This window comes from Aeromonas sp. 75A, assembly GCF_051919425.1.
GTDB lineage: Bacteria > Pseudomonadota > Gammaproteobacteria > Enterobacterales > Aeromonadaceae > Aeromonas > Aeromonas veronii.
The window spans coordinates 460,227-575,569 of sequence record NZ_JBQBES010000002.1; the positions used below are offsets into that span (position 1 = coordinate 460,227).

The 115,343-nt window shown below is 60.0% G+C and carries 99 protein-coding genes and 2 tRNA genes (2 of these 101 cut by a window edge); 57 read left to right on the forward strand and 44 right to left on the reverse strand.

Going from position 1 to position 115,343, the window contains the following annotated elements; all coding sequences use genetic code 11:
* The 5 genes from ACTG2T_RS02035 to ACTG2T_RS02055 form a co-directional block, all read right to left on the reverse strand.
* Nucleotides 1–765, reverse strand: partial view of an amino acid adenylation domain-containing protein gene (locus tag ACTG2T_RS02035; protein WP_330125206.1) — the beginning only. 3,225 nt of this gene lie to the left of the window's left edge; 765 of the gene's 3,990 nt are visible here — the first part of the coding sequence; it begins with the start codon at nt 763–765; its stop codon lies beyond the left edge, outside the window.
* 125 nt (nt 766–890) lie between these two features.
* Nucleotides 891–1,658, reverse strand: a complete 768-nt coding sequence (gene dhbA / locus ACTG2T_RS02040) for a 2,3-dihydro-2,3-dihydroxybenzoate dehydrogenase (protein ID WP_330125207.1) — start codon at nt 1,656–1,658, stop codon at nt 891–893.
* Nucleotides 1,655–2,587, reverse strand: coding sequence for an isochorismatase family protein (locus ACTG2T_RS02045; RefSeq protein WP_330125208.1), 933 nt, complete (start codon nt 2,585–2,587; stop codon nt 1,655–1,657). The genes dhbA and ACTG2T_RS02045 overlap by 4 nt, the downstream gene beginning before the upstream one ends.
* On the reverse strand, nt 2,584–4,236 hold the full coding sequence (locus tag ACTG2T_RS02050; RefSeq protein WP_330125209.1) for a (2,3-dihydroxybenzoyl)adenylate synthase: 1,653 nt from the start codon (nt 4,234–4,236) through the stop codon (nt 2,584–2,586). Before ACTG2T_RS02050 ends, ACTG2T_RS02045 begins: the two co-directional genes overlap by 4 nt.
* The gene (locus tag ACTG2T_RS02055; RefSeq protein ID WP_330125210.1) at nt 4,233–5,381 is read right to left on the reverse strand and encodes an isochorismate synthase; all 1,149 of its coding nucleotides are present in this window, start codon (nt 5,379–5,381) and stop codon (nt 4,233–4,235) included. Before ACTG2T_RS02055 ends, ACTG2T_RS02050 begins: the two co-directional genes overlap by 4 nt.
* Before the next feature lie 266 nt (nt 5,382–5,647).
* Here ACTG2T_RS02055 and ACTG2T_RS02060 point away from each other — a divergent pair, with 266 nt between their 5' ends.
* Nucleotides 5,648–7,600, forward strand: coding sequence for a TonB-dependent receptor domain-containing protein (locus ACTG2T_RS02060; RefSeq protein ID WP_330125211.1), 1,953 nt, complete (start codon nt 5,648–5,650; stop codon nt 7,598–7,600).
* Nucleotides 7,601–7,725: 125 nt separating this feature from the next.
* On the forward strand, nt 7,726–8,790 hold the full coding sequence (locus ACTG2T_RS02065) for a 3-deoxy-7-phosphoheptulonate synthase (RefSeq protein ID WP_163128275.1): 1,065 nt from the start codon (nt 7,726–7,728) through the stop codon (nt 8,788–8,790).
* A gap of 77 nt (nt 8,791–8,867) precedes the next feature.
* Here ACTG2T_RS02065 and ACTG2T_RS02070 read toward each other — a convergent pair whose 3' ends face one another.
* From ACTG2T_RS02070 to ACTG2T_RS02080, 3 genes are all read right to left on the reverse strand, one after another.
* Nucleotides 8,868–9,866, reverse strand: coding sequence for a LacI family DNA-binding transcriptional regulator (locus ACTG2T_RS02070; protein WP_040066127.1), 999 nt, complete (start codon nt 9,864–9,866; stop codon nt 8,868–8,870).
* A 177-nt stretch (nt 9,867–10,043) separates the two neighbouring features.
* Entirely contained in the window at nt 10,044–11,945 is a 1,902-nt protein-coding gene (locus ACTG2T_RS02075; RefSeq protein WP_330125212.1) for a transglycosylase SLT domain-containing protein, read from the reverse strand.
* A 99-nt stretch (nt 11,946–12,044) separates the two neighbouring features.
* Complete coding sequence (locus ACTG2T_RS02080) at nt 12,045–14,549, reverse strand: putative bifunctional diguanylate cyclase/phosphodiesterase (RefSeq protein ID WP_021231088.1); 2,505 nt, start codon at nt 14,547–14,549, stop codon at nt 12,045–12,047.
* A gap of 368 nt (nt 14,550–14,917) precedes the next feature.
* Here ACTG2T_RS02080 and hpf point away from each other — a divergent pair, with 368 nt between their 5' ends.
* A complete protein-coding gene (gene hpf, locus ACTG2T_RS02085) occupies nt 14,918–15,256 on the forward strand; it encodes a ribosome hibernation-promoting factor, HPF/YfiA family (RefSeq protein ID WP_330125213.1) in 339 nt (112 codons plus the stop codon).
* Nucleotides 15,257–15,366: 110 nt separating this feature from the next.
* Here hpf and ACTG2T_RS02090 read toward each other — a convergent pair whose 3' ends face one another.
* The gene (locus ACTG2T_RS02090) at nt 15,367–15,876 is read right to left on the reverse strand and encodes a VC2046/SO_2500 family protein (RefSeq protein ID WP_330125214.1); all 510 of its coding nucleotides are present in this window, start codon (nt 15,874–15,876) and stop codon (nt 15,367–15,369) included.
* 124 nt (nt 15,877–16,000) lie between these two features.
* On the opposite strand from ACTG2T_RS02090, the gene ACTG2T_RS02095 reads away from it, so the two are divergent.
* Both ACTG2T_RS02095 and ACTG2T_RS02100 read left to right on the forward strand, forming a co-directional pair.
* Nucleotides 16,001–16,085 (forward strand) — tRNA-Tyr (locus ACTG2T_RS02095).
* A gap of 34 nt (nt 16,086–16,119) precedes the next feature.
* Nucleotides 16,120–16,204 (forward strand) — tRNA-Tyr (locus tag ACTG2T_RS02100).
* 175 nt (nt 16,205–16,379) lie between these two features.
* On the opposite strand, the gene tamB is transcribed toward ACTG2T_RS02100, so the two are convergent.
* Nucleotides 16,380–20,180: an autotransporter assembly complex protein TamB gene (gene tamB, locus ACTG2T_RS02105; protein ID WP_330124935.1), complete on the reverse strand. Its 3,801-nt coding sequence runs from the start codon at nt 20,178–20,180 to the stop codon at nt 16,380–16,382.
* Nucleotides 20,181–20,241: 61 nt separating this feature from the next.
* The gene (gene tamA / locus ACTG2T_RS02110; protein WP_100646312.1) at nt 20,242–22,017 is read right to left on the reverse strand and encodes an autotransporter assembly complex protein TamA; all 1,776 of its coding nucleotides are present in this window, start codon (nt 22,015–22,017) and stop codon (nt 20,242–20,244) included.
* Between the two features lie 514 nt (nt 22,018–22,531).
* Here tamA and ACTG2T_RS02115 point away from each other — a divergent pair.
* The 10 genes from ACTG2T_RS02115 to mltB all read left to right on the forward strand — a co-directional run bounded on the left by ACTG2T_RS02115 (nt 22,532) and on the right by mltB (nt 32,387).
* Nucleotides 22,532–22,906 carry a hypothetical protein gene (locus tag ACTG2T_RS02115; protein ID WP_069555247.1) on the forward strand — a complete coding sequence of 125 codons (375 nt, stop codon included), beginning with the start codon at nt 22,532–22,534 and terminating at the stop codon, nt 22,904–22,906.
* Nucleotides 22,907–23,039: 133 nt separating this feature from the next.
* Nucleotides 23,040–23,318, forward strand: coding sequence for a peptidylprolyl isomerase (locus tag ACTG2T_RS02120; protein ID WP_005334269.1), 279 nt, complete (start codon nt 23,040–23,042; stop codon nt 23,316–23,318).
* 179 nt (nt 23,319–23,497) lie between these two features.
* On the forward strand, nt 23,498–24,172 hold the full coding sequence (locus tag ACTG2T_RS02125) for a DUF1499 domain-containing protein (protein WP_139441554.1): 675 nt from the start codon (nt 23,498–23,500) through the stop codon (nt 24,170–24,172).
* 25 nt (nt 24,173–24,197) lie between these two features.
* Nucleotides 24,198–24,779 (forward strand): carboxymuconolactone decarboxylase family protein, encoded by a 582-nt coding sequence (locus ACTG2T_RS02130; RefSeq protein ID WP_021231092.1) that lies wholly within the window; start codon nt 24,198–24,200, stop codon nt 24,777–24,779.
* On the forward strand, nt 24,779–26,932 hold the full coding sequence (locus ACTG2T_RS02135; RefSeq protein WP_330124936.1) for an FAD-dependent oxidoreductase: 2,154 nt from the start codon (nt 24,779–24,781) through the stop codon (nt 26,930–26,932). The genes ACTG2T_RS02130 and ACTG2T_RS02135 overlap by 1 nt, the downstream gene beginning before the upstream one ends.
* 17 nt (nt 26,933–26,949) lie before the next feature.
* Nucleotides 26,950–28,146, forward strand: a complete 1,197-nt coding sequence (locus tag ACTG2T_RS02140; RefSeq protein WP_330124937.1) for an ABC transporter substrate-binding protein — start codon at nt 26,950–26,952, stop codon at nt 28,144–28,146.
* Nucleotides 28,147–28,223: 77 nt separating this feature from the next.
* The gene (locus ACTG2T_RS02145) at nt 28,224–29,858 is read left to right on the forward strand and encodes an ABC transporter permease (protein WP_330124938.1); all 1,635 of its coding nucleotides are present in this window, start codon (nt 28,224–28,226) and stop codon (nt 29,856–29,858) included.
* A gap of 23 nt (nt 29,859–29,881) precedes the next feature.
* Nucleotides 29,882–30,532 carry an ATP-binding cassette domain-containing protein gene (locus ACTG2T_RS02150; protein ID WP_330125023.1) on the forward strand — a complete coding sequence of 217 codons (651 nt, stop codon included), beginning with the start codon at nt 29,882–29,884 and terminating at the stop codon, nt 30,530–30,532.
* A gap of 16 nt (nt 30,533–30,548) precedes the next feature.
* Nucleotides 30,549–31,163: a CDP-alcohol phosphatidyltransferase family protein gene (locus tag ACTG2T_RS02155; RefSeq protein WP_330124939.1), complete on the forward strand. Its 615-nt coding sequence runs from the start codon at nt 30,549–30,551 to the stop codon at nt 31,161–31,163.
* Nucleotides 31,164–31,295: 132 nt separating this feature from the next.
* Entirely contained in the window at nt 31,296–32,387 is a 1,092-nt protein-coding gene (gene mltB, locus ACTG2T_RS02160) for a lytic murein transglycosylase B (RefSeq protein WP_330124940.1), read from the forward strand.
* A gap of 48 nt (nt 32,388–32,435) precedes the next feature.
* Here mltB and ACTG2T_RS02165 read toward each other — a convergent pair whose 3' ends face one another.
* Nucleotides 32,436–32,918, reverse strand: a complete 483-nt coding sequence (locus tag ACTG2T_RS02165) for a MarR family winged helix-turn-helix transcriptional regulator (protein WP_005334289.1) — start codon at nt 32,916–32,918, stop codon at nt 32,436–32,438.
* A 95-nt stretch (nt 32,919–33,013) separates the two neighbouring features.
* Between ACTG2T_RS02165 and ACTG2T_RS02170 the strand changes: the two genes are divergently transcribed.
* Nucleotides 33,014–33,895, forward strand: a complete 882-nt coding sequence (locus ACTG2T_RS02170) for a DMT family transporter (protein ID WP_127006826.1) — start codon at nt 33,014–33,016, stop codon at nt 33,893–33,895.
* 86 nt (nt 33,896–33,981) lie between these two features.
* On the opposite strand, the gene pgm is transcribed toward ACTG2T_RS02170, so the two are convergent.
* Both pgm and seqA read right to left on the reverse strand, forming a co-directional pair.
* Nucleotides 33,982–35,631 carry a phosphoglucomutase (alpha-D-glucose-1,6-bisphosphate-dependent) gene (gene pgm, locus ACTG2T_RS02175; RefSeq protein ID WP_330124941.1) on the reverse strand — a complete coding sequence of 550 codons (1,650 nt, stop codon included), beginning with the start codon at nt 35,629–35,631 and terminating at the stop codon, nt 33,982–33,984.
* Nucleotides 35,632–35,689: 58 nt separating this feature from the next.
* On the reverse strand, nt 35,690–36,199 hold the full coding sequence (gene seqA, locus ACTG2T_RS02180) for a replication initiation negative regulator SeqA (protein ID WP_213386935.1): 510 nt from the start codon (nt 36,197–36,199) through the stop codon (nt 35,690–35,692).
* Between the two features lie 274 nt (nt 36,200–36,473).
* Here seqA and ACTG2T_RS02185 point away from each other — a divergent pair, with 274 nt between their 5' ends.
* Genes ACTG2T_RS02185 through fldA form a run of 4 tightly spaced genes read left to right on the forward strand, consistent with a single transcriptional unit; the run spans nt 36,474 to nt 38,414 of the window.
* On the forward strand, nt 36,474–37,256 hold the full coding sequence (locus ACTG2T_RS02185) for an alpha/beta fold hydrolase (RefSeq protein WP_234916225.1): 783 nt from the start codon (nt 36,474–36,476) through the stop codon (nt 37,254–37,256).
* Nucleotides 37,257–37,311: 55 nt separating this feature from the next.
* Nucleotides 37,312–37,533 carry a DUF2788 domain-containing protein gene (locus tag ACTG2T_RS02190; RefSeq protein WP_005334296.1) on the forward strand — a complete coding sequence of 74 codons (222 nt, stop codon included), beginning with the start codon at nt 37,312–37,314 and terminating at the stop codon, nt 37,531–37,533.
* 20 nt (nt 37,534–37,553) lie between these two features.
* Nucleotides 37,554–37,850 (forward strand): LexA regulated protein, encoded by a 297-nt coding sequence (gene ybfE, locus ACTG2T_RS02195; protein WP_005334297.1) that lies wholly within the window; start codon nt 37,554–37,556, stop codon nt 37,848–37,850.
* 39 nt (nt 37,851–37,889) lie between these two features.
* The gene (gene fldA, locus ACTG2T_RS02200) at nt 37,890–38,414 is read left to right on the forward strand and encodes a flavodoxin FldA (RefSeq protein ID WP_005334298.1); all 525 of its coding nucleotides are present in this window, start codon (nt 37,890–37,892) and stop codon (nt 38,412–38,414) included.
* 90 nt (nt 38,415–38,504) lie between these two features.
* Here fldA and ACTG2T_RS02205 read toward each other — a convergent pair whose 3' ends face one another.
* A complete protein-coding gene (locus ACTG2T_RS02205) occupies nt 38,505–38,978 on the reverse strand; it encodes a DUF4442 domain-containing protein (protein WP_181224394.1) in 474 nt (157 codons plus the stop codon).
* Nucleotides 38,979–39,219: 241 nt separating this feature from the next.
* On the opposite strand from ACTG2T_RS02205, the gene fur reads away from it, so the two are divergent.
* Complete coding sequence (gene fur / locus ACTG2T_RS02210; protein WP_005334301.1) at nt 39,220–39,648, forward strand: ferric iron uptake transcriptional regulator; 429 nt, start codon at nt 39,220–39,222, stop codon at nt 39,646–39,648.
* Nucleotides 39,649–39,764: 116 nt separating this feature from the next.
* On the opposite strand, the gene glnS is transcribed toward fur, so the two are convergent.
* The 3 genes from glnS to nagE form a co-directional block, all read right to left on the reverse strand.
* Complete coding sequence (gene glnS, locus ACTG2T_RS02215; protein ID WP_005334302.1) at nt 39,765–41,426, reverse strand: glutamine--tRNA ligase; 1,662 nt, start codon at nt 41,424–41,426, stop codon at nt 39,765–39,767.
* 355 nt (nt 41,427–41,781) lie between these two features.
* Nucleotides 41,782–44,445 carry a beta-N-acetylhexosaminidase gene (locus ACTG2T_RS02220; RefSeq protein ID WP_330124942.1) on the reverse strand — a complete coding sequence of 888 codons (2,664 nt, stop codon included), beginning with the start codon at nt 44,443–44,445 and terminating at the stop codon, nt 41,782–41,784.
* Nucleotides 44,446–44,566: 121 nt separating this feature from the next.
* Nucleotides 44,567–46,045: an N-acetylglucosamine-specific PTS transporter subunit IIBC gene (gene nagE / locus ACTG2T_RS02225; protein ID WP_021231106.1), complete on the reverse strand. Its 1,479-nt coding sequence runs from the start codon at nt 46,043–46,045 to the stop codon at nt 44,567–44,569.
* A 273-nt stretch (nt 46,046–46,318) separates the two neighbouring features.
* Between nagE and nagB the strand changes: the two genes are divergently transcribed.
* The 3 genes from nagB to nagC are packed head-to-tail and all read left to right on the forward strand — an operon-like array spanning nt 46,319 to nt 49,493.
* Entirely contained in the window at nt 46,319–47,119 is an 801-nt protein-coding gene (gene nagB / locus ACTG2T_RS02230; RefSeq protein WP_005334308.1) for a glucosamine-6-phosphate deaminase, read from the forward strand.
* Between the two features lie 9 nt (nt 47,120–47,128).
* A complete protein-coding gene (gene nagA / locus ACTG2T_RS02235; RefSeq protein WP_040066105.1) occupies nt 47,129–48,274 on the forward strand; it encodes an N-acetylglucosamine-6-phosphate deacetylase in 1,146 nt (381 codons plus the stop codon).
* Nucleotides 48,275–48,278: 4 nt separating this feature from the next.
* The gene (gene nagC / locus ACTG2T_RS02240) at nt 48,279–49,493 is read left to right on the forward strand and encodes a DNA-binding transcriptional regulator NagC (protein ID WP_005334312.1); all 1,215 of its coding nucleotides are present in this window, start codon (nt 48,279–48,281) and stop codon (nt 49,491–49,493) included.
* 71 nt (nt 49,494–49,564) lie between these two features.
* On the opposite strand, the gene ACTG2T_RS02245 is transcribed toward nagC, so the two are convergent.
* Nucleotides 49,565–51,181 (reverse strand): phosphoethanolamine transferase, encoded by a 1,617-nt coding sequence (locus ACTG2T_RS02245; protein WP_330124943.1) that lies wholly within the window; start codon nt 51,179–51,181, stop codon nt 49,565–49,567.
* Nucleotides 51,182–51,411: 230 nt separating this feature from the next.
* Between ACTG2T_RS02245 and ACTG2T_RS02250 the strand changes: the two genes are divergently transcribed.
* The 9 genes from ACTG2T_RS02250 (at nt 51,412) to ACTG2T_RS02290 (ending at nt 62,333) form a co-directional block, all read left to right on the forward strand.
* Nucleotides 51,412–52,647, forward strand: coding sequence for an HD-GYP domain-containing protein (locus ACTG2T_RS02250; RefSeq protein ID WP_103250499.1), 1,236 nt, complete (start codon nt 51,412–51,414; stop codon nt 52,645–52,647).
* 353 nt (nt 52,648–53,000) lie between these two features.
* Nucleotides 53,001–54,671, forward strand: a complete 1,671-nt coding sequence (locus ACTG2T_RS02255) for a sensor histidine kinase (protein ID WP_330124944.1) — start codon at nt 53,001–53,003, stop codon at nt 54,669–54,671.
* The gene (btsR, locus tag ACTG2T_RS02260; protein ID WP_330124945.1) at nt 54,668–55,372 is read left to right on the forward strand and encodes a two-component system response regulator BtsR; all 705 of its coding nucleotides are present in this window, start codon (nt 54,668–54,670) and stop codon (nt 55,370–55,372) included. Before ACTG2T_RS02255 ends, btsR begins: the two co-directional genes overlap by 4 nt.
* Before the next feature lie 140 nt (nt 55,373–55,512).
* Nucleotides 55,513–56,934, forward strand: a complete 1,422-nt coding sequence (locus ACTG2T_RS02265) for a carbon starvation CstA family protein (RefSeq protein WP_019445441.1) — start codon at nt 55,513–55,515, stop codon at nt 56,932–56,934.
* A 211-nt stretch (nt 56,935–57,145) separates the two neighbouring features.
* The gene (locus ACTG2T_RS02270) at nt 57,146–57,484 is read left to right on the forward strand and encodes a DUF3302 domain-containing protein (RefSeq protein ID WP_005344404.1); all 339 of its coding nucleotides are present in this window, start codon (nt 57,146–57,148) and stop codon (nt 57,482–57,484) included.
* Between the two features lie 3 nt (nt 57,485–57,487).
* Nucleotides 57,488–58,525: an HlyD family secretion protein gene (locus ACTG2T_RS02275; protein ID WP_019445440.1), complete on the forward strand. Its 1,038-nt coding sequence runs from the start codon at nt 57,488–57,490 to the stop codon at nt 58,523–58,525.
* A 104-nt stretch (nt 58,526–58,629) separates the two neighbouring features.
* Nucleotides 58,630–60,390 carry a DEAD/DEAH box helicase gene (locus ACTG2T_RS02280; protein WP_330124946.1) on the forward strand — a complete coding sequence of 587 codons (1,761 nt, stop codon included), beginning with the start codon at nt 58,630–58,632 and terminating at the stop codon, nt 60,388–60,390.
* Nucleotides 60,391–60,502: 112 nt separating this feature from the next.
* On the forward strand, nt 60,503–61,942 hold the full coding sequence (gene dacB, locus ACTG2T_RS02285) for a D-alanyl-D-alanine carboxypeptidase/D-alanyl-D-alanine endopeptidase (protein WP_330124947.1): 1,440 nt from the start codon (nt 60,503–60,505) through the stop codon (nt 61,940–61,942).
* Between the two features lie 94 nt (nt 61,943–62,036).
* On the forward strand, nt 62,037–62,333 hold the full coding sequence (locus ACTG2T_RS02290; RefSeq protein WP_223849348.1) for a GrxA family glutaredoxin: 297 nt from the start codon (nt 62,037–62,039) through the stop codon (nt 62,331–62,333).
* 104 nt (nt 62,334–62,437) lie between these two features.
* Here ACTG2T_RS02290 and ACTG2T_RS02295 read toward each other — a convergent pair whose 3' ends face one another.
* Nucleotides 62,438–63,283, reverse strand: a complete 846-nt coding sequence (locus ACTG2T_RS02295; RefSeq protein ID WP_005337873.1) for an endonuclease/exonuclease/phosphatase family protein — start codon at nt 63,281–63,283, stop codon at nt 62,438–62,440.
* 107 nt (nt 63,284–63,390) lie between these two features.
* Here ACTG2T_RS02295 and ACTG2T_RS02300 point away from each other — a divergent pair, with 107 nt between their 5' ends.
* On the forward strand, nt 63,391–63,615 hold the full coding sequence (locus tag ACTG2T_RS02300) for a hypothetical protein (RefSeq protein ID WP_005337874.1): 225 nt from the start codon (nt 63,391–63,393) through the stop codon (nt 63,613–63,615).
* Here ACTG2T_RS02300 and yciA read toward each other — a convergent pair whose 3' ends face one another.
* The 6 genes from yciA to ACTG2T_RS02330 form a co-directional block, all read right to left on the reverse strand.
* Nucleotides 63,616–64,020, reverse strand: a complete 405-nt coding sequence (gene yciA, locus ACTG2T_RS02305; protein WP_033113469.1) for an acyl-CoA thioester hydrolase YciA — start codon at nt 64,018–64,020, stop codon at nt 63,616–63,618.
* A gap of 59 nt (nt 64,021–64,079) precedes the next feature.
* Nucleotides 64,080–64,928: an NAD-dependent epimerase/dehydratase family protein gene (locus ACTG2T_RS02310; protein ID WP_330124948.1), complete on the reverse strand. Its 849-nt coding sequence runs from the start codon at nt 64,926–64,928 to the stop codon at nt 64,080–64,082.
* A 181-nt stretch (nt 64,929–65,109) separates the two neighbouring features.
* Nucleotides 65,110–65,469 carry a hypothetical protein gene (locus ACTG2T_RS02315; RefSeq protein WP_156128786.1) on the reverse strand — a complete coding sequence of 120 codons (360 nt, stop codon included), beginning with the start codon at nt 65,467–65,469 and terminating at the stop codon, nt 65,110–65,112.
* 216 nt (nt 65,470–65,685) lie between these two features.
* Nucleotides 65,686–69,261 (reverse strand): pyruvate:ferredoxin (flavodoxin) oxidoreductase, encoded by a 3,576-nt coding sequence (gene nifJ, locus ACTG2T_RS02320; RefSeq protein ID WP_330124949.1) that lies wholly within the window; start codon nt 69,259–69,261, stop codon nt 65,686–65,688.
* Nucleotides 69,258–70,904, reverse strand: a complete 1,647-nt coding sequence (locus tag ACTG2T_RS02325) for an NAD(P)-binding protein (protein WP_330124950.1) — start codon at nt 70,902–70,904, stop codon at nt 69,258–69,260. Before ACTG2T_RS02325 ends, nifJ begins: the two co-directional genes overlap by 4 nt.
* 176 nt (nt 70,905–71,080) lie before the next feature.
* Complete coding sequence (locus ACTG2T_RS02330; RefSeq protein ID WP_005337880.1) at nt 71,081–71,833, reverse strand: substrate-binding periplasmic protein; 753 nt, start codon at nt 71,831–71,833, stop codon at nt 71,081–71,083.
* 77 nt (nt 71,834–71,910) lie between these two features.
* On the opposite strand from ACTG2T_RS02330, the gene ACTG2T_RS02335 reads away from it, so the two are divergent.
* Both ACTG2T_RS02335 and ACTG2T_RS02340 read left to right on the forward strand, forming a co-directional pair.
* Nucleotides 71,911–73,761 carry an MOSC N-terminal beta barrel domain-containing protein gene (locus ACTG2T_RS02335; protein WP_330124951.1) on the forward strand — a complete coding sequence of 617 codons (1,851 nt, stop codon included), beginning with the start codon at nt 71,911–71,913 and terminating at the stop codon, nt 73,759–73,761.
* 222 nt (nt 73,762–73,983) lie between these two features.
* Nucleotides 73,984–75,696 carry a methyl-accepting chemotaxis protein gene (locus ACTG2T_RS02340; protein ID WP_330124952.1) on the forward strand — a complete coding sequence of 571 codons (1,713 nt, stop codon included), beginning with the start codon at nt 73,984–73,986 and terminating at the stop codon, nt 75,694–75,696.
* A 76-nt stretch (nt 75,697–75,772) separates the two neighbouring features.
* Here the strand turns inward: ACTG2T_RS02340 and htpX are convergent, their stop codons facing one another.
* The 5 genes from htpX to bioB all read right to left on the reverse strand — a co-directional run bounded on the left by htpX (nt 75,773) and on the right by bioB (nt 80,585).
* Nucleotides 75,773–76,645: a protease HtpX gene (gene htpX, locus ACTG2T_RS02345; protein ID WP_005337890.1), complete on the reverse strand. Its 873-nt coding sequence runs from the start codon at nt 76,643–76,645 to the stop codon at nt 75,773–75,775.
* Nucleotides 76,646–76,758: 113 nt separating this feature from the next.
* On the reverse strand, nt 76,759–77,436 hold the full coding sequence (bioD, locus tag ACTG2T_RS02350) for a dethiobiotin synthase (RefSeq protein WP_005337893.1): 678 nt from the start codon (nt 77,434–77,436) through the stop codon (nt 76,759–76,761).
* 59 nt (nt 77,437–77,495) lie between these two features.
* On the reverse strand, nt 77,496–78,311 hold the full coding sequence (bioC, locus tag ACTG2T_RS02355; protein WP_236366756.1) for a malonyl-ACP O-methyltransferase BioC: 816 nt from the start codon (nt 78,309–78,311) through the stop codon (nt 77,496–77,498).
* On the reverse strand, nt 78,304–79,500 hold the full coding sequence (bioF, locus tag ACTG2T_RS02360; RefSeq protein WP_236366742.1) for an 8-amino-7-oxononanoate synthase: 1,197 nt from the start codon (nt 79,498–79,500) through the stop codon (nt 78,304–78,306). Before bioF ends, bioC begins: the two co-directional genes overlap by 8 nt.
* The gene (gene bioB / locus ACTG2T_RS02365) at nt 79,497–80,585 is read right to left on the reverse strand and encodes a biotin synthase BioB (RefSeq protein WP_124929797.1); all 1,089 of its coding nucleotides are present in this window, start codon (nt 80,583–80,585) and stop codon (nt 79,497–79,499) included. The genes bioF and bioB overlap by 4 nt, the downstream gene beginning before the upstream one ends.
* A gap of 193 nt (nt 80,586–80,778) precedes the next feature.
* Between bioB and bioA the strand changes: the two genes are divergently transcribed.
* Both bioA and ACTG2T_RS02375 read left to right on the forward strand, forming a co-directional pair.
* Nucleotides 80,779–82,053: an adenosylmethionine--8-amino-7-oxononanoate transaminase gene (gene bioA, locus ACTG2T_RS02370; protein WP_330124953.1), complete on the forward strand. Its 1,275-nt coding sequence runs from the start codon at nt 80,779–80,781 to the stop codon at nt 82,051–82,053.
* Between the two features lie 176 nt (nt 82,054–82,229).
* Nucleotides 82,230–83,042 (forward strand): HAMP domain-containing protein, encoded by an 813-nt coding sequence (locus ACTG2T_RS02375; RefSeq protein WP_005350472.1) that lies wholly within the window; start codon nt 82,230–82,232, stop codon nt 83,040–83,042.
* Between the two features lie 9 nt (nt 83,043–83,051).
* Here ACTG2T_RS02375 and ACTG2T_RS02380 read toward each other — a convergent pair whose 3' ends face one another.
* Nucleotides 83,052–83,396 (reverse strand): hypothetical protein, encoded by a 345-nt coding sequence (locus tag ACTG2T_RS02380; protein ID WP_005359354.1) that lies wholly within the window; start codon nt 83,394–83,396, stop codon nt 83,052–83,054.
* 200 nt (nt 83,397–83,596) lie between these two features.
* Here ACTG2T_RS02380 and asnS point away from each other — a divergent pair, with 200 nt between their 5' ends.
* The 4 genes from asnS to ACTG2T_RS02400 all read left to right on the forward strand — a co-directional run bounded on the left by asnS (nt 83,597) and on the right by ACTG2T_RS02400 (nt 88,410).
* Nucleotides 83,597–84,997, forward strand: a complete 1,401-nt coding sequence (gene asnS / locus ACTG2T_RS02385) for an asparagine--tRNA ligase (protein WP_330124954.1) — start codon at nt 83,597–83,599, stop codon at nt 84,995–84,997.
* 110 nt (nt 84,998–85,107) lie between these two features.
* Nucleotides 85,108–85,863 carry a substrate-binding periplasmic protein gene (locus tag ACTG2T_RS02390; protein WP_330124955.1) on the forward strand — a complete coding sequence of 252 codons (756 nt, stop codon included), beginning with the start codon at nt 85,108–85,110 and terminating at the stop codon, nt 85,861–85,863.
* 374 nt (nt 85,864–86,237) lie between these two features.
* Nucleotides 86,238–87,581 carry an anaerobic C4-dicarboxylate transporter gene (locus ACTG2T_RS02395; protein ID WP_005337916.1) on the forward strand — a complete coding sequence of 448 codons (1,344 nt, stop codon included), beginning with the start codon at nt 86,238–86,240 and terminating at the stop codon, nt 87,579–87,581.
* 172 nt (nt 87,582–87,753) lie between these two features.
* A complete protein-coding gene (locus tag ACTG2T_RS02400; RefSeq protein ID WP_330124956.1) occupies nt 87,754–88,410 on the forward strand; it encodes a hypothetical protein in 657 nt (218 codons plus the stop codon).
* 138 nt (nt 88,411–88,548) lie between these two features.
* On the opposite strand, the gene ACTG2T_RS02405 is transcribed toward ACTG2T_RS02400, so the two are convergent.
* Nucleotides 88,549–89,688, reverse strand: coding sequence for a M20 family metallopeptidase (locus ACTG2T_RS02405; RefSeq protein ID WP_330124957.1), 1,140 nt, complete (start codon nt 89,686–89,688; stop codon nt 88,549–88,551).
* Nucleotides 89,689–89,822: 134 nt separating this feature from the next.
* Nucleotides 89,823–91,199: a C4-dicarboxylate transporter DcuC gene (dcuC, locus tag ACTG2T_RS02410; RefSeq protein ID WP_005350454.1), complete on the reverse strand. Its 1,377-nt coding sequence runs from the start codon at nt 91,197–91,199 to the stop codon at nt 89,823–89,825.
* Nucleotides 91,200–91,484: 285 nt separating this feature from the next.
* On the opposite strand from dcuC, the gene ACTG2T_RS02415 reads away from it, so the two are divergent.
* Nucleotides 91,485–91,799, forward strand: coding sequence for a hypothetical protein (locus ACTG2T_RS02415; RefSeq protein ID WP_005337929.1), 315 nt, complete (start codon nt 91,485–91,487; stop codon nt 91,797–91,799).
* Nucleotides 91,800–92,225: 426 nt separating this feature from the next.
* Here the strand turns inward: ACTG2T_RS02415 and ACTG2T_RS02420 are convergent, their stop codons facing one another.
* From ACTG2T_RS02420 to ACTG2T_RS02440, 5 genes are all read right to left on the reverse strand, one after another.
* Nucleotides 92,226–93,254 carry a ParA family protein gene (locus ACTG2T_RS02420; RefSeq protein WP_227273341.1) on the reverse strand — a complete coding sequence of 343 codons (1,029 nt, stop codon included), beginning with the start codon at nt 93,252–93,254 and terminating at the stop codon, nt 92,226–92,228.
* A 61-nt stretch (nt 93,255–93,315) separates the two neighbouring features.
* On the reverse strand, nt 93,316–93,849 hold the full coding sequence (locus tag ACTG2T_RS02425) for a recombinase family protein (RefSeq protein WP_227273340.1): 534 nt from the start codon (nt 93,847–93,849) through the stop codon (nt 93,316–93,318).
* 112 nt (nt 93,850–93,961) lie between these two features.
* A complete protein-coding gene (locus tag ACTG2T_RS02430; protein WP_219263743.1) occupies nt 93,962–94,099 on the reverse strand; it encodes a hypothetical protein in 138 nt (45 codons plus the stop codon).
* A gap of 378 nt (nt 94,100–94,477) precedes the next feature.
* Nucleotides 94,478–95,437 carry a hypothetical protein gene (locus tag ACTG2T_RS02435; RefSeq protein ID WP_302097621.1) on the reverse strand — a complete coding sequence of 320 codons (960 nt, stop codon included), beginning with the start codon at nt 95,435–95,437 and terminating at the stop codon, nt 94,478–94,480.
* Complete coding sequence (locus tag ACTG2T_RS02440) at nt 95,434–97,137, reverse strand: recombinase family protein (RefSeq protein ID WP_330124958.1); 1,704 nt, start codon at nt 97,135–97,137, stop codon at nt 95,434–95,436. The genes ACTG2T_RS02435 and ACTG2T_RS02440 overlap by 4 nt, the downstream gene beginning before the upstream one ends.
* Before the next feature lie 240 nt (nt 97,138–97,377).
* Here ACTG2T_RS02440 and ACTG2T_RS02445 point away from each other — a divergent pair, with 240 nt between their 5' ends.
* From ACTG2T_RS02445 to ACTG2T_RS02475, 7 genes are all read left to right on the forward strand, one after another.
* Complete coding sequence (locus tag ACTG2T_RS02445; protein ID WP_252656443.1) at nt 97,378–97,752, forward strand: ArsC family reductase; 375 nt, start codon at nt 97,378–97,380, stop codon at nt 97,750–97,752.
* Nucleotides 97,753–97,771: 19 nt separating this feature from the next.
* The gene (gene dapE / locus ACTG2T_RS02450) at nt 97,772–98,899 is read left to right on the forward strand and encodes a succinyl-diaminopimelate desuccinylase (protein WP_330124959.1); all 1,128 of its coding nucleotides are present in this window, start codon (nt 97,772–97,774) and stop codon (nt 98,897–98,899) included.
* Nucleotides 98,896–99,585, forward strand: a complete 690-nt coding sequence (locus ACTG2T_RS02455; RefSeq protein WP_330124960.1) for a M15 family metallopeptidase — start codon at nt 98,896–98,898, stop codon at nt 99,583–99,585. Before dapE ends, ACTG2T_RS02455 begins: the two co-directional genes overlap by 4 nt.
* A complete protein-coding gene (locus ACTG2T_RS02460) occupies nt 99,582–99,728 on the forward strand; it encodes a hypothetical protein (protein ID WP_005337933.1) in 147 nt (48 codons plus the stop codon). The genes ACTG2T_RS02455 and ACTG2T_RS02460 overlap by 4 nt, the downstream gene beginning before the upstream one ends.
* A 279-nt stretch (nt 99,729–100,007) precedes the next feature.
* A complete protein-coding gene (locus ACTG2T_RS02465) occupies nt 100,008–101,735 on the forward strand; it encodes a potassium/proton antiporter (RefSeq protein WP_043818568.1) in 1,728 nt (575 codons plus the stop codon).
* A 43-nt stretch (nt 101,736–101,778) separates the two neighbouring features.
* Nucleotides 101,779–102,882, forward strand: coding sequence for a beta-N-acetylglucosaminidase domain-containing protein (locus tag ACTG2T_RS02470; protein ID WP_330124961.1), 1,104 nt, complete (start codon nt 101,779–101,781; stop codon nt 102,880–102,882).
* 32 nt (nt 102,883–102,914) lie between these two features.
* Nucleotides 102,915–104,123, forward strand: coding sequence for a cation:proton antiporter (locus tag ACTG2T_RS02475; protein ID WP_330124962.1), 1,209 nt, complete (start codon nt 102,915–102,917; stop codon nt 104,121–104,123).
* Nucleotides 104,124–104,196: 73 nt separating this feature from the next.
* Here ACTG2T_RS02475 and ACTG2T_RS02480 read toward each other — a convergent pair whose 3' ends face one another.
* Nucleotides 104,197–104,829: a LysE family translocator gene (locus tag ACTG2T_RS02480; protein WP_330124963.1), complete on the reverse strand. Its 633-nt coding sequence runs from the start codon at nt 104,827–104,829 to the stop codon at nt 104,197–104,199.
* Nucleotides 104,830–105,061: 232 nt separating this feature from the next.
* Here ACTG2T_RS02480 and ACTG2T_RS02485 point away from each other — a divergent pair, with 232 nt between their 5' ends.
* The 3 genes from ACTG2T_RS02485 to ACTG2T_RS02495 all read left to right on the forward strand — a co-directional run bounded on the left by ACTG2T_RS02485 (nt 105,062) and on the right by ACTG2T_RS02495 (nt 107,682).
* The gene (locus ACTG2T_RS02485) at nt 105,062–106,684 is read left to right on the forward strand and encodes a methyl-accepting chemotaxis protein (RefSeq protein ID WP_330124964.1); all 1,623 of its coding nucleotides are present in this window, start codon (nt 105,062–105,064) and stop codon (nt 106,682–106,684) included.
* 174 nt (nt 106,685–106,858) lie between these two features.
* Nucleotides 106,859–107,389: a DUF1523 family protein gene (locus ACTG2T_RS02490; protein ID WP_005337948.1), complete on the forward strand. Its 531-nt coding sequence runs from the start codon at nt 106,859–106,861 to the stop codon at nt 107,387–107,389.
* Nucleotides 107,386–107,682 (forward strand): winged helix-turn-helix domain-containing protein, encoded by a 297-nt coding sequence (locus ACTG2T_RS02495; RefSeq protein WP_139494470.1) that lies wholly within the window; start codon nt 107,386–107,388, stop codon nt 107,680–107,682. The genes ACTG2T_RS02490 and ACTG2T_RS02495 overlap by 4 nt, the downstream gene beginning before the upstream one ends.
* Before the next feature lie 100 nt (nt 107,683–107,782).
* On the opposite strand, the gene ACTG2T_RS02500 is transcribed toward ACTG2T_RS02495, so the two are convergent.
* Both ACTG2T_RS02500 and rihA read right to left on the reverse strand, forming a co-directional pair.
* Nucleotides 107,783–108,250, reverse strand: a complete 468-nt coding sequence (locus ACTG2T_RS02500) for a hypothetical protein (protein ID WP_330124965.1) — start codon at nt 108,248–108,250, stop codon at nt 107,783–107,785.
* Between the two features lie 33 nt (nt 108,251–108,283).
* Entirely contained in the window at nt 108,284–109,219 is a 936-nt protein-coding gene (rihA, locus tag ACTG2T_RS02505; protein WP_330124966.1) for a pyrimidine-specific ribonucleoside hydrolase RihA, read from the reverse strand.
* A gap of 222 nt (nt 109,220–109,441) precedes the next feature.
* Here rihA and ACTG2T_RS02510 point away from each other — a divergent pair, with 222 nt between their 5' ends.
* Nucleotides 109,442–110,170 (forward strand): RluA family pseudouridine synthase, encoded by a 729-nt coding sequence (locus ACTG2T_RS02510; RefSeq protein ID WP_330124967.1) that lies wholly within the window; start codon nt 109,442–109,444, stop codon nt 110,168–110,170.
* Between the two features lie 140 nt (nt 110,171–110,310).
* Here the strand turns inward: ACTG2T_RS02510 and udp are convergent, their stop codons facing one another.
* Nucleotides 110,311–111,066, reverse strand: a complete 756-nt coding sequence (gene udp, locus ACTG2T_RS02515) for a uridine phosphorylase (protein WP_005337975.1) — start codon at nt 111,064–111,066, stop codon at nt 110,311–110,313.
* A gap of 382 nt (nt 111,067–111,448) precedes the next feature.
* Between udp and yiaY the strand changes: the two genes are divergently transcribed.
* The 3 genes from yiaY to ACTG2T_RS02530 all read left to right on the forward strand — a co-directional run bounded on the left by yiaY (nt 111,449) and on the right by ACTG2T_RS02530 (nt 113,877).
* Nucleotides 111,449–112,600 carry an L-threonine dehydrogenase gene (yiaY, locus tag ACTG2T_RS02520; protein WP_330124968.1) on the forward strand — a complete coding sequence of 384 codons (1,152 nt, stop codon included), beginning with the start codon at nt 111,449–111,451 and terminating at the stop codon, nt 112,598–112,600.
* 137 nt (nt 112,601–112,737) lie between these two features.
* Nucleotides 112,738–113,076, forward strand: a complete 339-nt coding sequence (gene bamE / locus ACTG2T_RS02525; RefSeq protein ID WP_005337980.1) for an outer membrane protein assembly factor BamE — start codon at nt 112,738–112,740, stop codon at nt 113,074–113,076.
* A gap of 171 nt (nt 113,077–113,247) precedes the next feature.
* Complete coding sequence (locus ACTG2T_RS02530; protein ID WP_330124969.1) at nt 113,248–113,877, forward strand: NAD(P)H-binding protein; 630 nt, start codon at nt 113,248–113,250, stop codon at nt 113,875–113,877.
* A 132-nt stretch (nt 113,878–114,009) separates the two neighbouring features.
* Here the strand turns inward: ACTG2T_RS02530 and ACTG2T_RS02535 are convergent, their stop codons facing one another.
* Nucleotides 114,010–115,343 carry the 3' portion of a pyridoxal phosphate-dependent decarboxylase family protein gene (locus ACTG2T_RS02535; RefSeq protein WP_330124970.1) on the reverse strand. It continues 361 nt past the right edge of the window, so the window shows 1,334 of its 1,695 coding nt (coding positions 362–1,695); the start codon falls outside the window, past its right edge — the gene reads right to left on this strand; its stop codon occupies nt 114,010–114,012.

Genomic DNA, 115,343 nt, shown 5'->3' on the forward strand with positions numbered 1-115,343 from the left:
GGCCGAGCGACTCGCCCGTGCCACCAGTACCTGCCACTGGCGGCCAGCCAGACGCTGTTCAAGACGATAAGTGGGGCCCGGCCCTTGCGCCGGACGACGGGAGAGCGACGCAGGGCTATCCACCCCGGCCAGCTGCTGCACGAAGAAATCGCGATCCCGCGCGGCGCGCGGTGAATCCTGATAGGCCGCCTCTTCGGCCAACAACTCCTGCTGGGTCGCATAACGGCAGGGGGCTGGCTGCTCGCCGGCGCAGAGCGCCTCATACCAATTTGTCACCCGCTGGCAGAGCAAACTCAGGCCAAAGCCGTCGATGGCGATATGGTGCACGGCGATAAACCAGGCCCACTGCCCCTCGCCAAGGCGATAGAGGGTGGTGGCAAACAGCGGCCCCCCGGCCAGATTGAAGGGGACGGCCAGCTGAGCACGCATCTCGGCCTGCGCGGCCGCAAGCGGATCGGCTTCGCTGCGCAGATCCCGTTCGCTCAGCTGCCAGCACGCGGGGTTGGCCACCATCTGCGGGCCATCGGCAGTAGCCACAAAAGCGCAGTGCAGACCGGGGATCTCGTCGATAGTCTGGCGCACCGCGCGGGTGAAGTGATGGGGAGCCAGCACCCCCTCCAGCAGCCAGTACTCGCCGGTATTGCAGGCGGGGCTCTGCGGGTATTTTTGCTGGGCAAACCAGATGCCCGCCTGAGCAGTGGTAAGCGGCCAGCGCGGGTGCTCACCACGTTGGTGGGTGGCGCGCATCGCCATTGTCTGTTCCATGGGAATGTCCTTGCGCAAACATCGAGCGGGCAGCGACTTACCCCTGCCCGCATGGCTGAAAAGCGAGGAGGCAAGGCCTCCTCCATTAAGAGAGTGTCACGCCTGACAGATCGGCAGCGCGCGGGCTAGACCCCCAATGTGGCACCGCCATCGACCACCAGATCCTGCAGGGTGATATGGCTGGCGGCATCGGAGGCGAGAAACAGCACGCAGGCAGCCACCTCGTCGGGTGTTCCCAATTTGCCAAGGGGGATCCCCAGCTTGAACTGCCCGGGCAGGCCCGCGATGGTACGCAGCTCTCCTTCCTGCTGCGCCGCCTCCCCCTCCTGCCACATGCCGTACAGCATCGGGGTGCGAGTCGAGCCCGGCGACACCAGATTGCAGCGCACCCCATAGGGGGCAAGCTCCAACCCCGCCGTTTGGGTGAGGCTGGTCAGCGCCGCCTTGGAGGCGCCATAGATGCCCATCCCCACTCGCGGCACCCGACCGGCATTGGAAGAGACATTAACGATGGCGCCCCTGCGCCGCCTCTGAAACCAGGGGGTCAGGGCCCGCATCAGGTAGAAGGGGGCGAAGGTGTTGATGGCGAAGGTGCGCTGCAAGAGGGCGTCATCCACCTCATCGATCCTGCCGGTCGCCAGTATGCCGGCGACATTGACCAGCACATCGGGCCCCAGCCCCTCGTCGAGCAGCTGTTCGCAGCAGCGGGTCACAGCCTCGCTGTCGCTCACATCGATCAGCACTCCCTTCACGTTGCCGGGCAGCGCCTCGGCCAGTTGCAGATCAAACGCCACCACGCTGGCCCCTGCCTCGGCAAAGGTGCGCGCCACCGTATGGCCAATTCCCTGCGCCGCACCGGTCACCCAGACGGTTCTGCCTTGCCACTCGCTCATGGGGTGCACTCCGGTTCGCTGACGTGCTCTTCGTTGACCTGATAAGCCGTGGCCTGACTGACATTAAGCTGACGGGAGAGGAGCGCCCACCAGTGAGCCAGGGTCGGCGTGCGGGCCAGCTCGGCCAGCTCCACCACCAGCCCCTGCTGGCGCCACTCTTCCACCAGCCCCATCACCGCCAGCGAGTCGAGACCGTAGTCGAGCAGGTTGTCATCCTCGGTGGGCTGCTCATGCTGCATCTCGGCGGGCAGCCGCGCCAACACCTGAGCACGCAGCGACTCGCGAGTCTGGGGGCGTTTGCTGGTCGCCATCACCTCGGCCACGGTAATCACCCGACCGGCATTGCGGCTGACGTAGGATAGCGCCAGCAGATGATCCTCGCGGGAGAAGTCGGCGATGGCATCAGCCACCAGGAAGGGGCGGATATCGCGCATAAAAGCATCGACCGCCGTCTGCATCACCCCGATATGACCGTAGATGCCGCAGATCACCAGCTGATCCCGCCCCCATCCGGCCATCAGCTCGGCCAGCGGTGAGCGGCAAAAAGCGCTGTAGCGCCACTTGGTCAGCACCGTATCCTGCGGCTCGGGGGCCAGCGCCGAAACAATCGGCTGACGCTCCGGCGCCCGGGTCAACCCCGGCCCCCACATGTCGTTGAGCAGCGCCCGATCGGCCTGACTCTGCTCGGCGGGCTGGGCGGTATAGACCACCGGCATGCCAAGAATACGCGCCTGACGGATCAGGGTGGCGATATGGTCGATGACCTGATTGATCAGCGGATTGCCCGGCCCGTAGAAGTCGACGAAATAGTGCTGCATATCGTGGACCAGCAAGGCGGCGCGGCCCGGTTCGAAGGGCCAGTTCACCCGCCCGGTAGGCAGCTCCTCGGCGGTAGGCAGCGGATAGGCGGCGAGGGATTGAATGGTCATGCACACTCCTTGGCGAGCTGCTCGCGCAGCGTCTGTTTGTCTATCTTGCCGACCGGGGTGTGGGGCAGTTGCTCCACCAGCACCAGGCGATCGGGTAGTTTGTAATCGGCCACCCCCTGCTCGCGCAGGAAACGGCGCAAGCGGGGCAGATTGAGGGGCTCGCGGCACATCAGAAAGGCGCAGCTGCGCTCCCCGAGCATGGGATCCGGCATGGCGACCAGTGCCGCCTGCCGCACCTCCGGGTGGGTCAGCAACAGCTCTTCAATCTCGAGGGCATCGATCTTCTCCCCACCCCGGTTGATCTGATCCTTGTTGCGCCCCACCACCATCAGATGACCACTGGGCAAGCGGCAGACCAGATCGCCGGAGCAGTAGAAACCGTCCCGGTCGAAGGCGCGCTGATTGTGGGCATCGGCCTTGAAGTAGCCGCGAAAGGTGTAGGGGCCACGTGTCCAGAGCTCGCCGCACTCGCCATCGGGCAAGGGGCGCCCGTCGCTGCCTCGCACCTCCACCTCGTCGCCCGGGCTCATCGGGCAACCCTGGGTATTGACGATGTGCCACTGGTCATCCTCGGTGCGGGTGTAGTTGACCAGCCCCTCGGCCATGCCGAACACCTGCTGCAAGCGGCAGCCGAGGCGGCTCGCCACCACCTCGGCGTGAGCCGAGCTGAGGCGCGCACCGCCCACCTGCACACACTCCAGAGAGGTCTGCGGATAGTGGCTGGCCACCTCCAGCCAGAGCGCCAGAGCCGGTGGCACCAGTGCCGCCCAGTTGACCTGATGGCGCTGCACCAGCGGCAGACAGGTTACTGCAGAGGGATCCTTTGCCAGCACCACGCAGCCACCGGCATAAAACACCCCGAGTGACCCGGGGGAGCTCAGGGGAAAGTTGTGGGGCGCTGGCAGGGCGCATAGATAGATCACCCGCTCATCCCAACCGCACACCGCTACGCTCTGGCGCACGCTGTAGCCATAGTCATCGTGGGTACGGGGGATCAGTTTGGGGGTGCCGGTGCTGCCGCCGGAGAGCTGGAAAAAGGCAACTTGATCGGCAGGAGTCGGTGTAGGGGTTAACGCAGTAGCCGCCAACGGCGAACCATCAGCACGGGCTATCGGGTCAGGCTGATGCCATGCAAATCCTGACTGAAGATCGGAGCCTTCTGCCTGCTCGAACAGCAGTGTCTGGCAGGAGGGAGATACCAACTCATCAAGGGCCGCCAAGCTCCCCGCTTCACCGGCAAAGCCGGGATGGGAGGGGCTGAGTACCAGCAAGGCGGGCTCAATCTGGCGGGCAAAGGCCACCAGCTCGCGCCGCTGATGGCTGTAGAGGGCATGCACCGCCACTACTCCGCAGCGGATCAGGGCAAACCAGCAGATATAGAACTCGGCGCAGTTGGGCAACTGCACCAGAGCGGTATCTCCGTGGCCCAGCCCGCGCGCGGCCAGCCCCGCCGCCAGTGCATCGACCTCACGCTTTAACTGGCCATAACTGAGGGTTCGCTCGCCGCAGATCAGGGCCGTGCGCTCGGGATAACGTTCGGCAGATTCATCGAGCAGGGCGGTGAGCGGTTGTCCGCGCCACCACCCTTGTGCCCGGTAGTGGGCTGCCAGCTCGGCGGGCCAGGGGGTAAAGGGCACCAGCGGCTTCATGCGGTTACCTCCGGCTCCCGGCTTTCGAGGCCGAAGGCACGCAGCATGGTGCCAAGCTTGGCAGCGGTCTCCTGCCACTCCGCTTCCGGCGAGGAGCCCACCACCACCCCGGCGCCGGCATAAAGCCGCAGTTGCCTGCCAGCCAGCACGCCACAGCGAATGGTGACTACCCACTCGCCATTACCATCGGCATCCATCCAACCGACGGCGCCGCAGTAGAAGCGGCGATCGTACCCCTCGAGCCGGGCGATGGCCTGACGTGCAGCCGAGAGCGGCGTGCCGCATACCGCTGGCGTCGGGTGCAACTCCAGCGCCAGAGCCAGCACGGGAGAGGGCTCATGGAGCCGCCCGGCGATGCGGGTCGAGAGGTGCCACATGGTAGGAGTGGCGATCACCTGCGGCTCCAGAGGGACATCCAGCTCGCGGCAGAAGGGAGCGAGGGCCGCAGCGACCGCATCGGCCACCAGCGCATGTTCATAGCGATCTTTTTGCGCCCCCAGCAGTTCGGCACTGGCCGCCGGTTGATCAGGAAAAGCGCGGCGCGGACGGGAGCCCGCCAATGGATTGCTCACCACCGCCATCTCGCTGCGCGATACCAGCAGCTCGGGGCTCGCGCCAAGCAGGGTCTCCCCCTCCGGCAGCGGGATCTGGAACACATAGGCGCCCGGATTCTGTGCCAGCAGAGAGCCAAAGGCGTGTGCGGGGGAGGTCTGCTCTGCGCTCTGCACATCGATGGCGCGCGACAGCACCACCTTCTCAAGCTGGCCCTCACTGAACTGCTGCAGTGCTGCCCGCACCGCCCCCTGATAGTGGGCTGAGCCGGTCACTTCGCTCACCTCGCCATGGAGCTGGCAACAACGGACGGGCAACATCGCATCCCTTGCGACCCACTGCGATTGCGCCGGGATCACCAGATGCCAGGGGGATTGGGTATCAAACGGAATGGCGCCGATGGCGATGGGATTGACCATCCCCTGCTGGCGCAACTGACGCAGATGGGCGAGCAGCTTCTCCGGCGGGATGCCGGTAAAACTGTCGTGGATACCGGAAGCGACCAGAACCCTGTCACCGCTGGCAAAACAGCACACTTTATCCAGCCCGACCGCAGTGGCGGGCCACTCTCCTTCCAGTGCATGGTCACACATGACGGTGCTACTCCTTGGAATGAATCACTGCCTGACACGACTTGATGCGAGTCATTTGACTCACCATATGTCAGGGTGAACGGCATCCTAACAAGGAGCAAAAAAACGATCAATACAAATGAGAATCAATTCCATTAACTTCTTTTTAGTCAAAAGAGGGTGACGAACGAAACTGAGCTTCGCCGATAAAAAAGAGTTGCGATCGGAGCAAATTCAACTTGATAATGATAACGCTTATCATTTGGATATTATGGAAGATGTAAATAATGAAATCCTCAACCTCCCGTTTTATTGCTCCCAGCCTGCTGGCCACCACCATCGTCACTCTGCTGACCCAGCAAGCGCTCGCCGCCAGCAACGCGCCTCAAGCCGACGAGGTGATCACCGTCACCACCACGGCGCACAATACCCGCTCGGCACCGGCCTCTATCTCTGTCATCACGGCAGAACAGATCGCCGCCGCGCCCGTCAATGATCTTGCCGACCTGCTGCGCCACGAAGTGGGCATTCAGGCTGACGCTGACACCAATGGCCGCAGCGATATCGGTATTCGCGGCATGTCCGGCAAATACACCCTGGTACTGGTGGATGGCAAACGCCTCTCCTCCTCCAATGCCCTGTGGCGCGGCGGCAACTTCGACAACACTCCCGTGCCCCTTGGCATGATCCAGCGGGTCGAGGTGATCCGTGGCCCCATGTCGGCACTTTATGGCTCTGATGCCATCGGTGGCGTCATCAATATCATCACCAAGCAGCCGGGCAAAACCTGGCAAGGGGCGGCCGATGCCGACTTCAAAGCCATCGAGGGCAAGGATGGCGGCGATCAGCACAGAACCAACCTGGGCTTTACCGGCCCGCTGACCGACAACCTGCTGATCCGGATGAACGGCGAGGTGTATGATCGTCAAGCCTGGACCCCCACCGAAGCTGCTGACGGTATCCCCCTTATCGAAGCCAAACAGACCCGCAACTTCGCCTCTACCCTCAGCTGGCTGGTGGATGAGCAACAACGCTTCGAGCTGGATTACCTCTACAACCAGGATGAGCGGCCTCTCGATATCTTCCGCAAAACCGGCAACAAGGTGCACAGCCGCCAGCAGCAAAACGATCGCAACCTGTTTGGGCTGACCCACAAGGGGAACTGGAGCTGGGGTGACACCACCGTCATGGCCAACTACGAGACCTCCCAGATCGACGACTTCAACACCAGCTACTCTGCCCCACAGCAGCGGGAGCTGGAAGAGAACACCTTGACTCTCAAGGGCTATACCAACCTGGCGCTGGCCAACCACTACCTGACCCTGGGTGGTGAATATCTGGATCGGGAGCTGGTGGATGCGGTGAGCTACAAGGATATCGGCGGCAAAGAGAGCCACTCTCAGGAGGCACTGTTTGCTCAGGACGAAATTGGCCTGACCGACAGCCTGACCTTCACCCTGGGCGGCCGTTACGATCACCACGAGATCTACGGCAGCCACTTCACCCCGCGCGGCTATCTGGTCTATGAGATGAACGATGTGGTGACAGTGAAAGGCGGTGTCAGCCAGGCCTTCAAGGCACCGGCACCACACCAGTACTCCAACGGTTACAGCATCGAGAGCTGCGGCGGCAGCTGCCGCATCTATGGCAGTGACAAGGTCAAGCCGGAAACCAGCACCAACTACGAGCTGGGTGTCATCGCAGGAGAAGGGATCTGGGAAACCAGCGCCACCCTCTTCTACTCCGACATCGACGACATGCTCACCTTCAAACAGCTGCCGAACTCCACTGACCGCACCTGGTACAACCTGGAGAAAGCCACCACCAAGGGGTTGGAGCTGACCGGCAAGCTCGATCTGACCGACAATATCAACCTTGGCGCCAACTACACCTATCTCAAGGCGGAAGGCGATCAGGGTCAGGCTCTGCCCGAGCGGCCGGAGCACAAGGCCAACGCCAAGATCACCTGGCAGGCCACCGAGCGGGTCAATGCCTTTGTCGGCACCACCTACACCGGCACCCAGTTTGCCGAGCAGACCGTCAACAAGGTTGTCGTACTGCACAAGCTGCCCAGCTATCAGACCTTCGATCTCGGCACCGGCTTCAAGGTCACCGAGAACTTTGACCTGCGACTGGGGATCAACAACCTGACCGACGTGCGCCTGCAAGAGAAAGACACCGTCTTCCAGAACGTCGAACCGGGTCGCAGCTACTACGTCAGCGGCTCAGCCCGCTTCTAAGGTAGCCAAGGCCGATATAACAGAGCGCGGGCCCATGCCCGCGCTCTGTTAACCAAGAGAATAAGGGGAAGATCCCCACTGGACAGCAAAGAGCATGCAGATTTCCATTTTCATCAGGATCGCTCATGTTCACCTCACTTCTGAATGCTTCACCCCTTGCCACCCTGCCCACCCCTGACGAGATGTTAAAGGCAAGACCCTGTCCGGCACGGCTCGCTCGCCAGATCGCACGCAGCCGCCAGCAAGCCCGCCATATTCTGCAGGGAGAGGATGATCGCCTGCTGCTGGTGATCGGCCCCTGCTCCATTCACGATCCGGCAGCCGCCCGCGACTATGGTGGCCGGCTCGCTGAACTACAGGGCCAATACGGGGAGCAGCTGCAACTGGTGATGCGTACCTATTTCGAAAAGCCGCGCACGACGCTCGGCTGGAAAGGATTTATCTTCGATCCCGACCTCGATGGCAGCGATCGGCTGGAAAAGGGCCTATCGCTGGCCCGGGAGTTACTTCTGGCCCTTGGACAGGAAGGGCTCGCCTGTGCCACCGAATTTCTCGATCTCACCAGCATGCTCTATCTGGGGGATCTCATCAGCTGGGGTGCCATCGGTGCCCGCACCACTGAATCCCAGCTCCACCGTCAGCTGGCCTCGGCCCTTCCCTGCCCCATCGGTTTTAAAAACGGTACCGACGGCAATATCCGGATCGCGGTAGAGGCGATCCTCGCCAGCCGAGCGGCCCACCTCTATACCCAGCCTTCCGGTGATGGCCAGCTGGCACTGGTGCGCAGCCATGGCAACCCCGACTGCCACCTGATCCTGCGCGGTGGCCGCCAGCCCAACTATCAGAGCAATCATGTGACAGAGGCTGGCGAGCTGCTGCGCCAGCATCATCTGTCACCCCGGCTGATGATCGATTGCAGCCACGGCAACAGCCAGAAGCAGCATGCCCGCCAGCTGCTGGTTGCCCGTGACATTGCCGACCAGCTGGGTGCTGGTAGCCATGCCATCGCCGCCATTATGGTGGAAAGTTTTATCTGCGAAGGGCGTCAGGATATCGGCAGCAAACCGCTGCGCTACGGCCAGTCGATCACCGATAGCTGTATCGGCTGGGAACAGACAAGGCGGCTGCTCGATATGGTGGCAGAAGGGGTGGAGGCACGCCGCCAGCAGCGGATCGCCCTAGCGGGATAAATGGCGGATTAGAGAGATAACTCAGAAAACAGTGTGGCCCCGATGGGGCCACACTGTTGTTCACTGTCTGACGCACATCAGGCGACTGACTCACGCTCCACCAGCTGGGCTTCAAACTTGAGCGCCAGGCCGTCTACCGGCTTGTGATCGAGCAGGCGCAGCGCCAGTTCAGCAGCGCGGCTGCCCATCTCCTCGATGGGGTAGCGCACTGTGGTGAGCTTGGGATAGATGTAGCGGGCGTAGGGGATATCGTCGAACCCCACCACCGACACCTGCTGCGGGATCTTGTAACCCCGCTCCAGCAGGCAAGAGATCGCCCCCGCCACCATGCCGTCGTTGAAACCGAGCACGGCCGTGAACTCGACACCACGGGCCAGCAGTTCACTCATCGCCACATAGCCGCCATTTTCGTCGGCAAAGGCGCGGCTGACGAGTGCAGGATCAAAGGCGATCCCGGCTCTGGCCAGGGTCTGGGTGTAACCGGCCATCCGCTGCTGACCATCTACAAACTCTTCATCATCGGAGGTGATAAAGGCGATGTTGCGATGACCGGCATCCAACAAGTGCTGGCACGCGGTGGTGATCCCCGCCTGGTTATCGAGCCAGACGCAGCGATCCTCAAAGCCCGGCACCTGACGGTTGATAAACACGATGGGGGTAGAGCCTGCCGCCAGCTCGCTCAGCTCCTCATCCGGGAGCGCCTTGCTGTGGAGGATCAGCGCATCGCACTGGCGCTGCAGCAGCGCCTGAATGGCATGACGCTCGCGCGCGATATCGTGGTTGCCAGACATGACGATGGTGAACTTGTTGGCCTGATCGACCATGGTTTCGATGCCACGCATCATCTGGGCAAAGAAGGGGCCGCCGCAGAGGTCGCCAACCAGCACGCCAATGCAGTTGGAACGCTTGCTGACCAGTGCCTGGGCAAAACTGTTGGGTCGAAAATTCAGTTCCTTCATGGCCGCCAGTACGGCCTCACGCTTTTCCGGTGCTACCTGTGCCGTGTTGTTGATAACCCGCGACACGGTGGAGATAGACACATTTGCCAGCTGAGAAACGTCTTTAATCGTTGCCACTATCCATTCCTTTATTGTGGGGGAACCTGTCGGTGCCGACGCCCGAGTATACCCTGCGGCCTGATGCAATTCCCGGAGCCAGGTCACCAGGCATGTTTCCTTTGGTAACAAAACCTTACCCGATAATACCCGGCAGCAGGGAAATTTGAAAACAGGGGCCGGCTGGCGGCCCCCGACTCAATAGGCGTGATTGAGCTCCCGCTCTGACATGAAGCGCAGCGGCTGCTGCAGCTTGTGCTGATAGATGAGATCGAACGACAACACGTTTTGCACGTAGTTGCGGGTCTCCTTGTAGGGAATACTCTCGACCCACACGTCCATCGGCTTGTTGCCACTCTGCTCTCGCCAGCGTTTTACCCGTCCCGGCCCGGCGTTGTAGGCGGCCGCCGCCAGGATCCGGTTGCCGTCATAGACATCCAGCAAGCGCTTGAGATAGGCGCTCCCCAGACGAATATTCATCGTCGGATCAAACAGTTGCTGCTCGTTGCGATAGGGCACCCCCAGCTTGCCGGCAGTCTCTTTGGCAGTAGCAGGCATCAACTGCATCAGACCGCGCGCCCCCACCGGCGACTGGGCCAGCGGATAGAGGGCACTCTCCTGACGGGAGATGGCATAGAGCAAACTGGTGTTCATGGTGCGCTCTTGCGCCATCTGGGAGAAGGTGCGTTTGAGCGGCAGCGGGAAGCGCAGGTCGAGGGCATCCCACGCTTCGGCGCGAATGCTGGCGAGAATGGCCAGCTCGTGCCAGCCCTGATTGAGGGCGATATGGCCAAACTCGATGCGCTGGGCCACCGGATTGCGATCCATGTTGTGGATCCACTCCGAGCGGGCCGCCGCAATCTCGTTCATCGACAGCAGCTCGCGTACCCGCAACAGGAAGGGCCAGCGCTGACTGGCCGTGCGCCAGTCCGGTACATGCTTGACGCTCTGGTTCTTGATGCGATAAGGCACCCCGGTGCGCTGGGCGGCCATAAAGCCGTAGAAACCGCGCAGGTTGGCGGTCTCCAGATAGAGATCCCGCGCCGGTTTTTGCTGCCCTTGCACTTCAAGGGAGCGCGCCATCCAGTAGCGCCAGCGATCCTCTTTCTGACGGGCCATAGGCATCATCTTCACCCAGCCGGAGAGGCCACGCCAATCCTGCTCCCAGATGGCCAGTCGCGCCCGCAGCTCGGTGATATCGGGATCCGCCAGCTTTTTCACCGTGCTGTCGACCCAGCTGCGCTGGGCTATGGAGCGATCCAGCAGCAGGCGGCGGGCAATGGCACGCTCTACCGGTTTCACCTCGGCCTGGGTAAGGCCGAAACGGCTGCGCAACAGCGCAAGCTGGCGCAGCACCGACTCCGGCTCCTGATTGGCATAGCGGGTCAAGCCGAGGGAGAGCAGCTTGCGGGAATAGGGATTGCTGCTGAAATAGGCCGGGTTCATCGCCTTGGCTGGCTGCTCGAACAGGGTCACCATCTGATCGCCATAGCTCTGCAAGCCGCTACCCAGGGTCGCGCCAAGGTGGCGGATCAGATTGGGGTTTTCCGCCTCGAACGCCAGCGTCATCCGCTGCCAGATCTTCTCCTGGGTTCGCTGACCCGATGCCTGCCACAGCTGGAACAGCGGTGAGCAGGCATCGGGACGGGATTGGCCGCTCATCCAGATCTTGCCCGCCCCCTGCAACGCCTCTTTCGGCTTGCCGGTGTAATAGAGCGCCTGATAGTGCATGCAGAGCAGGTCGGTGGAGCTCGGCTTGGCCGGATAGAAGCGCAGGAACTGCGACCACTGCTGGCTCTGGGCCAGATAGGTCAGATAGCTGCGCTCCAGCCGGTTGGACGGGGGGGTATCCCCATGCTGGCGGATAAAGCGGGTCACATCGTTGTAATCCGCCGCCCCCGGACGAAAGGCGAGCTGATAGTAATCGAGGTAAGGGAGCAGGGGGTAATGGGTCAAACGGGCACGAATTTGCTGGAAACGGGCCTGATCATTGGCCCGTACGGCGTCATACGCCTGACGGTAGAGCGTCTGGTCGGCAGTCTGCGCCATCAGGGTCGGCACAAACAGCGCCGACAAAACAATTCCCCATACAGCTTTCACTGAACATCTCCATTGAGGGCAATACACCGCCCGGTGGCGGTGGGTCTACTGCCTCTCATTCTACCCGTTGCCGGGCAGCGCTACAGCGGGGAGCAGGGACTATTTTTCTGACTCGCTCAGCTGCATTTCGCGCAGTTGCTCCGGTCTGGTCAGACGCTGTACATATTTCTCCAGATAGGGCACCGGCAGCGGCTTGGAGGCGAGATAGCCCTGATAGAAACTGCACCCCTGCGCCTTGAGAAACTCCAGTTGCTGACGGGACTCCACCCCTTCCGCCGTGACGTTGAACCCCATATGTCGCGCCATGGCGATCACCGCCTCGACGATGGCCATGTTGTCGCCATCTTTCGGGATGTCCTGAATGAAGGAGCGGTCGATCTTGAGCTCATCGGCAGGCAGCCGCTTGAGGTAGCTCAGGGAGGAGTAACCGGCGCCAAAATCGTCGATGGCAAAGCTGATGCCGAGCTCTTTGAGCTCGGTCATCTTGCTGATGGTGTCCTCGGCATGACCCAGCACCACGGATTCGGTGATCTCCAGATTGAGGCAGGCCGGATCCATGCCGGTTTGCGCCAGCACATCGTGGATCCGCTCGACAAAATCGGTGGCATGGAACTGCTTGGCGCTGACGTTGACCGAGATCTGCGGAATGTGGATGCCGTTCTCCTCCCACAGCACATACTGGGCGCACGCCTCGTGCAGCACCCAGTTGCCGATATCGACAATCAGGTCCGTCTCCTCGGCGATGGGAATAAACTCGGCCGGCGAGACCAGCGAGCGACCGGCCGGCTGCCAGCGAATGAGCGCCTCGACACCGATGATATCGCCGCCATCGACCATATGCTGGGGCTGATAGTAGAGGGTCAGCTCTTGCTGGCTGAGGGCGTTGCGCAGTTCGTTGTGAATGAGCAGACGGCGATCCGCCTGCTGCTGCATCGAGGCATCGAAGAAGCGACGGGTCTTGCGGCCAGCGGACTTGGCCTGATACATGGCGGTATCCGCCTGCTTGAGCAGATCATCGACCCCCTGCTCCCGATCCGGAAACAGGGTAATGCCGACACTGGCGCCGATGTGCAGCACCTGTCCCACATAGGTATAAGGAGCGGCAATCTCGGTGATGAGCCGCTCGGCAATGATATCGGCCTGCATCTCCGCCTGGGGCGGGCTGGCCGAGAGCGATGGCAGCAGCAATACAAACTCGTCACCGCCGAGGCGGGCCAGACAATCCCCCTGTCGCACCAACCGTTTGAGACGGGCGGCGACCTCTTTGAGCAACCAGTCACCGGTAGCGTGACCGAGGGAGTCGTTGATGGTCTTGAAGTGGTCGAGATCGATAAAGAGCAGCGCGCCAATCAGACCGTCGCGGGTCGCCTCGTTGAAGGTCTGCACCAGGGTCTCGTGGAGTTGACGGCGATTGGGCAATCCGGTCAGCTCGTCGTAATAGGCGAGATCCTGAATGCGTCGCTCGGCCGCCTTGCGCTCGGAGATATCCTCGAAGCAGATGACAAAGTGACTGATCACCCCCTTCTCGTCCTGCACCGGCGTCACTATCTCCCACTGGGGATAGGTGTGACCATCGACATGGCGACGCTGGGTCTCCCCCTGCCAGCGGCTGAGGGTATTGAGCTCGTAGCCGAGCCCCCCCAGATTGGGCCAGAGATCCTCTTCCAGATGCAGGCCCAGCACCGACTGGCTGTCAAAGCCGGTGATCTGGCTGAAGGCGTTGTTGACCCGCAGGATCTTGAACCCCGGATCCGTGATGATGATCCCTTCGTGGGTCTCGAATGCAACGGCAGAGAGCCGCATCTGGGCATCTGATTGCAATCGCTCCAGCTCGGCCACCATCCGTACCGAGAAGGTATTGAGCACCGAGGTGAGGTTGCTGGTATCTGCCGGGGCCGAATAGAGCAGCGCCAGATGGCCCAGAAGTTGGCCTCTGGCATCAAACAGCGGCTGACCATAATAAGTCTGCCCGGCCGCCAGCCAGGGTTGATACTCCTGCGACTCGTCGATCACCTCGAAACAGATGGCTCCTTGCTTGTAGAGCTCCTGACAGGGGGATCCCGCCAGCGGATAGTCCTTCTGCGCCAGCCCGTCGGCGGCCAGCACTTTGACCCGGTCGGCACCGCATAACTCCCCCACCCAGACCGCATCCACCTTGAGGATATGGGCCAGCTGGCTGACCAGGGTATTGAAGAAATCGAGCCCAGTGCGGGCAGAGAGTGCCTGCGCCAACTGGGTGAGCAGGGTGGTTTGCAGCAACGGCAAAGAGAGGTTGAGAGAGGAGACCGCACTGTTGGCGGTATCAAGAGGGGCCAGCCAGCCACAGCAGATCTGCTGGGTGGGCACAAACTGGCCACTCCAGAGCACATGGTTGAGCTGCCCCTGATCATCTTTCAGATGACCGATGAACTGTTCAGGCAGATGTGATTCATGAAGCCGGACGAGAAAGTCGGCAAAGCCTGCCTCATCTTCCGGTAACAGGCGAGCGGCCCAGGGATGATTGCCCTCCCCTTGCCACTGCTGGTAGGCCCCCTGATCAGAGAGACTCCACTGATCATGTTGCCGATCGAAAAACCACATGACTTGCGTGGCCTGCTGCTTCATTTACCACTCCAACACAACAACCAACCACGTTTGATGTCCAATCAGGCATAGCAACGCCCCCTGCATCCGCTCATCAGATCAGAGGTTGCGAGGGAAGAGTACAAACATGCGATATCAAGCAGTGGAAACCGGACATGAGGTCGACACGAAGTGCTGCCAAGAAGGGACAGAAACGATCCTATTCCCGTCATACTGCCTGCCAGTTTCATGGAGCTCAAGCTGTTTTTGGCACGAAACCGGAAAAGATCACAATTTATAAGTTGCTGAATAGCCAAGGGAAGGTTATGTGACGCGGATCACATTTCAATCTTTACCAATGAGTAATCTGAAGGTGAAGACACAAGCAAGTCGACCCGAAGGGGGCCAATATGAAAACCGAAATTACCAGCAAAATCATCGACATCACCCCGGCTATCCGCGAGCGCATCGAATCCCGTTTTGAAAAGCTCGAACGTCTTCAGGTGCCTCTCATCACACCCCATGTGATTGTTTCCAAAGAGCGTCTGATGTTCACTGTCGAAGCCAGTGCTGGCATCCCCAACGGCAAACTGTTTGCCCAGGCAGAGCATGAGGATCTCTACGCCGCCATCAACGAACTGGGGCAAAAACTGGAGCGCCAACTCAACCGTCACACCGAAAAGCCGATTGCCCGTCGTGCCAATGCCGCGCTCAAAGAGCAGCCGCAACCGGATGAAGCTGACGCTTGATAGCATGCCGCAAGGCTAAAATTCTAAAGAGCATAAAGGCGGGGTCACCCGCCTTTTTGTTGCCTGTGATTTGCCGACAAGCATCGCGTTACACCAGTGAACAGGCGCCATCAACTGAGCCAGTGCAACCGGGTATCCATCCCCTCTTGCAAACGATCGAGGATCGGCAGCAATACCAGCGGATCCTCCTGGCGTGGCATATCGGCCAGCTTTCCTTGCAACCGCTCCCGCGCCAGCGGTGACAGGTTGTCGTAGACAGCCTCATCCAGCAGTGGCTGTTTGACCGCCAGCGGCGGTGTTTGCAGCGCCAGCCAGAGCCGTACATCCACCATGCTTCCCCCTTGCTGCAACCGCTCATTGATGGCACTACAGTCACTCCCCGCCCCTTCAGCCACCAGCACCTCTGCCGGTCTCAGCTCAAAGTGCAGACGCCAGTCACGGCTCTGGGGAGTGGCCGCCGGTTTGGCATCAAACCAGGGCTGCTCCTCCACCGCGTCGGTGAGCAGGGCCAGATGCAACCGGAAATCAGCGCGATCGCCATGCTGCAGGTCACGGTTGAGGCGCTGCCCTAACTGGCCCTCATCGACGAGCAGGTGATTACGGATTGAACTGGGCAGCATGAGATAACTCTCGAAAATGGCGATTTCACTGGTTATCGGCCACAAATCCAATTCTTTTAATGGAAAAATCCTGCTTGGGGGTTCACAAAACCGGAAGATCTGTTAGTATGCGCCTCGCACTTGTGGAGGGGTTCCCGAGCGGCCAAAGGGATCAGACTGTAAATCTGACGGCTCTGCCTTCGAAGGTTCGAATCCTTCTCCCTCCACCATTTCAAGTGCGACAAGTTGAAAGCAATACCCCGTGGAGGGGTTCCCGAGCGGCCAAAGGGATCAGACTGTAAATCTGACGGCTCTGCCTTCGAAGGTTCGAATCCTTCTCCCTCCACCATCATTCAGAAAACCCGGCCTAGCGCCGGGTTTTCGCATTTCTGGTCTGCCCAATCCGTTATTCCTCTGCCCTCCAGCCCCTGATCGCTGTTTGCCTGCAGCCGATCGCGCAATAAAAAACGGGAGGTCTGCGCCTCCCGTTTACGTTCATATCAGCCCTGTTACGGGATGAAGCGTTACAGAGTAAAGCGATAGAAGATATCGACCGCCTGAGCCACCCCGCTCATCGCCTGCAGATAGAGCCGTGGCAATACCTCGTAGCGCAGCTTGAATTCGGCGATGGGGCTGAAAACCCCGACCCCGTACTGGAACTGCAAACCCGGCAGCAGATAGGCCGACAGAGTCACCTGGGTGTTGTCACCACTGCCCGCGGTATCGAGGGAGACATCGCTCATCCCCAGCGACTCGCCGATGCTCGACACCACACCGTTGGCCTGGCTCACCGCGCCGGCTACCAGCAGGCCGTTGAAACCGCCATCCTCACCGCCGGTCTGCAACCCTTTGCCGCGCAGCAGATAGGAGAGCTGTTCCGACTGCGCCATCTGCGGTTCGGAGTAGACAGTGATTTCAGGCTTGCTGGCAGGGCCAGTCACCCGCACCCCGACCGTCACCTGACCCTCGATGGTATCGGGATCCCGGTTGGCCTCGATGTTGAGGAACGGCCGATCCAGCGGACCGGAGAAGAGGATCCGCCCCTCCTTGATGATGAGGTTCTGACCGTAAGCCTTGAAGCGGCCGTTGGTCAGCACCAGCTGGCCATTGCCAGCCAGCGGCTTCTCGGGATCCTGACGGATATTGAGGCCACCGGAGACATCGGTCTTCAACCCCATGGCATCAAGCTTCACATCGTTGCCAAGGCGGATCGCCACCTTCATCGCCAGCGGCAGGCTGGCCTGCTTGGGAGCCGGGGGCAGATCGTCATAGACCACGGTCACATCATCAGAGACCGCCACCGCCGAATCCGGCAAGCTCTTGACCAGAATACGTGCCCAGGGAATATCCACCTGACCGGTAATCCGGGTCTCCTCCCCCAGCGACACCGCGATATCGGGCGAGACTCTGACCCGGCCCATGCCCGGATATTGCGCCTCCAGATCCTTGCCCTGAATGGTGAGGCTGCCGCTGACCGGCATCTTGGCCCAGCTGAGCCAGCCGCCCAACGCCAGCGGCCCCTTGCCCACCAGCATGGAGCCATCGAGCTCGGCGCGGTTGCCCTCGATCTTGAGGCGGGTCACCAGCTTGGTCAGGGTCACCATGTCGGAGTGGGTCTGCACTTCACCGTCACGCAGGTTGAGCTGGCCAAACAGCAGGGGCGCCGCCAGGGTGCCGTCGAAGCGGGCATCGGCGGAGATGATCCCTTGCAGGGAGCGCACCTCAGGGATGAGCGGCGCAAAGGTATTGAGCTTGAGATCGTCAAACTTGAGCTGACCACCGAGCAGACCGCGACCGGCGGGCTCCCTGATCAGCAGATCGGTATCGATATTGCCGATCTGTTTGGAGGCAAAATCGAGGCGAATGGCCGCCTGCTGCCGCTCGAAATCCAGGGCCAGAGCCAGCTGCTGATAGTCGGTCTTGAGGCCATCTGCCACAAAAGTGCCCGGCGTGGTGCGTACCACCGCATGCAGGGTCGGCTGATTGCCACGCCAGCTGGCACGCCCATCGGCCGAGAGCATCGCCTGCCAGCGGAAGTTGTCCGGCAACCAGGGGCGCAGCCGCTTGAGATCAAACTCGCTCAGGGCAAACTCCAGAGTGCCCTGTGCAGCGGAGACCTGACTCCCCTTGACGCAGAGGCTGGCCCCCTGGGAGCCGAGGCAGAGATCCCCCATCGCCAGCCGCTGACGCGGCAGATCGAGATCCAGTGCCCAGGGGGAGCTCAAGTCCCAACGGCGCAGCGGGGTTTTCAGCCGCAACTCGGAGAGCGCCCCGCGCCAGTGATCCCCCCGCACACCGCCACCCAGTTTGAGGTTGGCGGCAACAGGGTCACCCTTCATGGTCAGGGTCAACAGATGCTGACTGATATCGCCGCTGAGGTTCAAGGCCAGCTGGCTGAGCTTGGTATCCCCCTGTTTCAGCTGCGCCACCAACAACGCGAGCTCACCGGCCGGTTTGGCACCGATCGCCACATTGCCCTTGAGGCTAATACCCTTCAGGTCGGTGCCGGCATAGTAGAGCCGCTCGGAGGCCAGATCCGCATCGATTTTTGGCGTCTGCTGATTGCCACTGACTTTCACCTGTCCCTTGATATCCCCTTTCAGGCCAGGATAGATGCCCCCCAGCTGGGGAGCCTGCAGGTTGGCATCGAGCTTCCACTGGGCGCTGCTGATACTGCCCTTGGCCTGCAACTGGTTGGGGCCACTTTGCAGCGAGAGCGCTGGGATCTGCCACTCCATCTTGTCGTTACCGCTGAGCTCCCCCTTGAGGGCCAACGGATACTGGTTGAGCTTGCCATCCACCTTGAGCTTGGGCAGTTTCAGCTCCCAGTGGCCCGCCTCGTTCATCACGAAACGGCTCTCCAGCTCACCGGCCAGCGTCCCTTTCAGCTCAGGCACCAGCTCGGCCGGATTGATCCCCTTGAACAGTGTGGTCCCCTGCCACTCAACCCCCTTGTTCCAAGCGAGTTTGCCATCGAGTTTGAGCTCCCCCTTGAGGGCGTTGAGCTGCAAGGCTATCTTGCTGAGCCGCTCCAGATCCCCCTTGCCGTCCAGCGCAAGCTTGAAGGGGGGCACATCGGTCCCCTTGCCGGAGGTATTGAGGGCAAACTGGTAGCCGGAGAGCTTGCCCTTGGCAGTCAGGCTTCCTTTGTCCAACCGATAGCTCGGCTCATCTTTGGCAGGCTTGTGAAGAGGCCAGCCGAGGCTCTTCCAGTCGAGGGCCAAATCAAAAGGGAGATCCGGGTCGAGGGCGGCCAGCGAGCCCTTGAGATTGGCGGCAACCGGCCCCTTGGCCGACAACGCCAACCCCAGCTTGCCAACCGAACCGTTCAGCGCCAGCGTGGCCTGCTCACCCTGCAGCTCGCCATCCAGCAGCCCCTTGCGGGCCTTGGCATCCAGCGTCACCGCCAGCGGGTAGTCGTCACTGAGCTGGATGTGTCCCTTGAGCGCCAGATCGGCCATGGCGTGGCGCAGCGAGAGCTCGCGTACCTCGATGCGATCGTCGGCAGCAGTGGCCGACAGCAGCAGCTTGTCGAGCCCTTCGATCAGCTCGCCCTGCTTATATTGCACCCGGGTCGCACTGACCCCTTCCAGCTGGATGGGGAAAGGAAGGTGAATGGCGGGCAGGAGAATGGGGGCTGCCTTTGCCGTATTCGCAGCTGGCGTCCCTTTACCCTGTTTGGCTGTCTTGGCGCTGGCCTTGTCGTTGCGCGCCACCGCAGCACCGGCTTGCTTCTCGTTAGCGGCCGGCTGCTTGGCAGATTTGGCTGCGCTGGCGGGTGCCGCATCATCCAGCGTCACCTTCAGGTTATCGAGCACCGGGCCGCGCACAATCAGCCCCTTGCGATTGAGGGTGGCGCCGATATCGAGGGACCCCAGCGTCACAGCCACACCGGGCACCGCCAGATCGAGATCGGCTACCTTGAGGCTGTCGACCTGAATTTTGAGTGGCAGCGGGCGCCAGACAAAGGGTTCTGAAGGCTCTTCCGGTGCAGGCTCCGAGTCAGCCACCTTCACCACCGGATGAGTCACTTCAAGCGATTTGATCCAGAGTTTGCCCTGCAGCAACTTGCCCAGATCCCAGTCGAGCACGGCGCGATCCACAGTGACATCCACCAGCTCATCCTGCCAACCCGCCCCTTCCAGAGTCCAGCCATAGCCAAGCTGACCGGCCACCAGCTCCCCCTTGAGAGAAGGCAGTGCTCCCTTGGCCTGTTGCCACAACCACTTGTTGCCCTGATGGGTAAAGCCCAGCAGGCTGACGCCGATGAGCAGCAGGAACACCAGCCCCATCAGCCAGAGAAAAATGCGTTTTAGCCAGATCACAATGCAGACCCCCGCGCAAGATACAGCCGCAGCGGCCAAAGAAAAAAGCGTTTAGACAACATCATAATTCAGGCCCCAATGCGAAATGCAGCCGCAAGGGCTTGTCCTCTTCCGATACCCCGACCGCCAGATCCAACCTGACCTGACCGATGGGGGTGACCCAGCGTACACCGACGCCGGTACCTATTTTCCAGGGTTCGCTGTAATCGGTGGTGGAGGTGCCGCCATCCACAAACATGGCCCCCAGCCACTTCTCGCTGAAGCGGTAGTTGTATTCCAGACTGGCCACGCTGGTGTAACGACCACCGGTCAGCTTGCCATCCGGCCCGGTGGGGGAGATGCTCTCGTAACCAAAGCCGCGCACCGTCTGATCGCCACCGGTAAAGAAGCGCAAAGACGGCGGCACCAACGAGAAGCTGTCACCTATGATGGCCCCCTGCTCGGCCCGCATCAGGAATCTGTGGTTATCGCCAAGAGTTCGCAGCCACTTGCTGCGCCCCCACACCCGCATAAAGCTGATGTCGGAGCCCCATCTGGGATCGGAGAACTCCAGCGTCAGCTGCTGGCGATCCCCCCAATCGGGCACCAGGGTGCCGCGCACCCGCAGCCGGGACCAGGAGACCCCGGGGATCAGCAGCAAGCTGTTCCCCTCGTCGGCACCCTGGGTATAGATCTCGTTCTCCAGCCGGATAAAGACGTCCCGATCCCAGCTCTCCGGCCGCCGCGTCCAGCGGTGCACACCGATAGTGGTGAGATCGGAGCGGGTATCGTTGTTGTCCTTATACTGGTAGCCGGTCTGGATGGAGTAGTAGTCCCGCAGCGGGTTACCCACCGGGATCTGGTAGTCGAAGCTGAGCTCTGCCTCCGGCGCCGACACCTTGGCGGTGGCAAACAGGCGGTGGCCGTAGCGGTTGACCCAGGGCTTCTCCCAGGTGGCACTCATCCGCGGCCCTACGTCGGTGGCATAACCGATACCGGTCTCGATTTCGTGATCGACCCGGTTATCCAGCGTCACCGCGATGGGCACCCGATAGTTGCTCGCCTCGCTCAATACCGGCTTGATATCGACCTGACGGAACAGCTTGGTGGAGGAGACATCCTGTGACATCTCGGCCAGACGGATGGCAAGATAGGGATCGCCGCTCTTGATGTTGATAAGCGGGCGAATAAGGTGAAGCGCTTCGGGGGTGGCATCGTAGCGGATCTCGCCAAAACGGTAGCGATGGCCCGATTCGAACAGAATAAAGATCTCCGCCGTCCCCTTGTCCGGGAACACCTTGACCTGACTCTTGCTCAGCTTGGCATCAAAGTAACCGCGGGCCAGCCCGAGGCTGCCCAGATCGGCCTTGATGGATTCATATTTGGCGTGGTTGAGGGGCTCGCCCTCTTTGAGGGGCAACTTGTCCAGCAGGGCGCTGTAGAGCTCGTCGCTGCCCGCATCCCCCTCCAGCAGAATATCGAGGCGGGAGACGATGACCGGCTCCCCCTTGTCCACCTCAATCACCACTTTGGACGGGGTTTTCTTGTCGCGACTCAGAGTGATTTTCGGCTGGTAGTAGCCATAAACCTGCAGCGCCTTTTGCACGCTCTCGGTGATTTTGGCGCGGGCCGGGCGGTATTGCCGCTCCTGATAGACCGGCAGGGCATTAAGGTAGGCTTCAACGTTATCCTTGTTCTCCCCTTTCAACCCCTTGACCTGATAGGTGAGCTTGGCGGCAAACGCGGGCGAAGCCAGCAGCGACAGCAACAGGCCCACCCCCAGAACCCGCAGGCCGCGGCGAAAGGCAGAGCCAGACAGTGAACGCCCTGCCAGCAGGGATGAAATGCATCCTGTCAAAGGTCAATATTCCTGAATCTGTGGTGAAGGAAACCGGCGCCCTTTCGGGCCAACCCCGAATGCGGCGCAGCACGCCATGCAGTGCATGGCCGTGACACAAAAATGCGCGCCAGAAAAATGGCGAACCTTATCCTAACATAGGCATCGGCCAGCGACAGCGCGGCGCCATTGGCAAATTCACCATATCTTTTAAGAGGTTGACCACAAATCACACATTTTGCTGACAATGACGCCGCCCGCTTTCCCGATGGAAGCGAATTGACCTGCCCTGAATAAGGCTCACCCCACCATTAGGCACCATTTGTCACCTCTCCTCCTCTCTTTGCAACCAGAAACCCACCACGACAGAGTTTGTCGGCATCGCCCCACCCTCACCGTTTAACAGGCCCGGCACACGCCAAAGCCCGCCGTAGCGGGTGATTAAGAATTGCTCGTTCAGCGCAATCGAATTATCCCGCTGCCTTTGCAGACGTCCCTCCCTCACACTTGAACCATCAACTGAAGGAGACACATCATGCATGCACGTAGCGAACAGATGGCTGACTATATTGCCGATCGTCTCGAGTTCATCACCTTCCTCGCCTGTTGCAGCGCCCTGCTGGCCCTGCTGACCGGCATGAGTGGCCAGCAGGCGCTGGCCTTTACCGCCCTGAACCTGCCGTTTGGCCTCGGCATTTTGCTGGCGATGGCGCTGCTGGCCCCCCTGCCCGCCCACTGGCGGCTGCCGGGGATCACCTTGCTGCTGGCAGGTTGCGCTCTGATGACCCTGCAACTGGGGGGGGAGTGGCTCAATCCGCTGGCCATCTGGAGCCTCTACGCCCTGCTCGGGCTGGAGATCATCTGGCAAGCGCGCCCCCGCGCCGTGCTGGCCACCCGCGCTCGCCAATAACAAGGCTGACGATCGCCGGTAAATGGAGGGCTGTGATGGCTGACGCCGGTGGCAAATTGGGGTACTCTTGCGCCCCGATTTGCTACCACCCTTGGCGTTAACAACCTTCGCCATCACTCCCAGGAGCGCCCCGATGAAAAAAGCCTGTGCCCAGCACATTCTGGTCAAGACCGAAAAACAGTGTCTGGAGATCAAGGAGAAGATCGAGAAGGGAGCCGACTTCGGCCAGATGGCCAAGCGCTTCTCTACCTGCGCTTCTGCAAAACGCAGCGGCGATCTGGGGGAGTTCAACAAGGGGGACATGGTCAAGCCCTTCGACGATGCCGTCTTCAAGGGTGAACTGCTCAAGGTGCTGGGGCCGGTGCGCACCAAGTTCGGCTTTCACCTGATCAAAGTGCTCTATCGCAACTAAGTCATCGCAACTGACCATCTTCTCGGTGAAGCTCCCCTCAGGCGGGCTTCACCTCCCTATGCATTCCCCTCGCAAAACTGGCCAAAACCACGCCAAACTCTCATCAATTTACTAACGTTATCAGGCAATTAAGTTTATCCTTCTCGGCATTGTCCACATTCGACGATGGATCCCGTGCTATGCCCCGCTCTTGCTTGTGGCCCCTGCTGGCCTGGTTACTCCCGCTCGCTGGCGCCCTCGGCAGCCGCTTTCATCTCTGGCCCTGGTGGATCGGTTTTGCGATCTGTCTCATCGGAGCCCTTGTCTCCCTGATCTTGCTGGTACGCCTGCCCTGGAGCCGTAACCGCTATGCCAGCGGCTTTGGCGCCTTGCCACTGCTGCTGCCGCTGACCTTTGTGGCACAGGCGCTGCGCATGCCGCTGATCAACGATGTGAGCACAGATCCCTACAATCCCCCCCAGTTACGCTGGGCGGCAGAGCTCAGAACGGCGCAGGATCTGCCAATTAATAGCGCACCGCTGAAAGCAGTTGAGGCAAAACCCGGTCCTCTCTTTACCAGGGCCTCTCCTGCCGAAGTGCTGATTGAAGCCAACGAACTGATGCAGGAGCTGGGCTGGCAGGTGCGACCCAGCCCGGATGGTCTGGATGCGGTGGTTACCACCGGCTGGTTCGGCTTTCAGGATGATGTGGCGCTGCGGGTCTTTGCTGGCCCCAAAGAGACCCGCATCGATATGCGATCAGCCTCCCGTCAGGGACAAAGCGATCTGGGCGCCAACCGGGCGCGGATCGAGGATTTCCTGATCCGCCTGAACGAGCGCCTTGGTCAGGCCTACAAACCCAATTTGAAACCGTAAGTGTGAAACAACAAGAAGGTAACTGATGCGCGTTGAGGTCAAACCCGACCGGGAATATGCCTGGTTTATCCGCCCCTTTTTCTGGCTGCAAAAGCGCAACTATGGTCAGGTACTTATTCCGGGCAAGTGCTGGGGCCGCTCGCCGCGCCTCTTTGCCGCCGTCGCCACCCTCTATGGCGTCATCAACCGCAAGCGCTCTCCCATCGATCCCGTGCTGCGCTCTCTGGTGACGGTGCGGGTCTCCCAGCTCAACTGGTGCCGCTTCTGTGTCGACATCAACGCCATGACCCTGGTAAAGCGAGCGGGCTCCAGCGAGAAGGTGGAGGCGCTGGCCAACTGGCGCGAAAGCCCCTTGTTTGACGAGCGGGAAAAAGCAGTGCTCGACTACACAGAAGCGATGACCGGCCTCGATGGGGTGAGCGATGAGCAGGCGGCCCGCCTCAAGCCCTGGTTCGACGACGACGCTATGGTGGAGCTGACCGGCCTTATCGCATTCCAGAACATGTCGGCCAAGTTCAACGCCGCCCTCGATATCGCGCCGCAGGGCTTCTGCCAGCTGCCGGTGCAACCGGAACGCCCTGCCCAGCCAGACAGCAAGGACGCCTGATGAACCGGACCCGCCTGCTGCTTGCACTGGTAATGGGGGGCCTTATCGGCGCCTTTTTTGCCCTCGATCTTGGCCGTTACCTCACTCTGGACGCCTTGCAGGCCCAGCAGGCGGCAGTGGCGCAATGGGTCGACAGCCACTTTGTCTCGGCCAGCCTGCTGTTCGTGCTTATCTATGTGCTGAGCACCGCTCTCTCCCTGCCCGGCGCCAGCCTGCTCACCCTGGGTGGCAGCGCGGTGTTCGGCGTTGCATGGGGGCTGCTGCTGGTTTCCTTCGCCAGCAGCATAGGCGCAACCCTGGCCTTTCTCAGCGCCCGTTTTCTGCTGCGCGACTGGGTCGAGCGGCGCTTTGGCGACAAGCTGGCCACCTTTCAGTCTGGCATGGCGAAGGAGGGGGCCTTCTATCTGCTGAGCCTGCGCCTCATCCCCATCTTCCCCTTCTTTTTGGTCAATCTGCTGATGGGGCTCACCCCCATCAGAGTCAGCACCTACTACTGGGTCAGCCAGCTTGGCATGCTGCCCGGCACCTTCGTCTACGTGCTGGCGGGCAGCGAGCTTGGCCAGTTGACCAGCACCGGCAATATCCTCTCCCCCGGCCTGATGGTGGCGCTGACCCTGCTGGGGCTGATGCCCTGGCTGGTCAAAAAATTGACCGCGCACCTCGCGCTGCGGCGCCAACTTGCCCCTTACCGCAAACCCGCTCGCTATGACTACAACCTGCTGGTGATCGGTGCCGGTGCCGGTGGACTGGTCACCAGCTATATCGCGGCAGCGGTGAAGGCCAAGGTGGCGCTCATCGAGAAGCACAAGATGGGGGGCGATTGCCTCAACAGTGGCTGCGTCCCCTCCAAGGCGCTGATCCGAAGCGCCCGCTTTGCCGCAGAGCAGCGTAAAGCCGACGAGCTGGGCTTTAGCCCAAGCCACTCCCGCGCCGATTTTGCGGCGGTGATGGCGCGGGTGGCTGAGGTTATCAAGGAGGTCGAGCCACACGACTCCATCGAACGCTATCAGGGGCTTGGAGTGGAATGCATCGAAGGGGAGGCGCGGCTGGTCTCTCCCTGGGAGGTGGAGGTTAACGGCCAGCGCCTTGCCAGCCGCCATATCGTTATCGCCACCGGCGCCCGACCGCTGGTGCCCAAGCTGCCGGGGCTGGATCAGGTGCCTTACCTCACCTCGGATAGCCTCTGGCAGCTGCGCACCCCGCCGCGCCGCCTGCTGGTGCTGGGCGGCGGCCCCATCGGCTGCGAGCTGGCCCAGAGTTTTGCCATGCTAGGGGTGCCCGTTACCTTGGTCGAGCTCTCGGATCAGCTGCTGCCCCGTGAAGAGCGGGAGGTGGCCGAGCTGCTGGCGGAACAGCTGGCCCACGACGGCGTGCGGGTGCTCACCGGCTGGTGCGCCGAGCGAGCCGACTATCTGCCCGCAGCCAAGGGGGATCTCCCCATCCGGCTGCAACTGCGCCGTGGCGATGAGACACAGGTGGTGGAAGGGGATCAACTGCTGCTGGCACTGGGGCGGGTCGCCAACGTCAGCGGCTTCGGGCTCGAAGCGTTGGGGGTCGAGCTGGCCCCCCGCGGCACCATAGCGGTCGATGGCTTCCTCACCACCAACTTCCCCAGCATACTGGCGGTGGGAGACGTAGCGGGCCCTTACCAGTTCACCCACTTCGCAGCCCATCAGGCCTGGTATGCGGCGGTCAATGCCCTGTTTGGCCAGTTCAAGCGCTTTCGGGCCGACTATCGGGTCATTCCGGCGGCCACCTACACCACGCCGGAGATTGCCCGGGTCGGCCTCAATCGCAAGGAGGCCGAAGCGCAGGGGATTCCCTTCGAGGCGACCCGCTTCGAGCTGGCCGAGCTGGATCGCGCCATCGCCGATGGCGAGCGCCACGGTTTTGTCGAGGTGCTCACCATCCCGGGCAAGGATACTATCCTTGGCGCCACCATAGTGGGCACTCACGCCGGTGAGCGGATTGCCGAGTTCGTGCTCGCCATGCGTCACCGCCTCGGCCTAGGCAAGATCCTCGGCACCATTCACGCCTATCCCACCCTGATGGAGGGGAACAAATATGTGGCGGGTGAATGGAAACGGGCCCACCAGCCCATCCGGGTGCTGGCGTTGCTGGCCCGTTATCACCGCTGGCGCCGTGGCGCCTGACAATCAGGGAAACGTTTATGATCAAGCCATTCTCACAACTCAACTCACAGCTCAAACAGCGGCTAAACGCCCTGCTGTGCGCCCTGCCACTGCTCGCCAGCGGCCCGCTGTTAGCCACTCCTGATGACAACTGGCAACGGACCCTTGAGGAGGCGAAGGGACAGACCGTCTACTTCAACGCCTGGGGCGGCAGCCCGGAGATCAACGCCTATCTGGTGTGGGCCGGGCAGGAGCTGGCGCGCGACTATCAGATCAAACTGGTGCAGGTGAAGGTGGATGACATCGCCCAGAGCGTCAGCCAGCTGCTGGCCAACAAGCAGGCGGGCAAGCAAGCTGGCGGCCCCATCGACCTGCTCTGGGTCAACGGCGAGAACTTCAAGGCGCTCAAGGAGCAGGGGCTGCTCGGCGCACCCTTTACCGCCGAGCTGCCCAACATGGCGCTGGTAGACAGCACCCTGCCGGTGAATGAAGACTTCACCCTGCCGGTGGAAGGGCTGGAAGCCCCCTGGGGCATCGGCCAGCTCAATCTGATGGTCGATACCGAAGAGGTCGCCAGAGCGCCTACCTTGGCTGCAGCCCTGCTGGCGTGGGCCAAGGCCCATCCCGGCCGCTTCACCTATCCCAAGCCGCCCCAGTTCCATGGCTCCAGTTTTCTCAAGCAGATCCTGCTGGAGTTGACGCCAGACCCGGCCCCCCTCTATCGGGAGGCGACCGAGAGCGATTTTGCCCAGCTCACCGCCCCGCTCTGGGCCTGGCTCGATGAGCTGCATCCGGCACTCTGGCGCAAGGGCAAACTTTTCCCCACCAGCGCCGCCGAAACCCGCCAGCTACTCGATGATGGCGAACTGGCCATGGCTATCAGCTTCAATCCGCAGGAGGCGCAGAGCGCCGCCCAGATTGGTGCCCTGCCCCCCAGCGTCGAGGCGGTCGCCATGGCAAAGGGGGCGCTCACCAACAGCCATTTTCTCGCCATCCCCTTTAACGCCAACGCCCGTGCGGGTGCCAAGGTAGTGGCCAACTTCCTGCTGAGCCCGGCGGCGCAGGCGCGCAAGGCCAATCCGGCCTTCTGGGGTGATCCCAGCGTGCTGCGGGCCGATACCCTGCCTGATTCAGCCAAGGGGCAACCGGCACTACGCTTCAAAGCGGTAGCCGAGCCTCACCCCAGCTGGCAGCTCAAGCTGGAAGCGGCCTGGGCCGAGCGTTACGGTCACTGATGAGTGTCGCTGGTCACCCGCATTCCTGCTCCCGACCATGGCGTCGGTTGACACGCCACCCCAGTATGAGTACGGGGATGGCGATTATTTATCTGGCGCTCTTCGTCATCCCATTGCTGGCGGGGCTGTGGCAACTGCTGGCGGAGGGGATGACCGCCTCTCATCTTGCCTTGCTGCTGGCCCAACCCGGTCTTTGGCACTCCGTTGCGCTGAGCCTGTGGATTGGCGCCGCCTCAACCCTCGGCAGCCTGCTGATGACAGCCCTGCTGCTGGCCCACAGCGACAGCCGGGCTTTCGGGCTGCTCCGTCGCCTGCTCTCGCCGATGCTGGCCATGCCCCACGTCGCCTTTGCCATCGGCTTTGCCTTTCTGCTCGCCCCCTCCGGCTGGCTGCTGCGGCTCCTCTCGCCAGCTCTAACGGGGTTTGATCTTCCCCCCGATTGGCAAACCATTCGGGATCCTTGGGGGCTCGGGCTGATTGCACTGCTCGTTTTCAAGGAGACCCCCTTTCTGCTGCTGATGGCGATGGCCGCGCAGCAACCCATCCTGCTGGCACGCCAGCAGTGGCTGGGGGCGAGCCTCGGTTTCAGCGCCCCCCAGATCTGGTGGCGCCTGCTGCTGCCAGCGCTGTGGCCTGCCCTGCGCCTGCCCATCTATGCGGTGGCGGCCTACGGAGTGGCGGTGGTGGATCTCGCCCAGCTGCTCGGGCCCGATGCCCCCGCCCCGCTGGCGGTGCGGTTGTGGCTCTGGTATCAGGACCCGGATCTGCTCTGGCGCGGAGCCACCGCCAGCGGCGCCCTGCTTTTGCTCGCCATCACGGCGTTGCTCATCGCTCTGCTCAGATTACTGGAGTGGCTTCATAAAGAGATGGGCAAAGGCTGCTGGCTCGATGGCAAACGGGCGGCGCCCCACTTCTTTGCCAACCGGCTCGCAGCGGGCTTTGCCTTCACCCTGATCACCCTCAATCTGGCGGTGCTGGCGGCCCTGCTGCTCTGGTCACTGGCGCGCCGCTGGCCCTTTCCCGCCCTCTGGCCCAGCCAGTGGAGCAGTCACTACTGGCTGGATCTGCTGCCAACCCTGCTGCCGCTGCTGACAACCAGCACACTGCTGGCGCTGGTGAGCGGCTTGCTGGCACTGGGAATGGCGGTGTGCAGTCTGGAGGCACAAGCCGGCCGCCGCCCCTGGCCTCTCTGGCTTATCTGCCTGCCGTTGTTGCTGCCGCAAGCGAGCCTGCTGTTTGGTATCCGGCTCGGGCTGGACTGGCTTGCACATGACTCGATAAGCAGCGGCATTGGCTGGGGCTGGGTGCTCTGGAGTCAGCTGCTGTTTGTCTTTCCCTATGTCTATTTGTGTCTGCACGGCCCCTATCGCCAGTTCGATCCGCGGATCACCCAGAGCGCCCTGCTGCTGGGGGCAACGCCATGGCGAGCCTGGTGGCAAGTGAAAGCGCCGCTGCTGGCGCGCCCGCTGCTGTTTGCCTTCGGCGTCGGGGCGGCGGTGAGTTTGGCCCAATACCTGCCGACCCTGCTGTTTGGCGCTGGTAGAGTGGTCACCATCACCACCGAAGCGGTGGCTATCGGCAGCGGCCTCAACCGGCGGCTGGCGGGGCTCTACGGCCTGCTGCAACTGCTGTTGCCACTCGTTATCTACCTGCTGGCACTCTGGCTGCCGGCGCGGATCAATCCGGCGCTCAAGGGGGGCGGCTCACGATGAACTCTGATGATGGAAATAGCCATGTGCTGAGCACCACGCCTCTTCGGCTTTACCTTGATGAAAATCTGCTGCTCTCGCTGCCCGCCCTGCAGGTGGCCCCCGGCGAGGTGTTGACCCTGATGGGGCCAAGCGGCTGCGGTAAAAGCTCCCTGCTGGCAGGGCTGGCGGGGGTACTGCCCGGCGCGCAGACAGAAAATGGCCCGATCCGGCTGGAGGGGGAGATAAGGCTCGGCGAGCGGCCACTCAACGCCTTGCCTGCGCAAGCGCGGCGCATCGGCATGCTGTTTCAGGATGACCTGCTGTTCGACCATCTGACGGTGGCGGAGAACCTGATGTTCGGCATGCCAGCGACCATCAAGGGAAAACGCGCGCGGCGGGAAAAGGCGGTAACCGCATTGGCTCTGGTCGCGCTGGCGGATCAGGCTGACAAGCTGCCACTGCTGCTGTCAGGGGGGCAGCGGGCGCGGGTCAGCCTGCTGCGGGCACTGTTGGCCGAACCCGACGCCCTGCTGCTGGACGAGCCCTTCTCCCGCCTCGACAAGCCGCTGCGGGCAGCCTTTCGCGAGCTGGTGTTCGCGCAGATCAAGGCGCTGGCCATCCCCGCCATCCTGGTGACCCACGATGCGGAAGACGCGCCGGGCACCATACTCAACCTCACCGAATGCCACTGTTAACCGAGGAGTGTTCACCTTGTTTGATCGCCATCTGATCCCCGTGATCCGCAGCCCTCTCACCCAGCTTGCCAAACCGCTCTGCCGTGCCGGGATCAGTGCCAATCAGGTGAGCCTCACCGGCTTTGCCATCGGCATGCTGGCGCTGCCGCTGCTGGCCTTTGGCTGTTATTCATGGGCACTGGCGGCCATCCTGCTCAACCGGCTGCTGGACGGGCTCGATGGCGCCGTGGCGCGGGAAACCGGCATCACCGACTGCGGCGGCTTTCTCGACATCACCCTCGACTTTATTTTCTACGCCGCCGTGGTGCTGGGCTTTGCCCTCGCCGCCCCCGCCAATGCGCTGCCCGCCGCCACCCTGCTATTTGCCTTTATGGGTACCGGCTCGAGCTTTCTGGCGTTTGCCATCATGGCGGGCAAGCGGGGGATCGACAATCCGGTCTACCACCACAAATCCCTCTACTATCTGGGTGGCCTCACCGAGGGGAGCGAGACCATCGCCCTCTTTGTGCTGATGTGCCTGTGGCCCGCCGCCTTCGCCCCGCTCGCCTACGGCTTTGCAATGCTCTGCGCCATCACCACCCTGACCCGGCTCTGGAGCGGTTACCACACCCTGCGTCCCCCCCTGCCATAAACAGCACAGCCCTCACCGGAGGGCTAGTCCATCGCACGATGAATTGGCGGCAAACAAGGCACACGGAACACTTGCACGGGGATGACAATGTTTTACCATGACGGCACTTTTATCAGTCTCTTTGAGAACCCTATGCGTCGCCTTGCCTCTCTTCTCACTCTGTCATTATTCCCCCTGCTCGGTGGCTGCAGCAGCGCCCCAGCGCCAAAGCCCGTGGTCGTCCCCCAGCCCAAGAGCGCCTTTATCAATCAGGCTTCATCGAGCAAACCCGTTTATACACAAGGGGTTAGCAAGGGGGACTTCGCCAATCGCCCCAACGTGGACCGGTTCGTCCAGAAAATGGTCGAGAAGCACGGTTTTGACAACGCCCAGCTGCATCAGGTGCTGGCACAGGCAGAGCGTTACGACTGGATCATCCGCCTGATGGATGCCCAGGCGCCGACCACCGCCAAGCCCACCGGCCCGACCGGTGCCTGGAACCGCTATCGCGCCAAGTTCATCACCCCCGACAACGTACAGAACGGCGTCAACTTCTGGCGTGAATACGCAAGCGAGCTGAACCGGGCGGAGCAGGTCTACGGGGTGCCGCCTGAGATCATCGTCGGCATTATCGGGGTCGAGACCCGCTGGGGCCGGGTGATGGGCAAGACCCGCATTCTGGATGCGCTGGCCACCCTGGCGTTTGATTATCCGCGTCGCGCCGAATTCTTCACCAGCGAGCTGGAAGCCTTCCTGGTGATGACCCGCGACGAGGGGATGGACCCCACCGAACCCAAGGGCTCCTATGCAGGCGCCATGGGCTACGGCCAGTTTATGCCCTCCAGCTTCCAGCGCTATGCGGTGGACTTTGATGGCAACGGCCACACCAACCTGTGGGATCCGGTGGATGCCATCGGCAGCGTCGCCAACTACTTCAAGGCCCACGGCTGGGAGAAGGGGCAACCGGTGGCGGTGCGTGGTCAGGGCCAACTGCCCGGCTATGAGCACGGCTTCCAGACCCGCTACCCGGTCGCCTCCCTGCGTCGCGCCGGGCTGACCCCCACCAGCAGCCTTGGCAACCACAGCGAGGCGAGCCTGCTGCGCCTCGATGTCGGCACCGGCTACCAATACTGGTACGGCCTGCCCAACTTCTACGCCATCACCCGCTACAACCACAGCACCCACTATGCCATGGCGGTATGGCAGCTGGGTCTGGCGGTTAAAGAGGCCAAAGGCGGTTACTGAGTCAGGTACTGATTTGCCAACAAAAACGGGCCTGCTGGCCCGTTTTTGTTATTCGTTTTCCAGCAACCAGCGTTTGAGCAGTGCCGCTAACTGAGCCTGCTCCGCCTCGGTCAGTGGCGCCAGCAGGCGACGCTCGTTGGCCACGTGCAGCTCAACCGCTCGGTCGATAAGCGCTTTGCCCGATTCGGTGAGGCAGACCAGCAGGCTGCGCCGATCGCTGGGCGCCGCTTGCCGCTCTATCAGTCCCCGCTCGGCCAGCTTGTCGAGCCGGGCCGTCATGGCACCCGAACTCAACATGGCCGATTGGTAGAGCACTGTCGGCGTCAGTGGCTCACCCGACCGACGCAGGGTCGCCAAAATATCGAAGTCCGTGCCAAGCAAGCCGCACTCCTTGAGCTCTTCACTCACCTCACGACCGGCAATTGCCGCCATCCGGGCTACTCGACCCAGCACCCCCATAGGAGAACAGTCGAGATCCGGTCGCTGCCGGGCCCACTGAGCCAGCAGCAGGTCTACATGATCTGATTCCATCGCCAACTACTTATCTTTATATCGAGATACTTGATGATAAATCAATTTGGCGCTAATTTATCTTCACTTAAAGATACTTTATGAAGAGATAAATAATGCCAATGCTGATCGCCTTGCTGGCTCCACTGCTGTGGGGCAGCACCTATGCTGTCGTTAGCCTCTACCTGACTGACTACTCACCCTACTGGGTTGCCGTATGGCGGGCACTGCCTGCCGGGCTGCTCTTGTTACTGTTGCATCCGCGCATGCCGCCTCTGCCCTGGGGCAAGCAGTTCCTGTTGGCGTTTTGCAACATTGCCGCCTTCTTCGCTTTGCTGTTTGTGGCAGCCTTCCGGCTGCCGGGGGCAGTAGCAGGTACACTTGGTGCCACCCTGCCGCTGGTGCTGATGCTACTGGCCTGGTTGCAAGATGGCACACGACCGAGCCTGAAATGGCTACTGCTGGGATTGATGGGGTTGGCTGGGGTATTACTGTTGCTCAACCCCTCTGCCAATCTGGATCCTGTCGGAGTTGCATGCGCCATGCTGGCCACAGTGCTGATCGGCCAATCCAGCCGTTGGATGCGCCACTGGCCGGTAAACGATCTGCTGGCGCTGACCGCCTGGCAATTGCTGCTTGGGGGCTTGATGCTGATCCCGCTCGCCTGGTGGCTAGCTGGCCCAATGCCGTTACCGGATCCGGCCAGTGCGCCGGGATTGCTCTGGTTGATCCTGCTCAACACCGCGCTGGGCTACTGGGCCTGGTTGTGGGGATTAAAGCACCACGGCCCGGAGGTGATGGGCATGCTGGCCCTCACCAATCCCATGATGGCTGTGTCGCTTGGGGTATTGATGGTAGGTGAAACTCTGGATGTCAGCCAGTGGATCGGCATCGGGGTGATCTTGCTCTCCCTGTTCCTGATGAAGCTGCCAGCACGCCCCTTTTTCAAACGTTGGCAAGCTCGCCGAGCGAGTACAGGGATCTGTAACGAGGCGTAAACACTAGATCACCTCAACCCGCGCATAAAAAAGAGGAGCCACTTCGGCTCCTCTTTTTTGTCAACGGTCAGCGACTGGAAGGAGGCTTATACACCTGCCTTGGCCAGCGCAGCAGAGACGATCTGCTGGGCCTCTTGCTGGATGAGGTCGAGGTGCGCGTCACCCTTGAAGCTCTCCATGTAGATCTTGTAGATAGACTCTGTGCCGGAGGGGCGCGCCGCGAACCAGCCGTTCTCGGTCACCACCTTGAGACCGCCGATGGCGGCATCGTTGCCCGGCGCCTTGGTCAACTTGGCGATGATGGGCTCACCCGCCAGAGTTGAGGCTTCCACCAGCGCCGGATCCAGCTTGGAGAGCACCGCTTTCTGGGCACTGTTGGCCGGGGCGTCGATACGGCGATAGCTAGAGCGGCCGAACCTGGCTTCCAGTGCGTCGTAGTGGGCCTGCGGATCCTTGCCGGTCACCGCCAGAATTTCCGCCGCCAGCAGCGCCAGAATGAAACCATCCTTGTCGGTGGTCCAGACGGTGCCATCTTTGCGCAGGAAGGAGGCGCCCGCGCTCTCCTCGCCGCCAAAGCCGAACTCGCCGCTGTAGAGGCCATCCACGAACCACTTGAAGCCGACCGGCACCTCTTTCAGGGTGCGGCCAATCTCACCGGCAACCCGGTCGATCATCGAGGAGGAGACCAGCGTCTTGCCGACGGCCGCATCCGCAGACCAGCCGGTACGATGGGTAAACAGATACTGGATCGCCACCGCCAGATAGTGGTTCGGGTTCATCAGGCCTGACTTGGTGACGATGCCGTGACGGTCGTAGTCAGGGTCATTGCCAAGGGCGATGTCGAACTTGTCCTTGAGCGCGATCAGGCTGGCCATGGCGAACGGGCTGGAGCAGTCCATCCGGATCTTGCCGTCTTTATCCAGGGTCATGAAGGAGAAGGTCGGGTCGACCTTGTAGTTCACCACCTCGATGTTCAGGCCATAGGTCTTGGCGATAACATCCCAGTAGGCGACGCCGGAGCCGCCCAGCGGATCGACACCAATCTTGATGCCCGCATTCTTGATGGCGTCCATGTCCAGCACGTTCTTCAGATCATCCACATAAGGGGTGACATAGTCGTGCTCGACCACGAACGGGCTCTTGAGCGCCTCGGCGAACGGCATCCGCTTCACGCCAGCCAGACCCGCTTCCAGAATGGCGTTGGCACGATCCTCGACCCACTTGGTGATCTCCCCTTCAGCGGGGCCACCATGGGGCGGGTTGTACTTGAAGCCACCATCTTCCGGCGGGTTGTGGGACGGAGTGATCACCACGCCGTCGGCGCGCGCTGCAGGCTTGCCTGCATTGTGGCGCAGGATGGCGTGGGAGATGACCGGAGTCGGGGTAAAGCCCATACCGGCTTGAATGCGAGTTTCAACGCCGTTGGCCGCCAGCACTTCGACGGCGCTGGCAAAGGCGGATTCGGACAGGGCGTGGGTATCCATGCCGACAAACAGCGGGCCAGTGATACCGGCCTGCTGGCGATACTCCACCAGGGCCTGGGTCACCGCCAGAATATGGGATTCGGTAAAGGCGCTGTGCAGGGCGCTGCCGCGGTGGCCGGAGGTACCGAAGGCAACTCGCTGCTCGGGGCGGCTCATGTCCGGCTTGTTGAGGTAGTAGGCGCTGACCAGACGGGGGATGTTGGTCAGATCGCTTAAACGGGCCGGTTGACCGGCGTGGGAATGCTGAGCCATGGCGTTTTCCTTGCGTAATGGCGGCCTTGCCGGGCAAGGCCTGAGTCTTGAAGAATCGTTAAATGGCGCCACACACTTGCGCGATCACCTCTTCGCCATAGCCCATGCTGGCCATCAGCTGGGCCACCATGTTCTGCTTGCGGCTGGTGTTGGTGTTGGTGATCACCCAGAACGGGGTCTCCGGTACCGGCTTGGGCTTGGTGGTGCTGCCACTGGCGCGCAGAGCCTCGGGATCCCGCGAGAAATAGACGCGCTTGCGCCCCTTGATTTCGGTGGCCTGGGTAAAGCCTTCCGGGTTATCCCGGTAGAGGGTACTCAGCACCAGCATGAAGCGGTTGATGGACTTCTCTTCTTTTTGCAGCTCACCAGAATCGAGCAAGGCTTGCAGCCCTTGTTGGGTGGCTACCGTACTGGGCTGCGCGACGGCAACGGGCTCGGCAACCGGCACACGTTGGTGAGCAGGCTGTTCCAGCAGACGGCGCAGGATATCGGAGGCACTCTCACCAATGTGCCGGGTCTGGCTGGCGATATAGAAGTAGAGATCGTCATCAAGCTCGATGGTTTTCATAGGGATGCGCTGGACTCGTCGAAATTCGGATGCGGCGATTATACATAGGCAAACCCGACAGCCCAAGCAAGGGGCTGGCAGATGTACATGAATCTCATCGAGAATACGGCATAATAGCGGGCCAAGTGTGTGATCAGCCGCACTGATAGCCGATCCGGACAGGATTTTTTAGAAAAAAAACCACATAAAATCCCAATCCATTGGACGAAATCCTTTTCTTTCCAGTGCGTTAAATAAAACAGCGATACGCACCCACGACCGACAAGGTGTCATTTTGCAACAAAACAGCATATTGAACTTCAAAGAGCAGGGTCAGGGCCCGGCGGTCATTCTGATCCACGGCCTGTTTGGCAGCCTCGACAACCTCGGCCTGCTGGCCCGTGCCCTCTGCGAGCACTTTCGGGTCATCAGCGTCGATCTGCGCAACCACGGCGCCTCCTTTCATAGCAGCGAGATGAGCTATCCGGCGCAAGCGGCCGACATCCTGACCCTGATGGATCGGCTGGAGATTGCCGAAGCGACCCTGATTGGCCACTCGATGGGTGGCAAGGTGGCGATGCAGGTCGCCAAGCTGGCGCCAGAGCGGGTGACCAAGCTGGTGGTGGCCGACATGGCGCCGGTCGCCTATCCCCACTCCCGCCACCAGAATGTGTTCGCCGGACTCAACGCCACACTGCGCACGCCGCCGCAAAGCCGCAGTGAAGCGGAAGCCATGCTGGCACAGCACATCGAGATCGCCGGGGTACGCCAGTTCCTGCTCAAATCCTTCGCCAGAGGCGAGCATGGCTGGGGTTGGCGCTTCAATGTGCCCGCCCTTGAGCAAAACTACGCCAACATCATGGGCTGGCCAGACGATGAACGCCGCTTCGAAGGGCCGGTGCTCTTTATCAAGGGGGGGAATTCTGACTATATGCAGCCCCAATACAGCGAGACGGCACAGGCCCAATTCCCGGCGGCAAAGGTGCGTGTCATCGCAGGGACCGGCCACTGGTTGCATGCGGAAAAACCGGCTCTGTTCAACAAATTGGTTGTGGATTTCCTGTCGACAGGCGGTTAACAGTTTCAAATCCTTTGTGATATAGTGCGCCCGTCATAAGGAGTGTGCGCAATCCATGCTAAGTGAACATATCGACCTGATCGAAAGTTTGGGCCTCAAGTTATTCTTTGTGGCCATTTTCATATTGATTGGCCTGGCCATTCAGGACGTGCTCAAGCGCGGCAACGTGCCCCGTTTCGGTCGTTTTATCGTCTGGTTGGTACTGTTTCTGGGTTGTGCGGGTTTTGTCGCCAAGGGGCTGATCGAACTGGGCTGGGAAGGCTCAGGACTCGGCTAACTTATTTTCATCTGTGATGTATGGCCAAACAGCAAACTGATCGAACAACACTGGATCTGTTCGCAAATGAGAAGCGCCCCGGCAGGCCAAAGACCAATCCACTCCCCCGCGAGACCCAGCTCAAGATCAACAAGCGTAACCAGCTTAAGCGCGATCGGGAAAATGGGCTGAAGCGGGTAGAGTTAAAGGTGGAGGCCGAGTTGCTGGAGCGCCTGAACCAACTTGCGTTACAACAGAACATCAGCCGAGCCGAGCTGATCCAATCTATCCTGAAACAACAGATTGAGTCCGCCTTTGCGGTGGACATTGCAGTCTGAGCGTTGAGCATTAACACCAAATACGGGTAACTAAACACTATGGCAAGTGTAGGTCTGTTTTTTGGCAGCGATACCGGTAACACCGAAGCTGTCGCCAAGATGATCCAGAAAGAGCTGGGCAAAAACCTGATTGAAGTCCGTGACATCGCCAAGAGCAGCAAGGCCGACATCGAGAGCTTTGATCTGCTGATGTTCGGCATCCCGACTTGGTACTATGGCGAAGCCCAGGCCGACTGGGACGACTTCTTCCCCGATCTGGGCGAAATCGACTTCACCAACAAGCTGGTCGCCATCTTCGGTTGCGGTGATCAGGAAGACTATTCCGAGTACTTCCTCGACGCCATGGGCACCCTGCGCGACATCGTCGAAGCAAAAGGCGCCATCATCATCGGTCACTGGCCGACTGCCGGCTACGAGTTCGAAGCCTCCAAGGCACTGGTCGATGACAAGCACTTTGTCGGTCTGGGTATCGATGAAGATCGCCAGCCGGAGCTGACCGCCGAGCGCGTCAAGGGCTGGTGCAAACAGCTGCACGAAGAGATGTGCCTGGGCGAGCTGGAGTAATCCGCCTCCCCTCATACCTCTGACAACAAGGGCCCCGACGGGGCCCTTGTTGTATCTGCTTGTTGCGATGCCTGCCTTTATTCTTCCCTGTTATTCACCTCTGTGCTCCGGTTTGGCTCGCACATAGAGGGTGCGCTTGACCTGCGCAACCAGTTCGCCGCTCTTGTCCTGTACCGTGACCTCGAATTCGGGGAAGTGCTTGTTGCCACCTTCAGTCGCCGCCACGATTTCGGCCAGCTTGCCCTCGGTCAGGTTGAACTCGGCCACCAGCTTGCCCTTGCCGGGCTTGATGTAGTTGATACTGCCCGCCTTGTCCCAGACGTAATAGCGATTCTTGAAGTGGCCCATCAGCATCAGTGGATAGATGGGGTCCGTCATGGCAAACATGCTGCCGCCAAACTGGGTGCGGTTGGCGTTCTTGTTCCACCAGCGGGATTTCAGGGTCACCCGGCAGTAGCGAAAGTCATCGCTCAGGGTCTCTATCGTGATACCGGCACCCCAGAAAGGGGGCCAGGCGTTGAGTGCGCGGCGCACCCAGGCCGCATTGTCAAAAAGCCAATCCATGGATCTCATCCGACCAGAATATGAAAGTTACATCTTATCAACATCTGCCATGCCAGCAAGTCGGACGACACGATTGATTATTTCAATCCAACCGGCCATTTATGGCTAAACCCCTTGAATTGCTGGGTTTATTTTTAGGGAGGCTACGACCTATAATGACAGGCCAAGCGAGTTCAAGGTTGCCATTCCTGCGGCAGTCCATCAGAATAACCCCACCTTCGAGAATGCGAATAAGTAGAATATGGCAGACAACAACCAAGCGTTAAAAAAGGCCGGGCTCAAGATCACCTTGCCCCGGGTCAAAATCCTGGAAATCCTGCAACAGCCGGACTGCCAGCACACCAGCGCCGAAGATCTCTATAAACGACTGATCGACTTGGGTGAAGAGATTGGTCTCGCTACCGTCTATCGCGTTCTCAACCAGTTTGATGATGCCGGTATCGTTACCCGTCACCACTTCGAAGGTGGCAAGTCGGTATTCGAGCTGGCCACTCAGGAGCACCACGACCACTTGGTTTGCCTCGACTGCGGCAAGGTGATCGAGTTCTCCGACGAAGTGATCGAACAGCGTCAGCGCGAGATCGCCAAGAAATTCAATATCCGTCTCACCAACCACAGCCTCTACCTCTACGGTCACTGTGCTACCGGTGAGTGCAAGCACGACGAATAAGTCAGCCGCGACTTGCAGATAACGGACAATAAAAAAGCCAGCTGATGCTGGCTTTTTTATTGTCCGGCGCAGGCCGTTGGCATCGCACAGGGCAGAGTCTCCCCTGCCCCATCGGCTTAGCCTTCTACCTTGCCCCAGGAGTCGCGCAGGGCAACGGTGCGGTTGAACACCAGATGCTCCGGGCTGGAGAGCTTGTTGTCGGCGCAGAAGTAACCTTCACGCTCGAACTGGTAAGCTTGCTCCGGCTTGGCGTTCTTCAGGGATGCCTCGACACGGGCCCCCTCGATGATCACCAGAGATTCCGGGTTCAGCGCGGCTTCGAAGTCATCCTCGGCGCCCGGGTTCGGTACCTTGAACAGACGGTCGTAGAGACGCACTTCCGCTGGCAGGGAGTGAGTGGCGCTGACCCAGTGGATCACCCCTTTCACCTTGCGGCCATCGGCCGGATCCTTGCCCAGAGTCTCGGGATCGTAGGAGCAGTAGATGCAGGTGACTTTGCCATCGGCATCTTTCTCGATACGCTCGGCCTTGATCACATAGGCATTGCGCAGACGCACTTCCTTGCCCAGCACCAGACGCTTGAACTGCTTGTTCGCCTCTTCTTTGAAGTCCGCTTCATCGATGAAGATCTCGCGGGTGAAGTTCAACTCGCGGGTACCCATCTCGGCATTGCTCGGGTGGGCCGGGGCCGTCAGCACTTCGTCGGCAGCCAGGTTTTCGATAACCACTTTCACCGGATGCAGCACGGCCATGGCGCGCGGTGCATGTTCGTTGAGGTCTTCACGGATACAGGCTTCCAGCATGCTCATCTCGACGATGTTGTCCTGCTTGGTGACGCCGATGCGTTTGCAGAACTCGCGAATGGAGGCCGGAGTGTAACCACGACGACGCAGACCGGAGACGGTCAGCATACGCGGGTCATCCCAACCATCGACGTGCTTCTCGGTCACCAGCAGGTTCAGCTTGCGCTTGGACATGACGGTGTATTCGAGGTTCAGACGAGAGAACTCGTACTGACGGGGGTGGCAATCGATGGTGATGTTGTCCAGCACCCAGTCGTACAGACGACGGTTGTCCTGGAACTCCAGGGTGCAGATGGAGTGGGTGATCCCTTCCAGCGCGTCCGAGATGCAGTGGGTGAAGTCATACATCGGGTAGATGCACCACTTGTCACCGGTCTGGTGGTGGTGGGCAAACTTGATACGGTAGATAACCGGATCACGCATCACCATGAAGGGAGATGCCATGTCGATCTTGGCGCGCAGGCAGGCGGTGCCTTCGGCGAACTCGCCATTCTTCATCTTGGCAAACAGCGCCAGGTTCTCTTCCACGCTGCGATCGCGGAACGGGCTGTTCTTGCCAGCTTCAGTCAGGGTGCCACGGTACTCGCGCATCTGCTCGGGCGTCAGCTCATCCACATAGGCCAGACCCTTTTCAATCAGCTCGATGGCGTAGCCGTGCAGCTTGTCGAAATAGTCGGAGGAGTAGCAGATCTCGCCATTCCACTGGAAGCCGAGCCACTGTACGTCCTGCTTGATGGACTCTACGTACTCGATATCTTCCTTCACCGGGTTGGTGTCATCGAAACGCAGGTTGCACTGGCCCTGATAGTCGCGGGCGATGCCGAAGTTCAGGCAGATGGACTTGGCGTGGCCGATATGGAGATAACCGTTCGGCTCGGGCGGAAAACGGGTATGCACGCTGCTGTGCTTACCGCTGGCCAGATCTTCATCAATGATCTGACGAATAAAGTTAGTTGGGCTGTTCGCCTGACTCATGGCTCACCTCAAAAAAGCGTCACTGGCGGAAGTTGTGCCGGCTGGCACCCTCATCCCCCCGCCGTCAAGCCGGGTATGATCCCTTATTACGGGCGCTGTCTCAACCTGAATTTGGCACTTCCGGGCCATTTCCCGGCCATTGCACCGCTAAAAACAGCGTGGCTTGGCACATTGCACACCAAATGCATAAAAAAGCCCCGCACTAGGCGGGGCTGAAAGTGATGAAAAACACAAAACAGACAATTACACACAACAAAGGCTCACACGCACAGTCAACCTTTCCCAAACCCGATGCGCCATCGCCCTTGGGAAAGGCGGGTCTTGCGACCCACCTCATGTTAACGGTTGACTGCTATCAGTTCAGTTCGGTGACGCGGCTGGTGCGCTTGCCATCGAAGCTGATGGTACGCAGGTAGACCTTGCCATTCACGCTCGGCTTGGCCGCGGCGTCATAGGCACTCCAGTTGGTACCGTCCAGGCTGTACTGGATGGGCAGACCCGGCAGATCCACGTTCGCTTCCAGCACACCGTTCACTACCTTGGCACCCGGTACGGAGAGGCGGTATTCAACACCGGCCTGATCCAGTTTCGGCAGCACGCGCTGACCCAGTACGTTGGCAAACTGGTTCCACTCTTTGTTGAGGGTGGCCTTGTTGACGAACTTGGTCTCGCCGGAGAACTCGCGACCCTTCACATAGTTCAGCTCGAAGCCACCTTTGTGCCAGGCACGCTCGGCCACGGAGAAGATACGCGGGTAGACCATGTACTCATACTGAGCATCGGTACGCACGGTTTCACTCCACTGCTGACCGGAGATCCCCTTGAACTTGACCGGATCCTGGTCACCTTTGGCCACGAAGGCGTTGCCATCGCGGTCAACCGAGGTCTCGGCGTTCTGCGGCAGGTTTTCCGGGGCGAAGGCAAACACCTTGCGGGTGTCGTTGAAACGAGTTGCCCAGTAGTAGCCACGCTCAGCCGGGTGTACTTCGTTCGGGAAGTCGAAGTAGAGGTAATCCGGGTTGGACAGCACCACTTGGTAACCCTTGTGGGCCCACTTCATCGCTTCGTTGAAGCCACCCCAGTAGAGGGTTTCCCAGAAGTTGACACGGGTGTTGTCGGTGGCGAAGTCCTTGGCACCGCTGGCATACTTCAGACCGTCTTCCCACGCCTGCAGGGTAGAGAAACCGCGGTCTTTGACCATCTGGCCCACTTCCTTGGCGAAGTAAACCGGCAGCTCGCCCACTTCCTTGATCTTGCCTTCGTCGATCATCTTCTGGCACATCGGGGACTTGCCAAACGGCTTGTCCTGCTTGCTGGAGTCGACGTTGCCTTTCCAGGCGACCAGCTCTTCTTTCTTGGTGACGGCCGGATCCTGATAGCCACCGCCCTGCATGATGTTCTTCGCCTCATCACCACCGTAGTGCCATGCGGTCAGCGGCTGACCAGCGGCCTGGTGCATCTGGGCAACTTCATCCATTACCTTGGCCACGAAGGTGGCAGCACCCGGCTGGCAAGGGTTGATGAAGGACATCTTGTCGTAGAACTGGACGGAGGTGACATTGGAGGTGTCAGCCGGATCAGTCAGACGGAACTGGTTGGCTTCCGCTTCTTTGCCTTCCGCCATCAGACGCTTGTAGCGCGCTTCCATGGAGACCACGGCAGCACGGGCGTGAGCCGGCATGTTGATCTCGGGGATCACGGTCACACCGCGGGCCTTGGCATAACGTACCAGATCCACGTAGTCAGACTTGCTATAGAAACCGGAACCCTGGTTGTCGCTAGTCGGGCCGGAACCCAGCTGCGGCATCAGGCACTTGGTTTCGGACTCGTCGTGGCAACGCTGGCTACCGACCTGAGTCAGCTCCGGCAGACCCGGGATCTCCAGACGCCAGCCTTCATCGTTGGTCAGGCCAAGATGCAGCACGTTGAGCTTCATGGCAGACATCTGGTCAACCAGCTTCTTCATGGTATCCAGACTGCGGAAGTGGCGGGCCACGTCGGTCTGCATGCCACGGTATTCAAAGCGCGGCGCATCCTCGACGGTCATCGGGCTCACCAGCTTGTCCTCAACACCCAGCAGGGAGATCAGGGATTGTGCACCCCAGAATGCCCCGTCGATATCGCGACCCTGGATCACGGTGCCCTTCTGACCGATGGTCATGTCATAGCCTTCAGCCTGCTTGAGCTTGCTGCCGAGCTTGATGGTCACCGGGTAACCGGTGTCGGAGAGGGTAACACCCAGCTTGGTCAGTTGAGCCTTCAGGGCCTCGGCGCGATCGCTCGGCAAGTCCAAGGCATTGAGTTTGATGGTAGAGAAGTCAACCTGCGGGCCAGCTTTGACTACCTGCTTCATCGGGGTCGGCAGGATCTGGTTGTCAATCTTGCCAGCTGGCAGCAGGGTGCTGGTCTGGTTGGCCGCGAAGCGGGTCTCGCTGTTCATCAGGATGTTCTTGTCATCCTTGGTACGCTTCCAGCCATCAGCCGGCATCGGCTTCTCGTAGGTGCTGGCATCATTGATGTTGCTCATGCTGGCCAGTACTTTCGGCTCGGCACCTTCGCTGGCGACATACCAGTTCGGCATGATGTCAGATTCGAACAGTACCCAGTATTCCACCACCAGCGGCACTTCGACCGTGGCATCCTTGGCAAAGCCCTGGAACTTCTCGGTTGGCGTCAAACGATAGAGATCGCCGGTCAGGTGAGTGATGGTGAACTGGTCGTTATCCACACGCTGGATACGACGGATGGAGGAGACGTAGATGCTCCAGTCTTTGGAGGTGACGTCCGCACCGGTATTGGTCAGGTGCAGCTTGGCAACGCCACAGCTCGCCCACTCGGAACCCAGCGCCTGGCAATCGAGGCCGGCACCGGCACCGTCGTTGGTGACCACCTCATACTTGACCACCAGGTTGTTGGCGAGGGAGTCGACCACGGCCTGCTTGGCGGCATCGGCTGCCTGGACCTGGCTGACAAAAACGGTAGACATGGCAATGGCTAACAGAGAATGTTTCAAGTTCATAACTGCTGCTCTCATTTGAAGTAAAGGTTGGATTTTCTTGGCTTTTTTATATGGGGCCCCTGAGCGGGGCCCTTAGTTATGTCAACAATGGACTTAGACTTGAGGTGAGCGAGTCGCTCGATTAACGCAGGGCTTTCATCTCACCGGCGATGATTTCGGCCAATGGGCCCAGAATCACCTGCAGGTTCTGCTCACCGAGTTTGACCACACCGGCCGCCCCCAGGGCTTTCAGCTTGCGCTCATCGACGATACTGCGGTCTTTCAGAGTCAGACGCAGACGGGTGATGCAGGCATCGATGGAGACCAGGTTCTCTTGACCACCCAGCACTTCCAGGTATTGCTTGGCCAGCTCGGTACGGTTGGTAGATTGAGCGGCAGCCGGAGCAGTATCTTCGTCATCTTCACGACCCGGGGTTTTCAGGTTCAGCTTGGCAATCACTACGCGGAACACGGTGTAGTAGAGGCCGAAGAAGACCAGACCCTGAGGGATCAGCATGTACCAGTTGGTCGCCAGCGGGTTACGGCTGGAGAGCACCATATCCACCAGACCGGCACTGAAACCGAAACCGGCCATCCACTGCATGGAGGCAGCGATGAACACGGAGATACCGGTCAGTACGGCGTGGATGACATACAGTACCGGCGCCACGAACATGAAGGAGAACTCGAGCGGCTCGGTTACACCGGTGAAGAAGGAGGCAAAGGCAGCTGCGATCATGATGGAGGCAACTTTCTCTTTGTTTTCTTTCTTGGCGGAGTGGTAGATGGCCAGAGCGGCACCCGGCAGACCGAACATCATGATGGGGAAGAAGCCAGCCTGGTACATACCGACCACGCCTTTCACCTGCTCCAGGCTCTTGCCAGCGGCCAGAGCGGCATCGATGGTAGCCTGACCACCCAGGAAGTTCGGGATGTCGTTGATACCGGCCACGTTGAACCAGAACACGGAGTTCAGGGCGTGGTGCAGACCGATCGGGATCAGCAGACGGTTGAAGAAGGCGTAGATACCGGCACCGGTAGAGCCAAGGCTCACGATGGACTCACCGAAGGAGACCAGACCACCGTAGATTGCCGGCCATACGGCCATCAGGATGAAAGATACGACGATCATCACTACGGAGGTTACGATCGGTACCAGACGACGACCGGAGAAGAAGGAGAGTGCCTTGTGCAGCTCGACGCTGCTGAAGCGGTTGTACAGCTCAGCGGCGATAACACCACACAGGATACCCACGAACTGGTTGCTGATCTTGGCAAACGCGGCAGGAACCTGCTCCACCGGGATGCTCTTGATCTGGGCCACAGCGCCCGGGCTCAGCAGGGTGGTAACGACCAGGAAGCCGACCAGACCTGCCAGCGCAGCAGAACCGTCTTTATCCTTGGACATACCGTAAGCGACACCGACTGCGAACAGTACGGACATGTTATCGATAATGGCTGCGCCCGCTTTAATCAGGAAGGCAGCCAGCGCACTGTCACCACCCCAACCATTCGGGTCAATCCAGTAGCCAACCCCCATCAGGATCGCTGCGGCAGGCAATACCGCTACCGGCACCATCAGGGCACGGCCGATCTTTTGCAAATAACCGAGAATGTTCACGGTTCCTCTCCTTAGTTAATGTTTTTCTAGAAATTAAGTGCTTATCACGTTTGACGCATAAGCCATCAAGGCTTGATTGGCAGTCTAGGGCTTTTATTTCGCTGCGCAAATTAATAAACCGATAATCGTGATCGTTATCACCCAAACAAGATAAAGGTGGTGGATAGATGTGGCTTAGTTCGCAATCTTTATTTACGCTATAAAACAACTTGAATCCATCTTAGCCAATTGCCACCGCCAAACCGGTCGCAACCCGACACAGAGGTATCCCATATGCGCCTGATCCCGTTGAAATCTGCCAGCCAAGTAGGCCTGTGGTCTGCTCGTTACATCGTTGACCGCATCAACGCGTTCAAGCCGACCAGCGATCGCCCTTTCGTACTGGGCCTGCCCACCGGTGGCACCCCGCTCAACACCTACAAGCGCCTGATCGAGTTGCACAAAGCCGGTGAAGTGAGCTTCCAGAACGTGGTCACCTTCAACATGGACGAGTACGTCGGCCTGCCGGAAGATCACCCGGAGAGCTACCACAGCTTTATGCACAACAACTTCTTCAGCCACATCGACATTCGTCCCGAGAACATCAACATCCTCAACGGCAATGCCGAGGATCTGGTGGCCGAGTGCAAGCGCTACGAAGACAAGATCAAGTCCTACGGCAAGATCCACCTGTTCATGGGTGGCGTGGGTAACGACGGCCACATCGCGTTTAACGAACCGGCCTCTTCCCTCTCCTCCCGCACCAGGGTCAAGACCCTGACCGAAGACACCCGTATCGCCAACTCCCGCTTCTTCGGTGGCGACATGGAGCAGGTGCCCAAGCTGGCCCTGACCGTGGGTGTAGGCACCCTGATGGATGCGGAAGAGATCATGATCCTGGTCACCGGTCACGGCAAGGCACTGGCCCTGCAGGCCGCTGTGGAAGGCAGCGTCAACCACATGTGGACCATCTCCACCCTGCAACTGCATCCTAAGGGAATGATGGTGTGCGACGAGCCCTCCACCATGGAGCTCAAGGTCAAGACCGTTCGCTACTTCCAGCAACTGGAAGCCGCCAACATCGGCCGTCTGTAAGGAGTCGTCATGTACGCATTGACCAACTGCACCCTCTACACCGGCAGCTGCGTGCTGACCGGCTACGGGGTGCTTATCGAGGGCGACAAGATTGTCGCCATCTCTCACCTGGCCGAACTGCCTGCGGGCATCGAGCAGATTGACCTCAAAGGCGCCAACCTGACCGCCGGTTTTATCGACGTGCAGCTCAACGGCTGTGGCGGGGTGATGTTCAACACCGACATCACGGTCGAGACCCTGGCAACCATGCAGGCGGCCAACCTCAAATCTGGTACCACCAGCTTCCTGCCGACCCTGATCACCAGTCCGGATGCGGATATGAAGCAGGCCGTTGCGGTGACCCGTGACTACATGGCTGCCAACCCCAACGAGGTGCTGGGCGTCCATCTGGAAGGGCCTTACACCAACCTCAAGCGCAAGGGGATCCACCCTGCCGCGCAAATTCGCCAGCCAGCGGACGAGATGATCGACTTCTTCTGCGCCAACGCGGATGCCATCACCAAGATCACCCTTGCTCCGGAGCGCAACGAGCCGGCCCATATCCGCCGTCTGGTGGAAGCGGGCATTCTGGTCTCGGCCGGTCACACTGCCGCCAGTTACGATCAGGCCATGGCCGGGTTTGATAACGGTATTCGCTTTGCGACCCACCTCTACAACGCCATGACTCCGACCCTCAACGGTCGCGAGCCGGGCGTCGTGGGCGCCATCTACGATCGCAAAGATGTCTATGCGGGCATCATCGTCGATGGCCACCATGTGCACTGGGCCAACGTGCGTCTGGCTCACAAGGCGCTGGGGGAGCGACTGGTGCTGGTCACCGATGCCACCGCGGCAGCCGGTGCACCGGAAGGCTTTGAGAAATTTGATTTTTGTGGCACCACCGTCTTTTTACGCGATGGTCAGTGTGTCGACGAGAATGGTACACTCGGCGGTTCCTCCCTCACCATGATTGAGGGGGTGGAAAATCTGGTCAAGCAGGTCGGATTACCGCTCGATGAAGCACTGAGAATGGCCAGCCTCTACCCCGCTCGCGCCATTGGATGGGACTCACGTCTCGGTAGTATCCAGGTCGGTAAAGTAGCCAACCTCACTGTCTTCGATCAGGACTTCACGGTCCGTGGGACCGTGGTTAACGGACACTACACACAACAGTGACATCATGACTGGCGGACAAATAGCAAACGTAGATCTTATCAAGCAGGTCAACAGTGCAGCCGTGTATCGGCTCATCGACCTGCAAGGCCCCATCTCCCGGGTCAAGATTGCCGAGTTGAGTCAGCTGGCCCCGGCCAGCGTGACCAAAATAACCCGGCAACTGATCGAGCATGGCCTGATCAAGGAGACCTCTCCGCAAGCCTCAACCGGCGGGCGGCGTGCCATCTCCCTGACCACCATCAAACATCGCTTTCAGTTTGTCTCTGCCAAGCTGGGCCGCGGCTACCTGCAACTGAGTCTCTATGACCTAGATGGCAAGGAGCTCGACCAGCACGTCATTCAGGTGACCGAGATCGACCAGCAACCCGTGGTCGACATGCTGCTGCGGGAGATTGGCGCCTTTATCGATGCCAACCGCGAACGCTGTCGCAACCTCATCAGCATCGCTCTGACCATGCCGGGTCTGGTCAACCCGGAATCCGGTATGGTCATCTACACCCCCAAGTACCAGATCCGCAATCTGGGACTGGCGAAGCTGCTTGAGAACCACTTCAACCTCCCCTGCTACGTGGGCAACGACACCCGCTCGCTGGCGTTAGCCGAACACTTCTTCGGCGAGTCCCGCGACTGCATGGACTCCATTCTGGTGAGCGTCCACCAGGGGACGGGCTCGGGGATCATCACCAAGGGCCAGGTGTTCCTCGGCCAGAACCGCAACGTCGGCGAGATCGGCCATATCCAGGTCGAGCCGCTCGGCAAGCGCTGTCACTGTGGCAACTTCGGCTGCCTCGAAACCATCGCCTCCAACGAAGCGATCATCGACAAGGTGAAGGAGCTCATCAGCCGCGGTCACCAGAGCGCGCTGCAGGAGAAGCACATCACCATTCAGGAGGTGTGCAAGGCGGCGCTGGCGGGCGATGAACTGGCCCGCAGCGTCATCGAGAACGTGGGTGAGCATCTGGGACGGGCGGTGGCTATTACGGTCAACCTGTTCAACCCACAGAAGGTGCTGATCGCCGGTGAAATCACCGCCGCCGAAGAGATCCTCTTCCCGGCCATCCGTCGCTGCGTCGAGCATCAATCCCTGCCGAGCTTCCACCGTGGCCTGCCCATCGTGAAAGCCCGCTTCCAGAACCAGCCGACCTATGGCGGCTTTGCACTGGTCAAGCGCGCCCTGCTGGAGGGAGATCTGCTGCAGATCATCATGGAGCAGAAGTAAGGCACTGATCTTGCGAGATAACAAAACGGCAGCCAGTGGCTGCCGTTTTCTATTGTGTGCCTGCTGGCGGTTTAGCTCGCCCGACATGGCCTGAACAGATCCAGCTTGTTGTCGTAAACACTCGTCTGCACATCCATGATCCCCAGCATGGAGTGAAAGAGGTTGTCATGGGAGAAGCGCTGGCTGCTCGCCTCCGCCGCCAGGCAACCCATATCCAGCTGGCGATCGGCCTGTAACTGAGGCGAGAACCAGGTCAGCAGCGGCACCCGGGTCTGATCATCCGGCGCAAACTTGTAAGGCGTGCCGTGCAGATAGAGCCCCATGGCCCCGAGGGATTCGCCGTGATCGGAGAGATAGACCAGTCCCACATCGTACTGGCTCTCCAGCGACTTGAGCTTGTCTATCAGCAGCCCCACCACCTTGTCGGTGTAGCGGATGGTGTTGTCATAAGTGTTGACCAGCTCTTCGTTGCTGCAGTTTTCAATGTCGCTGCGCGGGCAGTCCGGCATAAAGACGCGCTCGCTGGCAGGGTAACGGCGGAAATATGTCGGGCCATGGCTGCCCATCAGATGAAAGGCCACCAACTTGTTGCCCTTCATGCCGGCAATCTGCTGATCCAGCCCCTCCAGCAACACCTCGTCATAGCAGGACTCCCCCTGACAGAGCGCAGGATAGGACTTGGGGAGGATCTCGATGGTCGGCACATTGCGGCATACCCCTTTGCAACCGCCATCGTTCTCTTTCCACAACACCGAGACCCCGGCATGTTGCAGCACATCGAGCAGGCCGTCACGGGAGCTGGCAAGCTGGTCATCGTAGCCACGGCGCGTGAGGTTGGAGAACATGCAGGGCACCGAGACCGCAGTGGCAGTCCCGCAGGAACGCACATTCCTGAACGACACCACCCCCTGCTCTTTGGCCGTGAAGCTGTTGGTCGCCTTGCCATACCCGTTAAGGGAGTAGTTCTGGCTGCGCGCCGTCTCCCCCACCACCAGGAACATCAAAGTCGGCTTGCTTCCCCGGGCCACCACCCTGGCATCTGTCCCCAGATGCTGGTAGGGGATCGGCGTGGCAAACAGCACATCCCGCCCATATTTGTAGAGGCCGTGCACATAGTTGGCGGGCACAATCTCTTTGGCCAGCGACTTGTTGTTGCGCCCGACCGAGGCGTAATCCTGATAGTAAAGTGACGCGACGCCCCCGATAAACAGCAGAGAGATAGCCAGTGCACCAGCCCGCCACGCCAACCCCTGATACCAGCGAGCCGGATAGCGGATCCGCAGCGACCAGAGCACCAGAACAGGCAGCAGCCCGGTCAGCAGAAACCAGAGCGCAACCGAGCCATTCAGATAAGCCCCCGCCTCACCACTGTTGGTCTCCACTATGTTCTGGATCATACCGGCATCGAAGATGACACCGTATTTGAGCATGGCGTAGCTGACGATGGAGCCAGTCAGAATGAGCACGGTAAAAAAGGGCTTGAGCACAAACCGGAACGTGAAGGGAATAAACACGGCATTGAGCGCCGCGATCAGCACCAGCGGGATCGAGATGGCAAATCCGGCTTTGACATGAGTCAGGGCGCTGAGCACCGTATAGAAATGCAAAAAGATTGGCCAGTTCAGTACCAGGGCGAAAAAGAGCACCAGCAACAGATTGGTCTGCAGTACACCGAGAGTTACACGCATAAACAACTCCTACATACCGGCCTGCAGCGCAGCGGGCCGGCCAAGCCAACAAAAACGACGGGGCCAGCGTAGGAAGTAAAACTTAAGCGCGAATTAAGAGGAGAAGCACGGCGCTCGTGCGCCCCATCACAGCACGGGGTGCTCCGCAGCCCCGAAATGGATTTTTAGTTGTCTATCCATCGGATTTTGCTAGCTTGTTGAGTAGGCATTCACGAAATGCAGGTTAACCGATGGCACTGATCCAAGCCTCGATAGAGCAATTGAGAGTAGGCCACTATATCCATCTTCCCACTGGATGGACCAACCACCCATTTATGTTCAATACCTTCAAGATCAAGGACCAGCAGCAACTCGACATTCTCCGTCATCTTGATCTCACCCTGCTGATGGTCGACCCCGACAAGAGCGATCTGCCCATCGAGCCGCTACTGCGCGGCGATATCCCGGATGCCGGGCCTGACCTTGACGAGCTGGAAGAGCTGATTGCCTCGGGCCCGCCCCCCTTTGACGAAAAGGCCTTTCGCCGCTCCATGCGCGCCGCCGACAAAGCCTTTGGCCAATCCATGAGCGAGCTGCGCGATGCACTCGGGGCGCTCAACCTCAAACCGGATGAGGGGCTGGCCAATACCGCCCAGATCGTCCGCAATGCCGCCTTCACCCTCAGTCAGCATGAAGGGCCTCTCGGGCTCCACCTTATTCGCAGCCCCCACACCGATATCCTGCTGCAACACAGCCTCAATGTGGCTTTCATTGCCATGCTGATGGCACGCGAATTGGGGATGAATCCTATAGAACTGGAAGAGACGGGACTTGCGGGACTTATCCACGATATCGGTGAACTGAAGATCCCGAGCCAGATCACCCAAAAACGCGGTGATCTCAACAAGGCCGAGCAGAACTTCCTCAATATGCATCCCCAGTACGGATTTGACATGCTGACCCAGCTCAACGCCTTTGAACCGAAAATCCGTCAGGTCGCCCATCTGCACCACGAGCGGCTCGACGGCAGCGGTTATCCGCTCGGGATCAAGGGCGGGGAGATCCCGCCGCTGGCGCGATTAATCGGACTAGTCGACTTCTACGATGAGCTGCTCCATCCCCGCAACAGCGGCAACCCGGCCGCGCCGAGTCAGGCCATCAGCCAGCTCTACAAGTTATCCCAGAAGAAGTTCGACCAGAATCTGGTCAAGTTGCTGGTCAAAGTACTGGGGGTCTATCCACCAGGATCACTGGTGAAACTCTCGGACGAGAGCATCGCGCTGGTGCTCTCTACCGAACCCACCATGCCCCTCAAGCCGAAGATCCTGCCCTATATCAAGGCCCAGCGGCCAGAAGCCGTCGCCATGATCGATCTGCGGGAAGATGAACGCACCATCACTGCTTTTATCAAACAGGAAGAGCTGGATGAGGGACAACGGCAGTTCTTCAACCTGACCCGCCGCTTCTGCTACTACTTTGCATTCTGAGTTATCCCCAGAAGCTGGGGATAACTCATTGGACAAACCGGAATAATTGCTCAAACCCCCATCAGAAGGTTGCCAACTGACCATGTATAAAAAACGCCCAGCCAAGGGGCCGGGCGGAGCATGCCACCTCCGTGTGGCGTATCCAGCGGATACATTCATGCTCCATCCATCAATATCAACCCGCTGCCGCTTACACAAATATCAATTTAACATGCTGATTTAATATGGTTTTATCCACTTGTTCTGGCAAACTGACGGCCCGTTGCGCCCAGTTGGGCCAACAGAACAAGATCCTGATCACACTTATTCACGGGCTGGCTATTTTTTCAGCTGGCTTATGAGGAGCGTTTTTTATGCAGTTGGTCCTCTCCTTGCTGCAACAGATGAGCGTCAGCCTGGTGATCGCCTATCTCTTCTCGAAAAGCCCACTGCTGCGCCCGCTTGCCAACTATTCAGTGAGACTACCTCACAAGATACTGATATACATCATCTTTTCCAGCTTTTGTATCCTCGGCACCTATGTAGGCCTCGATATCGACGATGCCATCGCCAACACCCGGGCGGTAGGCGCCGTCTTGGGGGGATTATTGGGGGGACCGCTGGTGGGCTTTCTGGTGGGGCTGACCGGCGGTCTGCACCGCTATACGCTGGGGGGATTTACCGATCTCGCCTGCGCCATCTCCACCACCTGCGAGGGGTTGCTCGGGGGCATGGTGCACTGGCGCCTGATGCGCTCGGGACGAACGGATGCCCTGTTTGAACCGCGCATCGCCTTTTTTACCACCCTCTACGCCGAGATCATGCAGATGGTCATCATCCTGCTGGTGGCGACCCCGTTCGACAAATCCCTGCTGCTGGTGCGCACCATCGCCACCCCGATGATTCTGGCCAACTCCTGCGGCGCGGCGCTCTTTATCAGCATGATCCGCGACCAGCAGCGGATGTATGAGAAGTTCTCCCGGGTCTTCTCCGCCAAGGCGCTCAATATCGCCAACCGCACAGTGGGGATCATGAGTCAGGGCTTTACCCCGGAGGCGAGCAACAAGATTGCCCGCATCATTCAGGAGGAGACAGGCGTGGGGGCGGTCGCCATCACGGACACCGAGCAGATCCTCGCCTTTATCGGCACCGGCGAAGATCACCATCTGCCGGGTACCCCCATCGCGTCAGCCATCACCATGCAGGCCATCGCCCAGAACAAGGTGCTGTTTGCCGATGGCAACAGCCAGCCCTATCGCTGCAGCCTCTCCTCCGCATGCCAGCTGGGTTCGGTGCTGGTGATCCCGCTGCAGGGGGACAAAGGAGTGATCGGCACCATCAAGCTCTACGAGCCGAAGAAGCGGCTGTTTCTCAAGATCAACCACACCCTGGGGGAAGGGATTGCCAACCTGCTGTCACAGCAGTTGCTGGCCGGTCGGCTGGAGCAGCATCAGCGGCTGCTGGTGCAGTCCGAGTTGAAACTTATCCAGGCCCAGATCAACCCCCACTTTCTGTTCAACACCCTCAACACCATCAGTGCCATCACCCGGCGCGATCCGGACAAGGCGCGGGATCTGCTGCTGCATCTATCGCTGTTCTTTCGCAAAAACCTCAAACGCCAGAGCGGCCTTGCGACCCTGCTGGAGGAGCAGGAGCACTGCCAATCCTATCTGGAGATCGAGCTGGCCCGCTTTGGCGATCGGCTGACGGTGATAAGCGAGATCCCGCCCCATCTGGCCACACTGCGACTGCCCAGCTTCACCCTGCAACCGCTGATCGAGAATGCCATCAAGCACGGCGTCTCGACCCTGCTGGAGCAAGGGCGCATTCGCCTCTATACCGATGAGCATCCCACCAGCGTCACTATCCATGTGGAAGATAATGCAGGCACCTGGCAAGCGCACCCCGCTGGCGACGGTCTGGGCATGACCATTGTCGATCGGCGACTGAAAAGCGCCTTTGGCGAGCGCTATGGCGTGACTATTGCCTGCGAGCCGGAACAGTGGACCCGGGTCTCGTTCACCATCCCCAAGGAGCAACCATGATCCGCACCCTGATAGTCGATGACGAACACTATGCCCGCGAAGAGCTGAGGCAGCAGCTGGCCTGCGGTCCTGCCATCGAGATCGTGGGGGAAGCGGCCAACGCCATCGAGGCGCTGCCGCTTATTCAGCGCCTCAAGCCCGATGTGGTGTTCCTCGATATCCAGATGCCCAAGCTGAGCGGCATGGAGCTGGTCGCCATGCTCGACCCCCTGCCCCGCATCGTCTTTGTCACCGCTTTTGACGAATATGCCATTCAGGCCTTTGAAGAGAACGCCTTCGACTACCTGCTCAAACCGGTGGAGCCCGCCCGGCTCGCCAAGACCCTCGCTCGCCTCAAGCAGGATATCTCCCCGCAGCCCATCGAGCGGCTGGCCCCCACCATCGAACACATTCCGGGCTATCTGCACAATCGGGTCAGGCTGCTCCCCATCGCGCAGGTGGAGTATGCCTTCTCCGATCTGGGCGGGGTCCATGTGGCCTGTCAGGGCGAGCTGTTCCACACCCAGCTCACCCTCAAATCGCTGGAAGAAAAGAGCCCGCTGCTGCGCTGCCACCGCCAGTATCTGGTCTCTCCCAATGCCATCTTCGAGATCCGGCTGCTTGATAACCAGCTGGCGGAGATCGTCACCCCGAGCGGCGCCCGGGTGCCGGTCAGTCGTCGCTATCTCAAGGAGCTCAAAGATCAGCTGGGGCTGGACTGAACTGCGGAGTGTGCGCCTGATCACAGCCGCCGACCGCTCGGCGCGCCAAAGCGCCGTTCGGGGAGTTTCACCAGCCAGTCAGGCGCAACCGTTTTAGACTCGCTCTGCACACTAAAAAATAACAATGCAGGAGCGTAGCAATGATCTGGTTCTTCCTCTGTGTCGGCTTACTTGTGGCCGGCTACTTCATATACGGCAAATTCATCGAACGGATATTCAGCCCGAAACCCGAGCTGAAAACCCCCGCCATCACCATGGCTGACGGGGTGGACTATGTCCCGATGTCGGACAAGAAAGTCTATCTGGTTCAACTGCTCAACATCGCAGGTGTCGGCCCCATCTTCGGCCCCATCCTGGGTGCCCTCTACGGCCCCGTCGCCATGCTGTGGATCGTCTTTGGCTGCATCTTCGCCGGTGCGGTACATGACTACTTCTCCGGCATGCTGTCGGTGCGCGCCAAGGGTGCCTCGGTGCCAACCGTGGTCGGTGAGCATCTGGGCACCGCCGCCAAGCACTTCATGAACCTGTTTGCCGTGGTGCTGCTGATGCTGGTGGGCGTGGTATTCGTGCTGAGCCCGGCAGGGCTGCTCGCCAACCTCACCTCCACCGATCTGGTCTACTGGATTGTGGCAATCTTTGCCTACTACATCCTCGCGACCATAGTCCCCATCGACAAGATCATCGGCCGCTTCTACCCCATCTTCGGCGCCCTGCTGGTCTTCATGTCGGTCGGCCTCATCGTTGGCCTGATCGCCTCCGGCAAAGGCTTCTACAACACTGGGATGGACTTCTCCAACCTGCACCCGACCGAACTGCCGCTCTGGCCGCTGCTCTTCATCACCATCGCCTGTGGCGCGGTATCAGGCTTCCACGCCACCCAGTCACCACTGATGGCGCGCTGCATGCAAAACGAGAAATCCGGCCGCTTCATCTTCTACGGTGCAATGATCGGTGAAGGGATCATCGCCCTGATCTGGTGCACCCTAGGTCTCTCCTTCTACGACAGCACCGAAGCGCTCAACGCTACCATGGCCAACGGCGGCCCGGCAGCCGTGGTACACGAAGTCTCCACCAGCCTGCTCGGCACCGTGGGCGGCATTCTGGCCATCCTCGGCGTGGTGATCCTGCCCATCACCTCCGGTGACACCGCGTTTCGCAGTGCTCGCCTGATCGTGGCGGACTTCCTGAAGATGACCCAGAAGCCGCTGGCCAAGCGTCTGCTGATTGCCATCCCCATGTTTATCCTTGGTTTTATCATCTCCAAGGCTGAATTCGGGGTGATCTGGCGCTATTTCGGCTGGGCCAACCAGACCACCGCCGTCATCATGCTGTGGGCTGCGGCTGCCTACCTCATCAAAGAGGGCAAGCTGCACTGGATCTGCACCATTCCCGCCATGTTCATGACTGCTGTCGTGATCACCTATCTGGCCAACGCCCCCATCGGGTTCGGGCTGGAGATGGGAACCTCCACCATTATCGGCCTGACTGCAACGGCTGCCATTACCGTGGCCTTCCTGATGAAGTTCCGCCAACCACTGGTTAGCAATCCCAGTGAAGGGTGATGTCTGACTTGAGGTGGTAAAAAAGGGGCCAAAAGGCCCCTTTTAAATTGATAAAAAAACCAATAAAACAACTCGTTATTCCCTTAAGCTCCTATACAGCACAAGCCCTTAAGATTCCGTGCGACCTGACGATAAATATGTGATTTTAAATTGCTTTCCCGAATATATGAATCAATGATAAAGCTGTGCTTAAAGCCAGTGGAGGTTATACATGTTCCTTGATTACTTTGCCCTTGGCCTGCTCGTCTTTGTCGCGCTGGTCATCTTCTACGGAATCATCGTGATCCACGATATTCCTTACGAAATCGCCAAACATCGGAATCATCCCCATCAGGATGCCATCCATGTTGCCGGCTGGGTCAGTCTCTTCACCCTGCATGTGTTGTGGCCCTTCCTCTGGATCTGGGCAACCATCTATCGCCCCGATCGCGGCTGGGGCTTTAACCAGCGCCTGCAAAAAGATGAAGATGATATCGCGGCCCTCAGAGAAGAGCTGGCTGAACTGAAGGGCCGTCTCAACCATATCGAACAGCAAGAGCAACAGGGATAAATCATGGACCTGCTACTGATCCTGACCTATACGGCACTCTGTGTAGCCATTTTCAAAATCTTCCGCATCCCGCTCAACAAGTGGACTGTTCCGACTGCCGCGCTGGGTGGTGTGGTGCTCATCGGCACCCTCATCATGCTGATGAACTACAACCACCCCTACTCCGAGATGGCGCGCAACTACTACCTCTCAACCCCCATTGTGCCGCTGGTCAAGGGCCGGGTGGTCGAGGTGCCGGTACAAGCCAACCAGCCGGTGAAAAAGGGTGACGTGCTGTTTCGCCTCGATGACGAGCCTTTCAGACTGAAAGTGGAGAGCCTGAGCGCCCGACTTGATGCCAACAAGGATCAACTCAAGTCCATTGACGCCAGACTACGCTCCGCCAAACTGGACAGAGATCGCGCCAGTGACCTGATGCGCCGCGGCGTCGGCAAGCAGCGTGACCTCGACGTGACTCAGGCGAGCGTAGACGAGATCGCCGCCCAGATGGATCAGCAACGCGCCACGCTGGAAGATCTGCAGGCCCAGCTCGATGAAGCCAAATACCAGCTGGCCCAGACCGTGGTCTATGCCCCAAGCGATGGCCATGTGGTGCAGCTTGCCCTGCGTCCCGGCATGATCGCCACCCCCTTCATGTACCGTCCGGTGATGACCTTCATCCACAAAGATGAGACTGCCTATGTTGGCTGGTTCTGGCAGAACAGCATGCAGCGTCTGGCGGTGGGTGATGAGGCCGAAGTGGTGATCGACGGTATTCCCGGCAAGATCTTCAAGGGCAAGGTGACCGCCGTGATCCCGGCCATTGCCGCCGGTAACGTGCAGGCCAACGCCATGCTGCTGGATCAGACCAGCGCTATCCGCCCGGGCCGCATGCCGGTACTGATCTCCATCACCGACCCCGAATGGGCCAAGTATCAGGTAATCGCGGGTGCCAGCGGGCAAGCCGCTGTCTATACCGAGTATTTCCACCATGTTTCTGTAATGCGCAAAGTGCTGCTGCGCATGGCAAGCTGGATGAACTACCTCTTCCCCTTCCACTAAGCACGCAATGTATTCAACGGGCCGGCATCATGCCGGCCCGCTGTTTTTATGACGGCAAGACCCCTATAATGGCGCCATCCTGCCAAGCCCCGCACCAAACCTGCATGTTCGTTCTCAGACCCTACCAGACCGACGCCGTCAACGCCGTTATCAGCCACTTTCGCAAGTACCCGGATCCCGCTGTGGTTGTGCTGCCCACCGGGGCTGGCAAGAGTCTGGTGATCGCCGAGCTGGCCCGCAAGGCGCGTGGTCGGGTACTGGTGCTGGCCCACGTCAAGGAGCTAGTGGAGCAGAACCACGCCAAGTACGAAGCGTGGGGGCTCAAGGCCGACATCTTCGCCGCAGGGCTGGATCGCAAGGAGGCGAGCGCCCAGGTGGTGTTTGGCTCGGTGCAGTCGGTAGCGCGCAATCTGGCTGCCTTCGACGGGGCGTTTTCGCTGCTCATCATCGACGAGTGCCATCGGGTCTCGCTCGATGACGACAGCCAGTACCATCAGGTGATCGACCATCTCAAGGCTGCCAATCCGGCCCTCAAGATCCTCGGCCTCACCGCGACCCCCTATCGGCTCGGGCTGGGCTGGATCTACCGGCGCCACTACCACGGCATGGTCAAAAGCCACGGCGAGCGGCTGTTTGGCGACTGCGTGTTCGAGCTGCCCCTGCGCTTTATGGTCAAAAACGGCTACCTGACGCCGCCGCGCATGGTGGATGCCCCCATCGTTCACTACGACTTCAGCAAGCTGGTGGCGCGGGAGAATGGCCTCTTCAGCGAAGCGGATCTCAACGGCGAGCTCAAGCGGCAGGAGCGGGTCACCCCCCATATCCTTAGTCAGGTGCTGGAGTATGCCGCCGACCGGCAGGGGGTGATGATCTTCGCCGCCACCGTCGAACATGCCCACGAAATTCACGGCCTGCTTGGCGCCAGAGGCCAGCAGGCGGCCCTTATTACCGGCGAAACGCCGGGGCCGGAGCGCGATGCCCTCATCAGCGCCTTCAAGGCGCGGGAGCTCAAGTTTCTGGTCAACGTGGCGGTGCTCACCACCGGCTTCGACGCCCCCCATGTCGATCTTATCGTGATGCTCAGACCTACCGAGTCGGTCTCGCTCTATCAGCAGATCGTCGGGCGGGGCCTGCGTCTCTCGCCGGGCAAGGAGGATTGTCTGGTGCTCGACTATGCGGGCAACAACTTCAACCTGTTCGCCCCCGAAGTGGGGGAGCCTCGCCCCCACGCCGGTACCGAGCCGGTACAGGTGCCCTGCCCCGCCTGCGGTTTTGCCAACACCTTCTGGGGCAAAACCGACGAGGATGGCAAGGTGATCGAGCACTACGGTCGCCGCTGTCAGGGGCTGTTTGAAGATGATGAGGGCAACCGCGAGGAGTGCGACTACCGCTTTCGCGCCAAGATCTGCCCCGGTTGCGGCGCGGAGAACGACATCGCCGCCCGCCGCTGCCAGAGCTGCGATCAGCTGCTGGTGGACCCTGACGACAAGCTTAAAGAGGCGCTCAATCTCAAGGATTGCATGGTGATCCGCTGTGCGGGGCTAACCCTCACCGCAGGGCGCGGCAAACAGGGGGAGCGGCTGGAGGTGACCTACCACGATGAGGATGGGTTGACCCTCAGTGAATACTTCGGATTTCACTCCCCGGGCGCACGGCGCTTGTTTCAACAGCACTTTGTGCGTCATCATTGGCCCGCCCCGGGGCTGGAGCCCGAATTTGCCACCCTGGCGAGCGTGCTGGCTGCGCAAAGCCAGTTCCGTCATCCGGATTTTGTCATCGCCCGCAAATCGGGTCGCTTCTGGCAGATAAAAGAGAAGATTTTTGATTATGAGGGCCACTATCGTACCGCCAACTCGATGGCATGATGGCGACCGGCATACATGGCATGAATTGCGTTATCCCGTCGATCCCGCATCGGCGGGTTGAATTATCAGGGTCGGCACCACTGCCGGGCCCTTCGTCACGTTAGAGGATGTTATGCAGCGGCTGTTGATTGGTTTTTGTGCTCTCTTTTCTTCCCTGGCGGCTCATGCCGCCCCGCTGACGCCCCCTCAGGGTGGCCAGTACGCCATCATGGTGCAGGGCAATAACGGCGTCGAGTTCGCCCGCCACGCGGATCAGATGATCGCCCCCGCTTCCACCATGAAGGTGCTCACCGCGCTGGCGGCCCGCCTCGAGCTGGGTGCCGATTTCCGCTTCGCCACTGACATTCAGGCCCAACCCGGTGCCAAACAGGGTAACACCATCAATGGCGATATCTGGATCAACTTCGTCGGCGACCCTACCCTCTCCCGCATGGATCTGCTGGCCCTGTTCAAGCAGCTCGGCGTCACCAGCATCAAGGGCAATGTCTACGTCAACACCGGCGCCTACAACGGCTACGAGCGCGGCAACGGCTGGTCGTGGGGGGATCAGACCCTCTGCTTCGCCGCTCCTGTCTCCTCGGTCATCATCGACAAGAACTGCGCCTACGGCACCATCACTGCCACCCAGATTGGCAAACCGGCGGTCGGCAATGTAGCTACCGGCGTGCCCATCGGCATCGGTGCCGACAACGTGGAAGTGATGAGCTATGGCGACATGGCGCGCCAGTTCTGCGCACTGGAAGTGGACATGGCCAAGGGCAACTTCTACGAGCTCAAGGGCTGCATCACCCCGAACAAGGAGCCGCAGGGTCTGCGTTTCGCCATCCACGACGTGGAAGCCTGGGGTTGGGACAACATCCGCTGGGCGATGAACCGTGCCGGTATCAAGCATGATGGCCTGCTGCGGGTCACCCACAAGGCCCCGGAAGGGGCAGAGACCCTCGGCACCCACTACTCGGTCTCCCTGCCGGTAATGCTCGCCAAGATGCTGAAGAAATCGGACAACCTCTATGCCGATACCTTCCTCAAAACCGTGGGCCGTCACTACTACAACAAGCCGGGCAGCTATCGCAGCGGCACCATGGCGGTGCGCGCCATCCTGACCAAGAACGGCATCGATCTGGGCAATGCCACCCTGGCCGATGGCTCCGGTCTCTCCGCTCACAATCTCATCAGCGCCCGTCAGATGATGTCGGTGCTGAACTTCATCCAGAAAAATGATGCCGAGCTTGGCCTGATCAAGCTGCTGCCAAGCTCTCAGGTGGATGGCACCCTGGCGTGGCGGCGCAGCGTCACCGCCCCCATGATGAAGAACAAGGTCCACGCCAAGACGGGAACCATCACCGGCACCTCCAATCTGGTGGGCTTTATCGACACGGCAGGCGGCCAGCGCAAGGCGTTCGTGATGTTCCAGCGCGGTCTGTCCCAAGATCCGGCCACCCATGAGCGCTACCGTGCCAGCAAGGCGCCGTGGCCCTGGACTGTATTCGAGAAGGGGGTGCTGGAGAGCATCTATCAGCAGCAGCCGATCCAGATCGCCGATGAGAGCTGAGCCAATAGGCCCACTCGAATCAGGGTATCGATAATTTCGGCTTCAAGTCGCCACGAGGCAGGGCTATGCTGTTGCCTGCCTCATATCAACGGCCATACATAAACGGCTTAAAAAACGGAGAGAAAATATGTTTGCAGTGATTTTTGGTCGCCCGGGTTGCCCCTACTGTGTCCGTGCCGTACAGATCGCCGAGCAGCTGACCGAACAGCGCGATGACTTCAAATTCCGCTACGTGGATATCCATGCCGAAGGGATCACCAAAGAAGATCTGGCCAAGAGCGCCGGCAAGCCGGTCAATACCGTGCCGCAGATCTTCCTGGATGAGCAGCACATCGGTGGCTGCACCGATTTCGAAGCCTACGCCAAAGCGAATCTGGGTCTCTACCAGTAATTCCTGCGGGTCATCCCGAGCGGGTTGACCGCCAGAGCATAAAAAAATCCGGCGCCATCAGGCGCCGGATTTTTTTATGGGCGACACGCGCACATCATCCCCGATCAGGGAGTCACCGACTGGGCGGCAAAGCGCGCAATGATGGGGTTGTGATCCGAGCTGTCGGTCGCCGGTGAACTCACCTCGACCAGATCCAGATTGCGGTAGTAGAGGTGATCCAGCGGACGACCGAAGGCGGTGCGGCGCAGGTCAGGCACCGGCACGGCCTCTTGCAGACCCAGCTCGTCCACCAGTTTATTCAGCCAGAACTGGCGCTTGTCGCTCCAGGTGTTGAAATCACCGGCCAGGATCACCGGCCCCTGATGGCGGCGCACCAAGGCAGTCAGGTCGTTGAGCTGCTCGCGGAAGGTGGCCATCCCCAGCTCGAAATTGACCGCATGGATATTGATGACCATCACGCCATCAGGATCGCCCTGCAGCGGATAGAGGCTCACCAGCCCGGATTTGGGGATGCGCAGCAAGGGCTCGGGAGAGCGCACGCCACAGACGAACGCCTGCGGGGTCTTGGCCACCGTCATCACCCCGAACGACACGCCGCCCTGGGTGAAGGCTTGCAGCTGTTGCCACTGGAAATCACCGGCGCGCAGCCAGTCGAGCATATCGGGACGGGTGGCCGACTCTTGCAGCAGCACCAGATCCTGCCCCTTGGCATAACTGTCCATCCCTTCACGCCAGTTTTTGCGCTGGCCCTTGTAGAGATTCCACACCGTCACCCCGAATTCACGGGGCAGCGCCGTAGTCGCCAACGCTACCAGCGGCGGACGCTGGCAGTCGAGTCCCGGCACAATCCCTTGAGCTGTGACCAGATGGTTCTGATCCGGCACCTCAAAACAGCCTACCAACCCCAGGGTCAGCAGGGAGGTGCCAAGAATGCGATAACTATTTTTCATTGGCTAACAACCGCCCGCCTTTGCTTTTTGTTGCGACCATCACAAACGTCATCCACGCCGACTAAGCTGATAGTCCCTGTTCCACCCAACCAGAAGGACCTTGTCTCATGGCGAAAGAACTTCGGTACAACGTGACGTTTTATGATCAACAAGGAAATTGTCATCAAGTGGAGCTGGCCACCGTCTATCAGATAAGACGGGACCCTCAATGCGATCTCTGCCTGTTCGACACCCTGCAATATGTGGGCTCGGAAGAGATGCTGGAACGCATGATACGGCAAAAAACCGGGCTTGAGCAGGAAATATCCATCATCAATGCCAGGCTGATTTAATCAGGCACTCACCGGAACCGGGCGGGATTTGCCATGTTCGTCGATGGCGACATAGGTGAAGATCCCCTCGGTCACACAGTAACGCTGGGCATCGTTTTCCCGCAGTACCGGCTTGACCCACACCTCCAGCTTGAGCTTCATGGAGCTGCGGCCGATCTTCATGCAGCGGCCGTAGCAGCAGACCACATCGCCCACCTTGACCGGACTGTGAAAGGTCATGCCTTCGACGGATACGGTACAAATACGTCCTTTTGCCAGCTCCTTGGCCATAATGCCCCCACCTATATCCATCTGGGACATGATCCAGCCACCAAAGATATCGCCATTGGGGTTGGTATCGGCTGGCATTGCCAGGGTTCTCAGCAACAACTCCCCATCGGGGTGACGTTTTGTATCTACCATCATTACCGCCTCTCTCTCATGGATGGCGGCATGATAGGGGGCGATCACCCCCTTGGCAAACCTCAATTGCCCGAGGCGGCGAGCTCGGCAAACCAGTGGGCCGGATCGGGCCAGCGATAGTTGAATCCCATCTGCTGACAAATCAGCTGACCGTCGATGGGCTGAAATTCACCGGCAGGCTCGATAAAGACAGGCACAGGCAGCCCCTGCTGACGCGCCGCAAAGGGGTAGAACTGCTCGCGGCGCGGATGCACAGGCGCGCTCAGGTTGAAAACATCCCCGTCCTTGCCCCGCTCCAGCAGCAACATACAAGCCGCCACCACATCGTCCAGATGGACCAGATTGACCGACTGGGCGCCGCCATCGAGAGTCTTGCCCGCCAGGAAACGGCCGGGATGGCGATCCGGGCCATAAAGGCCGGAGGGGCGCACTATCATCACCGCCTCGAAGCCAGTCGCCAGCACCGCTTGCTCCGCCGCCAGCATCCGCTCGCCACGGGCATGGCGGGGTTTGGGCTCTTCACCCTCCTGCTGCCCCGCCCCCCACACCGAAGTGGCGCTAACAAACAGCACCCGCCGGGTGCCATTCGCTTTGGCCAACGCGCAGGCCCTTGCCACCGCCTGCGGATAGTCATCGGTCTTGCTGGGCGGTACGCAAATAACCAGCGATTCGCAGGGGATGGGCCACGGCGCTTTTTGATCAGCGACGGGCATCTCGGCAGAGCTCATGTTGGCAGAGATGGTCAGCGGATGGGCATCGATCCCCTCCCCCTGCAGACGAGCCGCCTTCTCGGCGCTACTGACCGTCACCGCCACCGACTTGCCTGCCGCCAGCAGGGCCCGCGCCAGCGGCAGCCCCAGCCATCCCGCCCCCAGAATGCCGATCGTCCCGGCGAAATGTTGCTCTGTCATCGTCCCTTCTCCTGCTTGACGCTATTTGCCCCGCAGCTTACCTGCCTTGGTCGGAAAAGGAAGCCTTGGCCAACTCTCCTACAGCCTACAGATAGACAAATGCCGCCAAGATGGCGGCATTTGTCTATCTGGTTCTGTATCAGCTTCGTCAGCTTCTTATAAAGCCTTTTCTATAGCTCTTTCACCTTGCACGCTTGCTCTGAGCATCAGCAAAAAGGTAGCCACCAGAATCTCTGCTGATGGTTATGAATTCATCTTCATGTTCCCCGTCAAAAAAGGTGCATTCATACGAGGCGGATCGTTCTGCTTCAATTCTTATGCCCGTTACAGTTGCTGGGACTGCACTTCCAATGCTCATCGCAGCAAGTTCTTCCACTCTGGAAATATCAGACTCTAGCTCAGGAAGAATCGCCTCTGCATTACGCAAACAAGCTAAACGGTCTCTGCCTGAAGGGTACTCGACCCAAACAAGCAATCTCCCGATTTGAAATTCGTCACACTCTGGATATGACCCCAAGAGACTTAAAAGGCGATTAGTCATAAGCACCTAACAAATTTGTTCTGTGAAGTGAACCACTCTAACACAGACGTATTTATGAAAAACTTTCAATGCCTTAGTGCCATTCACCTTAAAATACGACCTCGATTAGAGTCGGAAATATGGATGCTTTTACTCTATAACGAGCCCGTCCCTACCCAAATGACTAAAAAAGCGGGCCAGTGGCCCGCTTCGTTTTATGCAGATTTAACCCCATCCTCACACCGGCGGATGAAAGTGGCTAGCTTCGCGGGTGGCCATCTCCTCGTAAGTGGCCCACTTTTGCCACGCCACTTTTTGCGCCACCTGCATCAGCCGCTCAGCCTCCTCCGGATGGCTCTGGGCCAGCACCCGATAACGGGTCTCCTCCTGCCGGTATTCAGCAAGGGGAATGGAGGGGCGCAGGCTGTCGAGGCTGAAGGGGTTCTGCCCCGCTTGTCGCAGTACCGGGTTGTAGCGCATCAGCGGCCAGTGACCGGAGGCCACGGCGCGTTTTTGCTGGGTCAGGCCAAACTCCATATCGATGCCGTGGGCGATACAGTGGCTGTAGGCAATGATCAGCGACGGGCCCGGATAGGCCTCCGCCTCACGCAAGGCTTGCAGCGCCTGCTGCGGGTTGGCACCAAAGGCGATGCGGGCAACATAGACGTTGCCGTAGGAGATGGCCTGCAACGCTACATCCTTCTTGGCCAGCGTCTTGCCTCCCGCCGCGAACTTGGCGACGGCACCGAGCGGCGTCGATTTCGACATCTGGCCGCCGGTGTTGGAGTAGACCTCGGTATCCATCACCAGCACGTTCACATCGCGGCCGGAGGCGAGCACGTGATCGAGCCCCGATGAGCCGATGTCATAAGCCCAGCCATCGCCGCCGATGATCCAGACCGAACGACGCACCAGCTGATCGATGAGTGACAGCAGCTCGCGGGCCTTGCCGGATTTCACCTCTTCCAGCCGCTCGCGCACTTGTGCGACCCGGGTGCGCTGGGCGCGGATCTCCGACTCCAGCCGCTGCGGAGCGTTGATAAGCGACTCGACCAATGCTTCCCCCAGCTCCCCTTTCATCGCTTCGAGGGCCGCCACCGCCTGACCGTGATGCTGATCGGCGGTGAGACGAAAACCAAAGCCAAACTCGGCGTTGTCCTCAAACAGGGAGTTCGACCAGGCCGGCCCCTTCCCTTCGCCGTTCTTGGCCCACGGGGTGGTCGGCAGGTTGCCGCCATAGATGGAGGAGCAACCGGTGGCGTTGGCCACCAGCATGCGATCGCCAAACAACTGGGTCAGCAGCTTGAGATAGGGAGTCTCGCCACAGCCGGCGCAGGCACCGGAGAACTCGAACAGGGGTTCGAGGAACTGGGCACCGCGCACCGTGGAGAAGTCCACCCGCTCGCGGGCAGGCCAGGGCAGGCTCTCGAACCAGCGCAACGCCTGCTTCTGGCCAGCCAGATGGGGCGCCTTGTCCATCATGGTGATGGCACGCTCGCCCTCGTGTTCCTCATCGGCCCCGGCCCGCACCGGACAGGCCTGCACACACTGACCGCAGCCGGTGCAATCCTCCGGATAGAGTTGCAGGGTGTAGCGGCTGTCGGGGAAACCCTTGGCGGTGACGGGCACCGACTGGGCAGCCTCGGGGGCGGTCGCCAGCCAGTCCTGATGGTAGAACTTGGCCCGCAGCGCCGCGTGGGGGCAGACAAAGACGCAGTTGCCGCACTGGATGCAGATATCGGAGTGCCAAATCGGGATATCGCGGGCGATATCCCGCTTCTCGAAGCGGCTGGTGGCTGTGGGGTAAGTGCCATCCACCGGCAGCATGGAGACCGGAATAAGATCGCCGCGCCCCGCCAGCATCTCGCCGGTGACGCGCTGGACAAACTCGCTGCCGCCGGGAGCCAATGGCAGCGGATAGTCGCTGATCTGCTCCTCACCAGCCGGGATGGCCACCTGATGGAGATGAGCCAGGGTGTCATCCACCGCCGCGAAGTTGCGCTCGACCACTTCGGGCCCCTTGCGGGCATAGCTCTTCTCGATGCTCTCCTTGATCAGCGCAATCGCCTCATCCCGCGGCAAGATGCCTGCCAGCGCGAAGAAGCAGGTCTGCATGATGGTGTTGATGCGATTGCCCATGCCGTTGCGCTCGGCCACCCGATCCCCATCGATGCAATAGAGGCGGATATCGAGGGCGCGGATGCGGGCGCGCAGCCGCTCGGGCAGCTCGGCCCAGACACGGTCAGGCTCATAGGGAGCATTGAGCAGCAGGGTCGCCCCTTCGGCGGCATGCTCCAGCAGATCGACCGATTCGACAAAGCCCCACTGGTGGCAGCCGATAAAGCTCGCCTGCTCGATAAGCCAGGGGGCATCGATGGGCTCGGGGCCAAAGCGCAGGTGGGAGACGGTGCGCGAGCCCGACTTCTTGGAGTCGTAGACGAAGTAGCCCTGGGCGTGGAACCCCTCCAGCTCGCCGATGATCTTGATGCTGTTCTTGTTGGCGCCGACTGTGCCGTCGGCACCGAGGCCAAAGAAGAGCGCCCGTACCCGACTGGCGGGCTCCAGATCGCCTATGGGGTGCCATGCCAGACTGAGGCCCGACACATCATCGACGATCCCCACGGTAAAGCGGGGGCGCGGCGCATCGGATGCCAGCTCCTCGAATACCGCCGCGCACATGGCGGGGGTGAACTCTTTGGAAGAGAGGCCATAGCGACCGCCACTGAGCCACGGCAGCCGCTTGATAAGGCCGCGCTGCAAGCCGTCGATGAGGGCGCTCTGCACATCCAGCAGCAGCGGCTCGCCACCGGCGCCCGGCTCCTTGGTGCGATCCAGCACCGCCATGCGCCGCACGCTCTCAGGCAGCGCATCGAGCAGCGCCTGTACCGGGAAGGGGCGATAGAGGCGAATGACCAGCACGCCGGTCTTGCGATCCTGCCGGTTGAGCCAATCTACAGTGGTACGGGCAGTGGCCGCCCCCGAGCCCATCAGCACGATGACGTCGGTGGCATCGGGCGCGCCGTGGTACTCCACCAGCCGGTAGTGGCGGCCGGTCAGCTCGCCGAGGTTGTCCATGCACTGCTGCACTCGCGCCGGTACCGCTTCGTAGAAGGGGTTGACGCTCTCGCGGGACTGGAAATAGGTATCCGGGTTCTGGGCGGTGCCGCGCATCACCGGATGATCCGGGTTGAGCGCCCGTGCACGGTGGGCGCGCACCCAGTCGTTGTCGATAAGGGCGCGAATTTCATCCCGATGCAGGGCGGTGATCTTGTTCACTTCGTGGGAAGTACGGAACCCGTCGAAGAAGTGGATAAAGGGCACCCGGCACTGCAGGGTGACGCTGTGGGCGATCAAGGCCAAGTCCTGCGCCTCCTGCACCGAGCCGGAGGCAAGCATGGCAAAACCGGTGCTGCGCGCCGCCATCACGTCCTGATGGTCGCCAAAAATCGACAGCCCCTGCGCCGCCAGCGAGCGGGCCGCCACATGGAACACCGCCGAGGTCAATTCACCGGCGATCTTGTACATGTTGGGCAGCATCAGCATCAGCCCCTGACTGGCGGTGAAGGTGGTGGCGAGCGCCCCCGCCTGCAGGGCGCCGTGTACCGTGCCGGCCGCCCCGCCTTCGCTCTGCATCTCCACCACTGTGGGGATGTTGCCCCAGAGGTTGGTCTGCCCTTCCGCCGCCCAGGCGTCGGCCAGTTCGGCCATAGTCGAGCTCGGGGTGATGGGGTAGATGGCACACACTTCGCTCAGCTGGTACGCCACCCGGGCCGCGGCTTCGTTGCCGTCGACCATGATCAGTTCATGTTTCATTGGGACTCCTCCGGTTGGCGCAGCTCGATGGCGTGACAAGGGCACTGGTCATGGCAGGCACCGCAGCCGGTGCAGCGCTCGGCATCCACCTGATACCCCTTGCCCGGCCCCAGCTTGGCGATGGCCTGCTCGGGGCAGCTGCCATAGCAGCCGTCGCACTCGAAGCAGTTGCCGCAGGAGTAGCAGCGCGCCGCCTCGTAGCGGGCGGCCACCTCATCCAGCCCGCCGATGATCTCGCCAAAGTCGTCCCGCGCCCACGCCGGTTTGACCGGCTGACTGCTGGCGGGCGCGTGGGTCTGGAACCAGAGTTGCAACTGCTCCGGCCCCACCAGCGGGTAGGAGAGCGGTTTGTGATAGTGGCGACCGCGCAGCCAGGCATCCATATGGCGCGCCGCCTTCTTGCCGTGGCCGGTGGCGATGGTAACGGTGCGCTCGGAGGGCACCATGTCGCCGCCCGCAAACAGACCCGGCACATCCGTCATCAGGTTACCCGCCACCTGCACCACTCCCTCCTTGTTGACCCGCACGCCGGGAATGCTCTCCAGCACCGAGAGGTCGACCTCCTGACCGAGCGCCAGAATAAGAGAGTCCGCTTCGAGGGTTTCAAACTTGCCGGTGGGCACCGGCTTGCCCTCGGCATCCAGTGCCATCACCTCCACCTCGATATTGGTGTTGTCGAGCTGGCGGATGCTGCGCAGCCAGTTGATCTTGATCCCCTCCTCCTCGGCCTCATCGGCTTCAAAGGCGTGAGCGGGCATATGATCCCGGTCGCGGCGGTAGATGATCATCGCCTCTTCCACACCGAGGCGACGGGCGGTACGGGCCGCATCCATGGCGGTATTGCCACCCCCATAAATCGCTACCCGCCGTCCCAGTTTGGGGGGTGGCAAGCCCTGCTCTTCGGCCAGACTGGCCTGTTCGAGGAAGCTCACCGCATCGAGGATCTTGCCCGCTTCCCGGGCCGGAATATCGACCCGCTTGGCCAGATGGGCGCCGATGGCCATAAAGACGGCATCAAAGCCCCCCTCGTCGCGCTCGCGCAGCACATCCTCCACCTTGTGGTTGAGGGTCAGCGTCACCCCGACCGCCACGATGCGGGCCACCTCCCGATCCAGCACGTCGCGGGGCAGGCGGTAAGCGGGAATGCCAAAACGCAGCATGCCGCCGGCAAGCGGCCCCGCTTCGCGGATCTCCACCTGATGGCCGAGCCGGTTGAGGTGCCAGGCACAGGAGAGGCCGGAGGGACCAGCGCCTATGACCAGCACCTTCTTGCCGCTGGCAGGGGCAGGGTTTGCGGGCTGCCAACCACGGGCCAGCGCCTCGTCGCCGAGGAAACGCTCGATGGCGTGGATGGAGACGGATTCATCCACCTGCCCGCGGTTGCAGGCACTCTCGCAGGGGTGATAGCAGACCCGGCCATGAATGGCGGGCAAGGGGTTCTCTTCGATCAGGGTCTGCCAGGCCGCCTCAAAACGGCCGGCCTGCGCCAAAGAGAGCCAGGCCTGGATATTTTCTCCGGCCGGGCAGGCGTGATTGCAGGGTGGCAGGGCCTGCCGCCAGACGGGTAGCCGGGTACGCACCGGGCCTGTTCCCGTTTTCAGGGAGAGATCCGGCAATGGGGTCATGTCCAGTTGTTTGCTCATACATTGCTTTCTTCTTTTTGTGTGACAGGCCCCACCCGATGGCGCTTGATACCGTGTAGCCGAAGCGGACGGTGGCCGGATGGGGAAGAAGCGAAAGCGTTAGAAACTGGGAACTGAGTCGATAATGGCCGCTTTTTTGTACTGATTAGCGAATCAGGATCAAAAAATGTTGCACTTTATGGTTCATAGAGACCAGAACGTGACTCAAGTAACATCTTCTCCAGCTGACCGCTGGCTTTCAGTTTGGCGAGCCCCCGATTGAAGGTTTTGATCAATTCGTCAGCGTTAGCGCGCTTGCGGCTGATCAACAGGTGACCTTCAACTTTCATCACGGGTTTTGAATGGGTTGCAAAGAGATCGACCGTGCTGGCCGGGTAGAACTGACGCAGGGAGTAGTAGCCGACATCGATGTTCTCCAGGGTCAGGTCGGCGCGGCCGGAGAGCAGCAGATCGAAGCTCTGGCGCAGCCGGGTGACGAACTGCACCTGCAGCGGCACCTGCGCGATGGCTGCAAAAAAATCTGCATTGTAGGTATAGCCACTGACCGCAGCCAACTTGCGATCCGCCAGATCCTGATAGCCACGCCATTCCAGCGGATCTGACTTGAGATAGAACCAGACGTAAGTCTCGCTCAGGATGGGATCGCTGTAGAGATGGGTTTTGCGCCGCTCGCTCGACTCATACCAGTGGACAGTGCCATCCACCACCCCCTCCTCCGACAAGCGAAAGGCCCGCTTCCAGGGCAAAAACTGGAACTTGACGCTCACCCCTTCACTCTTGAATGCCTCGCTCACTACATGAGGGATAAGCCCCTGATATTTCAGCGTCTCGGAGCAGTAAGGGGGATACTCTCCCGTGGTCAGGGTCAGCTCCTGAGCCCAGAGCCCGTGGCAAAAAAGGCTCCCCGCCAGCAACCAGCTTATTTTCATCCCGATGCCCTCTTGTTCTGTTTTCCCAACTATAGACCGCCCCCTTGAAAGGATTGCCGGATCGTCGGGGAACCGTTATGTTCCCCTTTTTCCAGGCGATCGCGCCGCGTCACAAGGATATGAAGATGCCCAGGCTAGACAGCATTCACCTCTACCCCATCAAATCGACTGCAGGTATGCCGCTGGCTCGCGCCCGGGTGACCGAAGAGGGACTGGCAGGGGATCGCCGCTACATGGTGGTCAAACCGGACGGCACCTTTATCACCGCCCGTACCCATCCCCAGCTGCAACAGGTCGTGGCCACCCCCATCGAAGGAGGCTTGCAACTGCGCTATCCGGGCTTTGAACCGCTCACCCTGCAAGAGGTCGACTTCAGCCGCGCCCCGCAAGCTACCGGAGTCTGGAGCGACCGTTTCACCGCCCTGCACACCGACCCCAAAGCCGATGGATGGCTGAGCCGGGTGGCAGGGGAAACGGTGCAACTGCTCTGGCTGGGTGAAACCTCTGATCGCTTTCGTGAAAAGACCGGCACCCGGGTCAGCTTTGCCGACGGTTATCCGCTGCTGCTGATAAGCCAGGCTTCCCTTGAGGATCTCAATCTGCGCTCCGATGCGCTGCACCAGATGAGCCAGTTCCGCACCAATCTGGTGGCAAGCAATACCCAGCCCTTCGAGGAGGACAGCTGGGTGCGTATCCGCATCGGCGAGGTGGAATTCAAGGTGGTCAAGCCCTGCAGCCGCTGCATCATGACCACGGTGGAAGCGGGCACCGATCGTTTCAACGCCCTGAAAGAGCCGCTGGCGACCCTCACCCGCTACCGCCGTGGCGAGGATGGAGAGGTCTACTTCGGCCAGAACCTGATCGCCCTGAACGAGGGATGGATTGAGGCAGGCAGCGAGATCGAGGTGCTGGAGCGCACCCGTCCGGTGGTCTATCCCGCCGCCGCACCGAAGAAGCGGGAGCTGGTCTGCGTGGCCCGCGAACCGCTGGCGCGGGATCTGGAGACCTTCTGGTTCGAAGCCGCCGATGGCGAGCCGCTGCCCGACTACCTGCCGGGCCAGCATCTGCCCATCAGCCTCGATATCAAAAATGAACGGATCCAGCGGCGCTATACCCTGAGCTCTACGCCGGATCACCCGGAGCGTTACAGCATCAGCGTCAAGAAGGTGAAGGGGGGTCGCATCTCCCACTGGCTGCACCAGCAGTTGCAGGTGGGCGACCGGCTGCTGGCCACCAACCCCGCTGGCGAGTTTCACTTAGGGTCCGAGCGCAACCTCCTGTTGCTCTCGGCAGGCTCCGGCGTCACCCCCATGCTGGCGATAGCCCGCACCCTGGCCCTTCGCGGGGAGCTGGAAGAGGTTCACTTTATGCACCTGTGCCGCAGCGAAGCGGACATTCCCGCCGCCAGCGAACTGCACGCCATGGCACAGCAGGGCATGACCCTCACCATTATCCTGAGCCAGCCGGACAATCACTGGCAGGGGCTGCAAGGGCGACTCAATGATGAGCATCTGCAACGGATCAAAAGGCTGGCCGGGAAAGAGGTCTTTATCTGTGGCCCCCACGGCTTTATGGCCGATGCTGCCGCCAAAGTTGCGGCCCTCGGCGTTCCGGCCGCGCGGATCAAACAGGAGAGTTTTGGCGGCGCCATTCTCTCGGTGGCCCGCCCCCATCAGGCGGTGCAACTGCGTATCGGCGCCCAAGCCTTTACCGGCAACAATCAGGGCACAGTGCTGGATCAGGCCAACAAGCAAGGCGTAGAGCTGCCATGGAGCTGCCGCGCCGGGATCTGTGGCAGTTGCAAACAGACGCTGATCTCGGGCGAGGTAGATCACCCCGACGCCCCCGCCATCACCGCCGCCGAGCGGGCGGAGGGCAAGATCCTTGCCTGCTGCGCCGTGCCGCTCACTGACCTTGAAATCCTATGATCGGGTGATCGGGCCGCATTAACTCAGGCCACCCCAGATGACCGGGGAATTGACCCCGGTCATCTTTATCCACACTTGTTCACCTGATCCGCCCTTAATTTGTCCCCACGGCCTTCATCAGTGAGTTTCCCTTCCTATACTCTCAGAGCAAAAAGCCTTGCCAGCCATTGACTTGGCGATGCTCCATACGACACTCAGCCATAGGGAAAGGACGCCCATACCATGGAACAGAACAAGCCCGCCTTTCAGCTCAACCTGCTGCTATCCGTCATCACCCTGACCCTGCTGTCACTGGTGTTTTTCGCCTACAGCTGGGCTGGGAAACAACTGGAAGAGAGTTATCGACAACAATATGTCTCCTACCTGCTGGCCGACGAACTGCGCCAATCCTCCGATGATCTGACCCGACTCGGTCGCACCTATGTCATCACCAAGGATCCAGCCTACGAACAGCAGTACATGCGGATCCTGGCCATTCGCAACGGCGAACAGCCGAGACCGGATGGCTACAACCGTATCTACTGGGACTTTGTCGCCGCCAACGGCCAGAATCCCCGCCCCGACAGCAATGTTCGCCGTGGCCTGATCGACCTGATGAAGGATGCCGGTTTCACCGACGGTGAGCTCGCCAAACTGAACGAGGCCAAAAACAACTCGGATGCCCTGGTCAACACCGAGGTCGCCGCCTTCAAGCTGGTGCAGCAGACCGATGGCGATCCGGTTGCCAACCAGCAAAAAGCCATCGCCATGATGCATGACAAGGCCTATCACCAGAACAAGGGGCGCATCATGTCCCCCATCGATGACTTCTACGTGATGATGGAGCAGCGCAACCACGAGGCAGTCGAGAGCGCCATCGCCAATACCGACATGCTGCGCTATCTCTTTATCGCCCTCGGTCTGGTGTTGATGTTCTTCCTCTGGCGCACCTATCGCTCCCTGCTCGATCTGGTGGGCACCTCAGTCGAACAGCTCAAGACCGATCTCCATATGATGGCGGAAGGGGACTTCTCGCGCCCCATCAAGGTGCCGCCAGGATCGAAAGAGAGCCTGATCGGTCTGCTCGGCGGTATGCAGACCACCCTCAAGGGGATCATCGCCAAGGTCTCCCACTCCACCGAGGAGTTGTCCCACTCTGCCGACAGCATCGCCCAAATTGCCGAGCAGACCGCCCAGTTTGCTACCGAGCAGCAAACCAGCACCCAGACCATGGCCGCCGCCATCGAGGAGCTGGTGGTGAGCATCAGCCACCTCTCCGACAACGCCACCCATGCTGACGAGCTGAGCAAGGTCTCCGCCAATACCCTGGAGGAGGGTTCGGGGGTCATTAAAGAGACTCTCGGCAGCATCGAGAATATCTCCACCACTGTGGGGGATGCAGCCAGCACCATCTCCGAGCTCAACGGCCATACCCAGCAGATTTCGGAGATCATCGGGGTGATCCGCGGTATCGCCGATCAGACCAACCTGCTGGCTCTCAACGCGGCCATCGAGGCAGCGCGGGCCGGTGAACAGGGTCGCGGCTTTGCGGTGGTGGCCGACGAGGTGCGCAATCTGGCCAGTCGCTCGGCGGCCTCAACCCAGCAGATCACCGGGATGATTAGCAAAATCCAGAGCGGGGCGGATGCCTCCATCCGCAGCATGGAGAACACGGTCAACAACGTCTCTCGCGGGGTCACGCTGGCCAACCAGACCGGCGAGGCGATCGCCAGCATCCAGAGCCACGCCTCCAACCTCACCGGCTTGATGGGAGAGATCAGCCACACCCTGCGCGAGCAGTCGACCGCCGCCAACGAGGTAGTCTCCACCGTCGGCAACATCACCTCCCTCTCCGAGCAATCGGGGGATGCCGCCCGTCACGTGTCGCAAGAGGCGGCCAAGCTCAAGCAGCTGTCACGGGTACTGCGCCAGGAGATGGGGCACTTCAAGCTTTAAAGAACGCTGAAAAGCAAAACGGCTGCCCGAAGGCAGCCGTTTTTTATTCAGGGTATTCCCCGTCATTCAGCATCTATCAACCACGCAGGGCGGCGATACGCTGCTCGATGGGCGGGTGGCTCATGAACAGCTCGCTCATGGAGCGCTTGCCGTTGATGCCAAAGGCCATCATTGAGCCTTCCAACTGAGGCTCGGCACCGCGGGAGAGGCGCTCAAGGGCGGCAATCATCTTGTCGCGACCGGCCAGCTTGGCGGCACCGGCATCGGCACGGAACTCACGCTGACGGCTGAACCACATGACGATGATGGAGGCCAGAATACCGAACAGCATTTCCAGCACGAACACGGTGATCATGTAGGCAAAACCGCCGGTACTGCTGCTCTCTTCCTCGTTGTTGGAGCTGAAGAAGTTGCTGATCACGCCAGCCACGATCCGGGCGAAGAACATCACGAAGGTGTTCACCACCCCCTGGATCAGGGTCAGGGTCACCATGTCGCCGTTGGCCACGTGGCTCACCTCGTGTGCCAGTACCGCTTCAGCCTCGTCACGGCTCATGCTGTAGAGCAGGCCAGAGGAGACCGCCACCAGCGAATCATCGCGGCGGGCGCCGGTTGCAAAGGCGTTCATCTCGGGAGAGTCGTAGATCCCCACTTCCGGCATCTTGATACCCGCTTCGCGGGCCTGACGGGCCACAGTGCTCACCAGCCAGTGCTCGGTCTCGTTACGGGGTTGCTCGATGACCTGGACGCCATAGCTGCGCTTGGCCATCCACTTGGACATCAGCAAGGAGATAAAGGAACCCCCAAAACCGAACACGGCACAGAACACCAACAGCCCGGAAATGCTGGACTTGTTGATCCCCAGAACCGAGAACAGGATATTGAGTACCACCCCCAGCACCAGCATGACGGCCAGGTTGGTCACCAGGAATAGCATAATTCGCTTCATATAGACTCCTTGTGAAGATAAGGGACATGACCGGGGAGCATTCGGGATCCCCACCTGATCATGTTAATGTCGACATTCTAGGGAGATTCGATGAATGTTCGCTGAATATGCCGTCAAAGTAGCGGCGAGATATCGAGACGCCCCTGCAAATCGGCTTCAAGTGGATTGTTTATAAACGGAATTTCGCCGAGGAAGGGAGCTGGCAGCAAGCCCCTCAGGGTGTCCAGATTTTCCTGATAATGGCTCATGGAACCATGGAGCCGATTAATTACCCACCCCGCCACCGGCAGCTGATCATTGCGAATGGCGGCAAAGGTGAGCAACGCATGGTTGAGGCAACCCAGCTTGGCCCCCACTACCATGATCACCGCCATGTTCTCCTGCTTGACCCAGTCCGACAGCAGATGCTTGCGATCGAGCGGCAGATACCAGCCCCCCGCCCCTTCCACTACCGCCAATTCGGCCCCGGCCTGTTCAATCTTGCGTAGCCCCTCGCTCAACCCCTGCATGGTGATAGGCTGGCGCGCCTCGCTGGCGGCGATGTGGGGCGCAATCGGCGGCTCATAGGCGAACGGATTGACCACCTCATAGGGCAGCGGCAGGCTCGCTGCCTCCTGCAACAGAACGGCATCCAGGTTGCGCAGCCCGTCCGGAGTGCGGGCACATCCGGCCGAGACCGGCTTGTAACCCGCGCACTTGATTCCCTGTGCGCTAAATTCGCGCAGCAGGGTGCGCGCCACCAGCGTCTTGCCCACATCGGTATCGGTGCCGGTGATAAAGAATGATTTCATACGGTTCTCTCCTTGGCAGGGCCCGTTGACTACCCTGCACACAATGCGATTCCCGGCGCTCAGCGAGGCTTGCTGAGACGGCCGAGGCACACCCGATAACTGGCGACCAGCCTGCCATCTGGCTGGCGAAACGCTTCATACGCCTGCGCCAGCTGCTGCAATCTGGCGCGACCGCTCAGACCGGCCGGGGCGGCACTCCCCTGATTGTCATTGACCTGATTGGCCCCAATCCCCTTGAGATCACGCAACAACTGCGGCAATTCAAGATAGGCGAGATCCCAGGTGATACAACACAGCTCGGGAGCAGATACCCCGGCGCTCGCCAGCGCCTGCTCCAATTGTGGCAGGCTGAGGAAGCGATTGACATGGGCGCGACCATCAAGCTGCTGCCAGGCGGCTCGCAACTGCCAGAGCGACTCATCGAGCAGGGTCGAGAAAAAGATCTGGCCGCCCGGTTTGACCACCCGCAGCAGCTCGCCAAAAGCCTGGGCCGGACGCTCGCACCACTGCAACGCCAGACTGGAGAAAACCCAGTCGAATGTGTTATCGGCGAAAGGAAGCTGCTCCGCATCGCCGCAGAGCAGGCGAGCACCGCTGTCACGCAAGGCGGCCTGCGCCAGCATGCCGGGGGCGAGATCCAGCCCCACCAGCTGGTGACAACAATTCGCCAGTTGGGGCAAGAAAAAGCCGGTGCCGCAGCCCAGATCCAGCCCGCTCACCGTCAGATCAGTGCCAACCAGCCTGTCTGGCATCCATTCCAGCAGCGCCTGACCCACCTCCTGCTGAAAGTGGGCATGGGCATCGTAATGACGAGCGGCGGCGCCGAAACGGCGAGCAAGCTGCGCCTTGTCGACCGTTTGAAAACGCTCAGCCATGGCAAGCCTCCCCAACCGTTGTCACAGCAGGGCAGACCCCCAAGGCATCGAGCAAGCGATCCACATCCTGCTCGCGGTGAGCCGCGCTCAGGGTAATGCGCAGCCGGGCCGTAGCGACCGGCACAGTGGGCGGGCGGATGGCGCTCACCCAGACGCCGCATTCGCGCAGCCGTTCTGCCAGTTGCAGGGCAACACTGCTCTCCCCCACCAGCAGCGGCTGGATGGGGGTGTTGCTCGCGCCAAGCTGCCAACCCAACTCCTCTGCCCCTTGCCGGAAGCGAGCGATCAGCTGGCCAAGATGGGCGCGGGACTCATCAGCCGCGCGCACCAGTTCGATGCTCTTGCTGACCGCGCAAGCCTGCGCGGCGGGCATATGGGTGCTGTAGACATAGTGGCGGGCGAAGTTGACCAGATACTCCACCAGTTCGCGACTGCCGCCGACAAAGGCACCGGCAACCCCGAGCGCCTTGCCAAAAGTGCCCATCTGGATGTGTACGCTGGCAGGAGGAACCCCCTGCGCAGCCAGAGTGCCGCGCCCCTCGGGCCCCTGCACGCCGAGGCCGTGGGCATCGTCGATCATCAGCCAGTTGCCGCTCCGGGCTGCCAATGCCGCGAGTTCACCCCAGGGGGCCTGATCCCCGTCCATGCTGAACACCCCCTCCGAGACGATGAGCCCGCGATTTGGCTCAAGCTGCCGTTCAAGGGCCGCCATATCGTTGTGGGCAAAGCGCTTCATCTTGCAAGGGAGCTGGCTGCCCATCTCCTGCAAAGAGGCGTGGTTGAGTTTGTCCTGCCACAGCAGATGTTCCTTGCCGAGCAGGGCTTTGAGCACCGCCTGATTGGCCGAAAAACCGCAGTTGAACAGCAGCACCGCCTCCACCCCGAGCCACTCGGCCAGGGTCTCCTCAAGCTGTTGGTGGGCACGGCTGTAACCGGTCACCAGCGGCGAGGCGCCGGAGCCCGTGCCATAACGCTCAATCCCCGCGTTGAAGGCGGCCTTGATGGCGCCGTGATCCGCCAGTCCCAGATAGTCGTTGGCGGAAAAGTTGAAGTATTCGCGCCCTGCAACCCTGAGCCGCCCGCCACTCGCCCCGTCGGTCGCGATGCGGTTGCGCAGCAGACCCACCTGCTCGCGCTCGGCCAGCGCTGTGCCCAACACAAAAGGGCCCGTTACTGCAGGGCCGTTCATGACCGCGCAGCCCCTGCACGGGGGCGGGTGGCGTCATAAAACATCTCGGTGGGCTCGCTCTGGCGACTCACCTCGGCCAGCAGTTCCTCTTCTTGAACCTGATCCGGCTTCTGGGCCCGCTGGGCAGGGCGAATGCCGAGCCGCTTGAACAGCTGCATATCGCTGTTTTCGTCCGGGTTGGGGGTGGTCAGCAGTTTGCAGCCATAGAAGATGGAGTTGGCCCCGGCCATAAAACACATGGCCTGCATCTGCTCATTCATCTTCTCCCGCCCGGCTGAGAGGCGCACATGGGAGGCGGGCATCATGATCCGTGCCACGGCGATGGTGCGGATAAATTCGAACGGATCGAGGTTCTCCTGATCCTCCAGCGGCGTGCCCTTCACCTTGACCAGCATATTGATTGGCACGCTCTCCGGGTGGCGCGGCAGGTTGGCGAGCGCCATCAAGAGGCCCGCCCGATCCTTGGCCTGCTCGCCCATGCCGACGATACCGCCGGAGCAGACCTTCATCCCGGCACCGCGCACATGCTCCAGAGTATCGAGTCGATCCTGATAGGTGCGGGTAGAGATGATCTCGCCGTAAAACTCGGGCGAGGTATCGAGGTTGTGGTTGTAGTAATCGAGCCCCGCAGCGCCAAGACGGGCCGCCTGATCGGCGGTGAGCATCCCTAGCGTCATGCAAGTCTCCATACCGAGCCCGCGCACCTCCTCAATCATCCGGATGATGTAGGGCATGTCCTTCTCTTTGGGATTGCGCCAGGCGGCCCCCATGCAAAAGCGTGACGAGCCGTTGGCCTTGGCTTCGCGGGCCCGCTCCAGCACCTTCTCCACCTCCATCAGCCGCTCGGCTTCGAGCCCGGTGTGGTAACGGGCGCTCTGGGGGCAGTATTTGCAATCTTCCGGGCAAGCACCGGTCTTGATGGAAAGCAAGGTGCTCACCTGCACTTCATTCGGGTCAAAGTGGGCGCGGTGGACGGTCTGGGCCTGAAACAGCAGATCGTTGAACGGCAGGGCAAACAGGGCCTGAACCTCGGCGAGGGTCCAGTCATGACGAAGGGCGTGACCGCCCGCGGTGAGAGCATTCATACATGGCTTCCGGTTGTTATTAGTGGGATCCTCCGCCCGCCATCTTGGGATGGACGGCCACAGAACCCGCCGCCGAGCCCGCGCGCTCAAGGTGATGCGCAGTGCCAAGTGGCTGAAATTGTTGGCTAGTGTAGAGAGCACGCGTAGACTGTCAACACCGACCAGATCAAACCAATTGACAACAGAACAACAAATGACCAACCAAGAATTCGACCTGCACCACATCTGGCACCCCTATACCTCCCTCACTCACCCTCTACCCTGCTATGAAGTGGCCAGCGCCAAGGGGGTGAAGATCACCCTCAGCGATGGCCGTGAACTGGTGGATGGCATGAGCTCCTGGTGGGCTTGCGTGCACGGCTATCAGGTGCCGGAACTGGACGCTGCTGCCACCGCCCAGCTTGGCAAGATGTCCCACGTGATGTTTGGCGGCCTCACCCACGCCCCGGCGGTCGAACTCTGCCGCAAGCTGGTTGAGATCACTCCGAAGGGGCTTGATCGGGTCTTTCTGGCCGATTCCGGCTCGGTGGCGGTGGAAGTGGCGCTCAAGATGGCCCAGCAGTACTGGCACGCCAAGGGGACGCCCAGAGCCAAGTTTGTCGCCCTGCGTAGCGGCTATCACGGCGACACGTTTGGCGCCATGAGCGTCTGTGATCCCGATGGCGGCATGCATGAGCTCTACAAGGGATTCCTGCCGGAACACTATTTTGTCGATGCGCCCAGCTGTCGCTTCCACGCCGAGTGGGACGAGCAGTGCGTGGTGGAGCTGGCGACGCTCATCGCCGATCATCACGAAGAGATCGCCGCCATCGTGCTTGAGCCCATAGTGCAGGGCGCTGGCGGCATGCGCTTCTATCACCCCCGCTATCTGCAGTGGGTACGCGCCCTGTGCGACGAATTCGGCGTGCTGCTGATTGCTGACGAGATTGCCACCGGCTTTGGCCGCACCGGCCAGCTGTTTGCCTGCGACTGGGCGGGGATCAGCCCCGACATCATGTGTCTGGGCAAGGCGCTCACTGGCGGCTACCTCACCCTCTCGGCGACCCTGACCACCGAGCATGTTGCCCGCACCATCTGTGACGGCAAGGCGGGGGTCTTTATGCACGGCCCCACCTTTATGGGCAACCCGCTCGCCTGCGCGGTGGCCAACGCCTCTATCGATCTGCTGCTCGCCTCACCGTGGCAGGAGCGAGTGCGCACCATCGAGCATCAGCTGCGTACCGAACTGGTAGAGCTGACCCTGCACCCGGCGGTCGCGGATGTGCGAGTGCTCGGCGCCATCGGGGTGGTGGAGATGAAAGAGCGGGTGGATGTGGCGCGCATCCAGCGCAAGTTTGTCGAACTGGGCGCCTGGATCCGCCCCTTTGGCAAGCTGATCTACCTGATGCCCCCCTTCGTCATCACCCCTGAAGAGTTGAGGGTATTGACCGGCGCCATCCGTCAGGCCATCACCGAGGGCGAGTTTTAATGCATACAGCGGGCGGCCATCGCTGCCGCCCGTTTGGCTACCCGCATTTGATATATAAAGAGGGCAACTTTATCCACTTCAGTGCGCTTTCACTTGCCGTAATGTGAGCAAAACACCAGACCTGAGGCCTCAAGAGGGGTAAACTGCTACGGTTTTACCATCAAGAAAGACTGCTCATGCGCCTCTCCATTGCTGCCAAAATCAACTTTTTCCTGCTCTTCATCTTCTCCATGGTACTGGTCTTCTCCGCAGCCTATCAGGCGGTGCGCGAGCGCGATCTCATCCTGACGCTCATCAAGGAGCAGAGCCGCGAGCAGACCGAAGCCTACTTTGATGGCCTCAACATGCTGATGCTGACCGGCAAGATGGATGCCCGCGATACTCTGCGCGGCAAGTTTCTCGACCACGCCCATGTGGAGGATGCACGCATCGTTCGTGGCGACGCGGTGAGCAAACAGTTCGGGCCGGGACGGGAGACAGAACAGGTAAAGGATGAGTTTGATGAGCTGGCTCTGGCGGGCAAAGGGAGTCTGGAGGTGGTGCACAACGGCATGCACAGCCGTCTGGTGGTCACCCGACCGCTGCTGGCCAAGAAGGATTTTCGCGGCACCGACTGCACCAGCTGTCATCTGGTGCCGGAGAACACTGTGTTAGGGGCGGTGCGCTTTGACTACTCCCTCGATTCGCTGTTTACCCGGGTCGAGCAGAATATCCTCACCTCGGCGCTGATCCTCACCGGCATCTTCGGGATGGGACTGCTGCTGACCCTCTGGGTCATCCGCACCTGGATCGTGCGCCCCCTCAACCAGTTAACCCGTTCCATGGAAGAGGCCACCGACCTGCACGACTTCGGCCACCGGCTGGAGGGGGATGACGGCGACGAGATTGGCCGGGTGGCGGTGGCCTACAACCAGATGCTCGACAGCGTGGAGCGCCAGCTCGGCAAGCGCACCAAGGCCAGCAGGCAGGAGCCGGATCAGCCCCGCTGAGGCGGGCGCTTAACCGACGTAGTAGAAGAGCAAACTGGCGATCAGCACCAATAGCAGGATGGCCAGATTGACATGCCGGGAGTCATCCTGACGGCGGCTGCGCTTGCGCTCCAGCAGCAACACCGCCAGCGTCAGGGCGCAGCAGCTCCAGAGCCCGTAGACCAGCCAGGGGGTAAGGGCCGGGTCCCAATAATCGCGCACCTCGATCCCGCCATAGACCAGAAAACCGTAGGCAATTTCGGGACGGGCATAGTGGTAAAGGGAGAGCAGCACGATAAAGCCGCCCCAGCAGAGCATCACCAGCCCCTGCAACACCCGTGTCAGCCAATCTGGCCCATGCCGCCGATCTTTCACCCACCTCTCCTGCGCCCGTGACACTCTTGTTGAGTGAACCATGCCGAAAACCCCACCAGAGTCCGACATTTTTGCTTGTTTATCAAACCCGCGCGGGTAAGATTGACGGCTTAGTCTGCCATGGTGGGCCATCTGTGCCCGGGCCAGACTCCCTAGTGTTGCAAATAGCGCTGCAAGAACAAGCTGGAGACAATATTTCGATGACGCACGCATCCGTAGTAGATGTGCTGGCCGGTAAGTATCCGGTCGGCACCACCCAAACTGTCAAAGGGTGGATCCGGACTCGCCGTGATTCCAAGGCGGGGATCTCATTTTTGGCCATTTCCGATGGCTCCTGTTTCCATCCGGTACAGGCAGTTGTCCCCAATACCCTGGCCAATTACGAGAATGAAGTGCTGCGTCTGACCACTGCCTGCTCCGTGGAAGTGACCGGTGTGGTTGCCGCCTCTCAGGGCAGCGGCCAGGCTTTCGAACTGCAGGCGACCGAGGTGAAGGTAGTCGGTTGGGTCGAAGATCCAGACACCTACCCGATGGCCGCCAAGCGCCACAGCATCGAATACCTGCGTGAACAGGCCCACCTGCGCCCGCGCACCAACATCGTTGGCGCCGTGACCCGCGTTCGTCACTGCCTGGCGCAAGCCATCCACCGCTTCTTCCACGAAGAGGGTTTCCTCTGGGTTGCGACCCCGCTCATCACCGCCTCTGATACCGAAGGTGCCGGCGAGATGTTCCGCGTCTCCACTCTGGACATGGAAAACCTGCCGCGCACCGACGCCGGCAAGGTGGACTACAACGAAGATTTCTTCGGCAAAGAGGCTTTCCTGACCGTATCAGGCCAGCTGAACGCCGAAACCTATGCCTGCGCCCTCTCCAAGGTCTACACCTTCGGCCCGACCTTCCGCGCTGAAAACTCCAACACCAGCCGCCACCTGGCCGAGTTCTGGATGGTTGAGCCGGAAGTGGCTTTCAACGATCTGGAAGATAACGCCGCACTGGCTGAAGCCATGCTGAAGTATGTCTTCAACGCCGTACTGAACGAGCGCCGCGACGATCTGGAGTTCTTCGCCCAGCACGTGGACAAGGATGCCATCGGCCGTCTGGAGCGTTTCGTCTCCTCCGACTTCGCCCAGATCGACTACACCGACGCCATCGAAGTGCTGAAAAATTGCGGCAAGAAGTTCGAGTTCCCGGTCTCCTGGGGTATCGATCTCTCCTCCGAGCACGAGCGCTATCTGGCCGAGGAGCACTTCAAGTCTCCGGTGGTGGTGAAGAACTACCCGAAAGATATCAAAGCCTTCTACATGCGCCTCAACGACGACGGCAAGACCGTTGCCGCGATGGACGTACTGGCACCGGGCATCGGCGAGATCATCGGTGGTTCCCAGCGTGAAGAGCGTCTGGACGTGCTGGATGCCCGTCTGGCCGAGATGGGCCTGAACAAGGAAGATTACTGGTGGTATCGCGACCTGCGTCGCTTCGGTACCGTGCCGCACTCCGGCTTCGGTCTGGGCTTCGAGCGTCTGGTGGTCTACGTGACCGGCATGGGCAACGTCCGCGACGTGATCCCGTTCCCGCGTACTCCGCGTACCGCCGAGTTCTGATCAGCGGCATCTTGCCACTGCATTGCAAAAGCCGACCTGTGGGTCGGCTTTTTTATTGTCACCGTTATGGGTGATACTCAGGATCAACCGGCACAAGGAACTCGTCGCCTATGGGATATCGCCTGCTGCTCTCGCTACTGCTGTCCTGCATGCCTGTTCAACTGTGGGCCGAACCCGTTCGTCTGACCACCCTGGAGTGGCCCCCCTACACCAGCCAGAGCCTGCCCGATGGCGGCCTCACCGGTCATATCGTCAAACGCGCCTTTGCCGAAGCGGGACTGGAGGTGACGTTCGACTTCTATCCCTGGCAGCGGGCGGTACGGCTGGCGGCCGACCCGACCCAGCCTTATAGCGGCTATTTTCCCGAGTACCTCTCCGACACCCTGCCGACCCTGTGGCGCAACTCCCCCAGCGTGGGCGACAGCGTGCTGGGCATGGCGCAGCGTTCAGGCCCCCCCATCCCCTGGCAGCAGCTCACGGATCTCGCCCCCTACCGGATCGGCGTGGTGGAGGGATACGTCAACACCCGTGAATTCGATGCCCTGATGGCCAACAAGCGCCTCAACACTGCCGCCGTCGATGCAGACCTGCTCAACCTGCGCAAATTGCAGCGTGACCGGCTCGATCTGGCAGTGATCGATCGGGATGTCTTTCACTGGCTCATCAACCATGATCGCAAGCTGAGCAGCGCCGGATTGCAATTTCACCCGAAGATCCTCGAACACAAGAGCCTGCACATCATGTTTCGCCCCGATCAGCAGGCGTTGCAGCAACGGGTGGCGCAGGCCATTGCCAGATTGGATATTGCCAGGCTGAGCGAGGATTATCAGCGCCGCTATCTGCAGCAAGCCCCTGCGGCCAAGTGAGCCAACCCGCCGAAGTCAGCCCTTGCTGGCAAAAATAGCCTGAGCGCTGGCTTTTTCACCCTCTTCTGCCGCAATCGAGCCCTTTTTATGCCCCTCCCCTGCAGCCCTGTTGCCACACTGTGCTGCCACCATGACCACCCGATGGCTTGGCCCCGAGTGATACCACTTGGTGACAAAAATAATGTTTTTGTTAGTACGTGGTTTTTAAGTGGTTTAATCAAAAATTCATCGAGTTATTGAAGTAACTCAATTTTTTCACTTTTTCAGGGGAGCAGAATAGCAACTAACCCTTTTGGGCTAAATAAAACAGACAATGACAATTCATGGTTCAGGCTACCCGCGGCAATATGGGTTGAATCACACGAGGTAACGGAATGATCTTGATGGAATTTTTAGTGGTACTCGGCTGCTTGCTGCTGGGTACCCGCTTTGGGGGCATGGGACTCGGTCTCATCAGTGGTATCGGTCTCTTCCTGCTGACCTTCGTCTTCGGCCTGGTGCCGGGCGAACCGCCTGTTCAGGTAATGCTGACCATTCTGGCGGTGATCGGCTGTGCCGCAACCCTGCAGACTGCCGGTGGCCTCAACCTGATGATGCAAGTGGCCGAGCGTCTGCTGCGCCGTCACCCGCAATACATCACTATCCTGGCGCCGCTCACCACCTGGACCCTCACCTTCCTGTGCGGTACCGGCCACGTGGTCTACACCATGTTCCCAATCATTGCCGACATCGCGCTGCAGAAGAACATCCGTCCCGAGCGCCCGATGGCTGTTGCCTCCGTTGCCTCCCAGATGGCCATCTGCGCCTCCCCGGTCTCCGTTGCCGTGGTATCCATGGTCTCCATTCTGGCAGCCGGTCACGGTATCGGTCAGGCTTACGGCCTGCTCGACATCCTGATGATCGCCATCCCCTCCTCCCTGACCGGTGTCATCGTGGCGGCCCTGTGGAGCCTGCGTCGCGGCAAGGATCTGGACAAGGACGAAGAGTTCCAGGCCAAGATCAAAGATCCGGAGCAGCGTGCCTTCATCTACGGCGGTGGTGAAACCCTGCTCAACACCAAGTTCCCGAAAGAGGCCTACTGGTCTACCTGGATCTTCTTCGCCGCCATCGCTGCCGTGGTATTGCTCGGCGCCAACGAAGGTCTGCGTCCGGTGTTCACCATCAAGGACAAAACTGGCCCGCTCTCCATGAACCTGGTGATCCAGATGATGATGCTGATCGCCGGTGCCATCATCCTGATGCGCTGCAAGGTCAAGCCGGGCGAGATCGCCAACGGTGCCGTCTTCAAGGCCGGCATGGTCGCCATCTTCTCCGTATTCGGGGTGGCATGGATGAGTGAGACCTTCTTCCAGGCTCACATGCCGCTGCTCAAAGAGACTTTGGCCCATGTGGTACAGGCCCAACCCTGGACCTACGCCCTGGTGCTGTTCCTCATCTCCAAGCTGGTAAACAGCCAGGCCGCCGCCCTCACCGCCATAGCCCCCATGGGTCTGGCGCTGGGTGTCGAGCCGAAACTGCTGATCGCCTTCCTGCCGGCCAGCTACGGCTACTTCGTGCTGCCGACCTACCCGAGCGATCTGGCCTGTATCGGTTTCGACCGCTCCGGCACCACCCGCATCGGCAAGTTCATCATCAACCACAGCTTCATCATTCCGGGGCTGATCGGGGTGGTGACCTCCTGCTCGCTGGGCTTTATCCTCACCAGCATCCTGCTCTAATCGCAGCGGCGTTTACCACGCTATTGCAATACAGGCCCCCGCTTCGGGGGCCTGCTTTTTCCCGCTCTGTGACCCCAACCATTTCCCCGCCGCCATTTCCGGACACAATACCTTTACCTCTGCCCCCGCCGCTGGGTAGCATGCCCCCTCGTTCACCACCGGAATCTCATCCATGTCTCGCGTCATCCTGCTCTGGAGCGGTGGCAAAGATGCCATGCTGGCCCTCTGTCATGCCCGCCAAGCGGGCCATCAGGTGGTGGCACTGGCCACCTTTGCCCCGCCAGAGCCCCGATTTCTCGCTCACCCCTTGCCACTGGTGCGCCGTCAGGCGGAAGCCCTCGAGCTGCCCCATCTGCTGGTCACCATAGAAGCGCCGTTCGAGCAGAGCTATGAGACGGCGCTGAGCCGCTTGCAGCAGGAGTGGAACCTCGACGGGGTGGTGACCGGCGATATCGACAGCGTGGACGGTGCGCCTAACTGGATCCGCGAACGCTGCCGCCCGCTGGATCTCACCGTCCATACCCCGCTCTGGCAACAATCTCGCCAAGCCTTGCTGGCGGATATGCTGGCGCGCGGCATCGTCGCCCACCTCTCCTGCGTCGATACCCGGGTGCTGGCTCCCGAGTGGACTGGACGCACCCTCGATGCCGCCACCCTCTGCGAGCTACAACAACTGGCCGAGTGCGAGGGCTTCGATGCCTGCGGCGAGCAGGGGGAGTACCACACCATGGTGACTGACGGCCCGGGCTTTGCCGCCCCGCTGCGCCTCGATGGCTGGCAGGTAGCACGGCAGGATCATCTGGCCTATCTGACCGAGCCACAGGGGTAACGGCCTCAGGCCATCTGGCCCGCTCACTCTGCGCGCGAAAAATCGAGATAAAAAAACGGGAGGCAACAGCCTCCCGTTTGGATTTGAGCGGACCAGCTTTGAACGGGCCATGGCGACCCGAACAAGGGATAAACCGGCTTATTTCACCAACTTGCCCAGCACCCGCTGCAACAGGCGGATGCGTGGTTCGATGCTCTCCAGCAGCAGGAACTCCGCCTCCGAGTGGAAACCGCCCCCCATGGGGCCGAAGCCATCCAGCGACGGCACCCCCGCGGCGGCGGTGAAGTTGGCATCCGAGCCGCCACCGGCCTCCAGCCAGTTGAAGGGGATCCCCTCCTCCTTGGCTGCCGCCTCCACCAGTGCCATCAGCGCCTCGGTGTCACCGCTCGGGCGCATCGCCGGCTTGAAGGTCTGGCGATCCACCTCGACCCGACAACCCGCGAGGAAGGGGTTGTTGGCCATAAAGGTGAGCCGGTCGTGTACCGCAGCGGCCTCTTCGTTGCTCCAGAAGCGCAAATCCACGATCGCCTCGGCAAAGTCCGGCACCACGTTGACACCGGTGCCGCCCTGTACCACGCCGACGTTCATGGTGGTGCCCGTGGTCATGTTGACCTGCTCGTTGATGGCCAGCACCCAATGCGCCAGCTCGGTGATAGCAGAGACACCTTCGGTCAGGGCCGAACCGGCGTGGGACGCCTTGCCGTGGAAGGTGATGCGGTACTTGGCATTGCCCTTGCGGGCGCTGATGAGATCCCCGTTGGGACGGGCTGCCTCGGCCACCAGCACGCAGCCGCTCTGTTTGGCCTTCTCCACCAGCCAATCTTTCGACCAGGGGGAGCCAATCTCTTCGTCGCAGTTGTAGCAGACCAGCACCTTGAGCTTGGCAAGCAATGCCGGATCCATCTCTTTGAGGGCATACCAGATAGAGAGCAGGCCGCTCTTCATGTCCGACACACCGGGACCAAAGGCTTGATTGCCTTCGATTTTCAGCGGGCGCTTGGCCGCCGTCCCCTCGGGGAAGACGGTATCCATGTGGCCGCACAGCATCACATCGTAGTGATCGGCACCCGGCGCATTGGTGATCTCGAGGCAGGGGCCGCACTCGGCAGCAAACTGGTGGCGGGTCACCTGCCAACCGATGGCCTCATATTTCTCGGTCATGATGTCGGCCACTTTCGCTACCCCGGCCGGGGTGCGAGTACCGCAATCGAGGTTGATGAGCGGGGCCAAATCGGCCAGATAGCTATCGAGGGAAAACGGGCTCTTTACAACTGTCATTATCTTCTCCATGCAACAATCAGCATTGATGGCCGATCGTCTATTGCAACAATGCGACACAGTGAGAAAAAGGCGGGCAGCCATGCCACCCGCCCGACCGGTAAATTCCAAACACCACTACATAACCCACATCACTACATGAACAGCAGATAATTGAGGGTCAGCGCCGTCACCAGCGCCCCCGCCATCGGCACGCTGGTGCGCTTGACCACGGTAAAGGGCGATACCTTGGCAATCCCCGCACAGGCGATCAGCACAGCCGCGATGGGAGAGACGGTACGGCCGATACTGGAAGCGAGCTGCATCGGCAGCAGCATGGTCACCGCCGGTACGCCAAACTTGGCTGCCACCGCCGGTGCCAGGGTCGAGAAGCTGAGGAACGCCGCGTTGCCGGAGCCCATGATGACCGCCGCTACCATGATCAGCGCCACCATCACCAGCGTCATCAGACCGCTGCCGATACCGGCATTGCTGGCAGAGTGCAGCAGGGTATCGATGGCGCCGATGGCCTTGAGGGATTCGGCAAACAGCTCGGCACAGACGATGAGCGCCACCACGGGGCCAAACACCTTGCCCATGCCGTCGAGGAAGCTCGACAGCCCGGCAAACGCGGTACGCACCGAGCGGCTACGCAGCAGCTCGCACAGCATGCCGATAAAGACCGACAGCAGCATGGCCACCTCCACGCTCATCTTGATGTCGCTCACCAGCAGCTTGGAGAAGGTCATCATCAGCACGAAGGGGATGATCGGCAGCAGGGCATACCAGGTGGGGGCCTGCACGCTCTCGGTGCCCTGCTCGTCCAGCTCGGCGTGATCGCCGCGATGCAACGCAGGATCCCAACCATCCTTGCGATCGCAGTGACGCTGCCAGAAGAAGTGCAGCACCATGGTCACCAGCAGCATAGGGGCCACCAGCCAGATTTGGTAGTCAACGAAATAGCTGGTCGGATCCATGCCGGATTGACCGGCGGAGAAGATGGCGTTGGTCTGGGTCGGGCCAATTTCAAACGCCTGGGAGGTGGCGATGACGCCACAGGCGGAGGCCGGGCTGATGCCGAGGTTGCGCATCACCGGATACATGGTGACCATCAACAGCAGGCCAAGGCCGGTAGCGGAGGTAACGAACAGGGAGACGAATACCGCCACCAGATAACAGATGGAGAGCATCAGGTAGCTGGACTGGATGCCCGCCACCGGTTTGACCGCCACCCGCACCAGCGCCTGGGAGGCCCCGATATGGGACATGTAGGTGGCAAAACCCGCCACAGCCATGATGGTGAGGCCAAGTCCCGCCGCGCGGTAGGAGAAGATCCCCTTGAACACTTCGAACAGGTCGAACAGGGCGAAACCGGTGCTCTTGTCAGCGGGGAGAATGGGGTGCAGCCCCAACCAGTAGGCCACTGCAAAAATGGCCATGCCCGCCAGCGCCAACACCGCCTGCGGGTTGTAATCCTTGATAATGCCGTAGACCACGGCGACCAGAACGAGCAAGACGAATAAAAGTTCCAATATTCACTCCTGATAAATTTATCGAAGAGCGAAATCTAGTGATCTGACCACTGTTTGCCTTTGATCCCTATCAATAAAGGTGCCGTCACCGTGATTCATTAGCATAATATGTCGACCATGTAACAATTTTTCGTTATTTCAACTGCCGGAAAACCTTTATCACCCCATATCCGGGAATTGTGTGACGCGACTCCCCTCTTTTTTGCGTTGGATCAACATATGACGGCGCCGAACTGGCGAAGATGCGCTTCGACACATAGCGACCATTTCGCGCCGGAGAGAGTTATGACAAGCCAAGCCACCGCAGGTGCTTCGACCTGCGACTACAAGCTGTGGGACATCCTCGTCGAGTCTGCAAAGGAACGCACTACCATTCGTTACTCCAAACTGGCCAAGCAGGCCGGGCTGGAGCAGTGCCAGGATGAACTGCGCACCCTGCTGCAACGCATCCGCATGTACTGCACCGAAAACAACCTGCCGATCCTCTCCGCCATCGTGGTGGACGACGTGGGCAAATACACTGGCCTCTCTTCCAGCCTGCCTGATGCACCCTGGGAACGGGCCCGGGTCTTTGACCATGAGTGGACCACCCTGCACTGATTGAGGTGCTTGATAATGCCGACCAAAACGCGCCCGCTGGCGCGTTTTGGCTATCTGGCGTTTGCCCTTTCTCTTTTTCTCCTGCAATAGCGGCTTTTCTCCGCAATCACCATCCCATCGGGCATACCCACCGCACTGCTTCTGATCTTGATCTCAAAATCGCCGTTCAGGTGTGACCAGTCCCGGTAAAACCCGCGAGCCGGACCATCGGCGTTGCCATGCGATCGCCACAATGCCAGAATCGGGCCCTTGCACTGTGTTGATTCGGATTTTCGGGACGCGGCCCACGGCCAGCGCCCACAAGAGAAGGACTCCCCATGGCCATCACCCTCTATGGCATCAAGAACTGCGAGCTGTTTTTTATAAATATGCCGTAAAAAAAAGGCCTAAACATAATCTGTTCAGGCCTTTTCAGACTGCTTAGGTTTAGGCACAACTAGCGATGAGATTAGTGGCCATATGTTGGTAAGCAGCCCGTAGATCACGTATCTGATCAAGTTGGTTTTGAGCCCAATTACCACGATCCCGCAGAGTAGAAACCGGACGGTGTTGATCAAGAGCTGCTATCGGGGCACTTAACCAAATGGAATTTTGAATCAGAGTGTTCATGTCTTCAATCTGACCAAGTTGTCCATTGGCTGGCAGTGTTGGCGAACATGCAACTTTTGGATTAGCAATAAGATTGGTGTCTATAGAGTCCTGCACTCTATCGTGATGCACCCTATCCGCCCGAATCAAATCGCCGCTACGAGTATCGAATCCATTAAAAACCCAACCCGCAAACTTGCATTGTCCTAAATTGTCAAAGCCAGTGAACTGCGGGTTAGCTGCTTTGAAAGCCGCCAAACCTTGCTGCCATTGGTTCAAGAACATTGGAAGCATCTGTCCTATTAAACTGATGCAATAGGCACTGTAAGTATCAGATGTGCACGGTACTATCACATAGGATGATGAATACAGTGCAGCTCTTACCAAAGCACCAAATGACGGCGGAAGGTCAACCAGCACATAGTCAAACTCTGCACCGATTTGATCTTCGGCAGCCTTTACCATGTGGGTCAAGGCTACGTATTTTGCTAACCCAGTCCCTGTCAGTAAATCCGCACCGACATTTAAGCTTTCTGAAAAGATGTTCAGCCAGAAGTCGCCAGCAATGAGGTGAACATTGGGTGAAGTATGTGGGCCTTGATGCAGGAATACTTGCTGCCCACCAGTACCTTGTAGCAGCAATTGCAGAAAAGCCCTCACAGTTTGGCCGTAAGGATGTTGAGCATTCGGTAGTGTGTTTGCAAAACCCTGCTCACCCATGATGGCAATGGAGAGATTGCACTGAGGATCGAAGTCGATAACCAGAACCCTGTTCCCCATGCGGCCAAGTGTATCGGCCAAATACCAAGTGGTGGTTGTTTTTCCTACACCACCTTTGTTATTGAAAACTGAAACAATTTTTGTCACTAGAATCTCCAAAGGGATTATTACGGCCCCTATTTTTATGAATGAATCTGTGAGTCAGCACCTAGAGCATCCTATAAACACTGGATGTACTGATCCCCAGACGCTTTGCTACAACAGTTTTGGGAAGCCCTTGTGATAAGAGGTATTGCACCTCATCCCGCTTCTCCATCGCTGTCGGCTTGCGGCCTTTGTAGACCCCTTTGGCCTTCGCCAAGGCGATCCCTTCCGCCTGACGCTCTAGCATGATTTCCCGCTCGAACGTGGCGATGGCCCCGATCATGGTCAGCATCAGCTTACCCGTTGGTGTAGCCGTATCGATGCCCAGATTCTGGATTTGCAATGTTACCCCTTTGGCGTGTAGCTGGTCTGTGATCTCCAGCAAGTGACGGGTGTTTCGAGCGAGTCGATCCAGCTTGGTCACTTTGAGCACGTCCCCTGAGCGGGCAAATTCGAGCATTGCCTGTAGTTGTGGCCTATCCGTCTTGTTACCGCTTACCTTCTCGTTAAAGACTTTTTCGCACCCCGCCAGAGCTGTCAGTTGCTGCTCCAGCGATTGCCCCGTGGTCGAGACACGGGCATACCCGATGATTGCCATGATGGCCTCCCAATAGGCTCAAGACCCAGCAAGAAAAACGTGTCAAAACTCATATTCCAACCCGTGTGGCAGGGGTTGCCGAGGGGCTTCCGGTCTGTCACACGGGCATGGTCTATTGAGCGTCCGGCTCCTTTGGCGGGGTCGGCGGTGTCTGCATCGAGTTGACGGCCTCCTTGATGAGGACGCCTAAGGCTGCCAGCAGTGCCGCCTCCAACGCTTTCAGTAACGGGTTTCCTTGCTGCTCATTCATACGCCTGCTCCTTGCTGGATGGCTCCCGACAAGGGGCCAGATGTGATGTATTCCATGGGATTCTCCTATGGTGTTGCTCTCATCTGTCTTATACCGGCGTGGAGTCTGAATGTTGCCTGCTCGTTTTCCTTGTGCTGGTGGGGTTCGGGATTGTTTTTTCAGGGCCGCCAACGGGGCGGGTTCGTTGCTATCTTCTTGATTTGTCTCCTTCGGGTGGCTGGTAAGCTCCCCCCTCGGTGCAGTAAATAGATAAGAGTCTGAGTAACTAAACGGGTATATATATCGGGCTGGAACAGCTGGAACACCAGACACATGCCGCCAAAAAGCCCATGAACACGCTGCTGGATGTGTCGATGAGACTCAAATCGACCAGACACATCACCCCGAAATGTGTCGATTGGCAGTCACTCGCGGCGGGGTCAGACGGTAATACGACAACTTGTCGCTATGCCCATCTATCAATCGCCAATCGAGCCGAGCAGCAATCTTCTTCAAATCGCGTTTGGGCTGAGAGGCGTAACGCAGATATCCGGTAGGATCGCAGGTATAAGCACTCTGTGCAGACTTCAACGTGATATAGATATGCCCCTCCTCCTGTCGCCATTTCATCACTTCCAGCAGCCCTTGCAGGTACTCCTCCACGCTTAGGATGCGTCCCTGAGTCCGGCAAATGGTAGCCCACAGCTCTTGCTCCTCATGGCGAATCCTGAGCGGTCTGATGCCCGTCTGCTGCTTGATGTAGGCATCACGCTGCTGGTCTGCTTGGCTGTTCGCTGGCTCCAGATGATAGGCTTCGTCAAACTCCAGCAAGTACGCCTCCTGCCGGATCGGTTTGTCAAAATACTTTCCGTCTGGGTCGAACCACTGCAAATCGACTCGGAAATCTATTCGGTAAGGGCCGCAAGAGAACTGCGGGATCACCTCAATTCGCAAACCCGGCTGCTGTTCTTCAAAATAAGCAAGCAGCGAAACTAGGTACTCTGTGTAAAATGCTGCCTCATAGCGGCTCTGACCTTCCTCTCGTGGTAATGATTGTCCGGTCAACCGCTCGATCTCCGCTATCAACGCTGCGTTCAGGTGAGAGCTGGGGCCATAGGTCAACACAGCCAAGGCTTGCAAGGGAGTCCACGTCCCCAATCCATTATCCGGTTCAGGAACCTCCGGCAGGTCGAGCCCCTGCACCTGCCGGATGTTGTTGATAGCCCGCCTGACGTACTGACTGTACCGACCATTGAAGCCAGGTATCTGTGACAGCAATGATCTTGGGTCGATGCTCCCCTGTGAGTGGTGCCCAACAAAGATGCCTACCACGTCCAACTCCCCTTGTAATGCCTTCACTTTGACTCTTGTAAACTCAAGTCCTCAAACTCATCATCCAGACCGCTGGACACATCTTTCCGGTGGAGATCATATTCCTCGAGCTCGCCCTTCACCCACGCAGCATCAATGTAGGGATCTTCCGAGATTGTCCTTAACAACTCCTCCCCGCTGAGATCTCTAACGCTACTGCCTGTTAGCTTGGGCTTAAAAGCCTGCTCAAGTACGATTGAGCCATCAATGTCCTTAAACACAGCAGCCAGATCAAAACCGTCATAGTGAAGCCTGATTTCTTGTAGAACAGCCTTCAGTTGAGCATTGAATTGTTGTCGCTGCTCTGTGCTTTTCAAGTCCTCAGGTTGAATCAACCGACCCAGCGTTTTTTGTGATAGCTCTCTATCCATGATTTCGCTTTCAAGCTGAGCTATGTGCTCTTCTAACGCTTGGCAATTCGCTTTATGTGATAGAAATATCTCACGAAAATCAGCGTCATCATCGTTGTCCACCATGGATTCGGCTGCCTTTTTTCTCTTCTTGATCCCAATTTCAAGCTGCATTTGAAGCTCAGCCAATTCCTCTTTGAGTGCTACTGTCTTGGCATCCTCAGGCCGTCTTTGTTTCATGACTTCTGATAACAAGCTAGCCGCTTGTAACAACTGAAGTTCAATCTTCTCATGGAGCAGGTTAGGTAACTTGCATCCTGCAACCTGACGCATAGGGCAAATGAGGTAATTTCGGGGGCTTCCTGCTTTTCCCTTGTTGTTGAAACGAAGAGGCTCTCCACACTGGCAGCGAAGCACACCGCTGAAAAGGTTGTTAAACCGTCCTTTACGGTAGGAACCACTATGGTTGTTTCTTTGGCTGATAATGTGGTGCACATCCTTGAATAAAGACCTGCTCACTATCGCGGGGTAATAGCCGACTATTGGTTCCCCATCAGGGATCCGCTCACCCTTCTCGATGATATGCGGCTGGAATTCGCCGATAACCGCTCGACTCTTGATGACAGCCTGAATCCCAGCCGGACGCCAGTCAGTCACCTTACCGAAGGTCTTGTATCCCTTACTCCTGAAAGCCTTGGCGATTTGCTCATAACCACAACCTGATTTAGCCATCTCAAACATTTCATTCACAATCGCAGCTCGTTCGGCTATAGGAACGATTTGGCCCTCCTCCCATTGCAACCATGAAGGCAAACGGGAGTTTTTCATCACCTTATTGTTTTCTCTGGCCTGCTTGCGTCCATTCTCCCAAGCTTTGCGACTACGATCACTTTTTACTTCTGACTCATTGTTCGCTCGAACCATGAACATGATAGAAAGCAACAGGTTTTGCGTCTCAACCTGCCCTTTGCGATACACAGCCTTGTCGTCAAGCGTAACGACAACGACACCTGCATTGATAAGGCCAAGGAACTGGCCTAGAGCCTCCTCCACCGCCTGCCGACTCAGGCGATCCACTGATTCCACCAGTAGGTAAGACCCCTGCTCAATAGCCCCGCTTTTCACTGCCTCCAAGAAGCGGCCTAACGCACCTTCTGTCATGTTAGCGCCACGGTATGCACTGATCCCATGGTCGTCAATCGTCTCCTCCACCAGCGTTAGATTGTGCTCTGCACAGTACTCTTTGGCCTTTGCAAGCTGACGACGATAGCTATCTCCTTGGGCTTGTTTAGGGGTACTGAACCGAATGTAAGAGTACGCCTTCGGGGGATGGCTCATGACAAATCCTCTGGTTTTACCTGCCCACAAGGCGGGTAAACAAGGTGGAAAACTAAGGTAAGAAGAGGCTATCACCAATGCGGCGCTTTCATCAATAATCATCAAAGTTATTTTTGACCACGAAATTGATGACCACCATAATGAGCTACCCCGGCAGATGACCGACCTCCCGCAGCTACGTTTCCCTGCATGGTGATCGCCTGTATGCTACTGCCCATCAAACGGAACACGGTGAACCCCATGGAAAACAAGAGCGAATGTAAAGTCGTACTCTACGGCATTTCCCCCAAGAACTGCGACACCATCAAGAAAGCCCGCAAGTGGCTGGATGAGGCCGGTATCGACTACCGCTTTCACGACCACCGCACCGACGGCCTGAATCCGGACGATCTGGACAGCTGGCTGGCAAAACTCGGCTGGGAAGCCTTGCTCAACAGCCGCGGCACCACCTTCCGCGCCCTGCCGGATGAGGCCAAACAGGGGCTCGACACTACCAAGGCGCGCGCCCTGCTGCTGGAACATCCGGCCATGATCAAGCGCCCGCTGCTCGACCGTGACGGCGAACTGACCCTGGGTTTCAAGGCTGATCACTACCAATCCCTCTTCTCCCGTTAAGGACAACTAAGGACAACTGATGTCGGATGTCATCGCACTGGCCAAGGATCTGATCCGCCGCCCCTCCGTTACCCCCCTCGATGAAGGGTGCCAGACCCTGATGGCGGAGCGCCTCGCCAAGCTCGGGTTTGTCATCGAGCCCATGGTGTTTGAAGACACCACCAACCTCTGGGCCCGTCGTGGCAGCGAGGGGCCGCTGTTCTGCTTCGCCGGTCACACCGACGTGGTGCCCGCCGGGCCGCAGGACAAATGGCACACCCCGCCGTTCGAGCCGACCATCAAGGATGGCGTGCTCTATGGCCGCGGCGCCGCCGACATGAAGGGCTCGCTGGCTGCCATGGTGGTGGCGGTCGAGCGCTTCGTGGCCGAGCATCCGGATCACACCGGGTCCATCGCCTTTCTCATCACCTCCGATGAGGAGGGGCCCTTTATCAATGGCACCACCCGGGTGATCGACACCCTGGAGGCCCGCAACGAGAAGATCCGCTGGTGCATCGTCGGCGAGCCCTCCTCTACCGCCGTGGTAGGGGATGTGGTGAAGAACGGCCGACGCGGCTCCATCACCGGCGATCTGTTGGTGCGCGGAGTGCAGGGCCATGTGGCCTATCCCCATCTGGCGGACAACCCCATTCACAAAGCCGCGCCAGCGCTGGCGGAACTCGCCGCCACTGTGTGGGATGAGGGCAACGCCTACTTCCCCCCCACCAGCTTCCAGATCGCCAACATCTCGGCCGGCACCGGCGCCTCCAACGTCATTCCGGGCGAGCTGCACGTCCAGTTCAACTTCCGCTTCAGCACCGAACTGACCGACATGGATATCCGCGAGCGAGTCGAAGCGCTGCTGGATAAACATGGCCTCGATTATCAGCTGAACTGGACCCTCTCCGGCCAGCCATTCCTCACCGACACCGGCGCGCTGCTCGATGCCGCCGTGGCGGCCATCGAGGCGGTGAACGGTCAGCGACCGGCCCTGCTCACCACCGGCGGCACCTCCGACGGGCGCTTTATCGCCCCCACTGGCGCCGAGGTGATTGAGCTTGGCCCCGTCAACGCCACTATTCACAAGGTGAACGAGTGCGTGAAGGCGGACGATCTGGATCTGCTGGCGGACATGTATCAAGGGGTGCTCGAGAGATTGCTGGCATGACGCAGGAACAACTACTGGGGCTCGACGAGAGCCACCTTATTCTGGTGGGGCGCGGCCCCCATCGTCTGACTGCCGCCACCGCGGCGGCCTTCAACGACATGCAGGTGGCGGCCGCCTATGAGGGGTTCAACCTGCAGGCGGCCTCCAGCTGGCGGGGCTTCGAGCGCCAGCTCGCCATCTGGAATGGCAAGTGGCGCGGCGAACGGCCACTGCTCGATGCCAACAGCCAGCCCATCGATGCCCTGCAACTAAGCGAGGTGGAGCGGCTGCACGCCATTTTGCGCTGGAGTGCCCTGCCCGGCACCAGTCGTCACCACTGGGGGACCGATCTCGACATCTACGACCCGGACTGTTTGCCTGCCGATACCAAACTGGCACTGGAGCCCTGGGAGTATGAAGCCGGGGGCTGGTTTGCAGATCTCAGCGAGTGGCTCAGCGACCATATGAGCGACTTCGGCTTCTTCCTCCCTTATGCCAAGCCGGTCGGGGCACAGAGCGGGGTCGCCTACGAGCCCTGGCATATCAGCTTCTCGCTGGAGTCCGATGAGCAGCGGCTCGATCCCGCGGCACTGGCGCTTTGTCTGCAACAGGCGGATATTGAAGGCAAGTCGACCATATTGGCCAACCTTGATGAAATTTTGGCCCGTTATGTCACCACCTGTCCTGACGAAAGGAAAATCCCATGAATCTCTGGCTGTGGATAGGGTTGCCGCTGCTGTTCCTGCTCGGGTTGTTTCTCAATGCCATCAAAGACATGAAACGGCTGGAGAAGCAGTTGCCCAACTACAAGGACAAGATCCGCGAAGTGAAGGATGACGAGGACGACTGAATCCCGCCCCATCCCGTGGGGAGCGCCCTTGTGCTCCCCTCTCCCTCTGCTGTGCCGTTTCACTTTTCCCCGCCATCTCCTCCCTGCGCATCCTGAAATCGACGCTCCTTTGACTCCGCTTTCGTTAACCCCGTCACTGTCAGAATATGGCGCGGCCATGCTGAAAAAAGGGATGAAAAATGTAAGAAAGTGCAAATTGATGCACAAATAAGCCACACAAGGGGGGCCTAACTGCATATAATGTGCCTACTTTGCACATTACCAGGAAGGAGTTCGCCCTTGGATGCCGCTACCATCAACAGTTTCTTTTTTGTCGCTGCCCTGTTGGTGGGAGCCAGCGTACTGTTGAGCGCCCTCTCTTCCCGCCTCGGTATTCCCATTCTGGTTATCTTCCTCGCCGTCGGCATGCTGGCCGGTGAGGATGGCCCAGGTGGTATCCACTTCGCTGACTACTCCATCGCCTATCTGGTGGGCAACCTGGCGCTTGCCATCATCCTGCTCGACGGCGGCATGCGCACCCGGGTCTCCTCGTTCCGGGTGGCGCTCTGGCCTGCCTTGTCGCTCGCTACAGTCGGGGTGGCTATCACCACCGGCCTGACGGGGCTCGCCGCCGCCTGGCTGTTTGACCTCAACCTGATGCAGGGGATGCTGATCGGCGCCATCGTCGGCTCCACAGATGCGGCGGCAGTCTTCTCCCTGCTCGGCGGACGCAGTCTGAACGAGCGGGTGAGCGCCACCCTGGAGATAGAGTCAGGCAGCAACGACCCCATGGCGGTGTTTCTTACCGTCACCCTGATCGAGGTGCTCGCCACAGCCCAGCAAGGGCTGGATGGGGGCTTCCTGCTGCTGCAACTGGTCAAGCAGTTTGGACTTGGTGCCGGGATTGGCCTTGGCGGCGGCTGGTTGCTGTGGCGCCTCATCAACACCGCCCGTCTGGCGCCGGGGCTCTATCCACTGCTCACCGTCAGCGGCGGCCTGCTGATCTTCGCCCTCACCACGGCGGTCGGTGGCAGCGGCATTCTCGCCATCTATCTCACTGGTCTCTTGCTCGGCAACCTCGCCCTGCGCAGTCGCAGCACCACATTGTCGGTGCTGGACGGTCTGACCTGGCTCAGCCAAATCGGCATGTTTCTGGTGCTGGGGCTGCTTGCCTCCCCCCACAAGCTGCTGCCCATCGCCCTGCCCGCGCTGGCGCTGGCGATGTGGATGATCCTGTTTGCCCGCCCGGTGTCGGTCTGGATCGGGCTGCTGCCGTTCAAGAACTTCGCCCCCCGCGAGCGCTGGTTTATCTCCTGGGTTGGCCTGCGCGGCGCCGTGCCCATCATTCTGGCGGTGTTCCCCATGATGGCGGGGCTGCCCAACGCCCAGCTCTACTTCAACGTCGCCTTCTTCGTGGTGCTGGTCTCGCTGATTTTGCAGGGCAGCTCGCTACCGCTGGCATCAAAACTGGCGCGGGTGGAGGTACCTGCACCACCGTCCCCCATCAACCGCTCCGGACTCGAGATCGATCTCGACAGCCAGTGGGAGACCTTCGTCTACCAGCTGGGGGAGGAGAAGTGGTGCATCGGCTCGCCACTGCGGGATCTGCAGATGCCTGCCGGCACCCGGATCTGCGCCCTGTTTCGCGGCCGCGAGCTGCTCCACCCCTCGGGCAGTACCTGCCTGCAGGCCGATGACATCCTCTGTGTGATCGGTCACGAACGCGACCTCCCTGCCCTCGGCCAGCTCTTTAGCCAAGCGCCGGAGCAGGATCTCGGCCCCCGCTTCTTCGGTGACTTCCTGCTGGAAGCAGCCGCGCGGCTGGTGGATCTCGCCCCTCTCTACGGGCTGGATGTGAGCGAGGTGGCGGATCAGACACTGGGCGATTTTATTGCCAGCCAGTTGGGCGATAATCTGGTGGTCGGTGACAACATCGAATGGCAGGGCCTGATCTGGACCGTGGCCGAAATGGACGAGAGCGTGCCGAGCAAGATCGGGGTGCGCTTTCAGGAAGAGGACCCGGTCTGACCGACCGTCCCGTATCAAGTCCCCAGCAAGAAGGGAGAGAGTTATGCCATATCAAAGTTTGCTGTCCGGCCCCCTGCCCCCCGCTGCCAATCTGGGGGTCATTGAAGGCTTTTTTGGCAAGGGATGGAGCTGGCAGGCCCGCGCCCGCTACGCCCAGTGGCTGCCACGCCACGGTTACGGCTTCTATATCTACGCCCCGAAAGAGGACGGCTATCTGCGCAAGCACTGGGCCCTCCCCTGGCCCGAGCAGCAGCTGGCCGATCTCTCCGAGCTGGCGCGCCAGTGCCGCGCCAACGGACTCGCCTTCGGGGTGGGCTTGAGCCCCATGGGGGCGCATCACGACTACGAGCGGCAGCGTCCAGCGCTGCTTGAAAAAGTGCGCCTCATCGACGAGATGCTGCAGCCTGACATTCTGGCTGTGCTGTTTGACGACATGAAGGGGGATACCCCGGATCTGGCCCGTCACCAGCTCACCATCGCCCACGACATCGCGGCCCACAGCAAGGCGACCCGCCTCATCTTCTGCCCCAGCTACTACTCGACCGATCCGGTGCTAGAGAAGGTGTTTGGCGCCATGCCTCCCCGCTATCTGGAGGAGCTTGGCGAGCAGCTCGATCGCCGTTTCGAGATCTTCTGGACCGGCCCCAAGGTCTGCTCCAGCGAATATCCGGCCAGCCACCTCAAACAGGTGACCGAACTGCTCGGCCGCAAGCCGTTTCTGTGGGACAACTACCCGGTCAACGATGGCAGCAAGGCGAGCAGCTACCTGCACCTGCGCGCCTTCGAGAATCGCCCTGCCGAGCTGGCGGATCTGCTCGCCGGCCATGCGGTCAACCCGATGAAGCAGGCGGCGCTCTCCGCCCTGTCCCTCGCTACCCTGCCAATGAGCTACCGGCTCGGCAAACAATACGACCCCGACAAGGCGCTGCATGCCGCCCTCAACGCCACCTGCGGCCCGCAGATCTCGGCGATGATCGAGGCCGACCTGCCGCTGTTTCAGGATCTGGGGCTGGCACAGCTCACCTCCGAGCAGATTGCCGCCCTCAAGGCGCGCTACCTGCCGTTTCGCGACCAATCCTGCGTTGACGAAATCGTGCGCTGGCTGGACGGGGAGTATGTGTTCGACCCCGACTGCCTGACCGATTAAACCACCCCCTGCGGGGGCAGAAAGGAGGTTGTATGGATGCACACCTGCTTTACCAGAATCTGGCGGTGATCGCCGCCTTCTTGCTGGTCTACAGCCTGATCGCGGGGCGCTTTGAATCAAAACTGGTCAACGGCCCCCTGCTCTTTCTGCTGACCGGCTGGCTACTGGGACCCGGTGGGCTGGAGCTGCTCTCCCTCTCTATCGACAGCGCCGGCATCAAGCTGCTGGCCGAGCTGACTCTGGTGATTGTGCTGTTCAACGATGCCGCCAACACCAACTGGCAGGTATTGCTGGCCAACCGCCAACTCCCCATCCGGCTTTTGCTGATTGGCCTGCCCCTCACCCTGCTCTGTGGCGCCCTGTTTGGCCACTGGATCTTCCCCGACCTGCCACTGCTGGAGATGGCTATCCTCTCCACCATTCTTGCCCCCACCGATGCGGCGCTCGGCAAGGCGGTGGTAAGCAACCCCGCGGTGCCTGCACCTGTGCGTGAAGGGCTCAATCAGGAGAGCGGCCTCAACGACGGCATCTGCGTGCCGGTACTGCTTCTACTGCTGGCCCTTATCGCCCCCACAGAGCAGCACGCAGGCACCGCCACCCTAGCTATCACCCTGATGCTGGAGGAGATCGGCATTGGCCTGCTGGTCGCCTTTGTGCTGACCAGCCTCACCATCCGGCTGTTGAAAATCTCCTATCTCAACGGCTGGCAACTGCCGCTCTGGCGCCAGCTCACCATGCCGGGGCTGGCCCTGCTCTGCTTTGCGCTGGCCCAGACTCTGGGGGGCAGTGGCTTTATCGCCGCCTTTGTCGGCGGCCTCTTTATCGGCCACCGGCTCGGCGAGCACAAGCACGCCTATATGGACAGCTGCGAAGGCTACGGCGACCTGCTCTCCGTGGTGATCTGGATGGTGTTTGGTGCCACCCTGATGCCCATTCTGCCGGAGCTGTTGCACTGGCAATACTGGCTCTATGCCATTGCCAGCCTCACCCTGCTGCGGATGGTGCCGGTTTGGCTGAGCCTCATCGGTACCGGCCTCAAGCCGGAGCTCAAGCTCTTTATCGGCTGGTTCGGCCCGCGGGGCCTTGCCAGTATCGTCTTTGCGGTGATGGTGCTGCAAAACGAGCCCTCCCTGATTGGCCAACGCCCCATCATCGCCACCGTGCTCTGCACCATCATCCTGAGCGTCATCCTGCATGGCCTCTCCGCCAACCCCTGGGTCGAGCGCTTCAAACCGCGCTGAGCCACCCGACGCCCATTAAAAATGCCACCGACCGGTGGCATTTTTCTTGTCTGGTGCGGGTCACTGACAGCGCTTAACCAAGCGCCAGCCAGACCCCCACTCCCAGCATCAGGGTACCGGCAATGCGGTTCATCAGGGTGACGTTGCCGTTCTTGGCGAGGAAGTGGCGCAGGGTGCGGCCGCCGCTGGCGTAGAGCAGCAGGCAGGAGAACTCGATGATCAAAATCAGCGCCACCAGCGCGGTGATCTGCGGCGCCATCGGTCGGCTGGCCGAGATAAAGGGGGGCAGCAGGGAGATCATGAAGGCCCACCCCTTGGGGTTGGCGATGGCGGTGACAAAGCCCTGCAGCGCCAGCCCCATGGCACTAGTCTGTTGACCGGCCGAGAGATCCGCCGGAATGGCCATCTTCCCCTTGGCCTGCCACATCTGGATGCCAAGCCACACCAGATAGGCGCCCCCCACATATTTGAAGGCGGCGAAGATGGCCGGATAGTTGAGCATGATGGCTGCCACCCCGATCACCGAGAGCACCGAGACCAGCCCGACACCGATCAGCTCCCCCCACATCATGTGCAGGGTGCGGCGCACCCCCAGGCTCATCCCCAGCGTCATCGACAGGGTCATGCACATGCCGGGGGTCACCGAGACAAAGAAAAAGGTCGGGATAAACAGAGCCAGAATGGCCGGATCGATCCAGCTGGACACAACACACCTCCATATGACGAGAGCGGGAAATCACGAAAACGGGACAGGATTGACACAACCCAGCCAGTTGTACCACATATTCAGGGGATAAAGCGCTCAATCATGCCTAAATGGCTCCTTTCTCACAAGAAAAAACCTTTTCTTCAGCACATTTCAGCAATAAAAGCCTGTGACAGCTCCTGACGTACATGTGTAAGATGTCGGCTCCTCCAATTCCGGATTAGAGCCACTTATGTCATTGAATAATCTATCAATACGCGTTCAGGTCTTGATACCTTTGCTGCTGGCCAGCCTGCTGATGATGGTGATGATCGCCATCAGTAAACAGGGTTTGGATGAAGCCATCAATGACATAGATGAGACGACCCAGAGCGTGGTCCAGCACAAGGACGATATTGCCAAACTGATCCACGCCACCTACCGGCTGCGCACCAGCGCCATCTATGGCCTCTACGATGCCAAGCTGTTTGCCGCACTGCCCGCAAACCTCAACAGCGCCGAGCAGGAGATCAACGCCATTCTCGGCCGTCTGGTGCTCCCCGGTGCCGAGCAGGATAACCGGCTGGTCGCTGCCGCCCTGCAGGCCTACCTCAGCCATACCCGCAGCAACATGCTGCCACTGCTGGCGCAAAAACATCAGGGTGGCGGCGATCCGGTCGCCTACGAGGCGGCTCGCCTCCATTTCCGCGAGCTGGGTGAACAGCTGATCAAGCAGATAGACAGCATGTCCGCCCATATCAACCAGCTGATCCAGCAAGAGCTGGCCGAAGAGCAGGCCCACTACGACGCCACCCTGCTGCGTACCCTGCTGCTCACCGCCGGTACCCTGCTGGCGGCGCTGATCTGTGGCTGGGTCCTCTCCGGGCGCATCGTCAGCCCCATCGGTCAGTTGCAAGAGGTGATGCACGCCGTGGCGCAAGGGCGCTTCAACGTGCGCGCCAAAGCGGAGGGCAACAACGAGCTGACCCGTCTGGCCAAAGATATCAACCTCACTCTGGGGCAACTTGGTAGCACCATCGAGAACCTGACCGGGATCAGCAACAGCGTCGCCTCCGCCGCCACCGAGCTGGCCGCCGTGATGACCCAGTCCGAGGCCAATGCAAAGCAGCAGCACAGCGAGATCGAACAGGTCGCCTCCGCCGTGACCGAACTCTCCAGCACCGCTGACAACGTCAACCACAACGCCGCTGTCGCCGACGAGCTGGCGCGGGATGCCAATTCTCGGGTCGAACAGGGGCTCGCCCTCTTTACCGAAAGCATCGCCGCCAACAGCCGGATGGCGGGCAGTCTGGAAGATGCCGCCGCCATCGTGGCCCAGCTCAAATCCCAGTCCGAGCAGATCGGCAAGGTAATTGAAGTGATTCAGGGGATCTCCGAGCAGACCAACCTGCTGGCGCTCAATGCCGCCATCGAAGCGGCCCGTGCCGGTGAAACGGGGCGCGGCTTTGCGGTGGTGGCCGACGAAGTGAGAATGCTGGCGGCCCGTACCCAGGACTCCACCAAGGAGATCCAGGCCATCATCGAGCGGCTGCAGAGCCAGTCCCAATCCGCCAACAACGGCGTGCAGGAGACTCTGGAGATCCTCAGCCATAACCAGCGCTTGTCGGCTCAGGTACAGGATCTGCTGAGCGGCATTACCGGTGCCGTGCGCCAGATCAACGACGCCAACGCCCAGGTCGCCACCGCCGCCGAGGAGCAGTCCTGCGTTACCGCCGACATCAACCGCAACATCACCAATATTCACGAGATCGTGAGCCAGAGCTCTGCCGGCATCAGCCAGAGCGCCAGTGCCAGCAACGAGCTCTCCCAGCTCGCCGAGCAGCAACGCAAGCAGCTGGCCCAATTCCAGCTGTAAGCGCACAAAGTGAACCAGACAAAAAGGCCCGCAAGGGCCTTTCTTGTTGATGGAGCAATGGCTTTGTCTCTGTTTTAAACGCCATTTTTGGCCGTTGGTGCCATAAGGGGCTGGGCTGCCCTGTCAAATATCGGTATGGTAGAGGCACGTTACTCCCCCTCACGTGAGCACACCATGAGCCTGAGATTCAAGAAACCCGCTTTTATCGCCCTGGGGCTCATCGCCCTCATTTCCGCCGCCTGGCTCGACTACTACCTGCCGGAGCACACCATCGCCACCATCACCGGGGTCGAGGTGAAGCGCACCGACAAGGATGGCCCCATCAGCCAGAAGAACCCGGCTGACGGCCCCACCACCGACGTCTATTACATCTACACCGAGCGCCCCGGCGAGAAGATCCGGGTGTTTCGCAATGAAGATACCGAGTGGGGCTGGCCCTTCTACTTCAAGTTCAACGCCGCCGACGTGCAGGCCAAGGCCAAGTCGATGGAGTTCGAGAAACGCCTGGCCATCATTACCTCCTACGGCTGGCGCGTGAACATGTTCTCCATGTTCCCCAACGTCACCAAGATTGAGAGTACCGAGCCTGACGCCTCCACCTGGAGCTTCTTCCGCTGGTTCTGGTTCGGCCTCTGGGCACTGGTGATGGGCAAGGCAGCCATCGCAACCTGGCGCTACTTCGATCGTCTTGAGGACGAGATATGAGCGAGCCGAGCAAGACCCGCACCAGCTTCTACCGGCGGCTCTACGTGGCCTGGCTGATCAGCCAGGGCACGGATACGGTACCTGCCATCATGGAGGCGACCGGCATGCCGCGCCGCACCGCGCAAGATACCCTGAGCGCGCTGGCCGAGCTCGACATCAGCTGCGCCTTCGAGCAGACCGAGGGGGCTCGCCACCTGCAGGGGCACTACCGCATCAGCGACTGGGGCCCCATCAACCCAGCGTGGATCAAGTCTCAACTGCCGCTTATCAAAGAGACGTTGAGCTATCCCTGATCCGGGAACCGCTCTGCAATCACACTCTGCTTTAAATTAAAGAGGGGCCAGCCGGCAAGGCTGGCCCCTCTATTTCAGGCCGATGGCGTGACAGGTCGCCCTACTCGGGCATGGCCGAATCCTCAAGCTCCCCGTCAGACTCACCGCGGGTGCAGTCGATGATGGAGCGCTTGGGGTTGTTGGGGTCGCGCACCAGCAGGGGCGCCAACCCCTCGTCATGCTTCTGCTCGTCGCCAAACTCGCTGCCGTAGGCGTTGTGGGTCAACCGGCGGGCATTGGCGATGGGAGTATCAACAAAGAGGGCGTGCACTTCGAAGCTGGAGGCTGGCACGATAAAACCGACCACCGGCAGGCCGTGCAGCTCCTCGTGCACCTTGTACCAGGCAAAGCCGTCACTCACCTTGTAGGGGGTATAGTTGGCCAGTTGTAGATTGGCGGGCCTGCCCGTCTCATCCACATAGAGATCGGTAAATTCACAGGTCGCCAGCCCCTGCCATATCCGCTCGAATGGCGTCGCACAGCCCATCAGTTGCAACCCGGCCAGCAGCACCAAGCCTCTCTTCCACATTCCCCGCCCCTTCTTGCAAAAATGAACCGGCGCTCAGTCAAACGCCCGCAGCCGCGTCACCAGCAGATCGATAAAGCCCGGACGATCCAGCCCCAACAATACCAGCGCATTGGCTGGCTTGCCGGTCAGACCATAACGATCCACCACCGTCATCCCCACGGTATGCTCCCCCCGGGTCTCGATATCGACCCGGCACTCGACCCCGTGGAACAGCTCGGGAGCCAGCAACCAGGCAATGGTACAGGGGTCGTGGAGCGGTGCACCAGCAAATCCCCACTTGGGATCCCGATGGTAGATCATGAAAAAGTCGAGCAGCCCGGCCACGCACTGGGCCACCGGATTGGTGATGGCGCGCACCCGCTCGATATCCTCATCCATCACCTGTGCCTCATGGGTCACATCGAGGCCGCACATGGTGATGGGGATGCCCGACTTGAAGACCATATCGGCCGCTTCCGGGTCCACATAAATATTGAATTCCGCGGCCGGCGTCCAGTTGCCGGCCCCTGCGGCGCCCCCCATCAGCACGATGCGAGCGATCTTGCCCTTTAGCTCTGGGTGAGCCGCCAGCAACAGGGCGATATTGGTGAGCGGGCCGGTCGGCACCAAGGTAACCGGCTCCGGGCTCTCGCGCAGACATCTGGCCATCAGCTCGATCCCCGTCATGGCCTGCGGGGCAAAAGCGGGATCCGGCAGTTTGGGACCATCGAGACCCGATTCGCCGTGAACGTTGTCGGCGATGATAAGCTCCCGGGCCAGCGGTTTCGGCGCCCCGGCCGCCACCGGAATATCGTCGCGTCCCAGCAAGGTGAGGATGCGCAGGGCATTGTTGAGGGTCTTGTCCGGCGTCTGGTTGCCCGCGCTGGTGGTAACCGCCTGCACCTTCAGTTCAGGGCTGGCCAGCGCCAGAATGAGGGCGATGGCGTCGTCGTGGCCGGGATCACAATCGAGAATAACGGGCTGTGCCATGGGATGAGTCCTTACAACATAACAGGGAGCCATACCTTAACAAGCAAGCCTCGGATGAACTCGGGAAGGGGTCACAAAACGGGGCCTTATTGCTGACCTGGGCGGTTTGCACGGCACGCCACCTCGCTCAACACGGCTCACTATCAAAAGTTTGCATGGCGTCATGCCGTTCATTTTCCGAGGCTGCGCACCACCCATTCGCCCGGCCGCGCCGGTTCGGGTATGATCGTCCCCCGTTTCCAGCCCGTGTGCCCTATGTCTGTTATCGTCGACACCTTTATTGCCCCGCCCTGCAATGCCGCCATCGAGATCCTGTTTGAGGATGAGCATCTGTTGCTCATCAACAAGCCGAGCGGCCTGCTGAGTCTGTCAGGCAAGAACCCGCAGAACCTCGACTCAGTTCACTATCGACTGGTGCAGGATTTCCCAGGCTGCACCTTGGTGCATCGCCTAGATTTTGGCACCTCAGGCATCATGGTGGTCGCCAGAAACAAGGCCATCAATGCCCTGCTCTGCCAGCAGTTCAGCCAGCGGGCGGTGAGCAAAGCCTACAGCGCCCTGCTGTGCGGTCATCTGATTGAAGACGAAGGGGTTATCGACGCCCCCATCGCCAAGGATCCGGCCCTCTTTCCGCTGATGAAGATCTGCGCCGCCAGCGGCAAACCCGCCCGCTCCCACTATCAGGTGATTGAGCGGCTGGAGTTGCAGATGCAGGGGCAGACCGTGCCTTTGACCCGGGTACGACTGGTGCCGGAGACCGGCCGCACCCATCAGCTGCGCATCCACAGTCAGCTGCTGGGCCACCCCATCCTCGGCTGCGATCTCTATGGTGGCCTGATTCCCCCCGGCTGCGAACAGGCACCGCGGCTGATGCTGCACGCCAGCGAGCTGGATTTTGCTCATCCGGTGAGCGGCGAGCCAATGCAAGTACGCAGTCCAGCGTCGTTTTAGAGGCAATGGCTAGGAACAACAAGTGCGAGTGCGACGGGATCAGTGAAAGGCGTGACGGGAGAGGAAAAGCGGTAAACGGCGGATAAAGATAGGGGCCGCGCTTTCGCAACGGCCCCCACCCCCCACTCTTTGTGGTGCTATCAGATCAGCTTGCGGGCAGCGCCCAGTACGATCTTGATGGCATCAGATTCAGTCTTCGCCATGGTCTCGGCGTTCGGGATCTCTTGCTGGGTACGGTTGACGATAACGCCAGCCACCATACCGGCACGCAGGCCCTGGCTGGAGCACATGGTCAGCAGGGTTGCAGACTCCATCTCATAGTTCAGCACGCCCATGGCTTGCCACTCTTTCATGGAACCCTGGAAACGGCTCACTACACGGCCGGATACGGTGTCGTAACGCTCCTGACCCGGGTAGAAGGTGTCAGAGGAGGCAGTCACACCGATGTGCAGCTTGGAGCCCATCTCTTTGGCGGTGTTCACCAGCGCTGTGGTGCAGTCGAAGTCGGCAACAGCCGGGAACTCCATCGGTGCAAAGTGCAGGCTGGCACCGTCGAGGCGCACGGAACCGGTGGTCACGATCACGTCACCCACGTTCAGGTGCGGCTGGATGGCGCCGGTGGTGCCGATGCGCAGGAAGGTGCGAATACCCAGCTGGGCCAGCTCTTCTACCGCGATGGAGGTGGACGGGCCACCAATACCGGTAGAGCAGATGATCACGGCCTTGCCGTCCATCTCGCCGCGCCAGGTAGTGAATTCACGATGGCTGGCCAGGTGCACCGGGTTATCCAACAGCTCTGCGATACGCTTCACGCGCTCGGGGTCACCGGGGACGATCGCCAGGGTGGCGCCTTGCAGATCCGCTTTCTTCAAACCCAAGTGAAATACATCAGACATATTGGACTCCTGGTTGCCCCCTGCCAGCATGGTCAGGGCACAAGTTAAGATGATTCTTTATGATACTTTCAAGCCTTTACCCCCCTCTTCGGGGAGGCGCCAACTATGGTCGAAAGCGCTTTCCAATTCCTTGAAGCGCCTCACACTTCCACGCATTGACAGTGACAAACATTGCGCAAAACGTTTGCTAACTCAATGAAATAATTGACAAACGTTTTTCTGCGAATCGAGTCAGATGCGAGAAAGTCAAGCCTGGTTCAGCGCTTAATTAACGACTCGTGATCGACCCCGTAAAGTTGTAAACAAGATGCTTTTGTATCCCTTTCTAGATGGTAGCCTGGCTCTTAACTACCACTTAATGGCTAACTATAGGAAGTCCATCATGGCTACATTCAAGTTCTATATTCCCGCTATCAACCTGATGGGTGCCGGCTGTCTGCAAGAGGCTGCCGCCGATATCAAGGGTTACGGCTATCGCAAGGCGCTGATCGTCACCGACAAAATTCTCAACCAGATCGGCGTGGTCGCCAAGCTCACCACCCTGTTGGCTGAACATGGCATTGAAAGCGCAGTTTTCGATGAGACCAAACCCAACCCCACTACCAGCAACGTTGAAGCGGGTCTGACCATGATCAAGGCCAACGGCTGCGACTGCGTCATCTCGCTGGGTGGCGGCTCGCCCCACGACTGCGCCAAGGGTATCGCGCTGGTCGCCGCCAACGGTGGCAGCATCAAGGATTACGAAGGGGTGGATCGCTCCGCCAAGCCACAGTTGCCGCTTATCGCCATCAACACCACCGCCGGTACCGCCTCCGAGATGACCCGCTTCTGCATCATCACCGACGAAGCGCGCCACGTGAAAATGGCCATCATCGACAAGCACGTTACCCCGCTGATGTCGGTCAACGATCCCGAGCTGATGCTGGCCAAGCCGGAGGGTCTCACCGCCGCCACCGGTATGGATGCCCTGACCCACGCCATCGAGGCCTATGTCTCCACCATCGCCACCCCAGTGACCGATGCCAGCGCCGTGATGGCCATCGAGCTGATTGCCAAGCACCTGCGCACCGCCGTTCACCATGGCGATGACCTGCATGCCCGCGAGCAGATGGCCTACGCCCAGTTCCTAGCCGGTATGGCCTTCAACAACGCAAGCCTCGGTTACGTGCACGCCATGGCCCACCAGCTGGGCGGTTTCTATGACCTGCCCCACGGTGTCTGCAACGCCGTGCTGCTGCCCCACGTTCAGGCGTTCAACGCCCAGGTCAGCGCGGCTCGTCTGAAGGATGTGGCCCGCTACATGGGTGTAGATGTGAGCACCATGAACGACGAGCAGGGCGCCGCCGCTGCCATTGCCGCCATCAAGCAGCTGGCGCTGGATGTGAAGATCCCGGCCGGTCTGGAGCAACTCGGCGTCAAGGCCGATGACTTCGATACCCTGGCCAGCAACGCCCTGAAAGATGCCTGCGGCTTCACCAACCCGAAACAGGCGAGCCGCGAAGAGATCGTTGCCATCTTCCGCGCGGCGATGTAACGGCCACCGGATTGCCAGAAAGGGTCGCAGTGCGGCCCTTTTTATTGGCTGATGGATCAATGGCTTTTTACTTCCGTGGAGGGAGTCGGTATGATTTGCCGAGCCAAAAAAGACTGTATGGATGATCTGAACTCGATATGCGGATGAAACACCTGATTGCCGCGGCTTTGACCGCCCTCACCCTCTCCGGTTGCAGCCTGGTCTATCGTATCGATATTCCCCAGGGCAACTATGTGGAACAAAAACAGGTCGACAAACTGCGCCAGGGGATGACCCGCGAGCAGGTCAGCTATGTACTGGGAACCCCCATGCTGCGTGACGGCTTTGACCCCAACACCTGGTACTACCTCTATGAATTCCAGCCGGGCCACGGCGACAAGGAGCGCAAAGAGCTCACCGTCACCTTCGCCAACGACAGGCTGACCACAGTGACGGGTGACTTCCCGCTGCCAGCAGCCTTCAATACCCCGCTCTGATATCCCGCAAAACCGGCCTCGCGCCGGTTTTGTTTTATCCAGCCCCGCGTAATTCATCCTGCCCGACAACACTGAGTCATTTCTCCCCATTGCAGCTACCCGCAAATTGCCTGATGCTGATGAGCAGCCACCATGGCATCAACACCATCGAATGACACAGGGAGAATCACCATGAGCCGGATCCTGATTGCCGGAGCCAGCGGCCTGATCGGTCGCGAACTGGTGCAGCAACTGCCTGCCGAACATGAACTGACCCTGCTCTGTCGCAAGCCGGGCAAGGAGGCGCACCACTGGCTGCCGGTCAATTTTGATGATCTGGCCAGCGTCACCCTCTCCCGCCCGGTGGATATCGCCTTCTGTGCCCTCGGTACCACCCGCAAAGAAGCGGGCTCTGCCGGGGCGTTTCGTCGGGTCGATCTCGACTATGTCATCGCCTTTGCCGAGCTGGCCCGTCGCCACGGTTGTCAGCGGCTGATCGTGGTCTCGAGCATGGGAGCCAACACAAGTTCCCCGGCTCTCTACCCGCGTACCAAGGGAGAGATGGAGCAGGCCCTGCTGGCCCAATCCTGGCCACGGCTCGCCATCGTGCGGCCCGCCATGCTGCTCGGAGATCGCCAGCCACCGCGCCTCTCCGAGCAGATTTTTCAGACCATCTACCCGCTGTTTCGGCCGCTGCTGGTGGGCAAGCTCGCCCGCTGGCGCGCCATCGAGGCCCGTCAGGTGGCTCGCGCTATGATCGCCCTCTCGAAACTGCCCGCCGGGTGCGAGATTGTCGAAAACGAGCAACTGCTGGCCCTCTGAACCCGGCCTTTTCCACCGCTTTCGCATTCAGTCGTGAAAACAGAAGGGCAAGCCAACCGGCTTGCCCTTTGTTTATCTGTTGGCGAAGTTCCTAACCACCCTGGCCACTATCGGTGGTCAGGAAGAGTGCCATCAACCGCGAATATGGTCGATAAAGGCGTCGATCTGCTCGCGAGTGCAGGCAGGATTCATAAAGACCGCCTTCTCCCCGGCGATGTAGGAGTACTTGCCGCGGGCGTCATAGTCGGAGTGGGCCACCGCCTCCACCCAGTTGGTATAGAGCCCGACTTTGCCACGCCCCTTGAACAGGCTGCGGTGATAGTCGGTATTGCGCTGCAGCCGCGCCTTGTAGGCAGGATCGCCGGAGCGGGCCAGCTCGAAGGCGAACTCGGCCTCCGGATCGCTCACCCACTCGGGGTTGTAGATCTTGAAGCCGACACTCGGCCCCTGGTTCTCCTGCGCCACCAGCTTGACGTTGCCAAGCTGACTCAGGCGATAGCGGAAGTAGTTGGCATTTTGCAGGCAGTGGGCCAGCACGATGCGATACCCCTCCACTCCCATGTAGTTGAGCGCCGCATAGGCACCGAACAGGCCGCTCGCGCCACGGGAGCACTCGATGGTGGATTGCAGATGGGTCTGGCCCTGAATGTCCCGCTCGAAGTAGGAGAAGTTCTCCGGGTCATTCTCCATCGCCTTGAGATCGTCCTGCTCCTTGATCATCACCAGACTGGAGGTGTAGGGCACATAACCCCACTTCTGGAAGTCGACAGTGAAGGAGTCGGCATATTTGAGCTCGGCAAAGCGCGCCACGTTGCGCTCGATCCCGGCCAGGGTCGCGGCATTGATGCCAAGCGGGTTGGCGGCAAAGTCGTAATCGAGGAAGAAGATCATCGACCAGCCGATGGCGGCATCGACGTGAATGTGCGGTTTGACCGCCACTTCGAACTGCTCGCAGAGGCGATTGCGCAGCTCGAACACGGGTTTCACCTGATCCACCCCGAAGGTGTCGGTGGTACCCATGGTGAGCATGATGGCGGGCACCACGTGTTTCAGGGCAAAACAGGCTGTCAGGGTGCGTTCGAGGTGGTCGAGATCGATGTCGTTGTTCTCGCCGACCTGAATGCGGATGGTCTTGTTCTCGATGTCGACCCCGAGCAGGGAGAGGTTGGTGATGTTGGAGTAGTGACCGCCCTGGGAGTTGATGATGCGGTAATCCTGATAGTGGCCGAGCCCCTTGTGCTTGGCTTGTGGCAAGGTTTTGCGAATGCCGAGCAGGTAGCCGTAGAGGTTACAAAAGGTCCCCCCTTGGGTGAAGATGCCGGTGGCGCGAGCCGGGTCGTAACCCGCCAGCAGGGCAATCTGGCGCACTACCTTCTTCTCCAGCTCTTCGGCCACTCCGGCATATTCGGAGTAGACCAGATTGGGGTTGGCCAGAATACCCATCTGGGCGCCATAGATAGCGGGAT

Excerpts from the sequence above, each read along its gene's own strand:
- dhbA (WP_330125207.1), bottom strand. The coding sequence starts at position 1,658 with ATGAGCGAGTGGCAAGGCAGAACCGTCTGGGTGACCGGTGCGGCGCAG.
- ACTG2T_RS02045 (WP_330125208.1), bottom strand. The coding sequence starts at position 2,587 with ATGACCATTCAATCCCTCGCCGCCTATCCGCTGCCTACCGCCGAGGAG.
- ACTG2T_RS02050 (WP_330125209.1), bottom strand. The coding sequence starts at position 4,236 with ATGAAGCCGCTGGTGCCCTTTACCCCCTGGCCCGCCGAGCTGGCAGCC.
- ACTG2T_RS02055 (WP_330125210.1), bottom strand. The coding sequence starts at position 5,381 with ATGTGTGACCATGCACTGGAAGGAGAGTGGCCCGCCACTGCGGTCGGG.
- ACTG2T_RS02060 (WP_330125211.1), top strand. The coding sequence starts at position 5,648 with ATGAAATCCTCAACCTCCCGTTTTATTGCTCCCAGCCTGCTGGCCACC.
- ACTG2T_RS02065 (WP_163128275.1), top strand. The coding sequence starts at position 7,726 with ATGTTCACCTCACTTCTGAATGCTTCACCCCTTGCCACCCTGCCCACC.
- ACTG2T_RS02080 (WP_021231088.1), bottom strand. The coding sequence starts at position 14,549 with ATGAAGCAGCAGGCCACGCAAGTCATGTGGTTTTTCGATCGGCAACAT.
- hpf (WP_330125213.1), top strand. The coding sequence starts at position 14,918 with ATGAAAACCGAAATTACCAGCAAAATCATCGACATCACCCCGGCTATC.
- ACTG2T_RS02090 (WP_330125214.1), bottom strand. The coding sequence starts at position 15,876 with ATGCTGCCCAGTTCAATCCGTAATCACCTGCTCGTCGATGAGGGCCAG.
- ACTG2T_RS02115 (WP_069555247.1), top strand. The coding sequence starts at position 22,532 with ATGCATGCACGTAGCGAACAGATGGCTGACTATATTGCCGATCGTCTC.
- ACTG2T_RS02120 (WP_005334269.1), top strand. The coding sequence starts at position 23,040 with ATGAAAAAAGCCTGTGCCCAGCACATTCTGGTCAAGACCGAAAAACAG.
- ACTG2T_RS02125 (WP_139441554.1), top strand. The coding sequence starts at position 23,498 with ATGCCCCGCTCTTGCTTGTGGCCCCTGCTGGCCTGGTTACTCCCGCTC.
- ACTG2T_RS02130 (WP_021231092.1), top strand. The coding sequence starts at position 24,198 with ATGCGCGTTGAGGTCAAACCCGACCGGGAATATGCCTGGTTTATCCGC.
- ACTG2T_RS02135 (WP_330124936.1), top strand. The coding sequence starts at position 24,779 with ATGAACCGGACCCGCCTGCTGCTTGCACTGGTAATGGGGGGCCTTATC.
- ACTG2T_RS02140 (WP_330124937.1), top strand. The coding sequence starts at position 26,950 with ATGATCAAGCCATTCTCACAACTCAACTCACAGCTCAAACAGCGGCTA.
- ACTG2T_RS02145 (WP_330124938.1), top strand. The coding sequence starts at position 28,224 with ATGGCGATTATTTATCTGGCGCTCTTCGTCATCCCATTGCTGGCGGGG.
- mltB (WP_330124940.1), top strand. The coding sequence starts at position 31,296 with ATGCGTCGCCTTGCCTCTCTTCTCACTCTGTCATTATTCCCCCTGCTC.
- ACTG2T_RS02165 (WP_005334289.1), bottom strand. The coding sequence starts at position 32,918 with ATGGAATCAGATCATGTAGACCTGCTGCTGGCTCAGTGGGCCCGGCAG.
- ACTG2T_RS02170 (WP_127006826.1), top strand. The coding sequence starts at position 33,014 with ATGCCAATGCTGATCGCCTTGCTGGCTCCACTGCTGTGGGGCAGCACC.
- pgm (WP_330124941.1), bottom strand. The coding sequence starts at position 35,631 with ATGGCTCAGCATTCCCACGCCGGTCAACCGGCCCGTTTAAGCGATCTG.
- seqA (WP_213386935.1), bottom strand. The coding sequence starts at position 36,199 with ATGAAAACCATCGAGCTTGATGACGATCTCTACTTCTATATCGCCAGC.
- ACTG2T_RS02190 (WP_005334296.1), top strand. The coding sequence starts at position 37,312 with ATGCTAAGTGAACATATCGACCTGATCGAAAGTTTGGGCCTCAAGTTA.
- ybfE (WP_005334297.1), top strand. The coding sequence starts at position 37,554 with ATGGCCAAACAGCAAACTGATCGAACAACACTGGATCTGTTCGCAAAT.
- fldA (WP_005334298.1), top strand. The coding sequence starts at position 37,890 with ATGGCAAGTGTAGGTCTGTTTTTTGGCAGCGATACCGGTAACACCGAA.
- ACTG2T_RS02205 (WP_181224394.1), bottom strand. The coding sequence starts at position 38,978 with ATGGATTGGCTTTTTGACAATGCGGCCTGGGTGCGCCGCGCACTCAAC.
- fur (WP_005334301.1), top strand. The coding sequence starts at position 39,220 with ATGGCAGACAACAACCAAGCGTTAAAAAAGGCCGGGCTCAAGATCACC.
- glnS (WP_005334302.1), bottom strand. The coding sequence starts at position 41,426 with ATGAGTCAGGCGAACAGCCCAACTAACTTTATTCGTCAGATCATTGAT.
- ACTG2T_RS02220 (WP_330124942.1), bottom strand. The coding sequence starts at position 44,445 with ATGAACTTGAAACATTCTCTGTTAGCCATTGCCATGTCTACCGTTTTT.
- nagB (WP_005334308.1), top strand. The coding sequence starts at position 46,319 with ATGCGCCTGATCCCGTTGAAATCTGCCAGCCAAGTAGGCCTGTGGTCT.
- nagA (WP_040066105.1), top strand. The coding sequence starts at position 47,129 with ATGTACGCATTGACCAACTGCACCCTCTACACCGGCAGCTGCGTGCTG.
- nagC (WP_005334312.1), top strand. The coding sequence starts at position 48,279 with ATGACTGGCGGACAAATAGCAAACGTAGATCTTATCAAGCAGGTCAAC.
- ACTG2T_RS02245 (WP_330124943.1), bottom strand. The coding sequence starts at position 51,181 with ATGCGTGTAACTCTCGGTGTACTGCAGACCAATCTGTTGCTGGTGCTC.
- ACTG2T_RS02250 (WP_103250499.1), top strand. The coding sequence starts at position 51,412 with ATGGCACTGATCCAAGCCTCGATAGAGCAATTGAGAGTAGGCCACTAT.
- ACTG2T_RS02255 (WP_330124944.1), top strand. The coding sequence starts at position 53,001 with ATGCAGTTGGTCCTCTCCTTGCTGCAACAGATGAGCGTCAGCCTGGTG.
- btsR (WP_330124945.1), top strand. The coding sequence starts at position 54,668 with ATGATCCGCACCCTGATAGTCGATGACGAACACTATGCCCGCGAAGAG.
- ACTG2T_RS02265 (WP_019445441.1), top strand. The coding sequence starts at position 55,513 with ATGATCTGGTTCTTCCTCTGTGTCGGCTTACTTGTGGCCGGCTACTTC.
- ACTG2T_RS02270 (WP_005344404.1), top strand. The coding sequence starts at position 57,146 with ATGTTCCTTGATTACTTTGCCCTTGGCCTGCTCGTCTTTGTCGCGCTG.
- ACTG2T_RS02275 (WP_019445440.1), top strand. The coding sequence starts at position 57,488 with ATGGACCTGCTACTGATCCTGACCTATACGGCACTCTGTGTAGCCATT.
- ACTG2T_RS02280 (WP_330124946.1), top strand. The coding sequence starts at position 58,630 with ATGTTCGTTCTCAGACCCTACCAGACCGACGCCGTCAACGCCGTTATC.
- dacB (WP_330124947.1), top strand. The coding sequence starts at position 60,503 with ATGCAGCGGCTGTTGATTGGTTTTTGTGCTCTCTTTTCTTCCCTGGCG.
- ACTG2T_RS02295 (WP_005337873.1), bottom strand. The coding sequence starts at position 63,283 with ATGAAAAATAGTTATCGCATTCTTGGCACCTCCCTGCTGACCCTGGGG.
- ACTG2T_RS02300 (WP_005337874.1), top strand. The coding sequence starts at position 63,391 with ATGGCGAAAGAACTTCGGTACAACGTGACGTTTTATGATCAACAAGGA.
- yciA (WP_033113469.1), bottom strand. The coding sequence starts at position 64,020 with ATGATGGTAGATACAAAACGTCACCCCGATGGGGAGTTGTTGCTGAGA.
- ACTG2T_RS02310 (WP_330124948.1), bottom strand. The coding sequence starts at position 64,928 with ATGACAGAGCAACATTTCGCCGGGACGATCGGCATTCTGGGGGCGGGA.
- ACTG2T_RS02315 (WP_156128786.1), bottom strand. The coding sequence starts at position 65,469 with ATGACTAATCGCCTTTTAAGTCTCTTGGGGTCATATCCAGAGTGTGAC.
- nifJ (WP_330124949.1), bottom strand. The coding sequence starts at position 69,261 with ATGAAACATGAACTGATCATGGTCGACGGCAACGAAGCCGCGGCCCGG.
- ACTG2T_RS02325 (WP_330124950.1), bottom strand. The coding sequence starts at position 70,904 with ATGAGCAAACAACTGGACATGACCCCATTGCCGGATCTCTCCCTGAAA.
- ACTG2T_RS02330 (WP_005337880.1), bottom strand. The coding sequence starts at position 71,833 with ATGAAAATAAGCTGGTTGCTGGCGGGGAGCCTTTTTTGCCACGGGCTC.
- ACTG2T_RS02335 (WP_330124951.1), top strand. The coding sequence starts at position 71,911 with ATGTTCCCCTTTTTCCAGGCGATCGCGCCGCGTCACAAGGATATGAAG.
- ACTG2T_RS02340 (WP_330124952.1), top strand. The coding sequence starts at position 73,984 with ATGGAACAGAACAAGCCCGCCTTTCAGCTCAACCTGCTGCTATCCGTC.
- htpX (WP_005337890.1), bottom strand. The coding sequence starts at position 76,645 with ATGAAGCGAATTATGCTATTCCTGGTGACCAACCTGGCCGTCATGCTG.
- bioD (WP_005337893.1), bottom strand. The coding sequence starts at position 77,436 with ATGAAATCATTCTTTATCACCGGCACCGATACCGATGTGGGCAAGACG.
- bioC (WP_236366756.1), bottom strand. The coding sequence starts at position 78,311 with ATGGCTGAGCGTTTTCAAACGGTCGACAAGGCGCAGCTTGCTCGCCGT.
- bioF (WP_236366742.1), bottom strand. The coding sequence starts at position 79,500 with ATGAACGGCCCTGCAGTAACGGGCCCTTTTGTGTTGGGCACAGCGCTG.
- bioB (WP_124929797.1), bottom strand. The coding sequence starts at position 80,585 with ATGAATGCTCTCACCGCGGGCGGTCACGCCCTTCGTCATGACTGGACC.
- bioA (WP_330124953.1), top strand. The coding sequence starts at position 80,779 with ATGACCAACCAAGAATTCGACCTGCACCACATCTGGCACCCCTATACC.
- ACTG2T_RS02375 (WP_005350472.1), top strand. The coding sequence starts at position 82,230 with ATGCGCCTCTCCATTGCTGCCAAAATCAACTTTTTCCTGCTCTTCATC.
- asnS (WP_330124954.1), top strand. The coding sequence starts at position 83,597 with ATGACGCACGCATCCGTAGTAGATGTGCTGGCCGGTAAGTATCCGGTC.
- ACTG2T_RS02390 (WP_330124955.1), top strand. The coding sequence starts at position 85,108 with ATGGGATATCGCCTGCTGCTCTCGCTACTGCTGTCCTGCATGCCTGTT.
- ACTG2T_RS02395 (WP_005337916.1), top strand. The coding sequence starts at position 86,238 with ATGATCTTGATGGAATTTTTAGTGGTACTCGGCTGCTTGCTGCTGGGT.
- ACTG2T_RS02400 (WP_330124956.1), top strand. The coding sequence starts at position 87,754 with ATGTCTCGCGTCATCCTGCTCTGGAGCGGTGGCAAAGATGCCATGCTG.
- ACTG2T_RS02405 (WP_330124957.1), bottom strand. The coding sequence starts at position 89,688 with ATGACAGTTGTAAAGAGCCCGTTTTCCCTCGATAGCTATCTGGCCGAT.
- ACTG2T_RS02415 (WP_005337929.1), top strand. The coding sequence starts at position 91,485 with ATGACAAGCCAAGCCACCGCAGGTGCTTCGACCTGCGACTACAAGCTG.
- ACTG2T_RS02425 (WP_227273340.1), bottom strand. The coding sequence starts at position 93,849 with ATGGCAATCATCGGGTATGCCCGTGTCTCGACCACGGGGCAATCGCTG.
- ACTG2T_RS02430 (WP_219263743.1), bottom strand. The coding sequence starts at position 94,099 with ATGAATGAGCAGCAAGGAAACCCGTTACTGAAAGCGTTGGAGGCGGCA.
- ACTG2T_RS02440 (WP_330124958.1), bottom strand. The coding sequence starts at position 97,137 with ATGAGCCATCCCCCGAAGGCGTACTCTTACATTCGGTTCAGTACCCCT.
- ACTG2T_RS02445 (WP_252656443.1), top strand. The coding sequence starts at position 97,378 with ATGGAAAACAAGAGCGAATGTAAAGTCGTACTCTACGGCATTTCCCCC.
- dapE (WP_330124959.1), top strand. The coding sequence starts at position 97,772 with ATGTCGGATGTCATCGCACTGGCCAAGGATCTGATCCGCCGCCCCTCC.
- ACTG2T_RS02455 (WP_330124960.1), top strand. The coding sequence starts at position 98,896 with ATGACGCAGGAACAACTACTGGGGCTCGACGAGAGCCACCTTATTCTG.
- ACTG2T_RS02460 (WP_005337933.1), top strand. The coding sequence starts at position 99,582 with ATGAATCTCTGGCTGTGGATAGGGTTGCCGCTGCTGTTCCTGCTCGGG.
- ACTG2T_RS02470 (WP_330124961.1), top strand. The coding sequence starts at position 101,779 with ATGCCATATCAAAGTTTGCTGTCCGGCCCCCTGCCCCCCGCTGCCAAT.
- ACTG2T_RS02475 (WP_330124962.1), top strand. The coding sequence starts at position 102,915 with ATGGATGCACACCTGCTTTACCAGAATCTGGCGGTGATCGCCGCCTTC.
- ACTG2T_RS02485 (WP_330124964.1), top strand. The coding sequence starts at position 105,062 with ATGTCATTGAATAATCTATCAATACGCGTTCAGGTCTTGATACCTTTG.
- ACTG2T_RS02490 (WP_005337948.1), top strand. The coding sequence starts at position 106,859 with ATGAGCCTGAGATTCAAGAAACCCGCTTTTATCGCCCTGGGGCTCATC.
- ACTG2T_RS02495 (WP_139494470.1), top strand. The coding sequence starts at position 107,386 with ATGAGCGAGCCGAGCAAGACCCGCACCAGCTTCTACCGGCGGCTCTAC.
- ACTG2T_RS02500 (WP_330124965.1), bottom strand. The coding sequence starts at position 108,250 with ATGTGGAAGAGAGGCTTGGTGCTGCTGGCCGGGTTGCAACTGATGGGC.
- rihA (WP_330124966.1), bottom strand. The coding sequence starts at position 109,219 with ATGGCACAGCCCGTTATTCTCGATTGTGATCCCGGCCACGACGACGCC.
- ACTG2T_RS02510 (WP_330124967.1), top strand. The coding sequence starts at position 109,442 with ATGATCGTCCCCCGTTTCCAGCCCGTGTGCCCTATGTCTGTTATCGTC.
- udp (WP_005337975.1), bottom strand. The coding sequence starts at position 111,066 with ATGTCTGATGTATTTCACTTGGGTTTGAAGAAAGCGGATCTGCAAGGC.
- yiaY (WP_330124968.1), top strand. The coding sequence starts at position 111,449 with ATGGCTACATTCAAGTTCTATATTCCCGCTATCAACCTGATGGGTGCC.
- bamE (WP_005337980.1), top strand. The coding sequence starts at position 112,738 with ATGCGGATGAAACACCTGATTGCCGCGGCTTTGACCGCCCTCACCCTC.
- ACTG2T_RS02530 (WP_330124969.1), top strand. The coding sequence starts at position 113,248 with ATGAGCCGGATCCTGATTGCCGGAGCCAGCGGCCTGATCGGTCGCGAA.